A 91,632-nucleotide genomic window follows, 5' to 3' on the forward strand; every position below is an offset into this window, starting at 1 on the left:
GGCAGCGAGACCGTGGTGGCGGGCGCGACGTGCGGCACCGGCCGGGCTGGCGTGACCGGCTCGGGCTCGTGGGCCAGCGGCGCCGGGCGGTCCTGGGCCGGGGCGACCGGAGCGGCCGGGGCGGTCGCGGCGGCGGACGGCGTACCGCTGATGGAGACGCGCTTCTCCAACCGGTCCAGCCGCGCCGCGAGGCCCTCGACGCCGTGGTCGGCGCCCGGCAGCAGCACGCGCGCGCAGATCAGCTCGAGCAGCAACCGCGGCGCGGTCGCCCCGCGCATCTCGGTCAGGCCGGTGGCGACGATGTCCGCCGCGCGGCTCAGGTCGTGGGCGCCGAACCGCGCCGCCTGGGCGACCAGCCGCTCCGCCTGGTCCTCCGAGACGTCGATCAGTCCGGTGGCCGGCGCGTCGGGGACCGCGGCGACGATCACGAGGTCGCGGAGCCGGCGCAGGAGGTCCTCGGTGAACCGGCGCGGGTCCTGGCCGGTCTCGATCACCTTGTCGACCACGCCGAAGACCGCGGACCCGTCCCCGGCGGCGAAGGCGTCGACGACCTCGTCGAGCAGCGTGTCCGGGGTGTAGCCGAGCAGCCCGGTCGCGAGCTGGTGGGTGACGCCGTCGGGCCCGGCGCCGCCGAGCAGCTGGTCGAGGACCGAGAGCGTGTCGCGGGCCGAGCCGGCGCCGGCGCGGACGACGAGGGGCAGCGCCGCCGGCTCGATGTCGACGCCCTCCTGCTGGCACAGCTCGGAAAGGTACGACGACAGCAGCCGCGGCGGGATCAGCCGGAACGGGTAGTGGTGCGTGCGCGAGCGGATCGTCGGCAGCACCTTGTCCGGCTCGGTGGTGGCGAAGATGAACCGCAGGTGGGGCGGCGGCTCCTCGACCAGCTTCAGCAGGGCGTTGAAGCCCTGCGTGGTCACCATGTGCGCCTCGTCGATGATGTAGACCTTGTAGCGGCTGCGCACCGGCGCGAAGAACGCCTTCTCCCTCAGGTCGCGCGCGTCGTCGACGCCGCCGTGGGACGCCGCGTCGATCTCGATGACGTCGATCGAGCCGGGCCCGCCCCGGGCCAGGTCGCGGCAGCTCTGGCACTCCCCGCACGGGTCGGCGACCGGCGCCTTCTCGCAGTTCAGCGCGCGCGCCAGGATGCGTGCCGAGGTCGTCTTGCCGCAGCCGCGCGGGCCGGAGAACAGGTAGGCGTGGTTGACCCGGTTGTTCGCGAGCGCGGCACGCAGCGGCTCGGTGACATGGTCCTGGCCGATGACCTCACGGAACGTCTCCGGCCGGTAGCGGCGGTACAGCGCGAGGGGTGACTCCACGCCAGAACACTAACCACCGGCACCGACAACCCGACAGGCCGCCGGACGGCCCCGACCCCTGGGACGCAAAGGCCCCCCGTGCACCCGGCAGAGCCCACTTGCCCTTGCTGCCTTCCGGCCCTGGGGGATTGGGTGAGGTACCGCCGCACGGGGGGTTGCCCCGAGTCTAGGCGAGCCCCGGCGGCACGACCAACACCAGCCCGCTCTTCCCGGCCGGGGAGCGATTTCACCGGCGTCGCCGGGGACCGGTACGCTCCTCCGCGGAGGATTCGCCTAGTGGCCTATGGCGCTCGCTTGGAAAGCGGGTTGGGTTAACAGCCCTCAGGGGTTCGAATCCCCTATCCTCCGCCAGCCGGACGGCGTCGCACCTCAGGGTGCGGCGCCGTTCGTCGTTCCGGGCCACCCGCTGAGCGATGTCGAGACCCGGTGACGGCCGCAGGGCCGCAACCACGGTCACCGGGTATCGACACGGCTCGCTGGCGCTCGCCCGCTCAACCAGCGCGGGGTCAGGAGCGGCGGCGGGCGAGGACCGGGCGGAGGACGAGGGCGAGGAGGAGGGCGCCGCCGCCGACGAGGCCCCACCAGACCGCGCGGTCGCGGGCCCCGGAGAGCAGGTCGACCTCCTCGGGCGGGGCGGTCGCGCGCTCGACGGAGCGGCCCTGGGTGGAGGCCGGCTCGAGCGTCCCGTCCTTCCTCGGACGCAGCGACCGGGTCAGTGCCTCGTAGGGCTGGACGATGCCGGCGCCGGTCTGGACGTTGGGCTGCTCGTCGCTCGCGCTGGCGGTGGCGAGCAGCCGGGTGACGACCTGGTCGGCGGTCTCGTCGGGGTAGGCGGACCGCAGCATCGCCACCACGCCGGAGACCACCGCCGCCGCCCACGAGGTGTAGAACCCCGACACCCCGCACGACCCGCCGTCGAGGCCGTAGGAGATCAGCCCGTGCGTCGGCACGGCCACGTCGATGTCGCTGCTCTGGAGCACCCGCTCGGTCGCGTCGCCGGCGTCGGTCCCGTCGGCGGTGGCGCTCACCGCGACCACCTCGTCGTACGCCGCCGGCCACACGAGCCCCGCGGCGTCCTCCCCCGGCTTCGGGCCCGTGCTGCCCTCGTCCCCCTCGGCGTCGGGGTCGGGGCCGAACTCCTCGTAGAGGGGGTCGGTCTCCTGCTCGGGCCGGTTGCCGCTGGCGGCGACCACCACGACGTCCGCGGCGTCGAGCCGCTCGAGCACCCGGGTCAGCGGCGGGTACTCCCCGATCGCCAGCGAGACGTTGACGACGCCGATGCCCAGGCGCTCGGCGTTGGCGGCGACCCACTCGAGCCCGGCGACCAGGTTCGTCGGCTGGACGGGGTCCTCGTCCTCCGCGCCGGCGGCGGAGTCGTAGACCCGGACGTCGACGACCTCGGCGCCCGGCGCCAAGCCCACCAGCCGTCCGCCGTCGCCCTCCCCGGACTCCTCTGCCCCGTCACCGCTGCGTGGGGCGCCGGCGATGATGCCGGCCACGACCGTGCCGTGCGCCTCCACCACCTCCGGCTTCTTGCTGATCCGGGGCGGCGCCTCGCCGGCGACGGGGATCGCCGTGCCCGCCGCCCGAGGCGCGATCCCGGAGTCCACGACGGCGACCCGGACGCCCGCCCCCGGCTGCTGGCGCTGGGCGGCGAACCAGGTGTGCGCCCGGTCGACGCCGAGCAGGTCGAGGGGGAGGCTGGGGTCGGTCGAGGACGAGGGCGCCGGCGCGTCCACCGCGGTCGACAGGCAGTCGACGGTCTCGGCGTGCGCGGGCCCCACCGGCACCAGCACGAACGCCGCCACGGCCGGCGCGAGCGCACCGGCCGCGACCGCGCGGGTCACTCGCACGTCGACTCCCGGCCGGGCCGCTCCGGCGGGCACAGCGCGGCGTCCACCGAGAGCGGGACCCCCTTGTCGAACAGCTTGACCCAGCTGTCCGGGACGACCGGCGGGTCCACCGCGGCGTACCCCAGCCGGTCCGCGACCTCCCGGCCGACGAGCGCGTAGGCGACGCCCTTGGCGTCCACGAGGTACGGCGTGCCGATCTCGCGGCCGTCCCAGCTGCCGCTGAGCGCGTAGGCGCCGCGGCCCTCGTCGACGGAGCTCTCCACGTCGGCCGCCGGGACGGCCCGCGCGACCGCCGAGGCCTCCGGGGTCGGGTCGGTCGCGAGCCGCACGACGGGGGCGCCGTCGGGGTCGGCGCGGAGCACGGCGCAGTGCTCCCCGTCCACGCCGGCGAGCGCGTCGGCGGGCCAGCGGGCCTGCTCGTACGCCGGCACCACCTGGCGCACCTGCGGGTCGCCGGACGGCTGGAGCGTGCGCGGCTCGTAGCCGGCCGGCTTCTCGACGCTGGCGTAGACCGCGGCGGCGAACGGCGTGAGGCTGACCGGTGCCTCCTTGGTCACCAGCAGCTCGATGCCGGCGGACTCGTACCGGTCGCCGACCCGGGCGTCGCCGGGCAGGCCGTCCTGGCCCGCGACGTCCGAGCGCTCGCCGTAGCCCTGGAGCCCGAAGCTGGCGAAGCTCAGCGCACCGCCCGAGGGGAAGAGCGCCAGCCACCGCTGAGGCACCTCGACGGCCTCCTCGCGGATGGGCAGCCCGAGCTGCTCGAGCAGCAGGTCGACCGACCCGCGGTCCGGCACGAGGTAGCTGTGTGCGCGGGCCTGGCCGCTGTCGTCCGGCGTGGCGGACTCGGCGAGCAGGTAGACCCTGCCGCGCGACCGCACGAGCATCCCGGCCCCGCTGAGCTCACGGACCTGGGTCTCCTCCGAGACGTCGACGGCGACCCCGACGCCGGTGCCGGTGCAGGCCGTCCAGCCCGACTCCAGCAGCAGGTCCGCGTCGGGGACCGTCGCCGGCGCGTTGAGGATGCCGATGTCCTCACCGATCGTGTGCTTGTCGATCTCGGACTGCTTGACCACGTTCGGGTCGAGGTCGGAGCCGAGGATCAGCTGGGCCGACGTCACGTTGATGACGGGGCGGAGCACGGGGTCGTCGCCGCCGTCGAGGATGACGTACGCCGCCCCGCGCTCCTTGGAGACCACCAGGCCACCGTCGGTCCAGCCGCTGGGCGACCGCGGGCTGAGGATCGACGCGATCGCCGCGCCGGCGACCAGGAGCACGGCCAGCGCGACGCCGCCCACGACGGTCCGGCCGGGTCGGGTCGGCTCCACCTCGCGGCCGCCGGGCGCGCCGGAGACGAAGGCGGTGACCAGGCGGCGCCGGCTGAAGGCGTGCGCCTCGACGAGGTCCTTCTTGGTGGCCATCGGCGCCTAGCCCCGCACGGCCGCGAAGACGCCGGTCGCGAGGACCGTGAGCGGCAGCAGCGCGAGCAGGCAGACCGACTCGGCGAGGTCGCCGAGCCGGCCGCGCCGCAGCGACGGGGCGGCCGGCAGGAGGGTGGCGGCGAGCAGCACGGCGCCGGTCGCGGCGAGCGCGACCGCCCCCGCGGGTCGCCAGTCCGGGTGCAGCCACAGCACGGCGATGGCCACCGACACCAGGCCGGCGATGCCGGAGACGAGCCCGACGAGCACCTCCGAGCCGGTGCGGTACTGCCGGGTGCGCAGCATGACCACCACGCTGGCGACGACCGCGAGGATCGTGCCGGACAGGCCGAGCGCGACGGCGAGCGGCGCGATGATGACGAGCAGCAGGCCGACGGTCGCGGAGATGCCGAGCAGGATCTCGTGGGCGACGCGGGCGTCGGACTGGACCCGGACGGGGTCGATCTCGTCGGGGTCGGCGGTGATGTCGGCGACGGTGTAGAGCTGCTCGACGCTCGTCCCGGTGGCGCCGAGCGCCAGCCACGGGAAGACCGAGCCGGCGAGCACGACCAGCACCAGCGTCGTGGTCAGCACGACCCGGTGGTCGACGTCGACGGCGTTCATGACCAGCCCGGTCGCGAGCAGCACCGCACCGACCACGACCGGCGGGGAGACCAGGGTCCGGCCCTCGCCGAGGCCGACCAGCGCGACGAGCCCGGCGAGCAGCGCACCACCACCGGCGGCCGCCATCGGCAGCCCGAAGAGGTAGTCGTCGGTGACGAGCATCAGGCCGGCCACGGCGGCGTACGCCGCGCCCATCCACGCGACCGCGACGGCCGCCTCCGGCTCGCCCTGGGCGCGCGAGAGCACGATCGCGCCGGCGACCAGCGCGACCGCGACGGTCGCGGCGGCCACCCCGGCGAGCAGGGAGCCGCGCTGGATGAGCAGGGCCACCGCGCCGAGCGCCATGAGCAGGCCGGCGGCAGCGAGGGCGGTACGCCGTCCCGAGGCCGGCTCCCACGGCTTGAGGTCACGCTCGACGACGTCGGTCATCGCCTCGACCACGTCGTCGTAGACCCGCGGCGGCTCGTCGTCGACGCCGGCGGAGACGGTCAGCAGGCCGCCGTCCTCGATGCCCTGGATGGTGAGGCCGGCGTCACTGGCGAGCTCGCGGCCCTCGGCGGTGACGACGCGGTAGCCGCCGTACACGGTCGCGGGGTCCAGGAGGCCCACGCTGCGCGCGAGCTCGGGGAGGAGCTCGGCGACGGGAACGGCACCGGGGAGCACGAGGTCGACCCGCCGGGTGCCCGAGGCCACCGTCACCCGGACCAGTCCGGACGTGCTGGTGGGCGCCTGGCTCATCGTGTCTCCTCGCGGGGGTGTCGCCGGTCGGCCGGCCGCAGCCTAGCGCCGGCGCAGAGTCCTCGAAGGGGCCGGCGCCGTGGCGCCGACCCCTTCGAGGTGTGTTGCTGGTGCGGTGCTGCCGTCAGCCGCCGAAGGCGGCCGCGCCGCGCTTGTCGGCGGCGGCGTAGTCGGCGTTGGACTGGCTGACCGCCGCGCTGGTGTCCTGCAGGACGTTGCGCATCTCGGTGATCGCGGTGTCCCACTTGGCCTTGGCCACGTGGTAGGCCTGCTGCGCCTGGCCGTCCCAGTCGCTGCGGAGCGGCGCGAGCTCGCTCTCGAGACGGTTGAGGCGGTCGTCGATGTTCTTGACCGCCTGCATGAGGTCCGCCGCAGCGGTGTCCAGGCCGGCGTGGTTGACGCGGATGCCGTCGAGGTTCATGTCGTTGCTCCCTTAGGTCCTGGTGGTCACTGCAGGCGGCTGGTGAGGCGGCTCATGCCGCCGCCGCTCTCCTGGTCGGTGTTGACGTTCAGCTGCTCGGTCGAGGTGAGCGACGCCGAGAAGTCGTCCAGCGCGTTGACGATCGTGCGCTGCTTCTCGCTCCAGGTCTGGTGGAGGGCGAAGAAGGCGCGCCCGCCCTCGCCGACCCACTTGCCCTGGAGGGCGCTGAGCTGGTCGCTCAGCTGGCCGGCGAGGGTCATGAAGTCGCCGCGTGCGTCCGACACCATGCCGGCCGCGCGGCTGAGTGTTGCTTCTCCCTGTCCGAAGTTGCCCTGCGACATGTCGCTTCTCCTCACGTGGTCAGCGGCAGTCGCCGCCGTTCGGTTGTCCCCGAGCTCCGGGATGGCCGTCCCGGCTGCTGCTCGTCAGGTCTGGGGCCCACCCGGTCGGCCGGGCGGACAGGCAACGATCTACCCGGCGCCCTCCCCCCTAAACCTCAGAACGTCCTTTCCCACAGGGCCCGGAAGAGACCGACCGCGACGACCACCGACGCGACCGCGAAGGACCCGCAGATCCCCTCGAGCACCTCGGCGCGCCGCGACCACCAGGCCGAGCGCCAGCCGCGCCCGGTCGCGACCGCGACCATCACGAGGAGGACGGCGACCAGCACCGCGGCGACCGCGACGGTCGTGCCCCAGCCGCCGCCGAGGTGGTCGAGCAGGTGGACCAGGAGGGCGACCTCGCACGCGAGCCCCGCGGTGCGGAGGAGGCTGCGGGCGGCCACGTGCCGGTAGCTGCGTGCGGCCAGCAGCAGGCTCGCACCGGAGGCGCCGACGAGCACCCGCGCGCCGATGCGGTCCATCGGGACGGTGGCGGTGGCCAGCAGGAGCGGTGCGGACACCGCGGCGACGGCGAGCACGGCGACCGAGGCGGCGGTGATGATGCGCGAGCCGCGGGCGGCGACCTCGGCCACCGCGTGCGGGCGGACGATCGTGCGCCCGCGCCGCCCCTGCGGCTGCTCGCGCGCCGACCACGCCGTCACCGCGAGCCGCTCGAGGTCGACCAGCAGCTGGTCGGGCACGTCCACGGCCCAGCCGGGGACCAGCCGTGCAGCGAGGACCGCGGCGACCAGCAGCACGGCCCACACGACCTGCTCGGAGAAGCCGGCGAGCGCAGCCACGACGGTGACGCCGAAGACGCCGCTGCCGACCAGCATCCAGGTCCGCAGCGCCTCCTCCGACCGTTGGTCGAGCGCCCGGGCGACCGCGGCGGCGACGGCCGCCACCAGTGCCGCCGTGCCGACGACCGTCGGGAGCCGCTCGGGGGCGGGGTCCCAGAGGACCGCGAACGCCGCCGCACCGGCGAACGCCGGGGCGGCGATCGCCCGGTGGCCGGCGAAGCGGCCGACGGGCAGGACCGCGAGCAACGCGGCGAGGGCCAGCAGGCCGGCGGCGGTGTCGCGCAGGTCGCCCGGCCCGGCCTGGGCGGCGAACCACCCGGCCAGACCGGCCGTGGCCGAGGCGACGCAGAACCACAGCACCGACAGCGCCCCGGGCTCACCCGCGCGCGACACCGCCGACCGGGACCGGTCCCGCGGAGCGTCGGAGGCCGAGGACGAGGCGAGCTCGCCGGGCAGGAGCGCGACGAGCACGGTGCCCGCGTCGACGCCGACGTCGGCGAGCACGGCGTCGTCGGGGAGCGCGGCGCCGGTGGCGCGGGCGAGCGCCGGGACCGCGGCCAGGCCGGCCTGCTCGGCGTACGCGGTGGCGACGTCGCGGGCGGACGCCTCCGCGGGCACGACCAGGTCGACGACGCCGGCCGTGCCGTGCACGCTGAGCGTGAGCACGTCGGTGGTGCCCCCGGCCATCGGTCCTCCCGTGACGGTGCTGTGACCCTGCTGCAACCCGTGCTGCGCCGTGTGCGCCCGGTGGCTCAGGAGGGTAGCGGGGCCGCTGGTGGGCGCGTCCCGCCCTGCCTATCATCGAGCGACCGCGAGCAGGGTTGGGCGGCCGTCGCCGGGGCACGATGGCGCCGGAGCCGCCCACGTCGGCTCGTCCGCGGACCCGGCCGTCCGAACGGCCTTTCAAGGAGCCTGGGTGTGAGTACGACGCTTCGCGGGGCACGCGCCGACGAGCCGGAGATGCCCTCCGGCCAGCTCGTGCTCCAGCCCCCGCCGCAGATCGAGCAGCACGAGGGCGCGGCGGGTGTGCTCATGAACGCGATCCCGATGCTCGGCAGCCTCGGCTCGATCGTCCTGGTCGCGACGATGGCCGGCCAGTCCGGCAACTCCAGCCGCAGCTTCATCGCGGCGGGCATGTTCCTCTTCGCCACGATCGGCTTCATCGTCGTCCAGATCGACCGCCAGCGGAAGCAGCGCACCCAGCAGGTCACCGGCTCCCGCACGGAGTACCTCCGCTACCTCGCCACCGTGCGCAAGCTCGCGCGCGAGTCCGCCGACCAGCAGCGCCGCGCGCTCGCCTGGCACCACCCAGAGCCGAGCGCGCTGCCCGCGATCGCCGACGAGCGGTCCCGAGTCTGGGAGCGCGGGGCGACCGACCCCCGCTTCCTCCAGGTGCGCTACGGCACCTGCGCGCAGCCGCTCGCCGTCGAGCTGGTGCCGCCGGACAGCGCGCCGATCGACCAGGTCGACCCGGCGGCCGCCTCCGCGCTGCACCGGCTGCTCGTGGTGCACCGGCTCCAACCCGACCTGCCCGCGTCGGTGGACCTGCGCGCCTTCGACCGGATCGAGGTGTGCGGGCCGGAGGACCCCTCCCGCGCGCTGGCCCGCTCGATGATCTGCGAGGCCGCCACCTTCCACTCCCCCGAGCACCTCGTCGTCGCCGTCCTCGCCTCCGAGCGGAACCTCGCGCACTGGGACTGGGTCAAGTGGCTCCCCCACGCCCAGAGCGCCCACCAGTCCGACGCGGTCGGGCCGATGCGGATGGTGACCACCAACCTCACCGACCTCGCGGCGCTGCTGCCGCCCGACCTCGCCGACCGCCCGCGCTTCGGCGCCGACGAGCGGCCCGCCAGCCCGCACATCCTGCTCGTCGTCGACGGCGGCGAGCTGCCCCCGGGCAACCACGTCGTCCCGCCCGACGGCCTCCACGGCATGACGATCCTCGACCTGCCGGCCCGCTGGGACGAGCTCGAGGACGCCACCCGGCTGCGCATCCAGGTCGAGGGCCGCACCACCCGCGACGGCCGGCAGCCGGTGCTCGCGCTGCGGCTGCGCGAGGAGCCGATCCCGGCCAAGGCCGACCAGTGCGACCTGGCCACCGCCGAGGCGTGCGCCCGCCGGCTGACCCCGCTGCACACCGTCGCCTCGGGCTCGGTCGAGCAGCCGAGCGGCGGCGAGATCACCGGCCCGAGCGACTTCATGGACCTGCTGGGGCTGGGCGACGTACGCCGCTTCGACCCGACTGCCGCCTGGCGGCCGCGCCCCGCGCGCGACCGGCTGCGCGTGCCGATCGGCCTCGGTGAGGGCGGCTCGATGGTCCACCTCGACATCAAGGAGTCCGCGCAGCAGGGCATGGGCCCGCACGGCCTGGTCATCGGTGCGACCGGCTCGGGCAAGTCGGAGTTCCTGCGCACGCTCGTGCTCGGCCTCGCGATGACGCACAGCCCCGAGCAGCTCAACATGGTGCTCGTCGACTTCAAGGGCGGCGCGACCTTCGCCGGCATGAGCGAGATGCCGCACGTCTCCGCGGTCATCACGAACCTCGAGAACGAGCTGACCCTCGTCGACCGCATGCAGGACGCCCTGTCCGGTGAGATGGTGCGCCGCCAGGAGCTGCTTCGCGACGCGGGCAACTACGCCTCTGTCCGCGACTACGAGAAGGCCCGGAGCGCCGGCGAGGACCTCGCGCCGCTGCCGTCGCTGTTCATCGTGGTCGACGAGTTCTCCGAGATGCTCTCGGCCAAGCCGGAGTTCATCGACCTCTTCGTCGCCATCGGCCGCCTCGGCCGGTCGCTGGGCCTGCACCTGCTGCTGGCCTCGCAGCGACTGGAGGAGGGCCGGCTGCGCGGCCTGGAGTCGCACCTGTCCTACCGGGTAGGCCTGCGCACGTTCAGCGCCCAGGAGTCCCGCGCGGTCCTCGGCGTGCCCGACGCCTACGAGCTGCCGCCCGTGCCGGGCCTGGGCTACCTCAAGCCCGACCCGACCTCGATGGTGCGGTTCAAGGCGGCGTACGTCTCCGGTCCGCCATCGGGCCGCAAGCGGGTACGCCGCGACGAGGGCGGCCACGTGCGCGGCATCCTGCCCTTCACCGTCGCTGAGGTGCTGACCCTCGAGGTGCCCGAGACCGATGAGCCCGAGCCGACACCGGTCGCCGAGCCCGAGAGCCAGGAGTCGCTGCTCGACATCGCCGTCGAGCACATGGTCGGCCAGGGCCCGGCCGCCCACCAGGTGTGGCTGCCGCCGCTCGACGTGCCCGACACCCTCGACGAGCTCATGGACCTCACCGAGCACCCCGACCTCGGCCTGGTCGCCCCCGCCTGGCGCGACCTCGGCGGCATGGTCGTGCCGCTCGGCACCGTCGACCGTCCGCGGGAGCAGCGGCGCGACACGCTCACGGTCAACCTCGCCGGCGCCGGCGGTCACGTCGCCGTCGTCGGCGGGCCGCGGTCGGGCAAGAGCACGCTGCTGCGCACGGTCGTGACCAGCATGTCGCTGACCACGACGCCGCTGGAGACGCAGTTCTTCGTGCTGGACTTCGGCGGCGGCACGTTCGCCCCGATGACCGGCCTGCCGCACGTCGCCGGCGTGGGCAGCCGCGCCGAGCCCGACGTCGTGCGCCGGGTGCTCGCGGAGGTCCGCGGGATCATCGACCGCCGCGAGGCGTACTTCCGCGCCAACGGCATCGACTCCATCGAGACCTACCGGTCACGGCGGGCGGCGGGCCGCGCGGACGACGGGTACGGCGACGTGTTCCTCGTCGTCGACGGCTGGAGCACGATCCGCGCCGACTTCGACGACCTCGAGATGGAGATCCAGCAGCTGGCCACCCGCGGCCTGACCTTCGGCTTCCACGTGGTGGCCGGGGCCAGCCGGTGGGCGGACTTCCGCGCGGCGATGCGGGACATGTTCGGCACCCGGCTCGAGCTGCGCCTCGGCGACGCGATGGACTCCGAGATCGACCGCAAGATCGCGCAGCTGGTGCCGGCCGGGCGGCCCGGCCGCGGCCTCGTCCCGGGCAAGCTGCACTTCCTCGGCGCGCTGCCGCGCATCGACGGCACGCCCGACTCCGAGAGCCTCGGCGACGGCGTGGACGACCTGGTCAAGCGGGTCTCCGCCGCGTGGACCGGCCCCGCCGGGCCGAAGCTCCGGCTGCTGCCGGAGCGGATCGACCTCGGCGACGTGCGCCGCCTGGCCGGGGCCGACGAGGTCACCGCGCCCGAGGACGTCACCGACAAGCGGATCCTGCTCGGCATCAACGAGAAGGAGCTCGCCCCGGTCGGGCTGAACCCCGACAGCGAGCCGCACCTGCTCGTCTTCGGCGACGGCCAGTCCGGCAAGAGTGCGCTGCTGCGGACCTACCTCAAGGAGGTCATGCGCACCCGCAGCCCCAAGCAGGCGCAGATCATGGTGGTCGACTACCGCCGCTCGCTGCTGGGCGAGGTGCCCGACGAGTACCTGCTGGGCTACCTCACCTCCGCGACCCAGGCCCAGCCGCAGCTCAAGGACCTCGCGACGTACCTCGAGAACCGGATCCCCGGCCCCGACGTCACGCCCGAGCAGCTGCGCAGCCGCACCTGGTGGACCGGCGCGGAGGTGTTCGTCGTGGTCGACGACTACGACCTCGTCGCCACCCAGCAGTCCTCGCCGGTCGCGTCGCTGCAGCCGCTCATGGCCCAGGCGCGCGACGTCGGCCTGCACGTGGTGGTCGCCCGCCGCTCCGGCGGCGCGTCCCGCGCGCTCTACGAGCCGGTCATCCAGTCGATGCGCGACCTCGCGATGCCGGGTCTGCTGCTCTCCGGCAGCCCCGACGAAGGGCCGCTGCTGGGCAACCTGCGGCCCCAGCCGGCCCCGCCGGGCCGCGGCCGGCTGGTCACCCGCGACCGGGGGCTCGACGTCGTGCAGACGGCGTGGACCGACATGGCGCTGTAGGTCGCGCTGCGAGCCGGGTGGCCCGGGGGGATCACACGTGGGTGTGGGACCCCGGGCCGCTGATCTTCAGGCTCGGCACGTCGTCCATGCTCCAGGTCATCTCGTAGGTACGGCGGTAGCCGGTGTGCGCGACGCGCCAGCCGGCCGGCGTGCGCACGTAGCGGTCGGTGTAGATCGCCGCGCCCTCGAGGACGAAGCGGAACGCCTCCACGATCACCTTGTCCTGGAGGTACCAGTGGCCCGTCGCCGTGTCGCCCTGGACGGTGATCTCGGGGTGGTGCGCCTGGTGGAGGGTGATCATCCCCTCGACGACGTTCTCCCGCATGTAGCCGACCAGCGCCGCGCGGTCGTCGAAGACCAGCCCGTTGTAGTCACCGGTCGCCTCCGGCACGAAGCACTGCTCGAACTCGTCCCACTGCTTGGTGTCGAGCGTGCGCAGGTAGCGGTACTTCAGCCGGCAGATCTCGTCCACGTCGGTGCTGGTCACGCGTGCAACGTAGATCACACCGCCGTCCCGCGTCCCGGAACCTGCTCGTAACCGCGCGTCAATCCCCCGGCGACGTACGCCCTCCACGCTGGTGCCACCCCGATCCGCCAGCCAGCCCGAGGAGGCCGTCATGGAGAACCCCATCGCGATCAACCCCGCCCCGTCCACCTTCGAGGAGCGTCTCGAGCAGATCCGCGCCCAGCGGGCCGCCCTGCGCCTGCGCCACTCCCAGGCGCTGGCCCGGCTGATGGAGGAGCGCGAGGACCTGCGCGGGGTGCACGCGCTCGCCGACTTCGTCGACGACTCCCTGCGCTGGTCCGCCTGAGGGCTGCGGGGGTACGCCGGGCACGCCGGCCCTCGTCCTGCGCCCACGGCGTACCCCCACGGCGCGGCCCGGCTCGCTAGGGTCGGGACGTGATCTTCAAGCGGGTCGGGGACGGACGGCCCTACCCCGACCACGGGCTCAGCCCCAAGCAGTGGTCGGCGCTGCCGCCGCGGCAGGTCCGTCTCGACCAGTTGGTCACCACCAAGGACACCCTGCAGCTGGCCGCGCTGCTCGACGAGGACTCGACGTTCTACGGCGACCTGTTCGCCCACGTCGTGGCCTGGCGCGGCGAGCTGTACCTCGAGGACGGCCTGCACCGCGCCCTGCGCGCGGCGCTCCAGCAGCGCAGCGTCCTGCACGCGCGGGTGCACACGATGGACGCGGCCTGATGCCCGCGGGGCTCGACGACCGGCTGCGCAGCCTGGTCACGCTCGGCGTGCTCGCGCTGCTGCTCCTCGTCGGCGCCGCGTGGGGCTGGTCGGCGGCGACCAAGCCGTTCCCCGGCGCGGTCGAGACCCCGGTGTGCGTCGACACCGAGCTCGGCCCGGGTGACCGGCTCTTCGCCGACCGGGTCGTGGTGAGCGTCCTGAACGCCAGCCGCCGCGAGGGCCTCGCCAGCCGGACCATGCAGCTCTTCGTCGACGCCGGCTTCGTCGCGGGCGAGACCGGCAACGCCCCGCGCGGCACCGAGGTCGCCTACGCGCAGGTCTGGTCCGACACCGCCGACGACCCCGCCGTGCGGCTCGTGCGCACCCGGCTCGGCCCCGACGCCGGCTTCGACCGGCGCGAGTCCGTCGGCCCCGGCGTCACCGTCGTCGTCGGCGACGACTTCGAGGACCTCGTCGACGGCAAGGAGTCGGTCAGGGTCAAGCGGGACTCGGTGGTCTGCGCCCCGCCGGAGTGATGCGGGACCCGCGCCGGTCGCCGACGAGACCCCGTCGGGGCGCGCACGATCGTTCAATTGCGCCGAATTGTCGCGGTGGAAGCGGTTGCACCCCGACATTCCCGCGCAATTGCGCCGTTGTGTGCGCGGCCGGAGGACGACCCCGGCTCAGCGCCCGGGAGCGCGGTCGCCGAGCCACTGGGCAAGCCGGCCGCCGAGGGAGACGGCACGCAGCCGCTGCTCGGTCTGCTCGCGGATCTTGCGCGGGGTGACGACGAGGAGCTCGTCGCCGTGCCGCAGGACCGTCCGCGGCTCGGGCACGATCGTCTCCCCTTCGCGGATCACCATCGAGACCGACGCGCCCTTGGGCAGCCGCAGCTCGCCGACCTCGACGCCGTGCATCAGCGAGCGCGGGCTGATCGTGACCTGCAGCAGGTCGGCCGCGATCCGCTCGAGCGGGGCCGCCTCGAGGTCGAGGTCGCGGGGCTCGGAGCGGCGGGCCACGCGGAGCAGCCGGGCCACCAGCGGCAGCGTCGGGCCGGTCAGCAGCGTGTAGATGACGACCAGCACGAAGACGATGTCGAAGAGCTGCTCGGCGCCGTCGATGCCCTCGGCGAGCGGGATGGTGGTGAAGACGATGGGTACGGCGCCGCGCAGCCCGGCCCACGAGAGGAAGGCCATGTCGCGGACCGGCAGCCGCTGCACCAGCCCGCACACCACGACCGAGAGCGGCCGGGCGACGAAGGTGAGGACCAACCCGGAGGCGAACGCCAGGCCGACGACGTCCCAGCCGATCCGGTCCGGGGACAGGAGCAGCCCGAGCATCACGAACAGCCCGATCTGCGCGATCCAGGCGATGCCCTCGGAGAACGACCGGGTGGCCGCCCGGTGGGGCAGCTCGGCATTCCCGAGCACCAGCGCGGCGACGTACACCGCGGCGAAGCCGGAGGCGTGCAGGGCGGAGCCGGTGCCGTAGGCGAGGACGGTCAGGCAGATGATCGCGATCGGGTAGAGGCCCGAGGACGGCAGCGCCGCGCGCCGCATGATCCAGGCTCCGCCGAACCCGACGGCCAGGCCGATGGCGACGCCCGCGACCAGCTCGAAGACGATCAGCCCCGCCATCGCGAGGATCCCGTCCTCGGCCGCGGCGCCGGAGGAGACGAGCACGACGAGCACGACCACCGGGGCGTCGTTCAGGCCCGACTCCGCCTCGAGCGCACCCGTCAGCCGCCGGGGCAGCGGCACCGCGCGCAGCACCGAGAACACCGCGGCCGCGTCGGTCGCGGACGTGCAGGCGCCGAGCAGGACCGCCAGCTGCCAGTCCATCCCCAGCAGGTAGTGCGCACCGCAGGCGACGACCCCGACCGAGATCGCGACACCGAGCGTCGACAGCGCGACGCCGAGCCGCATCGCCGGCCGGATCTCGTGCCAGTTCGTGGTCAGGCCGCCCTCGGCGAGGATGACGACGAGCGCGCCGAAGCCGAGGGCGTGGGCGAGCTCGGCGTCCTCGAAGTCGATCCCCAGCCCCGCCTCGCCGAGCAGCACGCCCATGAGCAGGTAGATCAGCAGGCTGGGCAGGCCGGCGCGGCTCGAGGCGCGCACCGCGAGGACGGCCAGGAACGTGACGGCCGAGCCGACCAGGAGGAAGACGTCCAGCTGGTGGGCGTCGAACGTCATGTCACCTCGGGAGCGGGGTCGGGGCGGCGGGACCGCAGTCTATCGGCCCGCGGCCGTGCCCCCGCCCGGCCGCGTCGAACGCCCCGGGAGCGCTCAGGTGGTCGGGGTGTAGCCCGGCCGCCCGGAGGCGTCCCACTCCTCCCAGAAGGAGGTGAACTCCTCGCCGAGGAACGGGTCGCCGCCGGTCATCATGATCCCGCCCCGCCGGACGGTCCAGTCCCACGGCGCGAGCTCCTGCGCGGTGGAAAGGTGGGCGCGGGCGGCGTCGGTGCGGCCAGCGCGCTGGAGGTACGCCGCGACGCGACGCTCGGCCAGCGCGCGCTGCTCGTCGTCGCTGCGCTCGGGCATCGGGGCGGACGCGCTCGCCGGCAGCACGCCGTCGCGCACCCAGCGCCGCAGCGCCTCGTGGTGCTGCTCGCTGCCGATCTTGGTGAAGTCCACGAACTGGTCGTCGCCCGGCGCGATCGTCGGCGGCTTGACGATCCGGTCGTCCTCGTCGACCCAGACGACCGAGGGCACGTTGGTGATGCCGTAGCGCTCGGCGGTGACGTGGGCGGTGTCGACGGCGACGGGGTACGTCGGGGCGCCGGCCTCGATCCACGGCCGGGAGTCCTCGGGATCGGCGTCGAGGGCGACGGAGAAGACCTTCAGCCCGGTGTCGGCCAACTCGTCCTGCACCTGCTGCCACCCGGCGAGCTCGTGGCGGCAGCCGCACCAGGACGCCCAAGTGACGAGGACGCGCTTGTGGCCGGACAGGTCGTCGAAGGAGACCGGGTTGCCGTCGACGTCGGGCAGCACCAGGCTCGGCGCCCGGCCGTCGCCGAGGTCGCGGGCGTGCGCGGCCGCCGAGGGCGCCAGCGCGGCGACGCCCTCCTCCTCGTCGAGCACGAGCAGCAGGTCGAGCGCGTCGGCCCAGGCGGCCAGCGAGACGCGGTCCGGGGCGTCGGGGTGGGCGACGGCCCGCCCGAGGAGCGGGACGCACACCTCGTCGCGGCACAGGCCGACCGGCTTGAGGACCCATCCCGTCGCGGCGGCGAGCGCGTCGGCGGCGACGTACCCCTCGGTCAGGGGCAGGTCGTGCGGGACGCCGTCGGCGTCGATGAGGACCACCATGGGACGGAGGATCGCACGGAACTGGAACTTGTTCTAGATTTGTGCGCATGACTGCGAGCGACGCCGCCGGCAAGGGCACCGAGATCCCCGCGACCGTCCCTGCCTCGACGCTGCCGGCCGACGCCCCGGCGTACGACGTCGTGGTCGTCGGCTTCGGCATCGCCGGCGGCTGCGCGGCGCTCGAGGCGGCGCGGGCCGGCGCGCGCGTGCTGGTGCTCGAGCGGGCGGCCGTGCACGGCGGCACGTCGTCCATGTCCGGCGGTCACTTCTACCTCGGCGCCGGCACCGCGGTGCAGCGGGCGACCGGCCAGGAGGACAGCGTCGAGGAGATGTACAAGTACCTCGTCGCGGCCTCCAAGGAGCCCGAGCACGACAAGATCCGCGCCTACTGCGAGGGGTCGGTCGAGCACTTCGACTGGCTCGAGGGGCTCGGCTTCGAGTTCGAGCGGTCCTTCTACCCCGAGAAGGCCGTGATCCAGCCCGGCACGCAGGGGCTGATGTACACCGGCAACGAGAAGGTGTGGCCATACCGCGAGCAGGCCAGGCCGGCCCCGCGCGGCCACAAGGTGCCGGTGCCCGGTGACACCGAGGGCACCAAGATGGTCATGGACCTGCTGCGCGACCGGCTCGACGAGGCCGGCGTGGAGGTCCGCTACGAGACCGGCGTGACCAATCTGGTCGTCGACGAGGCGGGTGCGGTCGTGGGCGTCGCGTGGCGCTCGTTCGAGGAGACCGGCCACGTGCTCGCCGACGGGGTGGTCGTGGCGGCCGGCGGGTTCGTGATGAACCCCGCGATGGTCGCCGAGCACACCCCGAAGCTCGCGGAGAAGCCGTTCGTGCTGGGGTCGACGTACGACGACGGGCTCGGCATCCGGCTCGGCGTCTCGGTCGGCGCGGAGCTCAAGCACATGGACGAGCCGTTCATCACCGCGCCGATCTACCCGCCGTCGGCGCTGCTCACCGGCATCGTCGTCAACCGCGAGGGCCGGCGGTTCGTGGCCGAGGACTCCTACCACTCGCGCACCTCCCAGTTCGCCACCGAGCAGCCCGGCTCCGCGGCGTACCTCATCGTCGACAGCGAGCACGTCGAGTACGCGAAGTACCCCCTCGTCCCGCTCGTCGACGGCTACGAGACCGTCGCCGAGCTCGAGGAGGCGCTCGACCTGCCCGCGGGGTCGGTGCAGGCGACCCTCGACCGCTACAACGACCACGCCGACCGCGGCGAGGACCCGGACTTCCACAAGCACCCCGACTGGCTGGCCCCGCAGCGGGTCGGTCCGTGGGCGGTCTTCGACCTCACGCTGGGCAAGGCGATGTACGCCGGCTTCACCCTCGGCGGCATGCGCACCTCCGTCGACGGCGAGGTGCAGCGGCCCGACGGCTCGGTCGTCCCCGGCCTGTACGCCGCCGGCGCCTGCGCCTCCAACATCGCCCAGGACGGCAAGGGCTACTGCTCCGGCACCCAGCTCGGCGAGGGGTCGTTCTTCGGCCGCCGCGCCGGCCTGGCCGCTGCACGGACCCGCGCCGCCACCTCGGCTGGTTGAGAAGGCGCGCAGCGCCTGTCTCGAGACCCGGTGGGATGACCGACCACCTAGGGTCGGCGGCGTGACCACCGACCGCCTCGCCGTCGCCAGCCGTGCCAACGTGCCGCCGTTCCACGTGATGGACCTGCTGGCGGCGTCGGCGGAGCGGCAGCGCCGGCACGGCGACATGCTCAACCTGCTGGCCGGACAGCCGAGCACGGGCGCGCCGGCGCCGGTGGTGGCGGAGGCGGTGCGGTTGCTGCAGTCCGGCGACCCGCTCGGCTACACCCCGGCGGCGGGCATCCACGAGCTGCGCGAGGCGATCGCCGGCCACCACCGGCGGGCGCACGGGATCGAGGTCGACCCAACCGACGTGGTGGTGACGACGGGGAGCAGCGGCGGGTTCCTGCTGGCGTTCCTGGCGGCGTTCGAGGTCGGCGACAAGGTGGCGATGGCGCGGCCGGGCTACCCCTGCTACCGCAACGTGCTCGCCGCACTCGGGTGCGACGTGGTCGAGATCGCGACCGGGCCGGCGACCCGCTTCCAGCCGAGCGTCGAGCAAGTCGCGGCCCTGCACGCCGAGGTCGGCCTGAAGGGTCTCGTGGTGGCGAGCCCGGCCAACCCCACCGGCACGATGCTGCTGCCCGAGGAGCTCGCGGCGCTCGCGCGCTGGTGCGAGGACAACGACGTGCAGCTGATCTCCGACGAGATCTACCACGGCATCGAGTACGACCCGCTCGACGGCGTCCCGTCGCTCGCGCGCAGCGCGTGGGAGACCTCGCGGGAGGCGGTCGTGTTCTCGTCGTTCTCCAAGTACTTCTCGATGACCGGCTGGCGGATCGGCTGGATGCTCGTCCCGCAGCGGCTGCGGCGGGCGGTCGACGTGCTGACCGGCAACTTCACCATCTGCCCGCCGGTGATCGCGCAGCGCGCGTGCCTCGCGGCGTTCGACGACGCGTCGTACGCCGAGCTGGACGGCCACGTCGCGCGGTACGCCGCCAACCGCCGCGTCCTCCTCGACGGCCTCGCGGACCTCGGCATCACCCGGCTCGCGCCGGCGGACGGGGCGTTCTACGTCTACGCCGACGTCGCGCACCTGACCGACGACTCGATGGCTTTCGCGCACGACCTGCTGCAGCGCGTCGGCGTGGCGGTCGCCCCGGGGATCGACTTCGACACCGCCGAGGGCAGCAGCTTCGTGCGGATGTCGTTCGCGGGCCAGCAGTCGGAGATCGAGCAGGCGCTCGACCGGTTGTCCACAGCTCTCTGATCCGCGCGTTACCGCCCGACCTCGCTCGGGCAGACCTGCCCCATGGACGAAGCAGGGGACGGAGCAGGGGACGGGGCAGGGGACGGGGCGGGCAGGTACGGCGACCCGGGCGCGATCCGTGCGCTCGCGGCGCGGCTGCGCGAGCAGGCCGCGGAGGTCCGGGCCGAGGCCGAGCGGCTCCGCGGGCTCGCCGACGCGGTCCCGTGGACCGGCCGGGCCGCGGACGCGATGCGCGCACGGGCCCGCGCCGGGGCGGCCGGACTGCGACGCACCGCCGACCTCCACGAGGACGCCGCCGAGGCGCTCGACCGGCACGCCACCGAGGTGGAGCGGCGGCAGGCGCAGGTCGCCGCTGTCGAGCGCCGGTTCCGCGCGCTGGTCGACGAGGCGCGCGACGCGGTCGGTGACCTGCTCGGCGGGCTGCTGGACCGGTTCGAGCCGCCGCCCAGCGGCCACCGCGACTGGTTGTCGGTCGAGCTTCCGCTCCTGCCGGGCCTGCCGGCGCTGCGATGACCGGCGAGGTCGTCGTCACCGAGGTGGTCGGTGGCTCGCACGGGCTCGCGGCGGCGTACGTCGCGGTCCGGGCGCTCGCGGACACCTACGACCGGTCGGGCGACGTGATGCGCGGGTGGGCCAGCGTCGGGCGGCGGGTCCTGCTCGATGCGGACCTGCTCGAGTCGGCTGCGCTGGCGCCGCTGACCTTCGCCGAGGCGGAGGCCGCGGTGCTGGCCGCGGTCACCGGTCGCGATGGCGCGCTGGTGGCCAGCACGTGGTGGGAGGCCGACGCGGTCGCCATCCGGGCTGCGGTGGCGGGCCTGGAGGGCGCCGACGCGCTGGCCCGCGGGTCGTTCGAGGTCGTCGACCACGCGCTCGGGCAGGCGCTGGGCACCCTGCTGCCGGCGGCGGTCCTCGTCTCGCTCCCGCTGTTGCCGGCGCTGGCCGCGGGCGGCCCGCTGCTCGCGCCGGCGCTGGACGACCTGCTCACCGAGGCCGTCGCCGAGCACCCGGACCTGGTGCAGCACCTCGTCAACGGCGGCGGCGGCCTGCTCGACGGGCTGCTGATGGGCGGCGTGCTGGGTGGTGTGCTGCGCGGGCCGTGGCGGCGCCGCGACCTGGAGGACGCGGCGGCGGCCCTGGCGGCGACGTACGGCGATCCCGGCCGCGGCCGCGCCGCACGCCTCGGCCCGGCCGAGGCGGCCCGCCACCCCGACGGTCTCGCCGACCTCGTCGGTGGCCTCGACCGGGCGCACCGGATGGGACCGGACGGCGGCATCGAGGTGCGCACCGCGACCGCACCCGACGGCTCGGTGCGGCACGTCGTGCACCTGCCCGGCACCGACGACATGACGACGCTGCCGTGGACGCGGGACGAGGACGCCCGCGACCTCGCCACGAACCTGCTGCTCCTCGCCGGCCTCGACAACCCCTACCAGCAGGGCGTCGTGGACGCGATGACGCAGGCCGGGATCGGGCCGGACGAGCCGGTGCTGCTCGTCGGGCACTCCCAGGGCGGGATGGTCGCGGCGGCGCTGCTCGCGGCGGGCGGTCCCTTCCACGTCACCGACGTGGTGACCGCGGGGTCGCCGACGGCCCACGTCGAGGGCTTCCCGCCGGGCACGCACGTGCTCTCCCTCGAGCACCGCGGCGACCTCGTCCCGTTGTTGGACGGCGAGGACAACCGCGACCGTCCGGAGCAGACGACCGTGCGCTTCGAGGGCGCTCCCGCGTCGGGCGTGGCCGAGGCGCACGGGATCGACCGCTACGCCGCGGCAGCCGCCGCGCTGGACGCCGCCCGCGCCGAGGGCACCGCCCACCCGTCGGTGGTCGACGCGGTGCGCCGCCTCGAGGAGCAGGGGTACGTCGCGGGGCCGGCCGCGCCGGCGGGCACGACCGTCACCACCCAGCTGTTCGTGGTGACGCGGGACTGAAGCCTGGCTGGGGGCGGACCGGCCGGGGTCAGGGGGTGAGCGCGTCGACCAGGCCGTCGAGCGGGGAGCGCTCGGGCACGTGGTTGGGCAGGCCGGCGACGAGCCGGCGGTCGACGTACCCGTTGCGCACGCGCTGGGGGTGGTAGCCGACCTTCGCGGTGCGGACGATGCGCCCGGTCTTGTAGGAGATCTTCGAGATCGTGTCCGAGCCGCTCCAGGAGATGTAGCAGTGCTCGCCGTTCCAGCTCGGCGTCACCCAGTAGGGCTTGAGCCCGCCCTTGAGCAGCTTGCCGGTCCGGAACGTCTTCGCGTCGACCACGGTGGCGTAGTCGGACATGGTGCCGGCGACGCAGATCTTGGTGCCGCGGTGGTTCATCGCGATGCCGTGGTGGGCGGAGTCGAGGAGGTAGAGCTCGCGCGGTGTGTTGGGGATCAGGTTCGGCAGCCGCTTGACGCGGGTGATCCGCCCGCTGCGGCGGTCGAGCTCGACGAATCCGTGGAAGAAGGAGAGCTGGAAGTACATCTTCTCCTCGTCCGGGCTCAGCGTGATCGGCCGGACCGCGGTGCTGACCCGGGTCATCCCGCGCTCGTCGAGGGCCTTGCGCAGGTCGTAGCGGCGGACGACCTTGTTGGTCCGCGCGTCCACGACCTGCAGCACGCGGTCGTCCTTGAGCGGGTCCAGCGCCGGGTCGTCGAGCGGGGTGTAGACCAGCCCGATGCTGGCGTGCAGGATCCGCTCGCCGTCGTCGATGTAGGTGCTCTCGTGCGGGGAGCCGCCCGAGGGGAACTGGCCGAGGTCCTTGCCGTCCTTCATCCGGATGACGTGGACGACGTTGCCGGTCGAGGCGCTGACCACGACCCGCTTGCCGTCGGGCGAGACCGCCATGTGGTCGGAGCGGACGCCGGCGACCGGGAACCGCCAGGCGATCTCCTGGGTCCTCAGGTCGATGGCGACGACGTCGGCGAAGGAGGGCCGGGAGACGACGAGCAGGCGCCCGTCGTTGGAGGAGTACATGTCGTCGACGAACTGGTCGTGGCCCTCGCCGATGAGTGCGCGGATGGCGAGGAAGTACGCCAGGCGGTAGGGGTTCAGCGCGATCTCCCGCATCCGCTCGGCGCGGTCCGGGATGATGTTGATCCGGCCGAGGCGCTTGAACGACCCAGGGGTCACGATGCTCGCCGTGCCGTCCCAGTTGTTGCCGACGAAGACCGCGCGGCGGACCCCGGCCGGCTTCAGCGCCGCGTGCTGGGCCGACGTCGGCAGCGCGCGCACGGCGGCCCGGGCGGCCTCGCCGGTGCCCGCTCCGGTGCCCGCTGAAGCGTCCGATCCAGGGCGACTGCCGGACCGGTCGGGGCCGGCGCCGGCCGGGGCGGTGAGTGCGCCGGTGAGGCCGAGCGCGAGGCTGAGGGCGAGCAGCGCGGGCGCGACGCGCGGGAGCAGGCGGCGGTGCATGGTCTGATCCTGCCCGGTCGCGGCGTTTCGGGACAGGACCGTCCGGGAATGCGACCGGCAGCCGAGGCCCGGCCTCCTCGAGCGGCCCGGCGAGGAGGACCGATGTACGGCGACACCGACGTTATGCGCCGACGGGTGGACCAGCTGCGCGAGCAGGCCACCGACCTGCGGCAGCTGGCCGACCAGCTGGTCGCCCGCACCGAGGGCACCGGGTGGACCGGACGGGCGGCCGCGTCGCTGTCCGACCGGGTCCGCGAGCGCGCCGCCCGGTTGCGCGAGGCCGCCGCCGGCCACGACCGGGCTGCGGACTCCCTCCAGGCGCACCTCCAGGAGGTCGACCGGGTCAAGGACGCCATCGCCCAGCGCGAGCGCAAGGCGCTCGGCCTCGTGACGGACGCCCGTGCGCGGGTCGCGCGCGTCGAGTCCCAGGCCGCGGCCGACCCCGCCGGCGTCACCCGCACCGCCGACCCCGGCGACCAGCAGCTCGCCGCCTTCGACCCTCCCCCGCCCGGCCACCGCGACTGGCTCGGCGTCCACCTCCCCGGACTGTGAGGCACCCGTGACCCTCGTCGACCTCAGCGCCCCGCCGCCGACGCCCGAGCCGACCGCCGGGCTGCTCGATGCCCTCCCCCGACGGGTCGCGCTCACGCTGCCCGAGCTGCGGTGCGCGGCCGCGCACGCCGGTGACGCGCCGCTGCCCTTCGAGGTCCGCGAGCCCGCTGGTGGCCCCGGTGGCGGCACAGGCACCGGCCAGGGCGGCCTCGAGTCGCGCCTGGGCCGCTCGCGCGGGTCCACCGACGACGAGGCGTGGGCGACGGTGATGGCCGCGCTGCACGAGCCGATCGCCTCGCTGGACCGCCGCGGGCTGCTGGTCGACGGCGCGCTGGACGAGGGCCTCGCCGGCGCGGTCGGCCTACTGGCCGTCCCGGACGTCGCGCTCGACCTCGACGTGGCCGTGCAGACCCCAGGCGGCCCGCTGCGTGCCCGCGCCTGGCACCGGCAGGCCGGCGGCGCCGTCGCCACGCTGTCGACGCTCGACGGGGTGGTCTTCGAGCTGGCGTGGTTCTCCGCCGAGCACTGGCCCGCCGAGCTCGCCCGGGTCCCCGTGCTCCCCGAGGAGCACGGCGCGGGGCGCACGACCGTGCCGGCGCACGTCGACCTCCCCTACGAGCTCGCGGACGCCGCCGCCGAGGCCGTGCGGTCCTCGCGGCCCGACCTGCTCGCGGTGCTCGCCGACCAGCAGGCCGCGACCGTCCGCGGCGCGGAGGGCACGACGTACGGCACGGCCGAGGTGCTGGACCTGCTCACCGGCCTCAGCGGCGAGGCGCAGGGCCGGCTGCGGGCGATGGTCGCCGACACCTCCGGCGGGACGACCGACGTCGTCGGCGTCGTGTCGTGGGTGCTGCTCGGGGACGGGTGGCACGCGCTCCGGCCCTACCGGGACCGGACGAGCGGCGAGGCGCGGGTGGAGGTACGGCGGGTGGAGCCGGCCGACCTCGGTCCGCTGCTGGCGCCGGTGCTGGCGGAGGTGACCCGGTGAGCGACGCCACGCCGCCGGCCGGGGCACCCGAGGAGGAGCCGACCGTGCCGCGGGACGCGGTGGAGGCGGCGGACCTGGCCGACAAGTACGACCGGATGACGCGGCTGGCCGCCCTCTTCGAGGCCGCCGGCGAGGAGGCGCGGGCCCGGGCTTCGCTGGGCGCGGAGATGCTCGGCGACCCGGCCGTCGCGGACTCCGCCGAGGTGGCGCAGGGGACCTGGTCGGAGGTCGAGCGCGACGTGCTCGCCGCGACCGGCGACAAGCACGGGCTGCTCGCCCGCTCCGCCGAGCTCGACGCCGACGCCGTCGTCGTGCGGGCCACCGTGGCGACCTACCGCTGGATCGACGAGCTGGCCGAGGAGGCCTCGCGCACGATGGGCGCGATCGCCGGTCGGGCGATCGGCTACCTCGCGCCGGAGGTCGCCCTCGGCGGGCCGGTGGTGAGCGCCGGCCTGATCGAGACCGACGCGCTCGACCGCGACGGCGTGGCGGCGTACCTCTCCGAGCTGGCGCAGGAGCACCCCGAGCTGCTCGAGCACGTCTCCGGCCGCGGCGGGCTGCTCGACGGGCTGTCGATGCGGTCGTTGCTGACCGTCGGCCTGCTCGCCGGGGAGACCGGCAAGGCGGCCGCGCGCGGAGGCCTGCGCGCGCTCGGGATCGACGAGCTGCGCACCGACCTCGGCGCGGCGCTCCGCGACGTCGCGGGCGGCGTGGTGACCGACCCGGCCGAGGCCCCCGTCGCGGAGGGTCCGGTCGTCGGGGGCGCGCCGCGGGGGCTCGCGGGGCTGATGACCGCGCTCGAGGAGGTCGCGGCGTCCGTGGCCGTCGAGCGGGTCGGCGAGAGCCGCTACATCGCCTACCTGCCCGGTCCGGGCGGCGGCGGGCGCCGGCTGCGGCTCGTCAGCGGTGACCCCACGCCGTACGCCGTCCAGGTGGTGCGCGCGGTCGAGGCCGCCGTCGCCGAGGACCCGGCCGCGCGGGTGATGCTCGTCGGCTCCGCGCAGGGCGGAGTGACCGCGGCCGAGGTGGCCGCCGCCGCGCCGTCGTTCACCGTCGAACAGGTCGTGACCGCCGGCGCTCCGGCCGCCCAGACCACCCGGGTGCCCGAGCCGACCCGGGTGCTGGCGCTCGAGGACCGCGCCGACCCTGTCGCGCTGCTCGGCTCGCTGCTCAACCTCGAGACGCCGAACCGGCTCACCGTCGTCTTCGACGCCGCCGCGGTCGACCGCTCCGCCGACAGCACGTACGTCGCCGGGGGCCGTGCCGCCGACGCCGCCGAGCACCCCGCGGTCCGCGCCGAGCTCGACCGGCTCGCCTCGCTGGGCTACCTCATCGGCTGACCCGGGCGGGTCGGTCGGGTCGTGAGGTTCATCGGCGCCCCGATGAAGCTGCCGGTCCCCCGATGAAGCTTCATCGGGGAGCCGTGAGGTTCATCGGCCACCCGATGAACCTCACGGCTGCCGCGACCACCGCGGGCCCGACGACGGGAACGACGAAGGGCCGGACCCCGTGAGGGGTCCGGCCCTTCGGCCGTGGTGCGGGGGCAGCGATCAGCTGCCGGAGACCGCCGACTTGAAGGCGGAGGCGGCCTTGAAGGCCGGCGCCGTGGTGGCGGCGATCTCGATGGTCTCGCCGGTCTGCGGGTTGCGGCCCTGGCGCGCCGAGCGCTCGCGCGACTCGAAGGTGCCGAAGCCGGAGATGCTGACCTTGTCGCCGGCCGCGACGGCCTTGACGATGCTGTCGAGGACGGCGTCGAGGGCCTTCTCGGCCTCCTTGCTGCCCAGGCCGGTCTGCTCGGCGACGGCGTCGCGCAGCTGTCCCTTGTTCATGTGATGCTCCTGTTCGTCAGGTCTGCGGGGGTCGTGCCGTGCCGGCCCGGCGAAGGGCCCGGCGGCACGCCCGGCGGCCTGCGCGTGGTGCCGCAGGCTCGTCCGGCGCTCCGCAGGCTAGCCGCACCACGGCGTCCGCGCGCATCCGCGGCCCCCGGAATGCCGGGCGTGTCGCGCTCCGGACCCCTCCCGGGACCTCGCTCGGGCCTCACAGGATGTCGTGCACGAACTCCCCGAGCTGGGTCAGGTTGCGGCACTCGACCATCGGCACGACCGCCCCGTAGCGGGACGCCGCGGAGTCGCCGTTGTCCCAGTGACGACGGTGCTCGGGGTTGAGCCACCACGCGTGCCGGATGCCGCCGACGAGCTCGGACAGGGTGTCGAGGGCCAGGTCCGAGTAGTTCGACCGGGCGTCGCCGAGGACGAGCAGCGAGGACTTCGGACCGAGGGCGTCGGCGTGGTTCTCGGCCAGCTTGGTGATCGCGCGGCCGTAGTTCGTGCGTCCCCACAGCGCCGCGTGGGACGTGCTCGCCGCGAGGTCGGTCATCACGTCGACGACGTCGGCGCCGGGCTTGAAGTGGTGGGTCACCTCGTGGACGTGGTCGATGAACGTGAACGCCCGGACCTTCTGGAAGTGGTCGCGCAGCGCGAAGACCAGCAGCAGCGTGAACTGCGCGAAGTTCGCCACCGACCCGCTGACGTCGCACAGCACCACGAGCTCGGTGCGGTGCGGCCGCTTCGGCTTGTGGTGGGTGGTGAGGGGGACGCCGCCGGTGGAGACGGAGGCGCGGACGGTCCGCCGGAAGTCCAGCGGGCCGCGCCGCTGCGCGTGGTGCTCCTTGGTCAGCCGGGTCGCCAGGCGCCGCGCGAGCGGATAGATCTCGCGCCGCATCTCCTCCAGGTCCGAGCGGCGGGCGGAGAGGAAGTCGAGCCGGTCGATGCTGGGCCGCAGGGCGACGTTGGCGACGTGCTCGGGTCCCTTCTCCTCGGCGATGCGCCGGCGGGCGTCGTCCTCGACGCGGTGCGTGAACGCGCCGATGCGCCGGCCCGCGGTGCGCTCGGCCTCCTCGTCGGTGCGGCCCTCGGCGAGCAGCCCGGCGACGAGCTGGTCGACCAGCTCGCCCGGCGAGACCCGTTGGAGGGCGGTGTACGCCGACCAGCTGGACAGCCCGGGGCCGCGGCCCGGCATCGCGCCGAACGTCGCGACCATCTCGGCCGCGAGGTCGGCCAGCGCCTGCTGGTCGTCGGCGGCGAGCGCCTCGGCCAGCCTCTCGCGGAAGTCCCGCAGCGCGTCCGCGCCGTCGCGGACCGAGAACTCCTGGCCCGCGGCGTCCGGCCCGTCGCCGGTCGCCTCAGCCGCACCGGTGCCCGCGGCGCCGGCCCCCGAGCCGACCATCCGCGGGAACCAGAGGTCGAACAGCGCGTCGAAGGTGGGTCGCTGCGACTGCTTCTTGACCAGCGTGGCGGCGTACGCCGCCTGGACCGTCTGCCGGCTCCCCCACTGCACCGCCGAGAGCGCGGCGACGGCGTCGAGGTCCTCGGCGAGCGAGACCGACAGCCCCGCGGCGCGCAGCGCCTCGAGGAACGCGATGTGCCGGTCGAGCAGGCCGCTGCTGCTCTGGCTGCCGGTCTGCCTGCCGGTCTGGTAGCCGGTCACCGGGCGTTCACCGGCGCAGCCGCAGCTCGCGGACGGCGCGGTCGTGGTCGGAGGCGTGCTTGAGGACGACACCGAGGGTGTCGGCGATCGCCTTGTCGTCGAGGTCGCGGATCTCGAGCGCGATGAGCGTGCGCGCCCAGTCGACGGACTCCGCGATGGACGGCGCCTTCTTCAGCTCCAGCTCCCGCAGCCGGGCCACCGTCGTGACCAGCTGGCCGGCGACGCGCTCCTCGAGGTCGGGCACCTGGCTGGAGACGATCTCGCGCTCCCGCTCGGCGTCCGGGTAGTCCAGGTGCAGGTAGAGGCAGCGGCGCTTGACCGCCTCGGAGAGCTCGCGGGTCGCGTTCGAGGTCAGCACGACGAACGGGCGGCGCACCGCCGCGACCGTGCCGAGCTCGGGGATCGTGACCTGGAAGTCCGAGAGCACCTCGAGCAGCAGGCCCTCGACCTCGACGTCGGTCTTGTCGACCTCGTCGATGAGCAGGACCGTCGGCTCCTCGCGGCGGATCGCCGTCAGCAGCGGCCGGGTCAGCAGGAACTCGTCGGTGAAGATGTCGTCGTGGGTCTCGTCCCACGTGGCGGCATCGCCGGTGGCCTGCGTGGCCTGGATGCGCAGCAGCTGCTTCTTGTAGTTCCACTCGTAGAGCGCGCGGGCCTCGTCGAGCCCCTCGTAGCACTGCAGCCGGACCAGCTCCGCGCCGCTCGCCCGGGCGACCGCCTTCGCCAGCTCGGTCTTGCCGACCCCGGCCGGCCCCTCGACGAGGAGCGGCTTCTCCAGGGCGCCCGCGAGGTACGCCGTCGTGGCGGTCGCCGGGTCGGCGAGGTAGCCGGTCGCCGCCAACCGCTCGGTCGCGTCGTCGGGCGAGGAGAACCAGTCGGCCGTCGTCATGCCGGCCATCCTCGCCCATCGCCCCCGGCGTGGCCCGGTCCAGAGATCTGTCTCACGTGCGGCCGGCGGACGTGACCGCCTTCGGGGCGGGTCGTTGTCCAGGCGTACCTGTCCCATCCCCCACCGGCAGCGGGAGTCCGCGATGCGCACCACCACCAGGCGAGGCCCGTCGCGGGCGCAGGTCTCCTCGGCGCTGCTGGCCGTCAAGGCCGCCGTGCTGGGTGCGGTCCTCGCGCTGACCGTGACCGCGGGCATCACCGCCTCCGGGACGACCGCCACGCCGGACGCGCGGCCGCCGGTGTTCACGATGGACGCCTCCGCCCAGGTGGTGCAGCAGGTGATGAGCAAGCACAACTGCTCGAGCACCGGGTTCGCCCCCGGCACCCAGCCCGACTCCGCCCTGGTGCGCACCACCCGCGGCAAGCTGCGCGTCGTCAGCTTCGACCGCGGCTGGGACGTCTTCACCGGCCGCTCGCCGGGCCTCCTCGTCGCCGTCTGCCTCGGCCGCCCCTGACCTGCCGCACCCTCTCCTGCTCAGGCGGGGCGGGCGGTGGCGGCGTGCCGCTTCGCCAGGTCGGCGTAGTACGGCGCGTTGGTGTCGACCCAGAACTGCGAGGACGTGCCCTCGATCGGCTTGGTCGCCTTGCACGGGACGCCCGCGGCGACGACGCCCGGCGGGATCTCGGCGCCGGGCGTGACCACGGAGCCCGCGGCCACCAGCGTCCCGGCGCCGACCTTCGCGCCGTCGAGCAGGGTCGAGCCGTTGCCGACCAGCGCGCGCTCGCCGACCTCGGTGCAGTGCACGACGCAGCCGTGGCCGACGGTCGCGTCCGGTCCGACGGTCAGCACCTGGTCCGGGCCGGCGTGCAGGACGCTGTTGTCCTGGATGTTGGTGCCGGCCTTCACCACGATCCGGCACACGTCGCCGCGGAGCACCGCGCCGTACCAGACGCTCGCGCCGGGCTCGATCGTCACGTCGCCGATGAGGGTGGCGGTGGGGGCGATCCAGGCGTCGGGGTGCACGTCCGGGCGCTTGCCCTCGAACTCGAAAAGGTTCACGTCGCTCATCCCACACCACCCCGCCGAGGAGGTGCGAACCGGCTCAGGCCCCGACGTACGCCGCGAGGTGCTGGCCGGTGAGCGTCGAGCGGTCGGCGACGAGGTCGGCGGGCGTCCCCTCGAAGACGACGCGGCCGCCGTCGTGCCCGGCGCCGGGGCCGAGGTCGATGATCCAGTCCGCGTGCGCCATGACGGCCTGGTGGTGCTCGATGACGATGACCGACTTCCCGGCGTCGACCAGCCGGTCGAGCAGGCCGAGCAGCTGCTCCACATCGGCCAGGTGCAGGCCCGTGGTCGGCTCGTCGAGCACGTAGACGTCGCCCTTGTCCGCCATCTGCGCGGCGAGCTTGAGCCGCTGCCGCTCGCCTCCGGAGAGCGTGGTGAGCGGCTGGCCGAGGGTCAGGTAGCCGAGGCCGACGTCGGCGAGGCGGGCCAGCACCTTGTGGGCGGCCGGCACCCTGGCCTCGCCGTCGGCGAAGAACGCCTCGGCCTCGGCCACCGACATCCTTAGCACCTCGCTGATGTCGCGCCCGCCGAGCTTGTGCTCCAGCACGGCCGGCTGGAACCGCTTGCCGTCGCAGTCCTCACAGGTGGTGGCCACCCCGGCCATGGTCGCGAGGTCGGTGAAGATGACGCCCGCACCGTTGCAGGTCGGGCAGGCGCCCTCAGAGTTGGCGCTGAACAGGGCCGGCTTGACCCCGTTGGCCTTCGCGAACGCCTTGCGGATCGGCTCGAGCAGACCGGTGTACGTCGCCGGGTTGCTGCGCCGGGAGCCCTTGATGCCGCTCTGGTCGATGGCGACCACGCCCTCGCGGCCCGCGACCGAGCCGTGCACGAGCGAGCTCTTGCCGGACCCGGCCACGCCGGTGACGACGACCAGCACGCCGAGCGGCACGTCGACGTCGACGTCGACCAGGTTGTGGGTGCTCGCGCCGCGCACCTCCAGCGCACCGGACGGCGTACGCACGTGCTCCTTGAGGGAGGCGCGGTCGTCGAGGTGGCGGCCGGTCAGCGTGCCGCTGGTCCGCAGGCCGTCGAGGGTGCCCTCGAAGACGATCTCGCCGCCCTCGGTGCCGGCGCGCGGGCCGAGGTCGACGACGTGGTCGGCGATCGCCATCGTCTCGGGCTTGTGCTCGACGACGAGGACGGTGTTGCCCTTGTCGCGCAGCTGGAGGAGCAGCTCGTTCATCCGTTGGATGTCGTGCGGGTGGAGGCCGACGGTCGGCTCGTCGAAGACGTAGGTGACGTCGGTCAGCGAGGAGCCGAGGTGGCGGATCATCTTCACCCGCTGCGCCTCGCCGCCCGACAGCGTGCCGGAGGGGCGGTCGAGCGAGAGGTAGCCCAGCCCGATCGCCGCGAACGAGTCGAGGGTGTGGCGCAGGCCCTGCAGCAGCGGCGCGACCGACGGCTCGTCGAGGTCGCGCACCCACGCGGCGAGGTCGCTGATCTGCATCGCGCAGAGGTCGGCGATGTTGCGACCGCGGATGCGCGAGGAGCGCGCCTCCGGAGCCAGGCGCGTGCCGTCGCACTCGGGGCAGGTGGCGAAGGTGACGGCACGCTCGACGAAGGCGCGCACGTGCGGCTGCATCGCCTCGACGTCCTTGGACAGGAAGGACTTGTGGATCGAGGGGATCAGCCCGAGGTAGGTCAGGTTGATGCCGTCGACCTTGATCTTGGTGGCGTCCTTGTGGAGCAGGTCGTCGAGCTCGCGCTTGCCGTAGTCCTTGATCGGCTTGTCGGGGTCGAAGAAGCCGCAGCCGCGGAAGATCCGCCCCTGCCAGCCGTCCATGCTGTAGCCCGGGATCGTCAGCGCGCCCTCGTTGAGCGACTTGTTCTCGTCGTAGAGCGCGCTCAGCGCTATGTCGGAGACCGCGCCGCGGCCCTCGCAGCGCGGGCACATGCCGCCGAGCCGGTTGAACGTCGCCTTCTCGGTCTTGCTGCGCCCGCCCTTCTCGACGGTGATCGCGCCGGCCGCGCGGACCGAGGGGACGTTGAAGGAGTACGCGTTCGGCGGGCCGATCTGCGGGTCGCCGAGCCGGCTGAAGAGGATCCGCAGCATCGCGTTGGCATCGGTGACCGTGCCGACCGTCGAGCGCGGGTTGGCGCCGAGCCGCTCCTGGTCGACGATGATCGCGGTGGTCAGCCCGTCGAGGACGTCGACCTCCGGGCGCGCCAGCGTCGGCATGAAGCCCTGCACGAACGCGCTGTAGGTCTCGTTGATCAGCCGCTGCGACTCTGCCGCGACCGTGCCGAAGACCAGGGAGCTCTTGCCCGAGCCGGAGACGCCGGTGAACACGGTCAGCCGCCGCTTCGGGATGTCGACGCTCACGTCGCGCAGGTTGTTGACCCGCGCGCCGCGCACGCGGATCAGGTCGTGGGTGTCGGCGGGGTGACTGCCGTCGTGGGTGGTCGTCGCGGTCATGGATCTCCGTCCTCGATCGGGCAGGGCCAGCATGTCGGAGACCACCGACAGCGACCACCGACCTGTTGCCGGTCGGCGTGCTGACCGCGCGGGCGGCCCGGGCTCATCGGTCCGGACCCGTCAGGAGCCGGCGGCGACCCGCTCGGCCAGCCGGACGGCGGCGGTCAGCACCAGGTCCGCGGTCTCCGGGTCCGTCACGGCCTGCTCGGGCACGAGCCCGCCGAGCAGCGCGGCCGGCTGGGTGAGCCAGGCCCACACCCGCCAGGGATCCATCCTCGCGGCCAGGAGCGGCTCGAGGACCGGCGCGAGGTCGGGGCGCAGCTCGCCCTCGCCGGTGAGCTGGAACGCCGGCACGACGCTGCGCTCGTCGACGGGCACCACCAGCAGTCGGTGGGTCGAGGCGGCCTTGTGCACCGCGAACCGGGTGGCGTCCACCGACGTGCCGCGGACCTCGGCCAGGGCCGCGTAGTCGAACGTCGGCGTCGCCAGCAGCTCGGCCCGCAGCCGGGCGTGCCGCCGCAGCACCACCAGCGCGACGGGCACGGCGTGCTCGGGCTCGGTGCCCTCGTTGCGCAGCAGCCGCTCGACGTCCTGGAGCTGCGCGAGCGAGAGGTCCTGGCCGGTGCCGGGGTCGATCCAGCGGGCGGCGCTGCCGGCACCGCCGTCGCGCCGGAACGTCGGGAGGCCGGCCTCGGTCAGGTGGCCCTCCAGCCCGAGCCGCTCGATCCAGGTCGCCAGCTCCTCGCCGAGCGTGGCCCGCTGCTCCTCCGTCACGGGTCCCAGCCTGCCGCATCGGGCCGGGTCAGCCGCAGTCGCCGACCTCGAAGGAGCGGCACCGGTCGGCCCGCGACCCGCGCAGCACCCGGTCGGTCCCGGCACCGCCTCGCAGCACGTCGGCGCCGGGCGAGGCCGTGACGCGGTCCCACCCGCCTCCGAGCCGCGCGTCCAGCGGGCCGGTCGCCTGGCCGGCGTCGACCACGTCGCGCGTCGGCGAGCCGCGATAGGTCCACCCGGCGCCGTACCAGAGCTCGAGCACCTCGGCTCCGGCGTACGCCGCCGTGCCGGCCGCCGTCGCGACCGTGCCGCGCCGCGCGTCGACGGCCACCTGCCGGGCGTGCTGCCCGCGGCCGCCGAACAGGCGCAGGGCGTCCTGGCCGCTCCCGGCGTCGAACCGCCACCCGCCGGCGTCGACGCGGACGTCGGCGAAGTCGTCGCCGCCGCCGAGGTCGACCACGACCGGCTCGGCGCCCAGCGCTCGCACGTAGTCGGTGCTGTCGGTGCCGGTCACCCGGTCGCGCCCGCCGTGGCTCACCACGGTGTCGTACCCGCCGGCCACCGTCGGGCCGAGGTCCACCCGGTCGTCACCGTCGCGGTCGGGCGCGCCGGCCGGGTCGGTCCGGACGCGGTCGGTGCCTGCCCCGGTCTCGACGGTGTCGGACCCCGCGCCGGCTTCGAGGAGGTCGTCGCCGTCGGTGCCGACCACGGTGTCGTCGTGCGACGACCCCTCGAACGTGACCGGCTGGCCGGCCACCACCAGTCGGTCCCTGCCCTCGCCGGTCACGGTCGCCGCCGGCAGGTCGATGCCCACCGGCGTCACGGAGCCGGCGTACGTCACCCGGTCGGGGACTGCAGCCCCGTCGCCGTCGGGGTCGGCGCCCGGGTCGAGCAGGTCGTCGCCCGGCCCGCCGGCGAGGGTGTCGCCGAACGTGTCGACGGTGCGCGTGCGCTCCTCGCGGTCCTGGCCCCCGTGGAGCCGGTCCTCGCCGCGGCCGCCGCTCAGCACGTCCGCGCCCTCGCCGCCGCAGACGACGTCGTCCCCGCCCCGCCCGTCGACCACGTCGTCACCGCCGAGCGCGGCGATCACGTCCGGCCCGGGCGTCCCGGTGATCGTGTCGGCCGCCGGCGTGCCGACGATGGTCGCGGTCAGACCGCGGCAGGTCGGCGGCGGTGTGGCCCGGGTCGGAGCGGCCTGGGCCGGCGCCGGCGCGGCGAGGGTGACCAGGAGGAGCGTGGGTGGGAGGAGGGCACGGGCGGTTCGCATGCCTCGTACGACGCCGGGCGGGCCCGCCTGGTTCGCGGGTCCGGCGCCCGCCCTCGGTCAGGCCAGGCCGGCCCGGGCGAGCACCCGCCGCGCAGACCTCACCACCGCGAGGTCGACGAGCCGTCCGTCGCTCGTGACCGCAGCGCCGAGGCCGGCCCGGTCGGCCCGGTCGAAGACCTCCACGATCTCGCGCGCCGAGGCCAGCTCCTCCGCTGACGGGGCGAGCGCCATGTGCACCACCGCGACCTGGGCGGGATGGATGAGGGTGCGCCCCGTGAAGCCCTGGCGCACCAGGCGCTCGGTGGAGCGGCGCAGCACGTCGTCGTCACCGAGCCGGGTCTCCACCGGCCCGACGGGTGCGGCCAGGCCGGCGGCCGCCGAGGCGAGGACGACGGCGAAGCGGGCGGGCCAGAGCTCCTCACGCTCGGCCCCGGGCGAGATGCCGAGGTTCGCGGCGAGGTCGGCCTCGCCGAGGCCGAGCCGCACGACCCGCGGGGCGCGGGCGACAGCCGCGACCTCGTCCAGGCCGTGGGCGGTCTCGAGGAGACCGATCACCTGGACCGAGCCAGGGGGCAGGCCTGCGCGGTCCTCGGCGGCCGGCAGCAGGTCGTCCACCCGGGCCAGGAGGGTGGGCTCCGCACCCGGCACGACGACACCCGTCGTGCCGGGGCGGACGGCCGCCGCGACGTCCTTCTCGAGCGTCCGCGCGTCCACGCGCACCCACCACTCCGGACCGTCGGGGCGGTCGTGCCGACCGACCTCGAGCCGGGCCGCCTCCTTGCCGGCCGGGGCCACGCCGTCCTCCAGGTCGAGGACTACGGCATCCACCCCGCTGGCGGCGGCCTTCGCGAACCGCTCGGGCCGGTCCCCCGGGGCGTAGAGGTAGGTGCGTGCCGCGCTCACGGTCGGGGTCAGGCCCGCTCGAGCGGACGACGCAGGTATTGGCCGACCGGCTCGCCAACGACCTCGCCCGCCTCGAGGACCTGCTGCCCGCGCAGGAAGGTGTCGGTCACCCGCGCCGTCATGTCGAAGCCCTCGAACGGCGTGTACTCCTGGGTCGACTCCGAGTCCGCCGCGCGGACCGTCCACGAGACGTCGGGGTCGACGAGCGCGATGTCGGCGTCGAACCCGACCGCGATCGCGCCCTTGGTGCGCAGGCCGAAGCGCTTCGCGGGGTTCCCGGAGACCAGCGCGGCCATCCGGCCGAGGGACAGGCCGCGCTTGGTGCCCTCGGTGACGAGGCCAGCGAGGAGGTACTCCGTGCCGCCGAAGCCGGACTTGGCCACGAAGACGTCCTCGCGGTCCTCGCCGAACTTCTTCTCGTCCTTGCAGCAGGCGTGGTCGGAAACGACCCAGTCGATGCTTCCGTCCAGGACGTACTCCCACAGCGCCTCGACGTCCTCGCGAGGGCGGATGGGCGGGTTCACCTTCGCGCCGACGTCCGCGGTGGTGATGTCGGCCAGCAGGTGACCGATGGTGACCTCGCGGCGGAAGTCGATGTGGGGGAACGCCGTCGACATGCGCAGCGCCGCGTCCACGGCTTTGCGGGAGGTCAGGTGGAGCAGGTTGATGGTCGGCAGGCCGGTCTCGTGCGCCAGGTACGACGCGATGCTGATGGCCAGGCCCTCGGAGTGCGGGGGCCGCGACTCGTGGTACGCCTCGAGACCGGTGAGCTCCCCGGCGCCCTCCACCAGCTCGGTGTAGGCACGCATGATCTCCGCGGTCTCGCAGTGCAGCGAGAGCGAGATCTCGTCGGCGATTTCCGGAAACTGCTCGCGCGCGCGCTGGATGCCGCGCATGACGAACTCGAAGTGCGCGTAGTCGTAGCGCTCGCCCTCGGGGATCATGAGGAAGGAGTTCTGGTCGGCGGAGCGGCCGTGCAGGCCGTGGCTGCCGTAGAACATGAAGACCTTGAACGACGTGACGCCGTGGTCGCCCACCAGCGCGGGAATCTCCTCGATGTGCTTCTTCATCATCGGCGCGAGGTGGAAGGCGTAGTCGACGTGCGCCCGGCCCTCGGTGGCCCGCAGGACCTCGGGGAAGAACTCCGCGTACTCCCCGCCCTTGTTCAGGTAGTACTGCCCGGTGCGCATGTAGGTGATGCCGGTCGTCACCCCGCCCTGGGCGCACGCGCGGCTCTCGGTGAGCGCGTCCTCCGACAGCGGGTTGTAGATCCCCCAGTGCTGGTGGGCGTCCACGACGCCGGGGAACGCGATCTTGCCGCCGCCGTCGACCACGCGGGTGCCGGCGACGGGCTCGATGCCCTCGCGCAGCTCGGTGATCCGGCCGTCGGTCACGGCGACGTCGAGCGCCTGGGGCTCGTCGTGGTCGGGGGCGACGACGCGGACGTTCTTCAGCAGCAGGTCCATCAGTTCTCTCCTAGGTAGCGACCGGGTAGCGACGGGTGGGGCCGGGTGGGGCCGGGAGCGGCGGGGGTCAGTGGGTGGGTCGGGACCCCGTAGGGGCTCCCGCGAGGTGCGACATCAGAAGGTCGATCGAGCCGAGCCCCCGCAGGTCGCGCAGCCCGGCCTCGACCGTCTCGATGGCGTCGGGCGCGAGGTGTCCGGCGACGTTCTCGCGGAACTTCACCGCCAGCTCGTCGTCGGTGAGCGGTCGCTGTGGGCCACCGCGGTTGGTGAGGACCTCGACGACCCGCTCGGAGCCGTCGGTGAGCTCGGCCCGGACGACGGCCGGGAACTGGTAGGGGAAGATCTCGTCGCAGCGCGGGTCCGCCACCACGTCGACCAGGGCCATCAGGGCACGCCGCTCCGGGTGCTGGGCGAGCTCATCGGTGTAGTCGGCGAGACCGACGCCGAGGCCGGACCCCCCGAGCAGACCCGCGACCAGGGCGTACGGCCCGCTGAACTGGGCCTGGTAACCGGTCTCCGGTGCCCGCTTGGTCTCGATCGGTTGCCCGATGGTGCGCAGCGGCGCCGCGGCGACGCCCAGCACGAGGCGCCGGACCTGGTCGGGGCGCACGCCCCGCGCGCGCAGCTCCATGCCGGCGTCGACCGCGGCGTGGGTGAAGTGGTTCGCCGGGTAGGGCTTGAAGAAGATCCCCGGCACCGCCCACTCCGTGCCGAGGCCGCGGTCGACCGCGTCGAGGTCGACCTTCGAGCCGTGGAGCCAGGACTCGAAGAAGCCGAACCGGCCCTCGAGGACGGTCGGCGGGCCGGTGAAACCGCGCTGCACCAGGTGGGCCGCGGAGACGCCGGACTGGGCGCCCCACCCGCAGTGCAGGCGCTTGACCGTGCCGCCGGTCCGGTTGGCCTCGAGGATGCCCGAGGCCATCGACGCGGCCAGGCCCAGCGTGTCGGCCAGCCCGATCTCGTCGAGGCCGAGCAGCATGCCGGCGGCGACCGCGGCGCCCATGGCGCCGCAGATGGAGGTGGCGTGCTGGCCGTGCTCGAAGTACACCGAGTTGCCGATCGACTCGTCGTAACCGGCCATGCCGAGACGCACCGCGACCTCGAGCCCGACCGCCACGGCGCGCACCAGGTCCTCGCCTGTCGCACCTGCCTCCTCGGCCGCGGCCAGCGCGGCAGGGACGATGTTGGCGCTGGGGTGCAGCACCGAGGGCAGGTGCGTGTCGTCGTAGTCGAGGGAGTGCGCGAGCACCCCGTTGACGAACGCCGCGGCGGGGGCCGGCAGCTTCGTCGCCACCCCGACGGCGTGGGCCTGTCCGCGCCCGCCGAGCTCCTCGGCGTACGCCATGGCGGCCTGGCTGGTCGGCAACGACCGCGCGGCCACGGCGAGCCCGAGGACGTCCACGACACGCTGCTCCACGCTCGCGGCGACGTCCTCGGGGACCCCGCCCCGCGCCACGCCGTGCGCGAACGAGGCCAACTGCTGGGCCAGGGTGGGCTCAGCCACGGCGCACCACCGCGAGGGGGCGGGCCGGCGAGCCGGTCGCACCGAAGAGCGGGAGCGGCGAGAGCACGAAGAGGAACTCGTGGACGCCTGCGGCGGCGAGCTCCTCGAGGGCCATCGCCTCGATGATGTAGATGCCGGTCTCGACCAGCAGTACGCGGTGGGCGGGCAGCACGGCGTGGCCGGCGCCCGGCTTGAGGCACTCGAAGGCGATGGTGTCCGCGCCGGCGGCCCGGACCTGGCGGTCGGCCAGCCAGCGGGCCCCCTCCTCACCCACGCCCGGGACGCCGGAGTCGCGACCGATGTAGGGCGCGCCCTCCTCGAAGTGCCGACCCCACCCGCTGCGGATGAGGACGACGTCGCCCGCGCAGGGCTCGACGCCCTGGCGGGCCACGGTCGCTTCGAGGTCGGCCGCGGTGATCTCGTAGCCCGGCTCGCAGCCCTCGGGCGTCCCGAGCGCGGCGGGGACGTCGAGCAGGACGCCGCGGCACACCATCGGCTCGATGGTGTGGGCGCCGAGCTGCTCGTAGCGGCCGCCGGTCAGCGCCTGGTTGGCGTCGAGCCCGCCGAAGAGCTTGCCGTCGTGAGAGACGTGCGCGAGGGCGTCCACGTGGGTGCCGACGTGGGTGCCCATGCTGATGATGTCGTTCGCGGCGGACCCGCCGTCGCTGCGGACCATGTCGCCGTGCCGCCGCGGCAGCGCGTGCCAGTACGCCGGGTGGTTGGGCGACTGCGGCATGCCGACGGTCAGGGGACGGCCGAGGTCGAAGACCTCGATGCCCGACGCGATCGCCGCGACGAGGGGTTCGACGGTGGTGGACGTCACGATGCTTCCTTCGTTGGTGGGGGTGGAGGAGGGGGATCAGGCCACGACGCCGCGAGCGCGGAGCTCCGCGACGTGCTCAGCCGGGATGCCCAGCTCGTCGGTGAGGACCTGGTCGGTGTCGGCGCCCCGGGGGCGTCCCGGGAACCGGATCCGTCCCGGCGTCCCCGACATCCGCCACATCACGTCGTGCATGAGGACCTGCCCGAGGTCCTCGTCCGGGACGTGCCGGAGCATCCCGGTCTCCCGGACGTGGGCGTCCTCGACGAGGTCACGGGCGTCGTAGACGGCCGCGATGGCCGCCCCCACCTCGGTGAACCGGTCGATCACCTCCGCGCGGGTGCGGGCGCCGATCCAGCTGCCGACGTAGCCGTCAAGCAGGTCGGCGTGCTGGGCGCGTCCGTGCCCCGAGGCGAACCAGGGCTCCTCGAGCACCTCGGGGTGGCCGACGAGCGTCAGCACCTTCTCGGCGATCCGCTGGGCGCTGGTCGAGACCGCGACCCAGGAGTCGTCGGAGGTCCGGTAGGTGTTCCGGGGGGCGTTGTTGGTCGACCGGTTGCCGTGCCGCTGGCCGACGACGCCGAGCTGGTCGTACACGGTGGGGCCGGGACCGACCGCCGTCATGATCGGCAGCAGCAGGTTGGCGTCGATCACCTGCCCGCGACCACCGTTGGACTGCCGGGCGAGCAGGGCCATGGAGACCGCCGAGGAGGCGGCGATGCCGCAGATGCTGTCCGCGAGGCCGAACGCCGGCAGGGTCGGCGGGCCGTCCGCCTCGCCCGTCAGGTGCGCGAAGCCGCTCATCGCCTCGGCCAGCGTGCCGAACCCGGCGCGGGAGGCGTAGGGCCCCTCCTGGCCGAAGCCGCTGATGCGCAGGAGCACCAGGCCGGGGTTGGCCTCGAGGAGCACCTCGGGTCCCAGGCCCCAGCGCTCGAACGTGCCGGGGCGGAAGTTCTCGACGACCACGTCGGCGGTCCGCGCAAGCTCCAGGAAGGCCGCCGCTCCGTCGCGGTCGGAGAGGCTCAGGCCGATCGTCCGCTTGTTGCGGGAGATCTCTTTCCACCACAGCGGGACGCCGTCCTTGGACTCGCCGTGCCCGCGCATGCTGTCGCCGGCAACGGGGTGCTCGACCTTGATCACGTCGGCCCCGAAGTCACCGAGGATCTGGCAGCACAGCGGCCCAGCCAGGATCGTCGAGGCGTCGACGACCCGCGTGCCGGTGAGGGGTCCGTCTTGCATGGGTCTTCTTTCTGCAGTCGAAGCGTTCCGCTGATACGAACGACGTACCGCTGAACGGAGCGTATGTGTCCGGAGAGGGGTCGTCAACGCCCGGGGGCGTCCCTCGCGACGACCTCGCGCAGCAGCCCGGCGAAATCGCGGGGGTTCTGCTCGGCGACGAAGTCGGTGGCCTCGGGCAGCACGCGCGAGGCCGCCCAGGGCAGCGCCGCGACGGCGCGCTCGTGCATGTAGCCGATGCGGTCGCGACCGCCCGCCAGGAGCGTGGTCGGCAGCCCGGACCGCTCGACCTCGCCTAGCGCGGCGTGCAGGTCGTAGCGCCAGATCGCCCGGTAGGCGCAGGCGAAGTCCGGGCCGGCCGCCAGGTAGTCCGCGACCATGCTCGTGACCATCTCCGGCGGCGCCCATGGGTACTCCCCGCGGATGCGTCGCCAGATCCAGTCCAGGTGGGAGCCGTCCGCGCTCGGCACGTACGGCGGGGCGAACCCGGCGAGCCGGTCGGCCTTCTCGCCCTCGGTGTAGACCGGCAGGCCGTGCAGCACCAGGTGCCGGACCCGCTCCGGCCGCGCGCGGGCCATCTCGACGGCCATCACGGTCCCGGTCGCCCGTCCGAGGAGGTAGACCGGGAGGTCGGTCAGCTGGTCGATCCCGCCCCAGAGTGCGTCGGCGTGGTCAGGGACGCGCCAGTCGCCGTCGACGGCGAGCGAGTCGCCGTACCCCGGGGTGTCGGGGGCATAGGCGTCGGACCAGCGCCCAAGCTCCGGCAGCAACGGCTCGAAGCGGCGGGAGGACAGTGGCGACTGGTGGAGCAGCACCCAGGCGCAGGTGGCGTCCGGTCCCTGCACCCACCGCACGTGCAGGTCGGCACGAGGGGTGCGGACGCGGGCGCGGCGCACCAGGGCGACGTCGCCGCCGCTCACCCGGTCCGCCCTGCTCCGGCGGCGGACCGGCGGACGTGGTCGGGCAGGGCGGTGCCCGCCTCGCGCAGCAGGGCGACGTCGGGTCCGCCCTCGTCGATGCCGGCGAGCCGGAGCGCCGCCCACATCGTCGCCAGGTTGCTGGAGACGACCGGCAGGCCGGTCTCGCACTCGAGGTCCGCGAGGTGCTCGAAGGTACGCCAGTTGGTGCAGCTGATCATCACCGCTTCGGCGCCCGAGACGTCCACCTCCCGCACCAGCCCCGCGCTCACCTCGGGCTCGAGGCGGCCCTTGGCGAGGTTGCTCAGCAGGTCGAGGTCGCGCCGCGCGACCACCTCGAAGCCCGACTGCACGAGGTAGGCCGCCGCACCGTCGGCGACCGGACCGATGTACGGCGTCACGACGGCGACGCGGCGCACACCCATCGTGCGCAGCGCCGCGACCATCGCGGTCGACGTGGTCAGCGCCGGCGACCCGGCCACGGTCGCGAGCTCTGCGCAGGTGTCCGCGTCGGAGTCGCGACCGTGGAGGAAGCTCCCAGAGGTGCAGGCGTAGGCGACGACGTCCACGCCGAGCGACCCCAGCTCCGCCGCCGCTGCCGGCAGGCGCTCGCGCATCGCAAGGATCGACGCCACCTTCTCCTCGGGCCGGGCCGCCTCCGCGACCGGGACGCGGGTGGCGTACGCCGCGACCCCGGGAGGCAGGGCGGCGGAGATCTCCGGCTCCACGACCGAGTTGGTGGACGGGACGATCAGCCCGATGCGTGCCCGGCTCCCGTGCACCTCAGTTCACCCGGCCTCGACCGTCAGCGGCACGCGGAACCCGTCCGTCAACTCGTCCATCAGGGACTCGAGCCGGTAGGTGTGCCGGATCTCCCGGTCGAGCACCGGGTCGTGCAGGCGGAAGGACCACTCCCGGCCGTAGGCGAGCTTGCCGTCGAGAGCGACGATCGTGCCTGCGAACAGCACGTAGTCCGACGCCGGCGGGTTGGCCCGCTCGCCGAGGATGCGCAGCAGGTCCTCCGGGGAGAGGAACGTCCCGGTCGGGGTCTGCTGGTAGAGCGTGCCGTCGACCCAGGACTCCAGGACGCACTGGTCCCAGTGATCCGCGACCTCCGAGAGCCGCCACAGCGTCGGCGCCAGGATGTTGGGGCACGTCTGCTTGCTGTAGACGATGCTGACCCGCTCCAGGTCGCGGTCGGTGTGGTCGGAGCCCACCCCCACGAGCACCTCGTCCCCGGTGACGACCAGGACGATCTCCACCTCGCCGGACGTTCGGCTGCCGTGAACCTCGACCGCCGTCCTGGTGGTGAGCGCCTGCGGGGTGATCGGGTAGATCCGGGGGGCAGGGACGTCGAAGGCGATCTTGACCCCGGCGTCGGCCACCTCCTTCTGATGGTGGATCGCCACGTCGGCGTCCCGGGTCGCCGAGCCCATGTTGTACATCCGCCGGACCTCCAGCTCGCGCGGGGTGCGCGTGCCGTCGGTCGAGAGGACCTCCGCGTGGAAGGTGAAGGGCATCAGGCGTCAACCCCGTCGGTGTCCGTCGGCGCACCCTGCTCGACCCAGCCGTTGCCCTGGAGCATGTCGGCGAAGGCGATCGTGGCCGCCTCGACTGTCGGCATGCCGCCGGGGAGCCCGGCGAGAAGGATGGCCTCAAGGACCTCCTTCTCGCTGGCGCCGTGCTTCATCGCGTTGCGCGAGGCCCACTCGACGCCCTCGCGGTCACCCTTGACCGCGGTGGTGACGCCGACCAGCACCAGGAATCGGGTCTTCAGGTCCAGGTGACGCGGCTCGGGGCCGAAGATCAGGTTGCCGGCCAACGCGTTGTAGGCGCGCAGGATGTCGGGGTCCACCGACGCCATCACCTCGTGCACCGGCAGGGTGAACCCGCGCCGCGCACGCACCTCCGCCAGTGCTTCCTCGCCGGCCTCGTCGTACTGCCACTCGTAGGTCACCTTCGACATGCGTCTCTCCTCAGCTCAGATCTCGCGGGCAGCCAGCTCGGCTTCCCAAATGGCGTTGAACACGCGGCGCGGCGACACGCAGTCGCCGACTGCGCGCACCTCGACGCCGGCCTGCTTGAGGCCGTAGTACAGGGAGTCCTCGGCCTTGCCGCCGGTCACCAGGACGACCGAGTCGACGGGCTCGCGCACCTCGACCTCGTCGGTGTGGACGTCGCGCAGGCTCACGCGGTCCTCGTCGATCGCGGCGATCTCACGGTTCGGCGTGAAGACGACGCCGGCGGTGCGCAGGCGCTGGTGGACCCAGCCGACGTCCCGCGTCGCGGACAGCTCGGGGGCGACCGAGCTGAGCGTCGTGACCAGCTCGACCTGGTGCCTGTTGGCCTGCAGGTGCTCGGCGACGACCACCGCGTGCCGACCGCCGATGTCGTCGAAGACCATCACGTTCGGGCCCAGCTCGGCGTGGTTGAGCAGCGCCTCCTGGGCGGTCACCACGTTGAACTGGTCGACGCCGGGGACCCCGTCGGGGTTCGCCCAGCGGGCGGGGTGGTTGACGCTCCACCCGGTGCGCAGCGGGGTCGAGCCCGTTGCGACGACGATGGAGTCGAACCCGCCAGCGACCAGGGACTCGACGGTTGCCTCGACGCCGAGCTCCACCTTCACGTTCGTGCCGCCGAGCTGGCTGACCAGCCAGCCGGCGATGCTGCCCCACTCGCTGTAGCTCTCCGAGCGGGCGATCCAGTTCACCTGCCCGCCGAGCTCGGCGCCCTTCTCGAACAGCGTCACCTCGTGCCCGCGCTGGGCGAGCGTGAGGGCGGCGCGCATGCCGCCGGGACCGCCGCCGACGACGGCGACCGACCGGGGGCGCTCAGCGATCCGAAGCGTGCCGGTGCCGAGCTCGGCCTCCCGGCCGACGGCCGGGTTGTGGATGCAGGCCAGCGGCGCGCTGACGATGGAGGCCATGCAGTGGTTGGCGCCGACGCACGGACGGATGTCGGTCTCGCGCTGCTCGCGGGCCTTGTTCGGCCACTCGGGGTCGGCGATCAGCGTGCGTGCCATCCCCACCATGTCGCCGGCCCCGCTGGCGATGGCGTACTCCGCCTTCTCCGGCGAGGTCATGCGCCCGGCGACCACCACCGGCAGCTCGGGGACCATCTGCTTGATCTGCCGGGTGGCGTCGATCTGGTAGCCCTGCTCGCGCGGGGTCGTCGGATAGATCAGCATCCGGTTCTGGTAGGTCCCCTGGGACACCGAGACGTAGTCGATCAGCCCCGTGTCGGCGATCGCCCTCGCGATCCGGGCCCAGTGCTCGGTGCGCAGGCCGCCCTCGACCTCGCCGTCGTCGCCGTTAATGCGCACGCCGACGATGAGTCCCGAACCAACCTCGGCGCGGGTGCGCTCGATGATCTCCAGCACCAGGCGCAGGCGGTTCTCCTCCGACCCGCCGTACTGGTCGGTCCGGTGGTTGGTCGCTGGCGAGAGGAACTGGCCGAGCAGGTAGCCGTGGGCCAGGCCGTGCACCTCCACACCGTCGAGACCACCCTCGGCCGCGTAGCGGGCCGCGAGCGTGTAGCCCTCGACGATCTCGGCGATGTTCTCCTCGTCCATCGCGTGCGGCATCTCGCGGTAGACGGTGTCGGGGATGGACGACGGCGCCCAGACCGGCAGGCGGTTGACGACGCCGTTGGTCTCCCGGCCACGGTGCCAGGGCTGGGCCAGCAGCAGCGCGCCGTGCTCGTGCACCGCAGCGGCCAGCTTCTCGTAGTTCGGGATGACAGCCGGGTCGAACGCGTGGATCTTGCCGGCGTACGGCTGGGTCGTCGGGTGGGTCGCCATCGCCTCCATCGTGATGACGCCGACGCCGCCCTTGGCCCGCTCGGCGTAGTACGCCACGTGCCGGTCGGTGAAGTTGTGGTCCTTGACCAGCTGGGTGCTGTGGGCAGTCATCCACAACCGGTTCTTCGCCCCCTTCGGACCGATCTTGATCGGCTCGAACAGGTGGGCGTAGGGATGGGACATCGAGAAGTACTCCTCAGCTAGCAGTGACGATGGGGACCGGCCCGACGGCCGGAAGGACGTTGGTGCCCTCGGGGACACGGACGCAGGCGGCGCCGTGACCCTCCGACACCTCGAAGAGCGGCGGCACCGCCAGGCGGCAGTCGTTGCGCACCAGGGGGCAGCGCGAGGCCAGCGGGCACCCCGGCGGCAGGTCGACCGGGCTCGGAGTCTCCCCCTCCAGGACGTGCCGCACGCGCCGGCCCTCGGGGTCGACCGAGAGCGCCGCGGAGAGCAGCGCCTGGGAGTAGGGGTGCTGGGGGTTGCCGAGGACCTCGGCCGCGGGGCCCTTCTCGATCACCGTGCCGAGGTACATCACCGCCACCTCGTCCGACATCGCCGCGACCGTCGTCAGGTCGTGGGAGATGAAGAGGAAGGTGATTCCGAGCTCGCGCTGCAGCCGCTTGAGCAGCCGCAGCACCCCGGCGCGCACGCTCAGGTCGAGCGAGGACGTCGGCTCGTCGAGGACGAGGAACTCCGGGTCGGTCGCGAGCGCCCGGGCGATGCCGATGCGCTGGAGCTGGCCGCCGCTGAGCTCGTGGGGGAACCGGTCGAGGTGGAACTCCTCGAGCCGCACCAGCCGCATCAGCTCAGCCGCGCGCCGGCGACGGGCGGAGGGCTCGAGGTCGGTGTGAAGCATGAGGGGCTCCTCGACCACCGAGCGGATCCGCATCCGGGGGTTCAGGGACTCGTAGGGGTCCTGGAAGACCATCGCGGCGCGCGCCCGGTGGCGGCGCAGCGTCTCCGGCTTCATGGCGAGCACGTCGTGTTCCCCGTGGCGGACCGTGCCCTCGGTCGGCTCCAGCAGCCGCAGCAGGCAGCGCCCGACCGTGCTCTTGCCCGAGCCGCTCTCGCCCACCAGACCCAGGGTCCTGCCTCGCGGGATCACGATGTCGACGCCGTTGACGGCGCGCACCGGGGCGCGGGAGCCCCGGACGGAGAACGTCTTGACGATCCCGCGGGCCTCGATGTGCTCGCTCATGGGCCCACCCTTTCGACGGTCTCGGCTCGTACGGAGGCGGCGGCGCCCGGGTCCCGGGCCGCGTCTCCGGGGAAGTGGCACAGCGCGCGGTGCCCGCCACCCACCTCGACCTCCGGCACCGGCGTCGCGCAGACGTCGGCGGCGAGCGGGCAGCGGAACCGGTAGTGACAGCCGCTGGGAAGGTCGACCAGGTTCGGCGGCTCAGAGCGGTCGGTCTCCTCCGAGACCGTCTCGTCCAGCGTCTCGCGGCTCGCCTTCACCAGTGCCTGTGTGTACGGGTGGCGGGGGTTGCCGAAGATCTGCGCGATGGTGCCCTGCTCGACGATCCGGCCGGCGAACATGACCGCGACGCGGTCGCAGTAGTTGGCGACCACACCCAGGTCGTGGGTGATGAGCAGGACCGCCGACCCGGTCGCGTCGACGCGGGCGCGCAGCAGGTCAAGGATCTGGGCTTGCACCGTCAGGTCGAGACCGGTGGTCGGCTCGTCGGCGATGATCAGCTTGGGCTCGTTGATCATGGCGAGCGCGATGAGCACGCGCTGCGCCATGCCGCCGCTGAGCTGGTGGGCGAACGCCTTCGCGCGCCGGGCCGGGTCGGAGATGCCGACGTCGCGCAGGGCGCGGATCGCGTTCTCCTTCGCCGCCTTGCGCCCGGCGCCCCGGTGCCGGCGGTTAGTCTCGGCGATCTGGCGCCCGACCGAGCGCAGCGGGTCGAGCGCACCGCGCGGGTTCTGGACGATGACCGCCACGTCCTTGCCGCGCAGGCGCCGGCGACGGCGCTCGGACATCGAGACGAGGTCGGTCCCCTCGAACTCCGCGGTCCCCTCCACCACCCGGGCGCGGGGGCCGAGCAGCCCGAGGACGGACCAGGCCGTGAGGGACTTGCCCGCACCGGTCTCGCCAATGAGCCCGACGATCTCGTGCTCGTCGACGTCGAGGCTGACGCCGTTGAGCGCGTGGGCGGTGCCGTTCGGGGTAGCGATGTGGACGCGGAGGTCCTTGATCGAGAGCAGGGCCATGCGCTCAGTCCTTCCTCGGGTCGAGATGGTCCTGGATCGCGTCTGCGAGGAGGTTGAAGCCGAGCACCAGCAGCATCAGGGCCAGGCCCGGGAAGACCGAGGGCCACCACTGGCCGGAGGTGATGAAGGCCGATCCGTGCCGGATCATGGCGCCCCACTCCGGGGTCGGGACCTGGATGCCGACGCCGACGAAGGCGAGCGAGGAAACGATCATCACCGACCACGCCAGCCGGACCGCGGTCTGGATGATCAGTGGCGGAAGCGTGTTGGGCATGATGTGGCGCCACATGATGCGCCAGGGCTTGTTCCCGGTGGACCGGGCCGCCTCGACGTACATCGCCTCGCGCAGGCTCAGCACCTGACCGCGGGTCATGCGGATGAAGACCGGGGTGTCGAGGAAGGCGATCACGGCGATCACGGCGGTCATCGACTCCTGCGAGGCGGCGACCACGGCCAGTGCCAGAATCAGCGCCGGAAACGCCTGGAGCACGTCCATGAGCCGGAGCAGCACCATCTCGAACCAACCGCCGCGGTAGCCGGCGATGAGACCCAGCGCCACGCCGACCACGATCGAGATCGCGACCGCGGTCACCGAGATGACCAGGTCGATCTGGATGGCGTGGATGGTCCGGGCGAAGACGTCCATGCCGTTGCCGTCGGTGCCGAACCAGTGGTCGGCGCCCGGCGGCTCGAGCAGGTCGCTGCCGAAGACCTGCAACGGGTCGGTCGGGACCAGCACGTCGGCCAGCGCACCGACGACCACGAAGACCAGGACGATGACGGTGCCAGTGAAGGCCGCCATGCTGGAGGTCATGAACCGCCACATGCCGCGGGCGGCCGCCCGGAGGCGTCCGACCTCGCCGGGGTCGACGTTCGCGGGCGGGGTGCCGGGTGCCGGCATCGGCCGGGCGGAGGCCACGGCGTCGTCGTTCATCGGGATGCTCACTGCAGCTTCACCCTCGGGTCGATCGCAGCGACCACCAGGTCGGCGATGAGGTAGATCGCCGCGGTCAGGACTCCCATCACCAGGATGAAGCCTTGAACGACGGCGAAGTCGGCGTTGGTGATGGCCTCGAGGCCGAGCTGGCCGAGCCCGCCCCAGGAGAAGATGAGCTCCGAGATCGCGGCTCCGCCCAGGGCGAGGCTGAAGGTGATCCCAAAGAAGCCGATCAGATCGGGCAGCGCGTTGCGAAACGCCAGCCACACCACACCGCGCTCGGACATGCCGCACGCACGGGCGTAGCGCACCGCCGGGCTGCCGAGGGTCTCCACCATCGCGGCGCGTGCCTGCTTGGCGATCGTCGCGCCGGTAATCATGGAAATGGTGAGCGCGGGCAGGGCCAGGTGGGCGATCGCCGACGCGGCGGTCGCGAAATAGCCGGTGACGACGCTGTCGAAGACCAGCATGCCCGTCACGTGCGGCGGCATGGTGAGCCCGCGTTCGACACGTCCCAGGGGGGCGGGTGCCCAACCGAGCACCGTGAAGAAGAAGGCGATCATGAGGAGCGCGCCCCAGAAGATCGGGATCGAGACCCCGGCCAGGGTGACGATCCGCAGCACCTGGTCGACGAGCCCCCGTTGTCGCACCGCGGAGGCGACGCCCACCAGGACCCCGAAGATGATCGCGCCGGCGACGCCGAAGCCGATCAGCTCCAAGGTGATGGGCAATTTCTCCATCAGCTCCTCGGTGACCGGCCGGTTCGACATCCACGAGGTGCCGAGGTCACCGCGCACCGCGTCGCTCAGCCACGTCCAGTACTGCACCGGGAGCGACCGGTCGAGGCCCATCTCGGCCTCGATGTCCTCGATCTGCGCCTGCGTCGCGGTCGGACCAGCCACCATCACCGCCGGGCTCGAGTCACCGAGCCGGACGAGCAAGAAGGTCAGGACCGAGACGCCGAACAACAGCGGGACCAGCAACAGGAGCCGGTAGGCCAGGTATCGGCCAAGTCCCTTGCCCACGTCCTCTGCCACCTTTCACCGGAAGTCAGGGTGCACGTTCCGTGCACCGCCGGAGCGCCGTCCGGCGCTCCGGGGGTCGTGCAGCGGTGGGGTGCTGCGGGACCGACATCGTCGTCGGTCCCGCAGCCCTCACCGGGTGGCCGCGGAAACGGCCGGGGTTCAGCGGCTGAGGTCGGCCCAGCGCTCGTGGTTGTCCGGGTGCCAGACCCAGCCCTCGATGTCCTCGGCCATGGCCTCGTGGGCACCGATCTCAGCCGAGTAGATCCAGGACGCGTCCTCGAGGTGGATCTGCTGCGCCTCGTCGATCAGCTCGCACCGCTTCTCCTCGTCGGTGATCACGTTGGCCTGCTCGATGAGCTTGGTCACCTCGGGGTTGTCGTAGTCGTTGCGGTCCGCCGAGCCGTCCGGGGTGGAGGTCAGCAGCATGCTGTAACCCGGGTCCAGGACGATGGACTGCTCGTAGAAGGTGAAGAACGGCAGGTCGCGCTCGGTGATCGCGGCCCGGGCAGTCATGTCGGCGTCCGGGATGCGCTTGAGGCTGACGCGGATGCCGGCCTTGGCGAGGCCGTCCTTGAGCTGGATGCCGAGCGGCTCCTCCCACCAGTTCAGGCCGGAGTACTCGAGCGTGATGTCCACGCCGTTGGCGTATCCCGCGTCGGCGAGCAGCGACTTGGCCCTGTCGACGTCGGTCTCGTAGGCCCAGGCGTCGGAGTTGTAGCAGGGGATGGTGGAGACCAGCGGGCCACGGCTCTGCTGCGCACGGCCGGCGAAGACGTTGTTCAGGATCTGCTCGTGCGGCGTGGCGAAGTTGATCGCCTGGCGCACCCGCTTGTCCTTGAACGGCTCGTAGTTGGGATTCATCAGCGCGCGGGCCTGGAAGTTGCCCGGGGTCGACTGCACCTTGACGCCGTCACTCGTCTCCAGCTCGTTGAGCTGGGTGAAGGTGAGCTCCTCGATCCAGTCGACCGAGCCGGCCTGCAGCAGCTGCACGCGGGTCGAGGCGTCCGGCACCGAGCGGTAGACGACGGTGGAGAAGTGCGGCTCGTCGCCGTAGTAGTTCGGGTTGGCCTTGAAGACGGCCTCCTCACCAGCCTTGACCTCGTCGACGTAGTACGGCCCGAAGCCGGCGCTGTTCGAGACGATCCACTCCAGGGCCCAGGGGTCGTCCTTGGTCGCGTGCTTCTTCATCTCTGTCGAGTCGTAGATCGACGGGGTGTAGAGGGTGAGCGCCTTCAGCAGGATGGGGCTCGGGTCGGTGAGGTTGAAGCGCACCTCGTAGGTGTCAACGACCTCGACGCTCTCGACGTTGGAGACGCTGGCGATGAACGCGCCGGTCCTTTCCTGGTCGAGAGACTTGTCCCAGCTCCACTTCACGTCCTCGGCCGTGAGCTCGTTGCCCCACTGGCTCTCGACGCCCTCGCGGAGCTTGAAGGTGACGCTGAGCTCGTCGTCCGCGACCTCCCAGCTTTCGGCGAGCCCCGGCTCGATCACGGAGGCGTCGACCTCGCGAGCGCCGCCCTCGACGTCTCTGACGCCGTAGTTCACGAGGGGCTCGTAGATCTGGGTGACCGTGTGCTGGGTGCCTGGGGTGATGACGTCGCCGTCGAAACCGCCGGGCACGTTGACGGCCGCGATGACGAGGGTGTCGTCGGCAGCGCTGCCGCCGTCCCCGTCGTCCGGGTTCGAGGCCGAGCACCCGGCCAGGGCGAGAGTCAGTGCCGCGGCACCGACCAGACTGACGCGGAGCTTTGGTCCACGCATGTGCAACCTCCTATGAGACCCGAGCGTTCCTTCGAGCGGAATGGCGTTCCTCTACCGAGATCACACTCAATCGCGGTGGCCGGTTCCCGTCAAGGGGTTCGCCGTGGGTTTCACCTAGCCGTTACACCCGGCGCGGCCTCTGTCAGGCCGGTTCCGACCGGCCGACGGGAGCCCGGTGCGCACGCGGGGGGCACGTGACGAGCGGGGGCCTGGCCGGTGGCGGGCGGGCATCGGGGGCCAGCGGTCAGCGGGTGGTCACACCACCGTCGACGTACAACGTCTGGCCCGTGACCATGCCAGCAGCCGGGGCGGCCAGGAACGCGACCGCCTGGGCGACGTCGTCGACGCTCGCCATCCGCCCCAGCGGGATGCTGGCGAGCTTCTCGGCCATGTAGACCTCGTCCGACCGGACCGCGGCGGTCATCTCGGTCGCCACGATCGTGGGGCCGACGGAGTTCACGCGGATGCCGTCGGCCGCCCACTCGGAGGCGAGCACGCGGGTCAGGTGCACCAACCCGGCCTTGGAGACCGAGTACGCCGCGTTGTGCGGCACAGCGACGGCGGCGGCGGTCGACGTCAGGTTGACGATCGAGCCGCGGCCAGAGGCCCGCAGGGCGGCGTGGGCCGCCTGCATCACCTGGTAGGTGCCCGTGAGGTTGACGTCGAGGACGGCTGCCCACTCCTCGGGCGAGGTCTCCGCCGCCGCTGACCTCGCATTGATCCCCGCGCAGTTGACGACGACGTCGAGCCGACCGTGGGCGTCGAGCACCTCGGCCACCACCCGGGCGGCGGCGCCAGGCTCGGTGACGTCAAGCGCGTGGCGCGTGCGCCCGGTCCTCGGTTCGACGAGGGCGTCCCATCCTGGACCCCCTTCGCGATCGGCGGCTGCGACCCGCGCACCGCGCGCCTCGAGCAGCTCCACGACCGCCCTCCCGATCCCGCCGCCCGCGCCTGTCACCAGCGCGACCACGTCGTCGAGGTGGATGGGGTCGGAACTGGTGACCGCAGGCATGGCGTTCATCGGGGTCGTCCTCTCAAGGCGTTCACGCGCTCGGTCGAGCGGGCGTTGCGTCAGCCGGACACTCGGGCCCGGGGTCGAGCAGCCCGAGCACGGTGGTCCGGGCTTCGTGGGTGGCTTCGGTGAGCGTGCGGGGCGCCTGCGCGTCGCCCACCACGCGCAGCCGGGACGCGAGCCCGCGGTCCTGGAGGACGTCGTGCACAGAGTCGACCGCGGCCCGTGACGGGAGGTCGACCACAAGGTCGACGCCGGCGAGGAGCTGCTCCTGGCCGCCGACGACGTCGGCCACGACGAGCCCCTCTGAGGTCGAGCGCACCGGTCGGCGAAGCACATGGGTGGCCACCCGGTAGCCGGCCAGCCGGTCGACGAGGCCCAGCCGGCTGTAGAGCGTCACCCGGGGAAATAGACCGGCACCCCCAGACACGACGTGGACGCGGGCCCCGGCGACGGCGAGGGACTCGGCGATTGCCGCGGCGACCCACCCGCCTTCGTCGTCGACGACGGCGACGACGCGACCCGCGAGCCCGGGATCGGCGAGCAGGGCCACGGCGGTCTCGGCGCCCACGACCTGCGCGGGGCCGGGCAGCGGGCGCACCCGACTCATCGAGCCGGTCGCGACCACCACGTGGTCGAAGTCGGAGGGGTCGGGAGCACCGGCGTCACCGAGGCTCGTGCCGACCCGGACGTCCACCCCCCGGCGGTGCGCCTCGGCCTCCAGGTCGTCCACGAGCAGGCCGAGCCGTGACCGGCCGTGGAGGCGGCGGGCCGAGCGGACCTGGCCACCCACCTCCTGCTCGCGCTCCAGGAGTACGACGGCGGCGCCCGCGCGCGCCGCGGTGACAGCAGCCTCGAGGCCCGCCGGGCCGGCGCCGACGACCAGCACCGAGCGAGCGGGTGCGGCCTCGGCGCGCGACAGAGCCGCGGCGTGCGCCGCCTCCTCCCCCGCCGTCGGGTTCACCACGCAGGAGAGGGGCAGGTTGAGCTCGATGCGCCCGATGCATGCCTGGTTGCAGGCCAGGCATGACCGCGTCTCGTGCGCACGCCCCGAGGCTGCCTTGAGCACGAGGTCCGGATCGGCGATCTGGGCCCTCGCCATCGCCACGAGGTCCGCGTCGCCGGACCGGACCAGGTCGGAGGCGACCTCGATGTCGTCGATCCGGCAGACGCCGATGACCGGGATCCCGGGGAACGCGGCGCGGAAGCGGCGCGGCAGGTGGCGGAAAGGAGCGGGACCGTGGCTCATGTCGGCGATCTGGGTGCTGAGCGATGCCGTGCCGACGTACGCCGAGTGGCTCACGTGCAGAAAGGACGGGGCACCGTCCTCGGCCAGCCGGGCGACCGCATCGACCGTCGCCTCCAGGTCGAGACCTCCCGGCAGAAACTCCTCGCCGCTCACCCGGAGACCGACGGGGAACTCGCTGGGCACGGCGTCGCGGACCGCCGCGAGCACCTCCCGCGCGAACCGGAGCCGGCCCTTGAGGTCTCCTCCGTACTCGTCGGTTCGGGTGTTGGTCGCCGGGGAGAGGAACTGCTGGAGCAGGTGCCCGTGACCGAGGTGGACCTCGAGGCCGTCGAACCCTGCCTGCCACATCCGGCGCGCGGCCGCGGAGAAGGCCTCGACGACGACGCCGATGTCAGCCCGGGTCATCGCGTGGGGCACGGGCCCGCCGAAGGTCCACGGGATCGGGCTCGGCGCCCAGGCCGCCGTGCGCGCGCTGTCGCCGCTGGCCTGTCGTCCGGCGTGCATCACCTGCGCGAAGGTCGCCGCACCCTCCGCGTGCACAGCGTCCACGACAGCAGTGAAGGCGCGTACCGCGTCGGGGTGGTAGGAGCCGAGCGTGCTGTCGCGACCGGCACTCGTCGGGTGCACGCGGATGGCCTCGCTGATGACCAGTGCGGCGCCGCCCCGGGCCCGGCGGGCGAGGTAGTCGCGGTGCCGGTCGGTCGGCAACGAGGAGACGCCGAAGTTCGTGGTGTGACCGGGGAAGACCACCCGGTTGCGCAGCGGGATCCCACCGACCAGGGTCGGGGTGAGAGCTGCGAGCGGGGTCCTGGGCCCGCTCGCCGGCACGGCGACCTGGCTAGGCACCGGCACCGGGACCTCCCGAGTGTTTCGTTCACAGGATCGACATCTCGCTGGGCGGAAGCCTAGAATCCATCGACTCGACTGTCAAAGATGGCCCCCGCGAGCCGTCTGCGCACCCCGACCCGACTACCTCTTAGAGACGAGTAGCCGTGCCCTCTGCTGAGAAGCCGTCCGCCTCCACGACCATCGAGGCGACCGCACCGGCCCCCCGGGGCAGCCGCACGCTCGAGGGGCTCGAACGCGCCCTCGACGTGCTTCTTCTCTTCACCGAGCCGAATGCCGCCAGCCTGGGCGTCTCGGAGATCTCCCGCTCACTGGACCTGCCGAAGGCCGTCGTGCACCGCATCCTCACGACGCTCTGCAGCCGCGACTTCCTCGAGCTCAACGAGTCCACCCGCCGCTACACGCTCGGCCCGTCCTGGCTGGTGATGGGCAGCACCTATGCCCAGCGCGTGGACGTGCGCGACCTGGCGCGCGACGCGCTGGTCCGCCTGAGCGCCCAGACCTCGGAGACCTCGACGCTGTCGATCCGCCACGGCAACCACCGGGTCTACCTCGACCAAGTGACCCCGCGCCGCGAGGTGATCATGTCGGTCGAGGTCGGCGCCCGGTTCCCCCTGCACGCAGGAAGCTCCTCGAAGGCGTTCCTAGCATTTCTGCCACCCGAGGACCAGGAGGACTACCTCCACAGCGTGGACCTAGTGGCGCTCACCGACCAGACCGTGATCGACCGGAGGTTGCTGGCCGAGGAGCTCGCCGCCGTCCGCGAGCGCGGCTACTCGGTGTCCTTCGGCGAACGCCAGCAGGGCGCCGGCGCGATCGCCGCGCCGTTGCTCGACTTCGAGAACCGGCCGGCTGCGGTCGTCAGCGTCTGCGGCCCGGCCGCGCGTATCCAGGGCAACGTCGAGGCACTGGCGGCGGCGCTCCTCGCCGAGACCCGCGAGCTGTCCGCCCGCCTGGGCCACCGACCACTCCAGGCGGGCTGACCGCCCGCCCGGACGGACCGCACCGGAGTGCCGCGTCAGGCGCCGGCGCCTGCGTCGGCCCCCACGAGGGTGACCTCGACGTCGACGTTGTCCCGGACCGCCCGCGAATAGGGGCACAGCTGGTCAGCCAGATCGACCACGCGACGCAGGTCGACCGGGTCCGCCTCCGGCGCCCGGACCGCCAGTCGGGCACGCAGGCCGTACCTGCCGTCCAGCTCCTGGACCAGGTCGACCTCCCCCGTCACGGACGTCGGACCGGTAGGCAGCGCGAGCTGCCCGGCGGCGACCGCCATGGCACTGAGGAAGCACGCGGCGTACCCGGCGGCGGAGAGCTCCTCGGGGTTCGTGCCGGTCCCACGGGGGTTTGTGGGGCGGGAGAGCTCGACCTCGAGGCGGCCCGACCCGCTCCGCGCGGAGCCGTGCCGGCCGCCCACGGCGTCCGCGGACGCCGTGTAGAGGACCCTCGAGCCCTGATCAGATGTCTCCATTCTCGTTCCTCTCTCCGCACCAATATCCCGTTCAGGGGTACGGTACCCCGGACTTGGTTCCGCGCGACGCAGACGAGGCAGGTGCAGCACGTGCGCTCAGCAGGCGCTTCGGGCCCCGTGGTGGGGACGCTCGCCCTGCTGACCACGGTCACGGCGGTGGTCACGAGCCTCGGCGCCCCGCTCGTGGCGAGCGTCGCCGTCGACTACGACGTCTCCCTCACCGCCGCTCAGTGGACCCTGACCGCAACGCTCCTCACCGGCGCCATGGCGACGCCCGTGGTCGGTCGTGCCGGGAGCGGTGCTCTCCGCCGCCCCGTGATCCTCGGCGGGCTCGCCCTGGTCGTCGCCGGTTGCGTCCTGTCCGCGCTCCCCACCGGGTTCCCGGGCCTGCTCGTCGGCCGGTGCCTGCAGGGCGTCGGCCTCGCCATCACCCCCCTCGCCCTCGCCGTGGCGCGCGACGTCCTCGACCCCGACCGAATGCCGGCCACCATGTCGCTGCTCTCGGTGGCCGGCGTGGCGGGCGCCGGACTGGGCTTCCCACTGACGGCCCTGGTCGCCGGGGCTGGCGGGCTGGGCGCGGCCTTCTGGCTGGGTGCGGGCATGACCGCGGCGACCTTGGTCGCCGCCTGGCGCCACGTGCCCTCGGCCCCGCCGACCGGCACCGCCCGGCTGGACTGGACGGGAGGACTGCTGCTCACCGGAGGCATCGCCGCCGTCCTGCTCACCGTCAGCCAGGGCGAGGACTGGGGATGGGCGTCGTGGCCAACGGCCGCCCTCGCCGCCATGGGCACCGCGGCAATCCTCGCCTGGGTCCCGTGGACCCTCCGCGGCGACCACCCCCTCGTTGACCTGCGGCTGGCGGCCCGACCGGCGGCCCTCGCCGCACACTTGACCGCGCTGCTGGCTGGCGCCGGCATGTACGCCGGGCTCACGCTGGTGCTCATCGTCGTGCAGGCCGACTCCTCGACCGGCTGGGGCCTCGGACACCCGGTCGGGGTTGCGGGCCTGATGCTGCTGCCGTACTCGATGCTGAGCGTCGGCGGCAGCCGTCTCGCGCTTGCCTTCGGACGCCGCTACCCGCCCAACCGCATCCTCCCCCTGGGCTGCGCCGTCTACCTGCTATCGAACGTGCTGCTGGCACTCGCCCACGACCACGTCTGGCAGATCCTGCTGGTCATGGCCGTGGCCGGCTTGGGGAGCGGGTGCACCTTTGCGATGATCCCGCTGCTGCTCATCAGCGCCGTGCCTCCGGACGAGACCAGCAGCATGTTGAGCTTCCAGCAGGTGCTGCGCTACCTCGGTTTCTCGGTCGGCAGCACCCTCGGCGTCGTGGTGCTCGACGTCGCGAGCGGCTCGTCCGGTCCACACCACCAGGGGTTCGTCGTCGCCGCGCTCGTGACCGCCGGGCTCTGCGGCGTGGCCGGCACCGCGGCGTGGCGCATCACCCGGTGACGGGCCGGCCTGGTTCGCGGCGGCTCAGGCGTAGCGGTGGTTCTTCTCCGCGTGACCGGCAGGCCGGGTGCAGGTCCGCCCGCTGATCGCGCGGTGCCCGCAGGCCGACTCGGCCGGCGGCGTACCCGCGGTGCCGGACGGCGCGGACCCCCGGGACGGCGCAGCCGTCGCGCGCCGCGGGGCAGCCTTCCGGGCAGCCGGAGCGGTGCCGGTGCTCGGGGCGGTGCGGGCCGCCTTGTCCTGCTCGTACCGGGCCTCGCGCAGCGCGCGGAGGTTGTCCATCTTGCTCATCGGCGATCCACGGGCAGGACCCTACGCGCCGTCACCCCCGGACCGTTCCCTGCCGGACAGACCCGTGTCGCGACCGCGCATGTAACGCGACGTCCGCTGCTCTGTCTGCACGCTGCAACGTGCAGACAGAGTGGCGAACGGTCCGTTACATGAACGGGTGGGGCTGGTGGGACGACGGCCCCGCCCGCCCGGACGGCAACCCTCGGAACGACCGGGCGCCCGGAACGAGCGAGCCCCGACCGGCGTGCCGGTCGGGGCTCAGCTGCTGGCGGTGGCGGTGGGATTTGAACCCACGGTGGGTTTGACCCCACACATCATTTCGAGTGATGCACCTTCGGCCGCTCGGACACGCCACCGCGGAGGAATGTACCGGAGCGCCGACGGGGCGGCGAAATCAGGCGCGGGTCAGGCGCGGGTCAGGCGGGGCCGGGCTCGCGGTGGCCGCGGAAGAAGTCCTCGAGGAGGGCGACCGACTCCTCGGCCAGCACGCCGCCGACGACCTCGGGGCGGTGGTTGAGCCGCCGGTCGCGGACGACGTCCCACAGGCTGCCGACGGCCCCGGCCTTGGGGTCCCAGGCGCCGAGGACGACCCGCTCGACGCGGGCGAGGACGGCCGCGCCGGCGCACATCGTGCACGGCTCGAGGGTGACGACGAGGGTGCAGCCGTCGAGCCGCCACTCCCCGCGCGCCCGGGCGGCGGCGCGCAAGGCCACCACCTCGGCATGGCCGGTGGGGTCGGCGTGCGCCTCGCGGATGTTGCGGCCGGTGCCGATCACGGCGCCGGACGGGTCGAGGACGACCGCGCCGATGGGTACGTCGCCGGTCGCGAGCGCGGCGCGCGCCTCGGCCAGGGCGGCGAGCATCGGCTCCCGCCAGTCGGAGGGTCCGGTCACGCCGAGGTGAGCCCCACCGCGTCGTCGAACAGCTCGCCGAACCCCAGCCGCCGCGCGACGTCGGACAGCACCTCGTCGGGGTAGGAGTCCGGGTCGTCGAGCAGCGCCGCCAGGTCGATCGCCGGCACGCCGAGGTCGGCGAGCAGGTCCAGGTCCCCGGCCGGCACCTGGTCGTCCTCGTCCTCGGGCATCGGCAGGTGGAGGAACTCCACCGCGGAGGCGGCCAGCTCCCACTCGTCGGCGGCGGTGATGTCGGACAGCAGGACCCGGGTGGTGGGCCCGGCGACGCGGACGAGCAGGAAGAAGTCCTCGTCCATCGCCACCAGCCCCACGGCACCCGCGTCGCCGGGGAGCCGCCGCAGGCCGCTGGCCAGCGCGGTCACGTCGTCGAGGTGGTCGTGGACGAGCTCCGCGACGACCCAGGTGCCGTCCTCGCGGTACGCCGCCAGGGCGAAGTCCACGGCGTCGAGCTGGTCGGGCATCTCGTCTCCTCAGGCGGCGGGCACTGCGGGCGGGACTGCTGGCTGGGCTGGCTGGACTGCTGGCTGGGCTGCAACGGTGCGGCGGGCCATCCAGCGTGGCAGACCCGTGCCGTCCGGCCAACCCCCTTCCGCACGCGACCCCTAGAGTTCGACCATGCGCACCCACGTCGTGGACCACCCGCTCGTCGCCCACAAGCTGACCGTCCTCCGCGACAAGAGCACCGACTCACCGACGTTCCGGCACCTGGCCGACGAGCTGGTGACCCTGCTCGCCTACGAGGCGACCCGCGACGTCCGCGTGACCGACTACGACATCGAGACCCCGGTCTCCCCCACCACCGGCGTCGCGCTGGCCTCGCCGAAGCCGCTGGTGGTGCCGATCCTCCGCGCCGGCCTGGGCATGCTCGACGGGATGATGCGGCTGCTGCCGACGGCCGAGGTCGGCTTCGTCGGCATGGTCCGTGACGAGGACACGCTGAAGGCGTCGACGTACGCCGAGCGGCTCCCCGCGGACCTCTCGGGGCGCCAGTGCTACGTGCTCGACCCGATGCTGGCCACCGGCGGCACGCTGGCGGCAGCGATCACCTTCCTCACCGACCGCGGCGCCGACCACATCACCGCGATCTGCCTGCTCGCCGCGCCGGAGGGCTGCGAGCGGCTCGAGCGCGAGCTCGAGGGCCTCGACGTGCCGGTCACGATCGTCACTGCGGCACTTGACGAGCGGCTCAACGAGAAGGGCTACATCGTGCCGGGCCTCGGCGACGCCGGCGACCGGCTCTACGGCGTCGCGGGCTGACCTCCGCACCGGCTAGAGCGACTTGACCGCCGCCAGCAGCTTGGCGAGCGACTCCTTGGCGTCGCCGAAGAGCAGCGTGGTGCGGGGGTCGAAGAGCAGCTCGTTCTCGATGCCGGCGAAGCCGGGGCGCATCGACCGCTTGAGGAAGACCACCTGCCGGGCCCGGTCGACGTCGAGGATCGGCATGCCGTAGATCGGCGCCGACGGGGTCGTGCGTGCGGCCGGGTTGACGACGTCGTTCGCGCCGACGACCAGCACGACGTCGGTGTGCGGCAGCTCGGGGTTGATGTCGTCCATCTCGACCAGCTGGTCGTAGGGCACCTGCGCCTCGGCGAGCAGCACGTTCATGTGGCCGGGCATCCGCCCGGCCACGGGGTGGATCGCGTAGTCGACCCGCGCCCCGCGCGCGGCCAGGACCTCGACGAGCTCGCGGAGCGTGTGCTGGGCCTGGGCCACCGCGAGCCCGTAGCCGGGCACGACGACGACCCGCTCGGCGTACCCCAGCAGGATCGCGACGTCCTCCGGCCCGGCGCTGCGCACCGGTCGGTCGGAGGCCTCACCGGCGCCGAGGGTCGACCCGCCGCGCAGCGCGCCGAAGAGGATGTGGGCGACCGAGCGGCCCATCGCACGAGCCATGAGCAGGGTCAGGAACGTGCCGGCCGCGCCGACCAGCGTGCCTGCGACGAGCAGCACGACGTTGCCGAGCACGTAGCCGCCGGCGGCGACCGTGAGGCCGGTGAGCGCGTTGAGCAGCGAGATGACGATGGGTACGTCGGCGCCGCCGACCGGCAGCACGAGCAGGACGCCCACCGCCAGCCCGACGAGGGCCAGCGCGACCGCCCAGCCGACCGCGACCTCCGCGACGACCAGCCCGGCGAGCACCAGCGCCGCCAGCAGGGCCGCGCCGGCAGCCAGCGGCAGGCCGGGGAACACCACCGGCCGCGAGGTCATCAGCTCCTGGAGCTTGGCGAAGGTGACGACCGAACCCGCGAACGACACCGCGCCGACCGCCACCGTGAACGCGGTCGCGCCCACGTCGAAGGCCGGTGTCCCCGGGCCGAGGTGGTCGAGCTCGAGCAGCGCGACCAGCGCGGCGGCACCGCCGCCCACGCCGTTGAAGAGCGCGACCAGCTGCGGCATCTGCGTCATCTGCACCCGCTGCGCGCCGAGCGCACCCACCACGCTGCCGACGGCGATCGCGACGAGGATCAGTGCGACGTGGTCGAGGTCGAGGTAGGTGAACGGCACGGCCACCGCGACGACGGCGGCCGTGGCGCCGACGAGGTTGCCCACCCGGGCGGTGCGCGGGCCGGCCAGGCCCTTGAGCGCGAGGACGAAGCAGACCGCGCAGGCGAGGTAGACCAGCTGCACCCACGTGGGGGCCAGGGTGGAGGTCACGGTGGGGGTCACGAGCCGTCACCCCGCGGGCGGCGGGCCGGCTTGCGGGAGAACATCTGCAGCATCCGGTCGGTCACCACGAACCCGCCGACCATGTTGACGGTGGCCAGCACCGTGGCGACCAGGCCGACGACGAGGGTCAGCGTCGAGTCGGCGGTGCCGGTGACGAGCACGGCGCCGAGCAGGATGATCCCGTGGATGGCGTTCGCGCCGGACATGAGCGGGGTGTGCAGCGTCGAGGAGACCTTGGAGATCACCTCGACGCCGACGAAGACGGACAGCACGAAGATCGTCAGCCAGACGACGGCCTCGCTCATCGGACCCCCTCCAGCAGCTCGCGGGTCGGCGCGTGCCGCACGACGCCGTCGTGGGTGACGCAGCAGGCGTCGAGGACCTCGTCGTCGAGGTCGGGCTCGAGGGTGCCGTCGGCGGTGAGCAGCTGGACGAGGCTGACGACGTTCTGGGCGTAGAGCCGCGAGGCCGGGCCCGGCATCTGCGCCGGCACGTTGCGCCCGCCCCAGACCTGCGCGTGCCCGATGCGGACCACCTCGCCGGGCACCGACCCCTCGACGTTGCCGCCGCTGTCGGCCGCCAGGTCGACGACCACCGACCCGGGCCGCATCGCCTCGACCATCGCCGCCGTCACGAGCACCGGAGCGGTCCGCCCGGGCACCGCGGCGGTCGTGATCAGGCCGTCGGCCGCCGCGACGTACGGCGCCAGCAGCTCGCGCTGCAGCGCGGACCGCTCCTCCGACATCTCCCGGGCGTACCCGCCCGCGCCCTCGAGCGTCGGCAGGTCCAGCTCGATCGCCTGCGCGCCCATCGACCGGATCTCCTCCGCAGCCGCGGCCCGCACGTCGTAGGCCTTGACCACCGCGCCCAGCCGCCGGGCCGTCGCGATCGCCTGCAGCCCCGCGACACCCGCGCCGAGCACGACCACCTGCGCCGGCGGGACCGTGCCGGCGGCGGTCATGTTGAGCGGGAAGAACCTCCGCAGCAACCCAGCGCACACCACCGCGCACCGGTAGCCCGACACCAGCGACTGCGACGACAGCGCGTCCATCGCCTGCGCCCGCGAGATGCGCGGCACGAGTTCCATCGCGTACGCCGTCACGCCCAGGTCGCGCAGGTCCGCCACGAGCGCGAGCTCCTGGCCCGGCGCGAGGAACGAGACCGTCGCCGCGCCCCGCCGCAGCCGGCGGGCGCTCGCCACGTCGAGCGGCTGGACCGCGAGCACCAGGTCGGCCTCCTCGAGCGCCCGCTCGTCGAGGGCGGCGCCGGCGGCGGCGTACTCCTCGTCGGCGTGGAGCGCCCCGAGGCCGGCGCCCGGCTCGACGAGCACCTCGTGGCCGGCGGAGACCAGGGCGGGCACGAGGTCGGGCACGAGCGCGACCCGTGTCTCGCCCTCCCGCGTCTCGCGGACCACCGCGACCCTCACGTGACCTGCCTCACGCTGGGCAACCTAGCCCAGCTCGACCCCCGCGAGCGGGAGCTCGGCGAGCGGTTCGTACCGCGGCCGGCGGCGCGGCCCCTCACCGAGGTACGAAGCGAGGAGCGTGACCCGGTCCGCGGTCCAGGTCGGGCCGGCGTACGCGTCGAGCAGCCGCACCCACCGCGTCGCCTCCGCCGGCCGGCCGAGCCGCGCCACGGTCACGTGCGGGCGGAACCGCTGCCCGTCGACCTCCACCCCGCTCCGGCTGGCCGCCGCGCGGCACCCCGTCGCGAGCCGCTCGAGCTCGACCGCGCCGGCCTCGTCGGTCTCGAGGCCGGCCCACAGCACCCGCGCGCGGGCGACGTCGGGGAACGCGCCGCCGCCCGCCACCCGCACCCCGAAGGGAGTACGCCGCCGGGCGGCCGTCCCCACCCGCTCCACCAGCTCGTCGAGCGAGCGGTCCGCGACGTCGGCGTAGAAGGCGAGCGTCAGGTGGAGCTGCTCGGCCGCGGCCCAGCGGAACGCACCCGCCTCCCGACGCGGCGCCAGGAACTCGTCGAGGTGCTCGACGGCATCCTCCGGCGGCACGAGGGCGGCGAACAGGCGCACACTGCGACCCTAGGCCGATCTCGGTCCGCCCTCCCCCTCCGCGTACGTTGTGGGGCGTGAACGAGGGGGACTGGGACGACGTCGTCCGGCGGTTCCTGCTCGAGCACCGCTTCGGCATGGACGAGGTCGTCACCAAGCTGTCGATCCTGCGCGACGAGTTCGCCCACCTGCACGACTACAACCCGATCGAGGCGGTCAGCTCGCGGCTGAAGTCGCCCGAGAGCCTGCTGGAGAAGATGGAGCGCCGGGGCATCGAGCTCGACGGCCCCGACCCGCTGTCGCGGGTGCGCGAGGAGATCACCGACGTCGCCGGCGTGCGCGTGACCTGCAGCTTCGTCTCCGACGTCTACCACGTCGTCGACCTGCTCATGGCCCAGCCGGACGTCACGACGCTCGAGCTGCGCGACTACATCGCCAGCCCGAAGCCGAACGGCTACCGCAGCCTGCACGCGCTCGTCGAGGTGCCGGTGTTCCTCTCCGGCGGGTCGGTGCCGGTGGTGGTCGAGGTGCAGTTCCGCACCATCGCGATGGACTTCTGGGCGAGCCTCGAGCACAAGATCTACTACAAGTACCGTCGCGACGTCCCCGCCGACCTCCTCGCCGGCCTCAAGGAGGCCGCGGACACGGCGTACGCCCTCGACGCCACGATGGAGCGGCTGCACCAGGAGGTCCGCGGGCTCGACCCGCTCGACGACGGCGTCGTGCAGTCGCTGCGCGGCGCGCCCGGCTCGGTGCCGGCCTCCGAGCTCATCGACTCGCTGCGCCGGCTCGGCTCCCCGCCCGACGCCTGAGCCCGGTCAGTCGACGGCGGTCGAGCGCGGGGCGCCGTACATCAGGCCGTGGTAGTCAGGGTGTCGGGCCATCCAGCCCTTGATGAAGGGGCAGATCGGCAGCACCTGTCGCACGCCTTCCGCGCGCACGGCGTCGAGCGCTGCGCGCGCCAGCGCGGAACCCACGCCGCGGCCCTCGAAGCGTCGGTCCACCTCGGTGTGGGTGAAGACGATGATCTCGTCGGTGAGCTGGTACTCCGCGAAGCCGGCCGCCTCACCGTCCACCGTGGCTTCGTAGCGGCTCTTCCCCGGGTTGTGCGCGATCGCGACGCCAGTCATGCCCCGAGCGTAGGTGAGGGGCCAGCAGGTGCCGGACCCCTCACCCGACGCCGGTGGGAGAACCGCTCAGAGGCCGAGGTCGCGGCCGATGAGCTCCTTCATGATCTCGTTCGAGCCGGCCCAGATGCGCGAGACGCGAGCGTCGCGCCAGGCACGGGCGACGCGGTACTCGTTCATGAAGCCGTAGCCGCCGTGCAGCTGGACGCAGTGGTCGAGGATCCGGTTCTGGATCTCGGAGGTCCACAGCTTCGCCTTGGCCGCGTCGACGGGGGTCAGCTCGCCCTTGTCGTGCATCTCGACGCAGCGGTCGATGAAGGCCTGGCTGACATCGAGCTGGGTGTCGATGTCGGCCATGAGGAACTTGTTGTGCTGGAAGGTGCCGACCGGGGCGCCGAAGGCGGTGCGCTCCTTGGTGTAGGCCACCGTCTCGTCGAAGATCTGCTTGGCGTGCGCGAGGTTGGAGATCGCGCAGCCGAGCCGCTCCTGCGGGAGCTTCTGCATCATGTGGATGAAGCCCATGTCGAGCTCGCCGACGATGTGGTCGTCGGAGAGGCGGACGTTCTCGAAGAACAGCTCCGCGGTGTCGGACTCGGGCTGGCCGACCTTGTCGAGCTTGCGGCCGCGGCTGAAGCCCTCGGCGGTCGCCGGGATCGCGAACAGCGTGATGCCGCGCGCCTTCTTCTCCGGGCTGGTGCGGACCGCGGTGATGACCAGGTCGGCGGAGTAGCCGTTGGTGATGAAGGTCTTCGAGCCGTTGATGACCCAGTCGTCGCCGTCGCGGACCGCGGTGGTCTTCAGCGCGGCGAGGTCCGAGCCGCCGGAGGGCTCGGTCATGCCGATCGCCAGCAGGATCTCGCCGGAGGCGACGCCGGGCAGCCAGCGCTGCTTCTGCTCCTCGGTGCCGAGCTCGACGAGGTACGGCGCGGTGATGTCGGCGTGGATGCCCCAGCACGACCCCAGCGCGGCGTTGACCTTCGACAGCTCCTCGGCGATGACGGCGTTGAACCGGTAGTCGCCGGCGCCGGCGCCGCCGTGCTCCTCGGGGATCTCCAGGCCCAGGAAGCCCTGCTTGCCGGCCTCGATCCAGAAGTCCCGCGGGATCGCCTTGGCCTCGGCGTGCTCCTCGACGTGGGGGATGACCGACCGCTCGAGGAACTCCCGGACCGAGCCGCGGAACGCCTCGTGGTCCTCGTCGTAGATGTCGCGCTTCATGGCGCTGATCCTACTCGCGGGTAGCACACCCGCAGAGGTGAAGGGTGTCCGGTGGGCGGAGTGGGTAACGGGAGCGCCCGGGGGCAGGTCCTGCGCGCCCGTGGATTCGATCGATCCAAAGTCACCACTCACCGCACCGAAGGGCACCACCATGACCGAGACCACGACCGAGGTCTGGCCCGGCCAGCCGTACCCCCTGGGTGCGACGTTCGACGGCACCGGCACGAACTTCGCCCTGTTCAGCGAGGCCGCCGAGCGCGTCGAGCTCTGCCTCTTCGACGAGGACGGCACCGAGACGCGCATCGACGTCACCGAGGTCGACGCGTTCGTCTGGCACTGCTACCTGCCGTCGGTCCAGCCGGGCCAGCGCTACGGGTACCGCGTGCACGGCCCCTACGACCCCGCCCAGGGCCAGCGCTGCAACCCCAACAAGCTGTTGCTCGACCCCTACGCCAAGGCCACCAGCGGCGACATCGACTGGGACCAGGCGCTCTTCGGCTACGACTTCGGCGACCCGGACTCCCGCAACGACCAGGACTCCGCGGCTCACATGACCAAGGGCGTGGTGATCAACCCGTTCTTCGACTGGGAGGGCGACCGCCCGCTCGGCATCCCCTACAACGAGAGCTTCATCTACGAGGCGCACGTCAAGGGCCTGACCCAGCTGCACCCCGACGTGCCCGAGGCGCAGCGCGGGACGTACGCCGGCCTCGCGCACCCCGCGATCACCGAGCACCTGACCAAGCTCGGCGTGACCGCGATCGAGCTGATGCCGGTGCACCAGTTCGTCCAGGACAGCACGCTGCTGGAGAAGGGGCTGCGCAACTACTGGGGCTACAACACCCTGGGCTTCCTCGCCCCGCACGCCGACTACGCCGCGACGCGCGAACCGGGTCAGCAGGTCCAGGAGTTCAAGTCGATGGTCAAGGCGATGCACGCCGCGGGCATCGAGGTCATCCTCGACGTGGTCTACAACCACACCGCCGAGGGCAACCACATGGGCCCGACCCTGAGCTTCCGCGGCATCGACAACCAGGCGTACTACCGCCTCGTCGACGACGACAAGCGCTACTACATGGACTACACCGGCACCGGCAACAGCCTCAACGTCGGCCACCCGCACTCGCTGCAGCTGATCATGGACTCGCTGCGCTACTGGGTGACCGAGATGCACGTCGACGGGTTCCGCTTCGACCTGGCCTCGACCCTGGCGCGGGAGTTCTACGAGGTCGACCGGCTGGCGACGTTCTTCGAGCTCGTCCAGCAGGACCCGGTCGTCTCCCAGGTCAAGCTGATCGCCGAGCCGTGGGACATCGGCCCCGGCGGCTACCAGGTCGGCGGCTTCCCGCCGCAGTGGACCGAGTGGAACGGCGCCTACCGCGACACGGTCCGCGACTTCTGGCGCGGCGAGCCGGCGCTCGGCGAGTTCGCCAGCCGGCTGGCCGGCTCCTCGGACCTCTACGAGCACTCCGGCCGCCGGCCGTTCGCCAGCATCAACTTCGTCACCGCCCACGACGGGTTCACGCTGCGCGACCTGGTGTCCTACAACGAGAAGCACAACGACTCCAACGGCGAGGACGGCAACGACGGCGAGAGCCACAACCGCTCCTGGAACCACGGCGCGGAGGGCCCGACCGACGACCCGGAGATCCTCACCGCCCGGGCGCGCGAGCAGCGCAACTTCATCGCCACGCTGCTGCTCAGCCAGGGCGTGCCGATGCTGCTGCACGGCGACGAGATGAGCCGCACCCAGGACGGCAACAACAACACCTACGCGCAGGACTCCGAGATCGCCTGGATGCACTGGGACCGCGCCGACACCGCGCTGCTGGAGTTCACCGCCGCGATCTCGCAGCTGCGCCGCGACCACCCGACGTTCCGCCGCAAGCGCTTCTTCACCGGCAACGAGGTGCGCACCGGTGACGGCGAGCGGCTCAACGACATCGTGTGGCTGCACCCCGAGGGGCGGCCGATGGAGGACGGCGACTGGGACCACTCCAACGGGGGCGGCGAGCAGGTCATCGGCATGTACCTCAACGGCGACGGCATCGCCGGCAAGGACGAGCGCGGGCAGCGCATCGTCGACGACCACTTCCTGCTCTACTTCAACGCCGACGGCCCGACCGAGGTGACCCTCCCGCCCGACGAGTACGCCGCCGGCTGGGACGTCGTCGTCGACACCGGCCACGACCCGGGCGCCGACGGCCTGCCCACCGGGCTCGAGCCGGGCGCCACCTTCCCGCTCGAGACGCACAGCATGGTCGTGCTCCGCCAGCACGCCGCACCCGAGGCCGAGGTCGACACGTCCGTCGCGGCGTCGGTCGCCGCGCTGATCGAGAGCGAGCAGGAGTGACCATGGCGGAAGGCACCGGAGGCACGGGGGGCAGGCACCGCGACGCCGGTCCCGCCGACGGCCAGCGGGTGCCGGTCAGCACCTACCGGCTCCAGGTCAGCGAGGACTTCGACCTGTTCGAGGCGGCCCGTCGGCTGCCGTACCTGCGTGACCTCGGCGTCGACTGGGTCTACCTCTCCCCGCTCCTGGCCGCGGAGGAGGGCAGCACCCACGGGTACGACGTCGTGGCGCACGACCGGATCGACCCGGCCCGCGGCGGCGAGGAGGGGCTGGCCGCGCTGTCGGCGGAGGCCCGGCGGCTCGGCATGGGCGTGCTCGTCGACATCGTGCCCAACCACGTCGGCGTCGCGGCGCCCTCGGAGGACACCTGGTGGTGGGACGTCCTCAAGCACGGGCGCGAGTCCGAGCACGCCACGGCGTTCGACATCGAGTGGGCGGCCGGGGACGGCCGGATCCGGATCCCGGTCATCGGCGACGACGACCTCGACGAGTCCGGCACGATCGCGAACCTGCGCGTCGTGGACACCCCCGACGGCGGCGAGCTGCTGTACCACGACAACCACTACCCGGTGGCGCCCGGCACGTGGTCCGAGGGCGACGACGCGAACGACGTCCACGCCCGCCAGCACTACGAGCTCGTGCACTGGCAGGTCGCCGACGAGGGGCTGAACTACCGGCGGTTCTTCGCCGTCAACACCCTCGCCGCAGTCCGCGTGGAGGACCCCGAGGTCTTCGCCGAGTCGCACAAGGAGGTGCGGCGCTGGTTCGAGGAGGGCCTCGTCGACGGCCTCCGAGTCGACCACCCTGACGGCCTGCGCGACCCCAAGCGCTACCTCGACGACCTCGCCGAGCTCACCGGCGGCGCCTACGTGCTCGTCGAGAAGATCCTCGAGCCCGGCGAGGAGCTGCCCGAGACGTGGGCGACCGCCGGCACCACGGGGTACGACGTGCTCGCCCACGTCGACCGTGTCCTCACCGACCCCGCCGCGCAGGAGCCGCTCGACACGCTCGAGGCACGGCTGCGGGGCGGGCCGGTCGACTGGCACCGGATGATTCACGGCACCAAGCGCGAGGTCGCCGACGGCATCCTCAACAGCGAGGTCCGCCGGATCACCCGCGAGGTCCGCCGGATCCTCCCCGCCGGCCCCGACACCACGACCGACCGCGTCGTCGACGCGGTCGCGGAGCTGCTGGCCTGCTTCCCGGTCTACCGCTCCTACCTGCCCGAGGGCCGCGAGCACCTCGACCAGGCCTTCGCGGCCGCGCGAGAGGGACGGCCCGACCTGGCGTCGACGTTCGACGTGCTGCTGCCGGTGCTCAGCGACCCGTGGACCCCGCCGGCCCGCCGCTTCCAGCAGACCAGCGGCATGGTCATGGCCAAGGGCGTCGAGGACTGCGCGTTCTACCGCTACTCCCGGCTCACCTCGCTCAACGAGGTCGGCGGCGACCCGAGCGTCTTCTCGCTCGACCCGGCGACGTTCCACGAGCACATGACCGTCCGCCAGGGCCGCTGGCCGCACGCGATGACGACGCTGTCCACCCACGACACCAAGCGCGGCGAGGACGTCCGCGCGCGGATCACCGCGCTGTCGGAGGTGCCGGCGGAGTGGGAGCGCACGCTCGACCGGCTGCTCGACCTGGTGCCGCTGCCCGACCCGGGCTTCGCGTCGCTGCTGTGGCAGGCCGTGATCGGCGCCTGGCTGCCGTCCGACCCCGACCTCCGCTCCCGCCTCCACGGGTACGCCGAGAAGGCGATGCGCGAGGCCGGCGACCGGACCACCTGGACCGACCCGGACGAGGCGTACGAGGCTGCCGTCCACGCCGCCGTCGACGCCGCCTTCGACCGCGACGACGTCCGCGCCACGATCGAGGACCTCCTCCCGCACGTCGTCGGACCCGGCTGGGTCAACGCGTTGTCGGCGAAGCTGCTGTCGATCACGCTGCCCGGCGTGCCCGACGTCTACCAGGGCAGCGAGCTGTGGGAGCAGTCGCTCGTCGACCCCGACAACCGCCGGCCGGTCGACTTCGACGCCCGCGCGTCCCTGCTCCGCGCTGCCGACTGGTCGCCGCTCGGCGAGGCGCTCGACGACCCCGCCACCGCCAAGCTCCGCGTCGTCACCACGGCGCTCACCCTGCGCCGCGAGCGGCCCGAGCTCTTCGGCTCGTACGCCGCCGTGCCGGCCTCCGGCACCGCGGCCGACCACGTCCTCGCCTACGACCGCGGGGGCGCGATCGCCGTCGTCACCCGCCTGCCCGTCGGCCTGACCGCCCGCGGCGGCTGGGGCGACACCGAGCTCGAGCTCCCGCCCGGCCGCTGGCGCGACGTCGTCGTCGCCGACCGGCCGGCCTCCGCCCGCGTCGCCGACCTGCTCGGCTCCTACCCCGTCGCCCTGCTCGTCCAGGAGGACTGACATGCCCGAGCCCCGCGGCCCGTTCGACCTGTGGGCCCCGAAGCCGTCGCGTGTACGGCTGGCCCTCGGGCCGGCCGACGCCACCGAGGTCGTCGAGATGGTCCGCGGCGACGGCGGCTGGTGGACGCCGGCCGAGCCGGTGCCCGCGGGCGGCGAGGTGGACTACGGCTACCTCGTCGACGACTCCGACACCGTGCTGCCCGACCCGCGCTCGCGCCGCCAGCCGCAGGGCGTCCACGAGCGGTCCCGCACCTACGACCCCACGGCGTACACCTGGGGCGACGGGGCGTGGACCGGCCGGCAGCTGCCCGGGTCGGTGATCTACGAGCTGCACCTCGGCACGTTCACCCCCGAGGGCACGCTCGACGCGGCGATCGGCAGGCTCGAGCACCTGCGCTCGATCGGCGTGGACCTCGTCGAGCTGCTGCCGGTCAACGGCTTCAACGGCACGCACAACTGGGGGTACGACGGCGTGCTGTGGCACACCGTCGCCGAGCAGTACGGCGGGCCGGCGGCGTACCAGCGCTTCGTCGACGCCTGCCACCAGGCCGGCCTCGGCGTCGTGCAGGACGTCGTCTACAACCACCTCGGTCCGAGCGGGAACTACCTGCCCGTCTACGGGCCCTACCTGACCAGCGGCCGCAACACCTGGGGCGACTCGCTCAACCTCGACGGCGAGGGGTCGGCGGAGGTGCGCCGCTACATCCTCGACAACGTGGGGATGTGGCTGCGCGACTACCACGTCGACGCGCTGCGCCTCGACGCCGTGCACGCGCTCGAGGACTCCTCCGAGGTGCACCTGCTCGAGGAGATGGCGGTCGAGGTGGCCGCGCTGTCGGCGCACCTGCGACGGCCGCTGACGCTCATCGCCGAGTCCGACCTCAACGACCCGAAGCTGGTCACGCCGCGCGAGGCCGGTGGCTACGGGCTCGACGCGCAGTGGAGCGACGACTTCCACCACGCGGTGCACGTGGCGCTGACGCGGGAGACGACCGGCTACTACGCCGACTTCGAGCCGCTGTCGGCGCTGGCGAAGGTGTGCGAGAAGGGCTTCTTCCACGACGGGACGTGGTCGTCGTTCCGCGAGAGCGACCACGGCGTGCCGATCGACACCGAGCACATGCCCACGTGGCGGCTCGTCGTCGCCAACCAGAACCACGACCAGATCGGCAACCGCGCCGTCGGCGACCGGATCGCCGAGGTGCTCGACGACGACCAGCTCGCCTGCGCGGCGCTGCTGACGCTCGCCGGCCCGTTCACGCCGATGCTCTTCCAGGGCGAGGACTGGGCCGCGTCGACGCCGTTCCAGTTCTTCACCTCCCACCCCGAGCCGGAGCTCGGCAAGGCGACTGCCGAGGGGCGGATCGCGGAGTTCGCGAAGATGGGTTGGGACCCCTCGGTCGTCCCCGACCCGCAGGACCCCGAGACCTTCCGCCGCTCCAAGCTCGACTGGACCGAGCTCTCGTCCGGTCGGCACGCGGTGCTGCTCGACGTCTACCGCCGGCTGGCCGAGCTGCGGCGCACGGTGCCGGCGCTGACCGACCCCGCGTTCACCTCGGTCTCCTGCACCGCCGACGAGGGCACCCGCGTCTTCACGATGGCGCGCGCCGGCACGCTGATGGCGGTCAACTTCGGCGACGAGGCGGCCGACCTCACCGTCGACCCCGACCTCGCCGTCCTCTTCGCCACCCCCACCGGCGCCGAGCTGCTCCCCGGCGGCGCGCTGTCGCTCCCCCCGCACGTGGGCGTCCTGCTCGGCTGACCGACCTCAGCGCCTGACGAGCACCTCGTCCACCCACGCGGGGACGAGCTCGCCGGCGAGGCCCTGCCGGGTCTCGTCGAAGAGCGTGGTGACCTCGCTGGTCTGGAGGTTCAGCTCGAGGGTGCGGGCGCCGTACGCCGCGGCCTGCTGCACGAAGCCGGCGGCGGGGTAGACCGCGCCGGAGGTGCCGATGGAGACGAAGAGGTCGGCCGCCTCGAGGGCGAGGTAGATCCGGTCCATCTCGTAGGGGATCTCGCCGAACCACACCACGTCCGGCCGCAGGTCCGGCGTCCCGCACCGCGGGCAGGGCGGCAGGTCGACGAGGTCGCGCTCCCAGCGGGAGCGGCCGCGGCAGGACCGGCAGACCGCCGACAGCAGCTCGCCGTGCATGTGGAGGACGCGGCTGGAGCCGGCGCGCTCGTGCAGGTCGTCGATGTTCTGCGTGACGACGAGCAGGTCGTCGCCGAGCGCCTCCTCGAGCCGGGCGAGCGCGTGGTGCGCGGCGTTCGGCTCCACCGCGGCCAGCGCCTTGCGCCGCGCGTCGTAGAACCGGTGCACCACGAACGGCTGGGCGTCGTACGCCTCGGGCGTGGCGACGTCCTCGACCCGGTGCCCCTCCCACAGCCCGTCGGCGTCGCGGAAGGTCGGCACCCCGCTCTCCGCGGAGATCCCGGCTCCGGTCAGGACGACGACCTTCACAGCACTTCCATCTCCATGCGGCGAGTGTGTCACCTGGGGCGGTCCTGCGGTGGTCAACCCACGAGGCGGTACCGGATCCGCACGTCGAGCCCCTCGACCCGGCGCACGGTCGCGGTGAGGTCGGTACGCCGCCCGCCGTCCGGCGGCGTGGCCCGGCAGGCCACCGACTCGCCGACCACGCCGACCAGCTCGGCCTCGCAGGCGACCTCGCCCACGACGTACTCGTCCTCGACCAGCGCGCGCAGCACGGTCCGGGCGACCCGGTCGGCCGGGACGACCGGCGCGGTCTCGAACATCGGGCCCTCGTCGGACTCCTCGGTCACGGTCGCGCGGACCGTCACGACGTCGCGGCGCACCGCCACCCGGCAGTCCTGCGTGGCACCCAGCTCGCCGGAGAGCGGACCGGCGCAACGGACGTCGACGCGGGCGTCGCCAGCCGCCGGGTAGAGCGCCGCCACCTCGTCGGCCAGCGCGTCCGCCGACAGGTCCCCGGTAGCGGTGCCGCCGCAGGCGACCAGCAGCAGCGCCGGGGCCAGCCCGGCGGCACGGAGCAGGGGACGTCGCACGGGCGGCCGGTGCCCGGGTCGGCTCAGTAGTACCAGGGGTAGTCCGACCAGTCCGGCTCGCGCTTCTCGAGGAACTGGTCGCGACCCTCCTGGGCCTCGTCGGTCATGTAGGCCAGGCGGGTGGTCTCGCCGGCGAAGAGCTGCTGACCGACCAGGCCGTCGTCGATGGCGTTGAAGGAGTACTTCAGCATCCGCTGCGCGGTCGGGCTCTTGCCGTTGACGATCCGGCCCCACTCCAGCGCGGTCGCCTCGAGCTCGGCGTGCGGCACGGCGCGGTTGACCGTGCCCATCCGGACGCCGTCCTCGGCGGAGTACTCCTGGCCGAGGAAGAAGATCTCGCGGGCGAGCTTCTGGCCGACCTGGCGGGCGAGGTACGCCGACCCGAACCCGCCGTCGAACGACCCCACGTCGGCGTCGGTCTGCTTGAACCGCGCCTCCTCGGCGCTGGCCAGCGTCAGGTCGCACACCACGTGCAGGCTGTGGCCGCCGCCGGCCGTCCAGCCGGGGACGACGCAGATGACGATCTTCGGCATGAACCGGATCAGCCGCTGCACCTCGAGGATGTGCAGACGACCGAGCTTGGCCTTGTCGACGGTCTCCGCGGTCTCGCCCTCCGCGTACTGATATCCGGCGCGCCCACGGATCCGCTGGTCGCCGCCGGTGCAGAACGCCCACTTCCCGTGCCGCTCGCCGGGGCCGTTGCCGGTGAGCAGCACGCAGCCGACGTCGCTGCTCGTCCGGGCGTGCTCGAGCACCCGCAGCAGCTCGTCGACGGTGTGCGGGCGGAACGCGTTGAGCACGTCGGGGCGGTCGAACGCGACGCGGACGGTGCCGTGCCCCTTCGCCCGGTGGTAGGTCAGGTCGGTCAGGTCCTCGAAGCCGGGGACGACGTCCCACAGCTCGGCGTCGAAGATCTCCGACACCCCGTCGATCGCACTCATGGCGACCGACCCTAGCCGCGGCGCGCCGAGGCCCAGGAAGAGGACCGGGCCGAAATGGGTTCCGGTAGGTCATGGACCTCTTGGACGGTGAGTACGAGCCCAGCCCCAGCGAGTGGGTGCGGAACCAGGTCGAGACCTACGAGCGCACCGGCGGGCGTGAGGCGCACACGCTGATGGACAAGCCGGAGTGGCCGATCGTGGTCATCACCTCGAAGGGCGCGAAGTCCGGCAAGCTGCGCAAGAACCCGGTGATGCGGGTCGAGCACGAGGGGGTGTACGCCGCCGTCGCCTCGAAGGGCGGCGACCCGGAGCACCCCAGCTGGTACGCCAACTTCCTCGCCCACCCCGTCGTGCAGCTCCAGGACGGCCCCGAGCCGGCCCTCTACCGCGCCCGGGTCGCCACCGGCGCCGAGCGCGCGGAGTGGTGGGACCGGTGCGTCGCCCAGTACGCGCCGTACGCGGAGTACCAGGAGAAGACCGACCGCGAGATCCCCGTCTTCCTCCTCGAGCGCGTCGAGGACTGAGGCAGGACCGTCGAGGCTTCCCGGGACCGTCTGTCGGGGTAGTAACGGTCAGAAACGTCCGTGACTACCCCGCTGGAGGACGGATTCGTCCGTTACTACCCCGGTGGTGGGCCGGGCCCGGGTCAGCCGACGCGGGCGATGGTCTGGGCGAGCCCGACGAGGTGGTCGAGCCGGGCCAGCTCGGAGTCGAGGAACTCCGGGCCGCCGCGGCGGCCGATCACGATGATCTCGTTGCCGTCGAGGCGGGTCGCGGCGTAGATCGTCACGTCGTCGCCCTCGACCTCGAGCCGCTCGGTGTGCTCGATCTCGACGAACGGCAGCTCGTCCGGCGCGGCCTCGGTGCGGTGCCGGGTGCCGTGCGCGCGGTGGACCCGGGCGGCCCAGTCGGCGCGGAAGGTCACCGGCAGCAGGTCCACGCAGCGGTCGACGGCCTCGGCGGGCGTCGCGGTCAGCTCCTCGACGGCCTCGAGGTCGAGCACGAGGTTGCCGCCGGCGGCGTACCGGCTGATCCACACCACGCTGACGCCCTCGATCGAGTTGCAGGCCGAGACCACGGAGTCGGGCATCGCCCCGCCGGACATCTCCAGCAGGACGTCGTCCAGCGCCGTCCCGTCGTGGCGCTTCTCGACGATCTCGATCGCCTCGATGTCGCCGCCGGCCTCACCGATCGCGGTCGCCAGCCGCCCCAGCGAACCGGGGACGTCGGGCAGCTCGACGCGCAGCAGGAAGGGCATGGTCGCGACCCTAGTGCGCCGAGGTTGCCGGCCGGTTTCCCCGTGTCACGTCCCGGACCCGTTCCCGGACCCGCTGTCGGACCCACCCGCGCGCGCCGCCTGGAGGCGTTGCCGCAGCCCGGTCGCACGCTGGGCGCGGGTCTCGACCGCGGCCCGCACCGCGGCCTCGGAGCCGACCACGCGCACGTGCTCCTGGGCCCGGGTGACCGCGGTGTAGAACAGCTCGCGGCTCAGCAGCCGCGACGCCTCCTCGGGCAGCAGCACGGTCACCCGGCGGGCCTGGCTGCCCTGGCTCTTGTGGATCGTCATCGCGTGCATCGTCTCCACGGCGTCGAGCCGCCCGGGAGCGAAGTCCTGGAGCCCCCGTGACCCGGAGATCCAGGCCCGGACGCGGCCGTCGGCACCGAGCACCACCGCGCCGGTCTCGCCGTTGTAGACCTCGAGCGCGTGGTCGTTGGTGGTCACCAGCAGCGGGCGCCCGACGTACCACTCCTGCCGCAGGTCCTGCCCGAGCGCCTCGCCGAGCCACTGCTCGACGTGCCGGTTCCAGACGCGTACGCCGTAGGGGCCCTCGCGGTGCGCGCACAGCAGCCGGTGCTCGTCGAGGGCGCGTACGGCGCCGGCGGCGTCGCCCTGCTCGGCGGCCCGGCGGACGGCGAGCGCGGACGCCAGCGTGTCCGCGCGCAGCACGCTCGCGGGGTCGTCGGTCTCGACGTACTCCACCTCCTCCGACGGCGTCCGGAGCGCGGCCAGCACCTCGTCGGCGGTGCCGGTGCGCAGGGCCTCGGCCAGGGTCTTGATGTCCTCGGTGGAGCGGTAGTTCTCGGTCAGCGACACCACCGGGGTGGCCGGATCGCCCTCGTGGCCGGCGACCAGGTCGGAGAGGACCGCGCCCGCGCCGACCGAGGTGAGCTGCCGCGGGTCGCCGACGAGCAGCAGCCGCGCCTGCGGTCGCACCGCCTCGAGCAGCCGCGCCATCAGGGTCAGCTCGACCATCGAGGACTCGTCGACGACGACCACGTCGTGGGTGAGCCGGTTGGTCCGGTCGTGCCGGAAGCGGGTGGCGTTGTCGGCCCGCCACCCCAGCAGCCGGTGCAGCGTCATCGACTCGACCGCGAGCCGGTCGCGGTCCTCGGCCGGCAGCGTCGCCAGCTCGGCGTCGACCGCCTCCTGGAGCCGCGCCGCCGCCTTGCCGGTCGGCGCGCTGAGCGCGACCGACAGCCGGCGACCCGGCGCACCCGGCCGGCCGCCACCCGCCGCGGCGTCCTGCGCGGCCGCCTGGTCGGCGAGCACCGCGAGGATCCGCGCGACGGTGGTCGTCTTGCCGGTGCCGGGCCCGCCGGTCAGCACGGTCGTCCACTGCCGCACGCTGCGCTCGGCCGCCTCGCGCTGCTGGCCGTTGAGCCGGCCGCCGACGCGGGCGAGGGCCGCGGCCAGGGCGGCCTCGTCGACCGGCGGCGGTTCCTGGCGCGACCGCGTCACCAGGTCGGCGCACACCTGATGCTCGAGGCGGGCGTAGCGGTCGAGGTAGACCAGCCCGTGCTCGACGCGCAGCGCCCCCTGCTCGACCAGCGAGGACCGGGCGACGGCGGCCAGCCAGGCGTCCGGCTCGGGCCACCCGGCCCCCGGGGCGAGGTCGGGAGCCAGCTCGGGCACGGTGGCCAGGTCGACGGCCACGGAGCCGTGCCGGACAGCGCGGACGGCCAGCGCGAGGGCGAGCAGCGCGTCGTCGTCGGTGCCGCCGGCGAGGTCGGCGACCCGCGTGGCGACGTGCAGGTCGCCGGCCTCGAGCAGGCCGGCGCGGTTGAGGTCCGCGAGCGCCCCGGTCGCCGCGAGGGCGATCCGGTGGTCGTGGTCGCCGACCGGCTCGAACAGCTCGGTCATGCGGTCACCTCCCGCGCCACCCGGCCGTCGAGGAGGTCGGAGAGCGCCTCGACCAGCGCCACGGGCGGCCGCCAGGTGAAGACGCCGCACGGCTGACCGTCGACCAGCGGGGTGTCCGGGCCGCACATGCCGCGCAGGTAGAGGTAGAGCACCCCGCCGAGGTGGACCTCCGGGTCGTAGCCCGGCTGCCGCCACCGCAGGAACCGGTGCAGCACGGCGGCGTACAACAGCGCCTGCAGCGGGTAGTCGGAGTGACCCATCGCGGCGTCCAGGGCCTCGGGGCGGTAGGCGTGCGCGGTCAGCGGCTCGTCGACCGGACCGAGCCAGTTGGTCTTGTAGTCGACCACCACGTAGCGCGGCCGGTCCTGCTCGTCCCGCAGGCGCAGCACCACGTCGACCGAGCCGGTGAGGTAGCCGCGCAGGCTCTGCCCGCCGAGCGCGGGCTGGTCGAGCTGCTCGGCGTACCCGCGGACCGGGTCGCCATCGGGCAGGTGGCGCCGCAACAGTGGGGCCAGGTCCGCCAGGCGCGCCTCCCGACCGGCGGGGCCGGCGAGGTCGCCACCCGAGAGCGGCAGCTCGAACTCCATCTCCCGCAGCCGGTCGCGCAGCGGCACCGCGCGCAGCGTGGTCGGCACGACGGTGCCGCCCACCGAGCCGAGCGGGGAGTCGCAGACCGCGACCAGGGCGTCGGCGAGCTCCTCGGCGTCGACCGGCACCGGCCAGCGCACGAGCTGCTCGCGCACGTGCCCGAGCAGCTCCTCGCGCAGGTCCGGCGCGTCGGGGTCGGCGTGCTCGAGCACTGCGTGGACCAGCGAGCCGAACGTCGCGCCGACCGGCAGGGCCGCCATCGGGGAGAGCATCGACTGCTCCGCCGGGACGGCGACCGGCACCGGCACGTCCGGCTCGTCCTCCTTCGCGACGGTCTCGGGCTCGCTGGTGACGCCGCCGGGGCCGGGGAGGGCGACGACGTCGACCCGGGTGAGCGCGGAGTACGACGTGCGGCGCCACGCGACGTCGACGTCGCGGTCGAAGCGGCGGACGGCGAGGGCGGGCGGCTCCGGACGCACCGGGTCGGCACCCGGGTCGGCGTGGTCGGCGGGCTCGACGGTCGGTCCGCCCGCGGCCTGCCAGCGGGCGAGGAAGTCCGCGGCCTCGTCGTCGGTGAGCGTGCGGAACTCCGCCGGCACCTCGGCCATGCCCGGCCGGCGGCCCAGCAGCATCCGGTGCAGCGGCGAGCACGGCGTGTTGCGGGTCGGCGACCACCAGGCGACGACCTGGGAGCGGGCCCGGGTCAGCGCGACGTACAGCAGGCGGAGGTGCTCGGCGGCCTCCTCCTCCGACCACCGGCGCACGTGGTCGTCCCAGTCGTCCCCGCCCGGCCCGCCGACCGCGAGGCACCGGGTGCCCTCGGCGTCGTGGAACAGCGGCGTCGACGGCTTCGGCACGTTCCGGTCGGCGAGCGCGGGCAGGTAGACGACGGGGTACTCCAGCCCCTTGCTCGCGTGGATCGTCACCAGCTGCACGGCCGCGGCGTCGGAGTCGAGGCGACGGGTGCGCTCGGTGCCGCGACCCTCCTCGGCGTCGGCGACCTGCCCGCGCAGCCAGGCGAGCATCGCGACCAGGCCGAGCCGCTCGGTCAGCGCGACCTCGTGCAGCGCCTCGCCGATGTGGCGCAGGTCGGTGAGCCGCCGCTCGCCGCCGACCTCGGCGAGCACGCGGGCAGGCAGGCCGGCGACGGTCGCGGCCTCGAGCACGGCGGCCACCCCGCGGCGCGTGAACACCTCGACCCACGAGCGCAGCGTGTCGGCCACCTCGTCGGTGAGCCGGTCGCCGCCGGCGTCGAGCTCCGCGGCGGTGTGGCCGAAGAAGCAGGTGAGCGCGGCCGTCCGCACCCGCGTGCTGCGGTGCGGCTGCTCGAGCGCCTCGAGCAGCTCGAGCCACTCGGTCGCGGCCGGGGTCGCGAAGACGCTGCCGCCGCCGGCGATGACGGCCGGCACGCCGACCTCGTGCAGGGCGGCGCGGCAGGCCGCGAGGTCGGCGTGGCGGTAGGCGATGACCGCGACGTCGCGCGGCTCCAGCGGACGTCCCTCGAAGGTCGCGCCGGAGGCGAGCAGCCGCCGGACGTCGAGCGCGAGGTCGCGAGCGACGTGCGGGCGGACCTGGGAGACGTAGAGCGGGGCCGAGCCCCGCCGGCGGACGTGGTCGCGGCGCACCACCCGGAGCCGGAACGGCGCGGTGCTCGGCGCACCCTCGAGCCGCGACCCGTCGTGGTGGTGGGTGACGTCGTGGACGACGATCCGGGGGTCGCCCAGCTCGGCCCCCCGGAGCATCGTCTGGAACGACGCGAGCAGCCGCTCGTCGCTGCGCCAGTTCACCGGCAGCGTCTTGGTCGTGGTCGCGGTCGCGGCGGCCTGGAGGTAAGTGGTGACGTCGCCACCGCGGAAGGCGTAGATCGCCTGCTTCGGGTCGCCGATGAGCACCATCGTCGCGTGCCCGGTGAACGCGCGGTCCAGGACCTGCCACTGCACGGGGTCGGTGTCCTGGAACTCGTCGACCAGCACGATGCTCCACCGCTGCCGCATCCGGGCCCGCGCCGGCGCGGCCGGGTGCTCGAGCGCGCCGGCGAGCTGGGCGAGCAGGTCGTCGTACGACAGCACGCCGAGCCGCCGCTTGCGGCGCTCCATCTCGGCGCGGACGGCGTGTGCGAACGCGACGCGGCGGCCGGCGGGGGTGGAGCGGTCCTGGGCGGCCGGCTCGAGCCGGGCCTGCGGGTCGTCCACCGCCTTGCGGGCGATGCCCATCGCCTCGGCCCGGCTGAACGTCGGTTCCGTCCCGGCGAAGGCGAACGCTCGCAGGTAGAGGTCGTCGACGACCTCGGCGAGCAGCTCGTCGAGGTCGTCGACCAGCCGGGCGCGGGCGTCGGTGTCGCCGGCGACGCCGAGCGAGCCGAGCACCATCGAGCAGAACTGGTGGGTCGTCGCGATCGTCGCCCCGTCGAACCCGGCCAGCGCCTCGCTCACCCGCCGGTGCCGCAGCGCCCGCTCGGCCTCGTCGCAGTCGAGCAGCAGCGCGATGAGGGCGGAGGGCTCCTGCGGCGCGAGCGTCGGGTCGTCGGCGAGGGCGCGCTCGGCCTCGACCAGCTGCGCCCGGACGCGCTCGCGCAGCTCCTGGCTGGCCGCGCGGCCGAAGGTGACGACGAGCATCCGCTCCAGCGAGCAGACCCCCTCGGCGACGTACCGCGTCACCAGCGCGCCGATGGTCCAGGTCTTGCCGGTGCCGGCGCTCGCCTCGAGCAGCGTGGTGCCGGTCGGCAACGGGTCGCGGATGTCGAAGGCCTTCGGGCCGGTCGTCGGGGTGGTTGTCGGAGTGGTCACAGCGCGGCCACCTTCTCCCCGACGGTGAGCACCGGCTCCCACACCGTCCAGGCGTACGTCGCCAGGCCGGCGTCGAGGAGGTCCGACAGCGGGGCGCGCTCGCCCCACACCCGCACGTGGTGCGGGTCGGCGTCCTCGCGCTCGATGCCCCAGCTGTCGCCCGGGTCGGTGCGCCACTCCCGCTCGGCGGCCTGCTCCGGGGACCGGTCGTTGCCCATCAGCTCGAGCAGCCGCGCCTCGGCCCACGCGTGGGCGGTCAGCACCGGGACCGGCAGCGGCCGGGTCAGTCCGAGGTCCCGCAGCTCGACCAGCTGGCGCAGCCAGTCGACGGCCCGGTGGTCCAGCGGCCCGGCCAGCGCGCGCTTGGGGCCGGCCTTGTCGCGGCCGACCGCGTGCGCGGTCCAGTGCTCGTCCGGGCGGCCGGCGCTGAGCGCGAGCAGGTCGACCCAGGACGCGAGCCGCTGCTTGGCCTTGAGCCGGGAGTAGCTCAGCGACACCACGCGGGTGCCGTGGACGCGCTGCACGACGCCGCTGAGCCGGCGGCCGTCGCCGAGCGGCACGTCGACGTCGATGCTGCGCGCCGCGCCGACCCGCAGCTCGGCGGTGCGGTTCCAGAGCTTCTCGGACTCCTGCGCGACCTCGGACAGCTTCTGGTGGCCGAGCCGTCCCGGGGGCAGCGACCCACGCAGCTGCTCGGCGGTCATCACCGAGGCGGCGTCCTGGCCGGCGAGCAGCTCGCCCAGCAGCCGGTCGCCGACCTCCCAGGACCGCAGCCCGTCGAGGTCGACCGGGATCGCGTCGCTGACCTCCTCGGCGGAGCGCGGGGCCCCGACGTCGAGCCGCCGGCGCAGGAACGCGCGGACCGGGTGACGCAGGAAGTCGTGGAGGTCGGCCAGCGCGACGTCCTCGGTGTCGCGCTCGGCCAGGGGCGCGGCCAGGAACACCGGGCGCGGGGTGCGCTCGCCGATCACCGCCCGGGCGCCGGCGAGGGCCGGCTCGTCGAACGCGAAGGGCCCGGGCACGCCGAGCGCGCCGTCGGCGAAGCTGCGCACGTCGTACGCCTGGAGCGGGTGGCGAACGAGCACCTGCTCGCGCACGGGACCGGCCGCGGTCCGGTCGAGCGCGTCGAGCACCTCGCCCAGCGGGACCGCCGGCGGCCGCGCGGCACCGGAGTGCTCGTTGGCGCCGGTGTAGGTCACCACCAGGGTCTCGGTCGCGGCCATCACCGCGTCGAGCAGCAGCTGACGGTCCTCGCTGCGGGGGTCGCGCTCCCCCGTCAGCGGTCGGCGGGCCAGGACGTCGTCGCCGTCCACGGTGGCGTTGCGCGGGAAGTCGCCGTCGTCGAGGCCGACCAAGCACACCACCCGGTGCGGCACCGAGCGCATCGGCACCATCGTGCAGACCGTCAGCGTGCCGGTGCGGAAGTTCGCACGTGTCGGCCGGCCGGCCAGGCGGGACTCCAGCAGTGCGCGCACGTCGGCCAGCCGGAGCGGCACGTCCGCGCCGTCGCCCGCGGACTCCACCGCCCGGGCCAGCTCGCGCTCGAGCTGCGGCAGCTGCCAGGCGTCCTCGAGGGGCACGTCGGTCAGCGCCCGCACGCCGTCGTGGAGCGCGGCCATCCACTCGCCCACCTGCACCGCCGCGTCGAGGGCGCGCAGGCAGTCCTCGAGCCGTGACATGAGCTCGGCGAAGCGGCCGACGAGGTCGATGTCGCTGCTGCCGACGTCGTCGAGCGGCAGCCCGCGGCCGAGGTGGCGGTGGTCGTCGCCGCTCATCACGACGCCGAGCAGCAGGCGGTCGAGGCCGGCGCGCCAGGTGTTGTGCTCGAAGCGGTCCATCGCGAAGCCCGCCCGGCCCTCCGCGTCCAGGCCCCAGCGGATGCCGGCGTCGCCGACCCACCGGGTCACCCGGGCCAGCTCGTCGTCGGTCAACCGGAACCGCGCCCGCACCGGCTCCGCCGACATCAGGTCGAGCACCTCGCTGGCCCGCACCCGGCCGCCGGCGAGCTCCACCACGCGGGCCGCCACCGACAGGAGGGGATTGGTGCTGGTCAGGGCCCGGTCGGCTAGCCGCACGCGGAGCCGGTGCGCCGGGTGGCCGCGGTCGTCGGGGACCACGTCGGCGAGGCCGAACCCGGCGGAGACCAGCGGCGCGTAGGTCTCGATGTCGGGGCACATCACGAGGATGTCGCGCGGCTCGAGCGTCGGGTCGTCGGCGAGCAGCCCCACGAGCGCCTCGCGAAGGACGTCGACCTGCCTCGCCGGCCCGTGGCAGGCGTGCACCTGGACGCTGCGGTCGCCGGCGGCCGGTCGACGGGCCTCGCGGGTGGCGGCGTCGGGGGCGGCGTTGGCGCGCAGGTCGTGCTGGAGCCACCCGAGCAGCGTGGTCGCCGCCTCTGCGGGCGCTGCGTCCTCGTGCTCCTCGGCCGGCACCGGTGCGAGCGTCCGACGCAGCTCGCGGGTGTCCCGGCCGAGGGAGGCCAGCAGCGGGTGCGCCACCCGGGCGGTGCTGTCGTCCTCGGCCCGGACCACCGGGCCCCCGACGTCGGCGAGCGCCCGCCACAGGCCCGGCGACGGCTGCGGCAGCCACAGGTGGACCTCGCGGGACTCGCCCAGCGCCGCGAGCAGCTCGACCTCGGTGGCGGGGAGCCGCGTGTGGCCGAAGAGGGACAGCCGGTCGGGCAGGTCGAGCCCGCGCCCGCCGTCCCGCAGCGCCGCCAGCGTCCGCTCGTGCCGCACGTCCGGCGGGTCGACGGGCACCCTGGTCAGCAGCCGGCGCCACAGCTCGGCCTGCCAGCGGAGGTCCTCGTCGAGCGGGCCGCCCGCGCCATCGGTGTCGCGCCCCGCCCGCCAGTCGGCGACGAGCGTGGGCCGCTGCACGGCGTACGACGCGTAGAGGCCGGCGAGCCGGCGCGCCACCGACCAGCGCCGGTTGCGCCGCAGCACGGCCTCCTCACCCTCCAGGCCGTGGCCGAGGTGGGCCGCCAACGTCGCGCACCACGGCTCGTCGAGGCTGTCGTCGATGACGCCCAGCAGCGGCCACACCAGCCGGTCGGGGTCCCAGGCGTCGTCGCGGTCGCGGTCGAGCAGGAGCCCGACCAGCGAGCGCGGGCTCAGGAAGCGCACCCCGGCGCAGACCCCGTCCGACCCGCCCGGCGACGTGCCGAGCCGGTGGGAGAGCCGCTGGGTCAGCCAGCGCTCCACGCCCTTCGCGGGGACGGCCACGACCTCCTCCGCGAACGGGTCCGCCAGCGGCCGCGACAGCAGCTCGCCGAGCGCGTCGGCGAGCCGGTCGGTCCGCGGTGCGGAGTGGAGGTGGAGAGGCACGCGGCGCAGCATGCCACCCGGCCCCGACAGTGCCGGGTCCTGCCGGTCAAGCCCAGGTCAGGCGCAGGTCAGGCGCAGGTCAGGCGCAGGTCAGGCGACCAGGCTGAGCTCGTCGGCGGTGACGCCGGGGGTGACGTGGGCGGTGGCACCGAGCGGGCCGGCCGGCGCGGGCAGCCGGACCAGGCGGGCGTGGACGTGCGGCGGGACGCCGACGCGCAGCAGGACGGCCAGCGAGCCGGTGACGGCGACGGCGCCGTAGATGACGTTCGCGTCCACGCCGGCCAGCACGCCGTACGCCCCCGCCAGCAGCGCGTCGACGACCAGCATCACCCAGCCGGACACCGCGATGGCGGTCACGTCGGCGCTGCGCCACGCGGTCAGCGCCGCCGGCGTGACGAGCAGCGCGACCGAGCAGCCGAGGACGACCGTCACCGGGCCGTGCCCGACCCAGAAGGTGGACAGCGCGGCGCTCGACACGACCGCGGCCCAGACGACCGGCAGCCACAGCCGCTCGCGGGAGCCGCCCCGGTGCCACGCGAGGACCAGCGCGCCCGCCGTCGCCGGGATGCTCACCGCGGCGGGCAGCGCGACCCAGACGTCCCGCTCGAACGTGCCGTACGCCGTCCACGCCACGTTGCTGATGCTCGAGCAGCCGAGCGCGGCGATGCTCACCCCGGCCGCAGAGGTCGTGCGACGCAGCTTGCGGAACTGCGGCACGGTGTAGCCGAAGGCGAGGAGGGTGGCGGCGAGCCCGATGAGGGTCGTGAGCTCGAGAGGCACTGCAGTCCGTCCGTTCTGGTGCGCGGATGGCGCGCACGTACGACGCGGCCGGCCCGCCGTTGGCGGGACGACCGCGTGAGGGTCTGTTCGATGAGGCGGAGCGCGATCAGCCGGCGGATGGTCAGCCGGGCCGCTCCGCCGGAAATCTTACCGCCTCGGAGCGGGTGCTCCGGACGATCTCCGGTCGCCGGCGCCCATGTGAGGGGTGATCTCCGGCACACCGCGCACCTAACCTGGACGGCTCCTGCTCGTTGTAACCGACGACCGCCCGCATCGCTCAGGAGTCGCCATGTCGCACCCCGCCCTCCGCCCGCTCCTGACCGCGCTCGCGGCCGTCGCCCTTCTGGTCGGCTCCGTCGTCGGCGGCGCCGTGCTGCTCACCTCCGCCGGCACCGCGACCGCCTCGGCCGCACCGCCCGGGTGCATCGCCGAGCAGAACACCTACGACGACGAGGTCTCGCGCGTCGGCCGGTTGGAGCAGCAGCTCGCGAAGAAGTCGGCGAACGTGAAGAAGGCGCGGAAGGCCTACCAGAGGACCGAGAAGGGCTCGAAGCAGCGGGCGAAGGCGAAGAAGAAGCTCGAGCACCGCAAGGCCGCGAAGAAGCGCACCAAGGCCGACCTCGTCCAGGCCCGGGCCGACCGCGCCGCCGCCCGCCAGGACCTCGAGGACTGCCGCTACCTCGCCACCGCGACCGCCACCCCCACCACCGGCGGCCCGACCGCGACCCTGACGGTCAGCCCCAGCCCGTCCTGCTCCCCGTCGCCGAGCCCGACGAGCACCCCGAGCACGCCGGGTCTGCCGGGCGCCCCGGGCCTGCCGACGCCGTCGTCCAGCCCGACCGCCAGCGCCACCGCCGACCCCTGCGAGGGCGGCGGCAGCCCGCTCGACCCCCTCTGCGACATCCTCCCCGTCCCGATCCTCTGCTCCCTGCCCTGACCCGGGCGGCACGGCAGCCGCCCCGCCGTCGACGGGCGGGCACAACTGCCGATCCAGCGACGCCGACCTGCGAAGACGCGCCTGCGAGGCGGGTTCTGCCCGTCTGACGACGGCCCGGAGACCCGTTCTCGAGTCCCCCCGGCCGCCGCCGCGCCGAAGCCCGGCGCGTCAGGCGGTGCGGTCGACGCGGTCGATGTCGCGCTCGAGGGCGGCGACGGCCTCGGGGTTGCCGTGGAAGCGGCGGTAGCTGTAGACGACCAGGGCCAGGGCGACGAGGCCGGAGACGATCTGGGTGATGCCGGTGGCGAGGCCGCCGGGGAGCCAGAGGGAGTCCGGAAGGGTCCACCACGACGGCACGTCGGGCTTGATGATCCACAGGACGCCCGCAGCGACGAGCAGCACCGCGCCGGACGCGGAGAGGACGATCCGCAGCGGGGTCTCGACGGACTCGGCAGCGCCCTTGAGCGCGCGGTACTTGACCGGGTCGAGCCGCCGCTCGGCCCACTCGTACTGCTGGCTGAGCACCGCCAACCCGCCGAAGAGCATGAGCAGCCCGGGCCCGGGCAGCACCAGCGCCGCGATGCCCGCCACGACGAGCAGCCAGCCGACGACCTCGAGGGTCACGCGCCGGGCCGCACCCTTCACGACTCGCTTCCCGGCGGTGGGGCGCTGGCGGGTTCCATGGCGTCCATCATCCCAGAACGACGCAACTCCGGCTCGAGACCCCGGGCCCGACGGGTGTGTCCGCGGCGCTCGACGAGAAGCAGCACGAAGGCCCCGAGGCCGGAGACGAGCTGGGCGACGCCGGCCCACGGACCGCCGGGCAGCCACGACCAGGCCGGCCAGATCCACAGCAGGCCGGCGAGGGCGAGGACGAGGGTGCTGGCGATGCTCAGTGCCGACCGGACCGGGCTGCTGACCGCGTGCCGACCGGCGACCGCGCGGGCGCGGCGCAGCTGCCGGTCCGCCCAGTCGTACCGCTCGGCGAGGACCACGAGACCAGCCACGAGCAGCAGCAGCCCCGGGCCAGGCAGCGGGAGCAGCACCAGGCCGACGACGACCAGGACCCAGCCCACCGGTTCCACGAGCACCCGCACCGGGCCGGTTGTACCGATCCCGGCCGAACACCGGGTGAATGCGCGGCCTCGCCCGGCCGGCTGACGGTTGTCAGCCGGCCGTCGGGCTCCCGCCGTACGCCGCGACGTACGCCCGTCCCTCGTCGTCGAGCCGGCCGTGCGCCTCGGCGATCGCCGCCCAGCGCAGCGTCGTCCGGAGGAATCGGAGCGGGTTGTAGACGTCCTCCTCGCGGGAGAACAGGCCGTCGCCGGCGTAGGTCATGATCGTCAGGTTCGACTCCGAGTGGTGCGAGCCGTCGCCGGGGTCGGGCATGGGGTTGCCGACTTCGCAGATGAGTCGGGAGCGTTCGAGGTCGACGGTCTGCCAGGCGATGGGGAAACCGGTCATCAGCCGGCCGGGGAAGCTCGTCATCGTCCTGACCGACCACCGCCGGATCTCCTCGCGACCGCGGAAGGTGCCGTAGGCGTGCTCGACGTACGTCGCGTCCTCGGTGAACAGGTCGGCGTAGCCGTGCCAGTCACCGCTCGCGGCTAAGCCGGCGACCTGCTGCTGGAAGCCGGCGTAGGCCTCGGTGATCTCCTCGGCGCTGAACGTCGGCATCAGGCCGTCCTCTCGGCGTAGGTGGTGGCGGCGGCGTGGACGGCGGCGACGTACTCCTCGCTGTGGTTGTAGGAGAAGACCGCCGCCGACCACCCGGCACCAGTGGTGAGGTCGTGGCCGTCGGCGCACAGGTAGCGGGCCGCGGCGAGGGCGGCGTCGTCGAGGTCGTTGGGGTCCTCCTCGCCGTCACCGTCGCCGTCGGCGGACCACCGGTCCCAGGAGGACGGGATGAACTGGAGCGGCCCGACGGCGTGGTCCCAGTCGGGGTTGCCGTGCCAGCGGCTGGAGCGCGGCGTGGCGGGGATCGCGGCGAACCTGCGGCCGTCGAGGACCGGGCCGAGGATCGGCTCGGAGGAGTGGCCGTCCTCGCCGATCGTGCGGCCGTCGATGGTGCCGTGCTGGGACTCGACCCAGCCGATGCCGGCGAGCGTGGTCCAGCCGAGCGCGCAGTCGTCGGGCGCCATCAGGCTCGCCCGGCCGTACGCCGTCACGGCCGGCAGCGGGATGCCCGCGCGCTCGGCGGTGGTGGCGGCCCACGCCGGGTCGACGACGGGTACGCCGCCGGCGGCCGTGCGAGCGGCGCCGCGCGCGGTCCCGGCCGATCGCTCCGGGGCGAGCACGGCCTCCGGCGCCTCCGTTGCTCCGCCCGGTGACCGGGTGGTCGCGTCCGCAGGCCGGTTGCTGGCCGGGTCGAGCACCCGCTGCTGGGCCCAGAACGCGGTGCCGGAGAGCACCGCGAGGGCGAGCAGGAACCCGAGAGCCGCAGGCAGCGCGCGGACGCGACCGGTCATCCGAACCGGCCGTTGACGTAGTCGCTCGTGCGCTGGTCGCGCGGGGAGGAGAACATCGCCCGGGTGTCGCCGTGCTCGACGATCACGCCCGGGGTGCCGTGGGAGGCGAGGAAGAACGCGCACGTGCTCGAGACACGTGCCGCCTGCTGCATGTTGTGCGTGACGATGACGATGGTGACCTCCCTCGCGAGCTCCAGCATGGTCTCCTCGATGACGCGTGTCGAGGTCGGGTCCAGCGCGGAGCACGGCTCGTCCATGAGCAGCACCCGCGGCTTGACCGCGAGCGAGCGAGCGATGCAGAGCCGCTGCTGCTGGCCGCCGGAGAGGCCGCCGCCGGGGGCGTCGAGGCGGTCGCGCACCTCGGTCCACAGCCCGGCCTTGGTCAGGCAGGACTCGACGAGCTCCTCCTTGACCGACCGCGAGGCGCGCGTGCCGGTGAGGCGCAGGCCTGCGAGGACGTTCTCCCGGATCGACATCGCGGGGAAGGGGTTCGGCTTCTGGAACACCATCCCGATCGCTCGACGGGCGTCGATGAGCCGCCGGTCGGGGTCGTAGACGTCCTGGCCGTCGAGGAGGACCTCGCCGGCCAGGCGGGCGCTCGGGACCAGCTCGTGCATGCGGTTGAGGATCCGCAGGAAGGTCGACTTGCCGCAGCCGGAGGGGCCGATGAGCGCGGTGATGCCTCCGGCGGGCATCGTCAGCGAGACCCGGTCGAGCACCTTGCGGTCACCGAACCAGGCGGTGATGTCGCGGGCCTGCAGCTCGGCCAGGGGTCCGGCGGCACCGGGGTGCACGGGCGCGACGGGCGGCAGGACGGTGGTCTCGTCGGTGGTGGTCGAGTCGGTCATGGTGGGGCGGGTCCTCGCTGGTCGAGCACACGGGCCGGGCGGTCGTCGGTGACGACCGCCCGGCCCGGTGGGTCACTTCTGGGTGATGGTGAAGGACTTGCTGGAGCCGACGGCGACGCCGTTGCCGCCCCAGACCGCCTTCAGGGTGTGCTTGCCCTTGGGCAGCTTCACGGTGATCTTCGCCTTGCCGGCCTTCAGGGCGACCGACTTCAGGGTCTTGGCGCCCTTCTTGATCATCACCTTGCCGGTGGCGGTGCTGCCGGCGCCGGTGAGCGTGACGGTGACCGTGCCGGCGGCCTTCTTGCCCTTGGCGACCTTGGCCGGGAAGGACTCGGTGATCTTGGAGCCGGTCTTGACGACGACCGAGGCGGTCGCGGTCGAGCCCTCGAAGGCCGAGCCCTGCGCCGGGACGAACTCGGCGGCGAACTGGCGGCTGCCGAGGTCGAGGCCCGAGGCGGTGTAGGTCGCGCGGCCCGAGACGAGCGGGACACCGGTGGCCAGCGTCCGGCCACCGGAGGTGAAGGTGACGGTGCCCTGGGGGGCGGTGGCGCCCGAGACCTGGGCGACCAGGGTGGCCGAGCCGGCCTTGGTGCTCGAGCCGCTCAGGGCCAGGCGCGTCTCCACGGCCTCGTTGAGGGTGAAGTTGCTGGTCGAGCTCTGGGTCGCGACGCCGCAGACGCCGCCTCGATCCGAGGTGGCGAGCTGCTTGAAGCCGGCCTCCTCGATCAGCTCACGCGCGTCGGCGGAGCACAGGAAGCCCTTCTCGCCGAAGACGCCCTGGACCGCGGCCTCGGCCAGGTCCGTGCCGCGGACGACGTTGTAGAGCGCGCGGTCGGCGCGGAAGCCGGTCTGCAGGCGCAGGGTGCGGCCGAGCAGGCCGGCGCGGCCCTCGGAGAACGGCGCGACGGCGTTCGGGTCGTTCTTGATCGCGGTGTCGTCGTGCTCCTGGACCTCGGCGACCGACTTGGCGAGGGTCACCGCGACGCCGCCGTTGGCGGCCTGCAGCTGGGAGGTGAAGAAGCTGCGGGTGCCCGAGCCGGCCTGCGGGATGAGCGGCTTGATGAGGCCGTCCTTGCCGCCGACCTGGGACCAGTTGGTGACGGTGCCGTCGTAGATGTCGACGATCTGGTCCTTGGTGAGGTTGGCCGGGGCGTTGGACGCCGCGGAACCGGAGACCGCCATCACGAGGGTGTCGAGGGCGAACGGGAAGTTCTGCAGCCCGGCCTGGACCTCTGCGGTCGAGGGACCCGAAGAGGAGCGCGCGAAGTCGATGTCAGCGTTGTTGCCGGCGCCGTAGAGCAGGGCCTTGCCGGCACCCGAGCCGTTCGGGCGCTTGATCGCGCCGGAGGGCAGCGTGATCTCGCCGCCGCCGGTGGCCGCGAAGCTGGCGATCCGGGCGGCCGGCGACCCGGCGTTGTAGTTGTCCGCGAGCAGCCTGAGCGCGCGCTGGCTGGTGTCGGAGCCGACCCCGACGAGGTCGGCGGCGACCGGCGTGAACGTCGTGTCGTCGGGGTCCGCGGCGAACGCCGGGGTCGCCGACAGCACGAGCACGGACCCGGTCAGGGTCGCGGCGGCCAGGCCGGCGAGGGACTTGCGTACTGACATTTCCTCATCGCTTTCTTCAGGTGGGTGGTGCGGTGGTGGTGGTGGTGGTGCGGGGTGGTTCAGAGGACGTTCGGCAGGAGCCGCACGGCCACGTCGGTGGTCGCCCAGGACAGCGCCAGGGCGAGGGGGCTGGCGACGACCCAGACCAGGTAGGTCGACCAGCGCTGGCGCGCGGAGAGGACCCCGAGGACGAGCGCGACGAGCAGGGCGAGGTGCAGGGCGAGCAGCGGCATCGCGCCGGCGTCGCTCGCCATGGCCTTCTCGCTGTCCGGCACGGCGAGCGGGCGCCCCGGCGGGGCCGGGAACCCCTCGCGCGCGTCCGCGTCGACGTAGACCGCCGACTCCGGGGCGATGGCGGCGAACCGGCCCTCGCCCTCGGCGGTCACGAGGGTCAGCCGGGCCGCCCCCTCCTCGGCGGGCGCCGGTAGGGGGTCGCCGGCCCGGCGCACGCCGCGGACGGTGAACGCCACCTCGCCCTGGGCGCCGGTCACCTCGATGGTGTCGCCGGCCCGGAGCTCGGTGAGGTCGCCGAAGGGTCCGCCGTACGTCGCGGCGCGGCCGTAGACGACCGACGTGCCGACCTGACCGGGCAGCACGGTGTCGCGGCGGTGGCCCGGTCCGACCAGTGTGTCGCCCGACGCGGTGCCCTCGACCACGACCTCCTGGAGGCCGAGGCGGGGGACGCTGAGCAGCGCGACGGGGTCGCCGACCGGCACGATGGGCCCGATCGGCGCCGTCGCTGAGGCCACCTGGGTCCGGAAGTCGCGGTACAGCAGCTCTTGGGCGCGCTCGTGGGAGAGCGCCCCGAGGAACAGCAGCTGCGCCGCCGTCCAGAGGCAGACCAGCGCGACCATCGTCAGTGCCGAGGAGGCGAGCGCGGTCCGGTCGTCGGGCCGCGTCGCAGGACGCGGCGGGCGCGCCGGACGGACCGCGCGCCCCAGGGGTCCCCGGGCCCGGCGGGCTCGGGCTCCGGGCGGCGGGGTGCCGTCGACGCCGGCGGGCGTGCCG

General features: G+C 73.7%; 81 protein-coding genes, 2 tRNA genes and 1 other RNA gene. 22 read left to right on the top strand and 62 right to left on the bottom strand.

Going from position 1 to position 91,632, the window contains the following annotated elements; all coding sequences use genetic code 11:
- Both H7344_RS15420 and ffs read right to left on the bottom strand, forming a co-directional pair.
- Nucleotides 1-1,316, bottom strand: a 1,316-nt coding sequence (locus H7344_RS15420; RefSeq protein WP_313960339.1) for a DNA polymerase III subunit gamma and tau, incomplete at its 3' end; no start/stop codon positions are given.
- 67 nt (nt 1,317-1,383) lie between these two features.
- An RNA gene (gene ffs, locus H7344_RS15425) (signal recognition particle sRNA small type) lies at nt 1,384-1,473 on the bottom strand.
- Nucleotides 1,474-1,578: 105 nt separating this feature from the next.
- On the opposite strand from ffs, the gene H7344_RS15430 reads away from it, so the two are divergent.
- Nucleotides 1,579-1,667: transfer RNA gene (locus H7344_RS15430), tRNA-Ser, on the top strand.
- Between the two features lie 155 nt (nt 1,668-1,822).
- Here the strand turns inward: H7344_RS15430 and H7344_RS15435 are convergent.
- The 6 genes from H7344_RS15435 to H7344_RS15460 form a co-directional block, all read right to left on the bottom strand.
- A complete protein-coding gene (locus H7344_RS15435; protein ID WP_186346900.1) occupies nt 1,823-3,169 on the bottom strand; it encodes a S8 family serine peptidase in 1,347 nt (448 codons plus the stop codon).
- The gene (eccB, locus tag H7344_RS15440) at nt 3,160-4,587 is read right to left on the bottom strand and encodes a type VII secretion protein EccB (RefSeq protein WP_186346901.1); all 1,428 of its coding nucleotides are present in this window, start codon (nt 4,585-4,587) and stop codon (nt 3,160-3,162) included. Before eccB ends, H7344_RS15435 begins: the two co-directional genes overlap by 10 nt.
- Before the next feature lie 6 nt (nt 4,588-4,593).
- Nucleotides 4,594-5,946, bottom strand: coding sequence for a type VII secretion integral membrane protein EccD (eccD, locus tag H7344_RS15445; RefSeq protein ID WP_186346902.1), 1,353 nt, complete (start codon nt 5,944-5,946; stop codon nt 4,594-4,596).
- Nucleotides 5,947-6,070: 124 nt separating this feature from the next.
- On the bottom strand, nt 6,071-6,367 hold the full coding sequence (locus tag H7344_RS15450; RefSeq protein WP_186346903.1) for a WXG100 family type VII secretion target: 297 nt from the start codon (nt 6,365-6,367) through the stop codon (nt 6,071-6,073).
- A 26-nt stretch (nt 6,368-6,393) separates the two neighbouring features.
- Nucleotides 6,394-6,708, bottom strand: coding sequence for a WXG100 family type VII secretion target (locus H7344_RS15455; RefSeq protein WP_186346904.1), 315 nt, complete (start codon nt 6,706-6,708; stop codon nt 6,394-6,396).
- A gap of 155 nt (nt 6,709-6,863) precedes the next feature.
- Complete coding sequence (locus H7344_RS15460) at nt 6,864-8,234, bottom strand: ubiquitin family protein (RefSeq protein WP_186346905.1); 1,371 nt, start codon at nt 8,232-8,234, stop codon at nt 6,864-6,866.
- Between the two features lie 231 nt (nt 8,235-8,465).
- Here H7344_RS15460 and eccCa point away from each other — a divergent pair, with 231 nt between their 5' ends.
- Nucleotides 8,466-12,476, top strand: coding sequence for a type VII secretion protein EccCa (gene eccCa, locus H7344_RS15465; RefSeq protein WP_229706974.1), 4,011 nt, complete (start codon nt 8,466-8,468; stop codon nt 12,474-12,476).
- Nucleotides 12,477-12,507: 31 nt separating this feature from the next.
- Here the strand turns inward: eccCa and H7344_RS15470 are convergent, their stop codons facing one another.
- Nucleotides 12,508-12,963, bottom strand: a complete 456-nt coding sequence (locus H7344_RS15470) for a nuclear transport factor 2 family protein (protein ID WP_229706975.1) — start codon at nt 12,961-12,963, stop codon at nt 12,508-12,510.
- Nucleotides 12,964-13,093: 130 nt separating this feature from the next.
- On the opposite strand from H7344_RS15470, the gene H7344_RS15475 reads away from it, so the two are divergent.
- The 3 genes from H7344_RS15475 to H7344_RS15485 all read left to right on the top strand — a co-directional run bounded on the left by H7344_RS15475 (nt 13,094) and on the right by H7344_RS15485 (nt 14,192).
- Complete coding sequence (locus tag H7344_RS15475; protein ID WP_186346907.1) at nt 13,094-13,288, top strand: hypothetical protein; 195 nt, start codon at nt 13,094-13,096, stop codon at nt 13,286-13,288.
- A gap of 89 nt (nt 13,289-13,377) precedes the next feature.
- The gene (locus tag H7344_RS15480; RefSeq protein WP_186346908.1) at nt 13,378-13,677 is read left to right on the top strand and encodes a type II toxin-antitoxin system VapB family antitoxin; all 300 of its coding nucleotides are present in this window, start codon (nt 13,378-13,380) and stop codon (nt 13,675-13,677) included.
- Nucleotides 13,677-14,192, top strand: coding sequence for a LytR C-terminal domain-containing protein (locus H7344_RS15485; protein WP_186346909.1), 516 nt, complete (start codon nt 13,677-13,679; stop codon nt 14,190-14,192). Before H7344_RS15480 ends, H7344_RS15485 begins: the two co-directional genes overlap by 1 nt.
- A 147-nt stretch (nt 14,193-14,339) precedes the next feature.
- On the opposite strand, the gene H7344_RS15490 is transcribed toward H7344_RS15485, so the two are convergent.
- Entirely contained in the window at nt 14,340-15,848 is a 1,509-nt protein-coding gene (locus H7344_RS15490) for a potassium/proton antiporter (protein WP_186346910.1), read from the bottom strand.
- Nucleotides 15,849-15,941: 93 nt separating this feature from the next.
- On the bottom strand, nt 15,942-16,961 hold the full coding sequence (locus H7344_RS15495) for a TlpA disulfide reductase family protein (RefSeq protein ID WP_186346911.1): 1,020 nt from the start codon (nt 16,959-16,961) through the stop codon (nt 15,942-15,944).
- Between the two features lie 47 nt (nt 16,962-17,008).
- Here H7344_RS15495 and H7344_RS15500 point away from each other — a divergent pair, with 47 nt between their 5' ends.
- The 4 genes from H7344_RS15500 to H7344_RS15515 all read left to right on the top strand — a co-directional run bounded on the left by H7344_RS15500 (nt 17,009) and on the right by H7344_RS15515 (nt 21,682).
- A complete protein-coding gene (locus tag H7344_RS15500) occupies nt 17,009-18,505 on the top strand; it encodes an FAD-binding protein (protein WP_186346912.1) in 1,497 nt (498 codons plus the stop codon).
- Between the two features lie 61 nt (nt 18,506-18,566).
- Complete coding sequence (locus H7344_RS15505) at nt 18,567-19,754, top strand: pyridoxal phosphate-dependent aminotransferase (protein WP_229706976.1); 1,188 nt, start codon at nt 18,567-18,569, stop codon at nt 19,752-19,754.
- 42 nt (nt 19,755-19,796) lie between these two features.
- Nucleotides 19,797-20,267 (top strand): putative T7SS-secreted protein, encoded by a 471-nt coding sequence (locus H7344_RS15510; RefSeq protein ID WP_186346913.1) that lies wholly within the window; start codon nt 19,797-19,799, stop codon nt 20,265-20,267.
- Nucleotides 20,264-21,682 (top strand): hypothetical protein, encoded by a 1,419-nt coding sequence (locus H7344_RS15515; RefSeq protein WP_186346914.1) that lies wholly within the window; start codon nt 20,264-20,266, stop codon nt 21,680-21,682. Before H7344_RS15510 ends, H7344_RS15515 begins: the two co-directional genes overlap by 4 nt.
- Before the next feature lie 28 nt (nt 21,683-21,710).
- Here H7344_RS15515 and H7344_RS15520 read toward each other — a convergent pair whose 3' ends face one another.
- Nucleotides 21,711-23,135, bottom strand: coding sequence for a YncE family protein (locus tag H7344_RS15520; protein WP_186346915.1), 1,425 nt, complete (start codon nt 23,133-23,135; stop codon nt 21,711-21,713).
- 102 nt (nt 23,136-23,237) lie between these two features.
- Here H7344_RS15520 and H7344_RS15525 point away from each other — a divergent pair, with 102 nt between their 5' ends.
- From H7344_RS15525 to H7344_RS15535, 3 genes are read left to right on the top strand one after another with little or no spacing between them, the layout of a single operon-like run.
- Entirely contained in the window at nt 23,238-23,687 is a 450-nt protein-coding gene (locus tag H7344_RS15525) for a hypothetical protein (RefSeq protein ID WP_186346916.1), read from the top strand.
- 7 nt (nt 23,688-23,694) lie between these two features.
- Nucleotides 23,695-24,675 carry a hypothetical protein gene (locus H7344_RS15530; RefSeq protein ID WP_186346917.1) on the top strand — a complete coding sequence of 327 codons (981 nt, stop codon included), beginning with the start codon at nt 23,695-23,697 and terminating at the stop codon, nt 24,673-24,675.
- Nucleotides 24,672-26,015 carry a hypothetical protein gene (locus tag H7344_RS15535; protein ID WP_186346918.1) on the top strand — a complete coding sequence of 448 codons (1,344 nt, stop codon included), beginning with the start codon at nt 24,672-24,674 and terminating at the stop codon, nt 26,013-26,015. Before H7344_RS15530 ends, H7344_RS15535 begins: the two co-directional genes overlap by 4 nt.
- A 210-nt stretch (nt 26,016-26,225) precedes the next feature.
- On the opposite strand, the gene H7344_RS15540 is transcribed toward H7344_RS15535, so the two are convergent.
- The 3 genes from H7344_RS15540 to H7344_RS15550 all read right to left on the bottom strand — a co-directional run bounded on the left by H7344_RS15540 (nt 26,226) and on the right by H7344_RS15550 (nt 29,050).
- Nucleotides 26,226-26,504: an HU family DNA-binding protein gene (locus H7344_RS15540; RefSeq protein WP_186346919.1), complete on the bottom strand. Its 279-nt coding sequence runs from the start codon at nt 26,502-26,504 to the stop codon at nt 26,226-26,228.
- Nucleotides 26,505-26,712: 208 nt separating this feature from the next.
- On the bottom strand, nt 26,713-28,161 hold the full coding sequence (locus H7344_RS15545) for a vWA domain-containing protein (protein ID WP_229706977.1): 1,449 nt from the start codon (nt 28,159-28,161) through the stop codon (nt 26,713-26,715).
- Between the two features lie 7 nt (nt 28,162-28,168).
- Nucleotides 28,169-29,050 (bottom strand): AAA family ATPase, encoded by an 882-nt coding sequence (locus H7344_RS15550; RefSeq protein WP_186346920.1) that lies wholly within the window; start codon nt 29,048-29,050, stop codon nt 28,169-28,171.
- 142 nt (nt 29,051-29,192) lie between these two features.
- Here H7344_RS15550 and H7344_RS15555 point away from each other — a divergent pair, with 142 nt between their 5' ends.
- Nucleotides 29,193-29,564 carry a hypothetical protein gene (locus H7344_RS15555; protein ID WP_186346921.1) on the top strand — a complete coding sequence of 124 codons (372 nt, stop codon included), beginning with the start codon at nt 29,193-29,195 and terminating at the stop codon, nt 29,562-29,564.
- 20 nt (nt 29,565-29,584) lie between these two features.
- Here the strand turns inward: H7344_RS15555 and H7344_RS15560 are convergent, their stop codons facing one another.
- The 21 genes from H7344_RS15560 to H7344_RS15660 form a co-directional block, all read right to left on the bottom strand.
- Nucleotides 29,585-30,109, bottom strand: coding sequence for a gamma carbonic anhydrase family protein (locus tag H7344_RS15560; protein WP_186346922.1), 525 nt, complete (start codon nt 30,107-30,109; stop codon nt 29,585-29,587).
- Nucleotides 30,110-30,152: 43 nt separating this feature from the next.
- The gene (locus H7344_RS15565; RefSeq protein ID WP_186346923.1) at nt 30,153-32,531 is read right to left on the bottom strand and encodes an ATP-binding cassette domain-containing protein; all 2,379 of its coding nucleotides are present in this window, start codon (nt 32,529-32,531) and stop codon (nt 30,153-30,155) included.
- A 120-nt stretch (nt 32,532-32,651) separates the two neighbouring features.
- Nucleotides 32,652-33,305: a hypothetical protein gene (locus H7344_RS15570; protein WP_186346924.1), complete on the bottom strand. Its 654-nt coding sequence runs from the start codon at nt 33,303-33,305 to the stop codon at nt 32,652-32,654.
- Nucleotides 33,306-33,333: 28 nt separating this feature from the next.
- Entirely contained in the window at nt 33,334-34,572 is a 1,239-nt protein-coding gene (locus H7344_RS15575) for a calcium-binding protein (protein ID WP_186346925.1), read from the bottom strand.
- A 57-nt stretch (nt 34,573-34,629) separates the two neighbouring features.
- Nucleotides 34,630-35,475 (bottom strand): HpcH/HpaI aldolase/citrate lyase family protein, encoded by an 846-nt coding sequence (locus tag H7344_RS15580; protein WP_222130747.1) that lies wholly within the window; start codon nt 35,473-35,475, stop codon nt 34,630-34,632.
- An 8-nt stretch (nt 35,476-35,483) separates the two neighbouring features.
- Nucleotides 35,484-36,941, bottom strand: a complete 1,458-nt coding sequence (locus tag H7344_RS15585; protein ID WP_186346926.1) for a dihydroorotase — start codon at nt 36,939-36,941, stop codon at nt 35,484-35,486.
- A 67-nt stretch (nt 36,942-37,008) separates the two neighbouring features.
- Entirely contained in the window at nt 37,009-38,445 is a 1,437-nt protein-coding gene (locus H7344_RS15590) for an MmgE/PrpD family protein (protein WP_186346927.1), read from the bottom strand.
- Complete coding sequence (locus H7344_RS15595) at nt 38,438-39,268, bottom strand: cyclase family protein (protein WP_186346928.1); 831 nt, start codon at nt 39,266-39,268, stop codon at nt 38,438-38,440. The genes H7344_RS15590 and H7344_RS15595 overlap by 8 nt, the downstream gene beginning before the upstream one ends.
- Nucleotides 39,269-39,304: 36 nt before the next feature.
- Complete coding sequence (locus tag H7344_RS15600) at nt 39,305-40,504, bottom strand: CaiB/BaiF CoA transferase family protein (RefSeq protein ID WP_186346929.1); 1,200 nt, start codon at nt 40,502-40,504, stop codon at nt 39,305-39,307.
- Nucleotides 40,505-40,587: 83 nt separating this feature from the next.
- Nucleotides 40,588-41,421, bottom strand: coding sequence for an alpha/beta fold hydrolase (locus tag H7344_RS15605; protein WP_186346930.1), 834 nt, complete (start codon nt 41,419-41,421; stop codon nt 40,588-40,590).
- Nucleotides 41,418-42,200, bottom strand: coding sequence for a maleate cis-trans isomerase family protein (locus tag H7344_RS15610; RefSeq protein WP_186346931.1), 783 nt, complete (start codon nt 42,198-42,200; stop codon nt 41,418-41,420). The genes H7344_RS15605 and H7344_RS15610 overlap by 4 nt, the downstream gene beginning before the upstream one ends.
- A gap of 6 nt (nt 42,201-42,206) precedes the next feature.
- A complete protein-coding gene (locus H7344_RS15615) occupies nt 42,207-42,938 on the bottom strand; it encodes a DUF2848 family protein (RefSeq protein WP_186346932.1) in 732 nt (243 codons plus the stop codon).
- Entirely contained in the window at nt 42,938-43,384 is a 447-nt protein-coding gene (locus tag H7344_RS15620; protein ID WP_186346933.1) for a carboxymuconolactone decarboxylase family protein, read from the bottom strand. Before H7344_RS15620 ends, H7344_RS15615 begins: the two co-directional genes overlap by 1 nt.
- 15 nt (nt 43,385-43,399) lie before the next feature.
- Nucleotides 43,400-45,400 carry an oxidoreductase gene (locus H7344_RS15625; protein WP_186346934.1) on the bottom strand — a complete coding sequence of 667 codons (2,001 nt, stop codon included), beginning with the start codon at nt 45,398-45,400 and terminating at the stop codon, nt 43,400-43,402.
- Nucleotides 45,401-45,413: 13 nt separating this feature from the next.
- The gene (locus H7344_RS15630; protein ID WP_186346935.1) at nt 45,414-46,418 is read right to left on the bottom strand and encodes an ABC transporter ATP-binding protein; all 1,005 of its coding nucleotides are present in this window, start codon (nt 46,416-46,418) and stop codon (nt 45,414-45,416) included.
- On the bottom strand, nt 46,415-47,437 hold the full coding sequence (locus tag H7344_RS15635; protein WP_186346936.1) for an ABC transporter ATP-binding protein: 1,023 nt from the start codon (nt 47,435-47,437) through the stop codon (nt 46,415-46,417). The genes H7344_RS15630 and H7344_RS15635 overlap by 4 nt, the downstream gene beginning before the upstream one ends.
- Before the next feature lie 4 nt (nt 47,438-47,441).
- Nucleotides 47,442-48,383 carry an ABC transporter permease gene (locus tag H7344_RS15640; RefSeq protein WP_186346937.1) on the bottom strand — a complete coding sequence of 314 codons (942 nt, stop codon included), beginning with the start codon at nt 48,381-48,383 and terminating at the stop codon, nt 47,442-47,444.
- Nucleotides 48,380-49,411, bottom strand: coding sequence for an ABC transporter permease (locus H7344_RS15645; RefSeq protein WP_186346938.1), 1,032 nt, complete (start codon nt 49,409-49,411; stop codon nt 48,380-48,382). Before H7344_RS15645 ends, H7344_RS15640 begins: the two co-directional genes overlap by 4 nt.
- A 147-nt stretch (nt 49,412-49,558) precedes the next feature.
- On the bottom strand, nt 49,559-51,160 hold the full coding sequence (locus H7344_RS15650) for an ABC transporter substrate-binding protein (RefSeq protein ID WP_186346939.1): 1,602 nt from the start codon (nt 51,158-51,160) through the stop codon (nt 49,559-49,561).
- 244 nt (nt 51,161-51,404) lie between these two features.
- Nucleotides 51,405-52,181, bottom strand: coding sequence for an SDR family NAD(P)-dependent oxidoreductase (locus tag H7344_RS15655; protein WP_222130748.1), 777 nt, complete (start codon nt 52,179-52,181; stop codon nt 51,405-51,407).
- 22 nt (nt 52,182-52,203) lie between these two features.
- Entirely contained in the window at nt 52,204-54,249 is a 2,046-nt protein-coding gene (locus H7344_RS15660) for an oxidoreductase (RefSeq protein WP_186346940.1), read from the bottom strand.
- A gap of 164 nt (nt 54,250-54,413) precedes the next feature.
- Between H7344_RS15660 and H7344_RS21260 the strand changes: the two genes are divergently transcribed.
- Nucleotides 54,414-55,250 carry an IclR family transcriptional regulator gene (locus H7344_RS21260; RefSeq protein WP_222130749.1) on the top strand — a complete coding sequence of 279 codons (837 nt, stop codon included), beginning with the start codon at nt 54,414-54,416 and terminating at the stop codon, nt 55,248-55,250.
- Between the two features lie 35 nt (nt 55,251-55,285).
- On the opposite strand, the gene H7344_RS15670 is transcribed toward H7344_RS21260, so the two are convergent.
- A complete protein-coding gene (locus tag H7344_RS15670) occupies nt 55,286-55,738 on the bottom strand; it encodes an Ohr family peroxiredoxin (protein ID WP_186346941.1) in 453 nt (150 codons plus the stop codon).
- Between the two features lie 117 nt (nt 55,739-55,855).
- Here H7344_RS15670 and H7344_RS15675 point away from each other — a divergent pair, with 117 nt between their 5' ends.
- On the top strand, nt 55,856-57,190 hold the full coding sequence (locus H7344_RS15675; RefSeq protein WP_186346942.1) for an MFS transporter: 1,335 nt from the start codon (nt 55,856-55,858) through the stop codon (nt 57,188-57,190).
- Between the two features lie 24 nt (nt 57,191-57,214).
- Here the strand turns inward: H7344_RS15675 and H7344_RS15680 are convergent, their stop codons facing one another.
- The 4 genes from H7344_RS15680 to H7344_RS15695 form a co-directional block, all read right to left on the bottom strand.
- Entirely contained in the window at nt 57,215-57,481 is a 267-nt protein-coding gene (locus H7344_RS15680; RefSeq protein ID WP_186346943.1) for a hypothetical protein, read from the bottom strand.
- A gap of 266 nt (nt 57,482-57,747) precedes the next feature.
- Nucleotides 57,748-57,837, bottom strand: a tRNA-Ser gene (locus tag H7344_RS15685).
- Between the two features lie 60 nt (nt 57,838-57,897).
- Nucleotides 57,898-58,374 carry a nucleoside deaminase gene (locus H7344_RS15690; protein WP_268238540.1) on the bottom strand — a complete coding sequence of 159 codons (477 nt, stop codon included), beginning with the start codon at nt 58,372-58,374 and terminating at the stop codon, nt 57,898-57,900.
- A complete protein-coding gene (locus tag H7344_RS15695; protein ID WP_186346944.1) occupies nt 58,371-58,856 on the bottom strand; it encodes a tRNA adenosine deaminase-associated protein in 486 nt (161 codons plus the stop codon). The genes H7344_RS15690 and H7344_RS15695 overlap by 4 nt, the downstream gene beginning before the upstream one ends.
- 154 nt (nt 58,857-59,010) lie before the next feature.
- Between H7344_RS15695 and upp the strand changes: the two genes are divergently transcribed.
- Nucleotides 59,011-59,652, top strand: coding sequence for a uracil phosphoribosyltransferase (gene upp / locus H7344_RS15700; protein ID WP_166190387.1), 642 nt, complete (start codon nt 59,011-59,013; stop codon nt 59,650-59,652).
- A gap of 12 nt (nt 59,653-59,664) precedes the next feature.
- On the opposite strand, the gene H7344_RS15705 is transcribed toward upp, so the two are convergent.
- Genes H7344_RS15705 through thpR form a run of 4 tightly spaced genes read right to left on the bottom strand, consistent with a single transcriptional unit; the run spans nt 59,665 to nt 63,091 of the window.
- Nucleotides 59,665-61,062, bottom strand: coding sequence for an NAD(P)(+) transhydrogenase (Re/Si-specific) subunit beta (locus H7344_RS15705; RefSeq protein WP_229706979.1), 1,398 nt, complete (start codon nt 61,060-61,062; stop codon nt 59,665-59,667).
- Complete coding sequence (locus tag H7344_RS15710) at nt 61,059-61,367, bottom strand: NAD(P) transhydrogenase subunit alpha (RefSeq protein ID WP_186346945.1); 309 nt, start codon at nt 61,365-61,367, stop codon at nt 61,059-61,061. The genes H7344_RS15705 and H7344_RS15710 overlap by 4 nt, the downstream gene beginning before the upstream one ends.
- Nucleotides 61,364-62,488, bottom strand: a complete 1,125-nt coding sequence (locus H7344_RS15715; RefSeq protein ID WP_186346946.1) for an NAD(P) transhydrogenase subunit alpha — start codon at nt 62,486-62,488, stop codon at nt 61,364-61,366. The genes H7344_RS15710 and H7344_RS15715 overlap by 4 nt, the downstream gene beginning before the upstream one ends.
- 24 nt (nt 62,489-62,512) lie before the next feature.
- Complete coding sequence (thpR, locus tag H7344_RS15720; RefSeq protein ID WP_186346947.1) at nt 62,513-63,091, bottom strand: RNA 2',3'-cyclic phosphodiesterase; 579 nt, start codon at nt 63,089-63,091, stop codon at nt 62,513-62,515.
- Between the two features lie 56 nt (nt 63,092-63,147).
- On the opposite strand from thpR, the gene H7344_RS15725 reads away from it, so the two are divergent.
- Nucleotides 63,148-63,882 carry a GTP pyrophosphokinase gene (locus H7344_RS15725; RefSeq protein WP_229706980.1) on the top strand — a complete coding sequence of 245 codons (735 nt, stop codon included), beginning with the start codon at nt 63,148-63,150 and terminating at the stop codon, nt 63,880-63,882.
- 6 nt (nt 63,883-63,888) lie between these two features.
- On the opposite strand, the gene H7344_RS15730 is transcribed toward H7344_RS15725, so the two are convergent.
- Together H7344_RS15730 and H7344_RS15735 are read right to left on the bottom strand one after the other, a co-directional pair.
- On the bottom strand, nt 63,889-64,200 hold the full coding sequence (locus H7344_RS15730) for a GNAT family N-acetyltransferase (protein ID WP_186346948.1): 312 nt from the start codon (nt 64,198-64,200) through the stop codon (nt 63,889-63,891).
- Between the two features lie 66 nt (nt 64,201-64,266).
- Nucleotides 64,267-65,412, bottom strand: coding sequence for an acyl-CoA dehydrogenase family protein (locus H7344_RS15735; RefSeq protein WP_186346949.1), 1,146 nt, complete (start codon nt 65,410-65,412; stop codon nt 64,267-64,269).
- Between the two features lie 151 nt (nt 65,413-65,563).
- Between H7344_RS15735 and glgX the strand changes: the two genes are divergently transcribed.
- The 3 genes from glgX to treZ are packed head-to-tail and all read left to right on the top strand — an operon-like array spanning nt 65,564 to nt 71,938.
- Nucleotides 65,564-67,765, top strand: coding sequence for a glycogen debranching protein GlgX (gene glgX, locus H7344_RS15740; RefSeq protein ID WP_186346950.1), 2,202 nt, complete (start codon nt 65,564-65,566; stop codon nt 67,763-67,765).
- A 2-nt stretch (nt 67,766-67,767) separates the two neighbouring features.
- On the top strand, nt 67,768-70,176 hold the full coding sequence (gene treY / locus H7344_RS15745; RefSeq protein WP_186346951.1) for a malto-oligosyltrehalose synthase: 2,409 nt from the start codon (nt 67,768-67,770) through the stop codon (nt 70,174-70,176).
- A gap of 1 nt (nt 70,177) precedes the next feature.
- The gene (gene treZ, locus H7344_RS15750) at nt 70,178-71,938 is read left to right on the top strand and encodes a malto-oligosyltrehalose trehalohydrolase (RefSeq protein ID WP_186346952.1); all 1,761 of its coding nucleotides are present in this window, start codon (nt 70,178-70,180) and stop codon (nt 71,936-71,938) included.
- 6 nt (nt 71,939-71,944) lie between these two features.
- Here the strand turns inward: treZ and H7344_RS15755 are convergent, their stop codons facing one another.
- From H7344_RS15755 to H7344_RS15765, 3 genes are read right to left on the bottom strand one after another with little or no spacing between them, the layout of a single operon-like run.
- Nucleotides 71,945-72,637: an NAD-dependent deacylase gene (locus H7344_RS15755; RefSeq protein ID WP_186346953.1), complete on the bottom strand. Its 693-nt coding sequence runs from the start codon at nt 72,635-72,637 to the stop codon at nt 71,945-71,947.
- Between the two features lie 53 nt (nt 72,638-72,690).
- A complete protein-coding gene (locus tag H7344_RS15760) occupies nt 72,691-73,203 on the bottom strand; it encodes a DUF4333 domain-containing protein (RefSeq protein WP_186346954.1) in 513 nt (170 codons plus the stop codon).
- Nucleotides 73,204-73,226: 23 nt separating this feature from the next.
- Entirely contained in the window at nt 73,227-74,144 is a 918-nt protein-coding gene (locus H7344_RS15765) for a 1,4-dihydroxy-2-naphthoyl-CoA synthase (RefSeq protein WP_186346955.1), read from the bottom strand.
- 71 nt (nt 74,145-74,215) lie between these two features.
- On the opposite strand from H7344_RS15765, the gene H7344_RS15770 reads away from it, so the two are divergent.
- Complete coding sequence (locus H7344_RS15770; RefSeq protein WP_186346956.1) at nt 74,216-74,668, top strand: nitroreductase family deazaflavin-dependent oxidoreductase; 453 nt, start codon at nt 74,216-74,218, stop codon at nt 74,666-74,668.
- A 122-nt stretch (nt 74,669-74,790) separates the two neighbouring features.
- Here H7344_RS15770 and H7344_RS15775 read toward each other — a convergent pair whose 3' ends face one another.
- The 5 genes from H7344_RS15775 to H7344_RS15795 all read right to left on the bottom strand — a co-directional run bounded on the left by H7344_RS15775 (nt 74,791) and on the right by H7344_RS15795 (nt 84,766).
- Nucleotides 74,791-75,402, bottom strand: coding sequence for an ACT domain-containing protein (locus tag H7344_RS15775; protein WP_186346957.1), 612 nt, complete (start codon nt 75,400-75,402; stop codon nt 74,791-74,793).
- Nucleotides 75,403-75,447: 45 nt separating this feature from the next.
- Nucleotides 75,448-77,286, bottom strand: a complete 1,839-nt coding sequence (recD, locus tag H7344_RS15780; protein WP_186346958.1) for an exodeoxyribonuclease V subunit alpha — start codon at nt 77,284-77,286, stop codon at nt 75,448-75,450.
- Complete coding sequence (locus H7344_RS15785; protein WP_186346959.1) at nt 77,283-80,660, bottom strand: UvrD-helicase domain-containing protein; 3,378 nt, start codon at nt 80,658-80,660, stop codon at nt 77,283-77,285. Before H7344_RS15785 ends, recD begins: the two co-directional genes overlap by 4 nt.
- Entirely contained in the window at nt 80,657-83,986 is a 3,330-nt protein-coding gene (gene recC, locus H7344_RS15790) for an exodeoxyribonuclease V subunit gamma (protein ID WP_186346960.1), read from the bottom strand. Before recC ends, H7344_RS15785 begins: the two co-directional genes overlap by 4 nt.
- A gap of 90 nt (nt 83,987-84,076) precedes the next feature.
- Nucleotides 84,077-84,766 (bottom strand): SemiSWEET family transporter, encoded by a 690-nt coding sequence (locus H7344_RS15795; RefSeq protein WP_186346961.1) that lies wholly within the window; start codon nt 84,764-84,766, stop codon nt 84,077-84,079.
- A 289-nt stretch (nt 84,767-85,055) separates the two neighbouring features.
- On the opposite strand from H7344_RS15795, the gene H7344_RS15800 reads away from it, so the two are divergent.
- Nucleotides 85,056-85,703 (top strand): flagellar export protein FliJ, encoded by a 648-nt coding sequence (locus H7344_RS15800; RefSeq protein ID WP_186346962.1) that lies wholly within the window; start codon nt 85,056-85,058, stop codon nt 85,701-85,703.
- Between the two features lie 168 nt (nt 85,704-85,871).
- Here the strand turns inward: H7344_RS15800 and H7344_RS15805 are convergent, their stop codons facing one another.
- The 7 genes from H7344_RS15805 to H7344_RS15835 all read right to left on the bottom strand — a co-directional run.
- A complete protein-coding gene (locus tag H7344_RS15805) occupies nt 85,872-86,327 on the bottom strand; it encodes a PGPGW domain-containing protein (protein WP_229706981.1) in 456 nt (151 codons plus the stop codon).
- Nucleotides 86,328-86,344: 17 nt separating this feature from the next.
- A complete protein-coding gene (locus tag H7344_RS20815; protein WP_186346964.1) occupies nt 86,345-86,800 on the bottom strand; it encodes a PGPGW domain-containing protein in 456 nt (151 codons plus the stop codon).
- A 70-nt stretch (nt 86,801-86,870) separates the two neighbouring features.
- Nucleotides 86,871-87,380 carry a nuclear transport factor 2 family protein gene (locus H7344_RS15815; protein ID WP_186346965.1) on the bottom strand — a complete coding sequence of 170 codons (510 nt, stop codon included), beginning with the start codon at nt 87,378-87,380 and terminating at the stop codon, nt 86,871-86,873.
- Nucleotides 87,380-88,171, bottom strand: a complete 792-nt coding sequence (locus tag H7344_RS15820) for a lytic murein transglycosylase (protein WP_186346966.1) — start codon at nt 88,169-88,171, stop codon at nt 87,380-87,382. Before H7344_RS15820 ends, H7344_RS15815 begins: the two co-directional genes overlap by 1 nt.
- Nucleotides 88,168-89,019 (bottom strand): phosphate ABC transporter ATP-binding protein, encoded by an 852-nt coding sequence (locus H7344_RS15825; protein WP_186346967.1) that lies wholly within the window; start codon nt 89,017-89,019, stop codon nt 88,168-88,170. The genes H7344_RS15820 and H7344_RS15825 overlap by 4 nt, the downstream gene beginning before the upstream one ends.
- 72 nt (nt 89,020-89,091) lie before the next feature.
- Nucleotides 89,092-90,624, bottom strand: coding sequence for a substrate-binding domain-containing protein (locus H7344_RS15830; RefSeq protein ID WP_186346968.1), 1,533 nt, complete (start codon nt 90,622-90,624; stop codon nt 89,092-89,094).
- Nucleotides 90,625-90,683: 59 nt separating this feature from the next.
- On the bottom strand, nt 90,684-91,632 hold a 949-nt coding region (locus H7344_RS15835), incomplete at its 5' end, for a sortase (RefSeq protein WP_222130752.1).

It is taken from the genome of Nocardioides deserti (assembly GCF_014266025.1).
GTDB classification, from domain to species: domain Bacteria; phylum Actinomycetota; class Actinomycetes; order Propionibacteriales; family Nocardioidaceae; genus Nocardioides; species Nocardioides deserti.

Coding starts and splice junctions, on each gene's coding strand:
- eccB (WP_186346901.1), bottom strand. CDS start 4,587: ATGGCCACCAAGAAGGACCTCGTCGAGGCGCACGCCTTCAGCCGGCGC.
- eccD (WP_186346902.1), bottom strand. CDS start 5,946: ATGAGCCAGGCGCCCACCAGCACGTCCGGACTGGTCCGGGTGACGGTG.
- H7344_RS15450 (WP_186346903.1), bottom strand. CDS start 6,367: ATGAACCTCGACGGCATCCGCGTCAACCACGCCGGCCTGGACACCGCT.
- H7344_RS15455 (WP_186346904.1), bottom strand. CDS start 6,708: ATGTCGCAGGGCAACTTCGGACAGGGAGAAGCAACACTCAGCCGCGCG.
- H7344_RS15460 (WP_186346905.1), bottom strand. CDS start 8,234: ATGGCCGGGGGCACCACCGACGTGCTCACGCTCAGCGTGCACGGCACG.
- H7344_RS15475 (WP_186346907.1), top strand. CDS start 13,094: ATGGAGAACCCCATCGCGATCAACCCCGCCCCGTCCACCTTCGAGGAG.
- H7344_RS15485 (WP_186346909.1), top strand. CDS start 13,677: ATGCCCGCGGGGCTCGACGACCGGCTGCGCAGCCTGGTCACGCTCGGC.
- H7344_RS15490 (WP_186346910.1), bottom strand. CDS start 15,848: ATGACGTTCGACGCCCACCAGCTGGACGTCTTCCTCCTGGTCGGCTCG.
- H7344_RS15495 (WP_186346911.1), bottom strand. CDS start 16,961: ATGGTGGTCCTCATCGACGCCGACGGCGTCCCGCACGACCTGCCCCTG.
- H7344_RS15500 (WP_186346912.1), top strand. CDS start 17,009: ATGACTGCGAGCGACGCCGCCGGCAAGGGCACCGAGATCCCCGCGACC.
- H7344_RS15510 (WP_186346913.1), top strand. CDS start 19,797: ATGGACGAAGCAGGGGACGGAGCAGGGGACGGGGCAGGGGACGGGGCG.
- H7344_RS15515 (WP_186346914.1), top strand. CDS start 20,264: ATGACCGGCGAGGTCGTCGTCACCGAGGTGGTCGGTGGCTCGCACGGG.
- H7344_RS15520 (WP_186346915.1), bottom strand. CDS start 23,135: ATGCACCGCCGCCTGCTCCCGCGCGTCGCGCCCGCGCTGCTCGCCCTC.
- H7344_RS15525 (WP_186346916.1), top strand. CDS start 23,238: ATGTACGGCGACACCGACGTTATGCGCCGACGGGTGGACCAGCTGCGC.
- H7344_RS15540 (WP_186346919.1), bottom strand. CDS start 26,504: ATGAACAAGGGACAGCTGCGCGACGCCGTCGCCGAGCAGACCGGCCTG.
- H7344_RS15550 (WP_186346920.1), bottom strand. CDS start 29,050: ATGACGACGGCCGACTGGTTCTCCTCGCCCGACGACGCGACCGAGCGG.
- H7344_RS15555 (WP_186346921.1), top strand. CDS start 29,193: ATGCGCACCACCACCAGGCGAGGCCCGTCGCGGGCGCAGGTCTCCTCG.
- H7344_RS15565 (WP_186346923.1), bottom strand. CDS start 32,531: ATGACCGCGACGACCACCCACGACGGCAGTCACCCCGCCGACACCCAC.
- H7344_RS15575 (WP_186346925.1), bottom strand. CDS start 34,572: ATGCGAACCGCCCGTGCCCTCCTCCCACCCACGCTCCTCCTGGTCACC.
- H7344_RS15585 (WP_186346926.1), bottom strand. CDS start 36,941: ATGGACCTGCTGCTGAAGAACGTCCGCGTCGTCGCCCCCGACCACGAC.
- H7344_RS15600 (WP_186346929.1), bottom strand. CDS start 40,504: ATGCAAGACGGACCCCTCACCGGCACGCGGGTCGTCGACGCCTCGACG.
- H7344_RS15615 (WP_186346932.1), bottom strand. CDS start 42,938: ATGCCCTTCACCTTCCACGCGGAGGTCCTCTCGACCGACGGCACGCGC.
- H7344_RS15620 (WP_186346933.1), bottom strand. CDS start 43,384: ATGTCGAAGGTGACCTACGAGTGGCAGTACGACGAGGCCGGCGAGGAA.
- H7344_RS15625 (WP_186346934.1), bottom strand. CDS start 45,400: ATGTCCCATCCCTACGCCCACCTGTTCGAGCCGATCAAGATCGGTCCG.
- H7344_RS15630 (WP_186346935.1), bottom strand. CDS start 46,418: ATGAGCGAGCACATCGAGGCCCGCGGGATCGTCAAGACGTTCTCCGTC.
- H7344_RS15635 (WP_186346936.1), bottom strand. CDS start 47,437: ATGGCCCTGCTCTCGATCAAGGACCTCCGCGTCCACATCGCTACCCCG.
- H7344_RS15650 (WP_186346939.1), bottom strand. CDS start 51,160: ATGCGTGGACCAAAGCTCCGCGTCAGTCTGGTCGGTGCCGCGGCACTG.
- H7344_RS15655 (WP_222130748.1), bottom strand. CDS start 52,181: ATGAACGCCATGCCTGCGGTCACCAGTTCCGACCCCATCCACCTCGAC.
- H7344_RS15670 (WP_186346941.1), bottom strand. CDS start 55,738: ATGGAGACATCTGATCAGGGCTCGAGGGTCCTCTACACGGCGTCCGCG.
- H7344_RS15680 (WP_186346943.1), bottom strand. CDS start 57,481: ATGAGCAAGATGGACAACCTCCGCGCGCTGCGCGAGGCCCGGTACGAG.
- H7344_RS15695 (WP_186346944.1), bottom strand. CDS start 58,856: ATGCCCGACCAGCTCGACGCCGTGGACTTCGCCCTGGCGGCGTACCGC.
- upp (WP_166190387.1), top strand. CDS start 59,011: ATGCGCACCCACGTCGTGGACCACCCGCTCGTCGCCCACAAGCTGACC.
- H7344_RS15710 (WP_186346945.1), bottom strand. CDS start 61,367: ATGAGCGAGGCCGTCGTCTGGCTGACGATCTTCGTGCTGTCCGTCTTC.
- H7344_RS15730 (WP_186346948.1), bottom strand. CDS start 64,200: ATGACTGGCGTCGCGATCGCGCACAACCCGGGGAAGAGCCGCTACGAA.
- H7344_RS15735 (WP_186346949.1), bottom strand. CDS start 65,412: ATGAAGCGCGACATCTACGACGAGGACCACGAGGCGTTCCGCGGCTCG.
- glgX (WP_186346950.1), top strand. CDS start 65,564: ATGACCGAGACCACGACCGAGGTCTGGCCCGGCCAGCCGTACCCCCTG.
- treY (WP_186346951.1), top strand. CDS start 67,768: ATGGCGGAAGGCACCGGAGGCACGGGGGGCAGGCACCGCGACGCCGGT.
- treZ (WP_186346952.1), top strand. CDS start 70,178: ATGCCCGAGCCCCGCGGCCCGTTCGACCTGTGGGCCCCGAAGCCGTCG.
- H7344_RS15765 (WP_186346955.1), bottom strand. CDS start 74,144: ATGAGTGCGATCGACGGGGTGTCGGAGATCTTCGACGCCGAGCTGTGG.
- H7344_RS15770 (WP_186346956.1), top strand. CDS start 74,216: ATGGACCTCTTGGACGGTGAGTACGAGCCCAGCCCCAGCGAGTGGGTG.
- H7344_RS15775 (WP_186346957.1), bottom strand. CDS start 75,402: ATGCCCTTCCTGCTGCGCGTCGAGCTGCCCGACGTCCCCGGTTCGCTG.
- recD (WP_186346958.1), bottom strand. CDS start 77,286: ATGACCGAGCTGTTCGAGCCGGTCGGCGACCACGACCACCGGATCGCC.
- H7344_RS15800 (WP_186346962.1), top strand. CDS start 85,056: ATGTCGCACCCCGCCCTCCGCCCGCTCCTGACCGCGCTCGCGGCCGTC.
- H7344_RS15815 (WP_186346965.1), bottom strand. CDS start 87,380: ATGCCGACGTTCAGCGCCGAGGAGATCACCGAGGCCTACGCCGGCTTC.
- H7344_RS15820 (WP_186346966.1), bottom strand. CDS start 88,171: ATGACCGGTCGCGTCCGCGCGCTGCCTGCGGCTCTCGGGTTCCTGCTC.
- H7344_RS15825 (WP_186346967.1), bottom strand. CDS start 89,019: ATGACCGACTCGACCACCACCGACGAGACCACCGTCCTGCCGCCCGTC.
- H7344_RS15830 (WP_186346968.1), bottom strand. CDS start 90,624: ATGTCAGTACGCAAGTCCCTCGCCGGCCTGGCCGCCGCGACCCTGACC.